The sequence below is a fragment of the Bacillus sp. Medicinal_06 genome (assembly GCF_056711665.1).
In genome coordinates this window covers 173,014-288,356 of sequence record NZ_JBWYHD010000003.1, presented here as the reverse complement: position 1 = coordinate 288,356, position 115,343 = coordinate 173,014, and the positions used below count along the sequence as shown (strand labels likewise).

Annotated in this window: 113 protein-coding genes and 11 pseudogenes (2 of these 124 only partly in view); 97 read left to right on the top strand and 27 right to left on the bottom strand. The window is 34.8% G+C overall.

The features are described from left to right. Positions 1–338 carry the 3' portion of an SCO family protein gene (locus tag AC1M36_RS08535; protein WP_336452599.1) on the top strand. The gene continues 247 nt to the left of window position 1, outside the view, so the window shows 338 of its 585 coding nt (coding positions 248–585); its start codon lies beyond the left edge, outside the window; it ends in the stop codon at positions 336–338. A 52-nt stretch (positions 339–390) separates the two neighbouring features. Here the strand turns inward: AC1M36_RS08535 and AC1M36_RS08530 are convergent, their stop codons facing one another. Further along, entirely contained in the window at positions 391–858 is a 468-nt protein-coding gene (locus tag AC1M36_RS08530; RefSeq protein ID WP_336452598.1) for an Hsp20/alpha crystallin family protein, read from the bottom strand. 217 nt (positions 859–1,075) lie between these two features. Between AC1M36_RS08530 and asnB the strand changes: the two genes are divergently transcribed. The 12 genes and pseudogenes from asnB (at position 1,076) to AC1M36_RS08470 (ending at position 12,271) form a co-directional block, all read left to right on the top strand. Then, complete coding sequence (gene asnB / locus AC1M36_RS08525) at positions 1,076–2,977, top strand: asparagine synthase (glutamine-hydrolyzing) (RefSeq protein WP_336452597.1); 1,902 nt, start codon at positions 1,076–1,078, stop codon at positions 2,975–2,977. A 93-nt stretch (positions 2,978–3,070) separates the two neighbouring features. Further along, on the top strand, positions 3,071–3,430 hold the full coding sequence (locus AC1M36_RS08520; protein WP_336452596.1) for a GNAT family N-acetyltransferase: 360 nt from the start codon (positions 3,071–3,073) through the stop codon (positions 3,428–3,430). A gap of 40 nt (positions 3,431–3,470) precedes the next feature. Continuing rightward, the gene (locus AC1M36_RS08515) at positions 3,471–3,800 is read left to right on the top strand and encodes a hypothetical protein (protein WP_336452652.1); all 330 of its coding nucleotides are present in this window, start codon (positions 3,471–3,473) and stop codon (positions 3,798–3,800) included. A gap of 99 nt (positions 3,801–3,899) precedes the next feature. Next, positions 3,900–4,895, top strand: a complete 996-nt coding sequence (locus AC1M36_RS08510) for an N-acetylmuramoyl-L-alanine amidase (protein ID WP_336452595.1) — start codon at positions 3,900–3,902, stop codon at positions 4,893–4,895. A gap of 462 nt (positions 4,896–5,357) precedes the next feature. Then, entirely contained in the window at positions 5,358–6,320 is a 963-nt protein-coding gene (locus tag AC1M36_RS08505) for an ABC transporter substrate-binding protein (RefSeq protein WP_336452594.1), read from the top strand. Positions 6,321–6,503: 183 nt separating this feature from the next. Beyond that, a pseudogene (locus AC1M36_RS08500) lies at positions 6,504–6,731 on the top strand (MerR family transcriptional regulator); the annotation flags it as partial. Between the two features lie 15 nt (positions 6,732–6,746). Then, positions 6,747–7,904 carry an RNA-guided endonuclease InsQ/TnpB family protein gene (locus tag AC1M36_RS08495; RefSeq protein ID WP_336452592.1) on the top strand — a complete coding sequence of 386 codons (1,158 nt, stop codon included), beginning with the start codon at positions 6,747–6,749 and terminating at the stop codon, positions 7,902–7,904. A gap of 159 nt (positions 7,905–8,063) precedes the next feature. Next, positions 8,064–8,939 (top strand): D-amino-acid transaminase, encoded by an 876-nt coding sequence (dat, locus tag AC1M36_RS08490; RefSeq protein WP_336452651.1) that lies wholly within the window; start codon positions 8,064–8,066, stop codon positions 8,937–8,939. A 96-nt stretch (positions 8,940–9,035) separates the two neighbouring features. Next, positions 9,036–9,683, top strand: a complete 648-nt coding sequence (locus AC1M36_RS08485) for a nitroreductase family protein (RefSeq protein WP_336452591.1) — start codon at positions 9,036–9,038, stop codon at positions 9,681–9,683. A 277-nt stretch (positions 9,684–9,960) separates the two neighbouring features. Further along, positions 9,961–10,449: a hypothetical protein gene (locus tag AC1M36_RS08480; protein WP_336452590.1), complete on the top strand. Its 489-nt coding sequence runs from the start codon at positions 9,961–9,963 to the stop codon at positions 10,447–10,449. A gap of 298 nt (positions 10,450–10,747) precedes the next feature. Beyond that, positions 10,748–11,617, top strand: coding sequence for an AraC family transcriptional regulator (locus tag AC1M36_RS08475; protein WP_336452589.1), 870 nt, complete (start codon positions 10,748–10,750; stop codon positions 11,615–11,617). A 105-nt stretch (positions 11,618–11,722) separates the two neighbouring features. Then, positions 11,723–12,271 (top strand): cysteine hydrolase family protein, encoded by a 549-nt coding sequence (locus tag AC1M36_RS08470; RefSeq protein ID WP_479845751.1) that lies wholly within the window; start codon positions 11,723–11,725, stop codon positions 12,269–12,271. A 265-nt stretch (positions 12,272–12,536) separates the two neighbouring features. On the opposite strand, the gene AC1M36_RS08465 is transcribed toward AC1M36_RS08470, so the two are convergent. Continuing rightward, entirely contained in the window at positions 12,537–12,986 is a 450-nt protein-coding gene (locus AC1M36_RS08465; RefSeq protein WP_336452587.1) for an NUDIX hydrolase, read from the bottom strand. 264 nt (positions 12,987–13,250) lie between these two features. On the opposite strand from AC1M36_RS08465, the gene AC1M36_RS08460 reads away from it, so the two are divergent. The 5 genes from AC1M36_RS08460 (at position 13,251) to AC1M36_RS08440 (ending at position 17,296) form a co-directional block, all read left to right on the top strand. Continuing rightward, a complete protein-coding gene (locus tag AC1M36_RS08460) occupies positions 13,251–13,688 on the top strand; it encodes an Hsp20/alpha crystallin family protein (protein WP_479845750.1) in 438 nt (145 codons plus the stop codon). A gap of 81 nt (positions 13,689–13,769) precedes the next feature. After that, positions 13,770–14,888: a GAF domain-containing sensor histidine kinase gene (locus AC1M36_RS08455; RefSeq protein ID WP_336452585.1), complete on the top strand. Its 1,119-nt coding sequence runs from the start codon at positions 13,770–13,772 to the stop codon at positions 14,886–14,888. A gap of 14 nt (positions 14,889–14,902) precedes the next feature. Then, positions 14,903–15,538: a response regulator transcription factor gene (locus AC1M36_RS08450; RefSeq protein ID WP_336452584.1), complete on the top strand. Its 636-nt coding sequence runs from the start codon at positions 14,903–14,905 to the stop codon at positions 15,536–15,538. 88 nt (positions 15,539–15,626) lie between these two features. After that, positions 15,627–16,481, top strand: coding sequence for a MurR/RpiR family transcriptional regulator (locus tag AC1M36_RS08445; RefSeq protein WP_336452583.1), 855 nt, complete (start codon positions 15,627–15,629; stop codon positions 16,479–16,481). Positions 16,482–16,507: 26 nt separating this feature from the next. Next, a complete protein-coding gene (locus AC1M36_RS08440) occupies positions 16,508–17,296 on the top strand; it encodes a metallophosphoesterase family protein (protein WP_336452650.1) in 789 nt (262 codons plus the stop codon). Between the two features lie 56 nt (positions 17,297–17,352). Here the strand turns inward: AC1M36_RS08440 and AC1M36_RS08435 are convergent, their stop codons facing one another. Genes AC1M36_RS08435 through AC1M36_RS08425 form a run of 3 tightly spaced genes read right to left on the bottom strand, consistent with a single transcriptional unit; the run spans position 17,353 to position 19,231 of the window. Then, positions 17,353–17,994 (bottom strand): ABC-2 transporter permease, encoded by a 642-nt coding sequence (locus tag AC1M36_RS08435; RefSeq protein ID WP_336452582.1) that lies wholly within the window; start codon positions 17,992–17,994, stop codon positions 17,353–17,355. Next, entirely contained in the window at positions 17,988–18,851 is an 864-nt protein-coding gene (locus tag AC1M36_RS08430; RefSeq protein WP_336452581.1) for an ABC transporter ATP-binding protein, read from the bottom strand. Before AC1M36_RS08430 ends, AC1M36_RS08435 begins: the two co-directional genes overlap by 7 nt. Further along, a complete protein-coding gene (locus tag AC1M36_RS08425; RefSeq protein WP_336452580.1) occupies positions 18,848–19,231 on the bottom strand; it encodes a GntR family transcriptional regulator in 384 nt (127 codons plus the stop codon). The genes AC1M36_RS08430 and AC1M36_RS08425 overlap by 4 nt, the downstream gene beginning before the upstream one ends. Before the next feature lie 353 nt (positions 19,232–19,584). Here AC1M36_RS08425 and gntK point away from each other — a divergent pair, with 353 nt between their 5' ends. The 5 genes from gntK (at position 19,585) to AC1M36_RS08400 (ending at position 25,064) form a co-directional block, all read left to right on the top strand. Further along, the gene (gene gntK / locus AC1M36_RS08420) at positions 19,585–21,123 is read left to right on the top strand and encodes a gluconokinase (protein WP_336452579.1); all 1,539 of its coding nucleotides are present in this window, start codon (positions 19,585–19,587) and stop codon (positions 21,121–21,123) included. A 14-nt stretch (positions 21,124–21,137) separates the two neighbouring features. Further along, positions 21,138–22,487: a GntP family permease gene (locus AC1M36_RS08415; protein WP_479845749.1), complete on the top strand. Its 1,350-nt coding sequence runs from the start codon at positions 21,138–21,140 to the stop codon at positions 22,485–22,487. Between the two features lie 18 nt (positions 22,488–22,505). Then, entirely contained in the window at positions 22,506–23,405 is a 900-nt protein-coding gene (gene gnd, locus AC1M36_RS08410; protein WP_479845748.1) for a phosphogluconate dehydrogenase (NAD(+)-dependent, decarboxylating), read from the top strand. Positions 23,406–23,553: 148 nt separating this feature from the next. After that, entirely contained in the window at positions 23,554–24,090 is a 537-nt protein-coding gene (locus AC1M36_RS08405; RefSeq protein ID WP_479845747.1) for an NADPH-dependent FMN reductase, read from the top strand. A 179-nt stretch (positions 24,091–24,269) separates the two neighbouring features. Next, positions 24,270–25,064 (top strand): VOC family protein, encoded by a 795-nt coding sequence (locus AC1M36_RS08400; protein WP_336452576.1) that lies wholly within the window; start codon positions 24,270–24,272, stop codon positions 25,062–25,064. Positions 25,065–25,216: 152 nt separating this feature from the next. On the opposite strand, the gene AC1M36_RS08395 is transcribed toward AC1M36_RS08400, so the two are convergent. Then, positions 25,217–25,639 (bottom strand): DUF1801 domain-containing protein, encoded by a 423-nt coding sequence (locus AC1M36_RS08395; RefSeq protein WP_336452575.1) that lies wholly within the window; start codon positions 25,637–25,639, stop codon positions 25,217–25,219. Between the two features lie 593 nt (positions 25,640–26,232). Here AC1M36_RS08395 and AC1M36_RS08390 point away from each other — a divergent pair. The 9 genes from AC1M36_RS08390 to hcp all read left to right on the top strand — a co-directional run bounded on the left by AC1M36_RS08390 (position 26,233) and on the right by hcp (position 37,458). Next, a complete protein-coding gene (locus AC1M36_RS08390) occupies positions 26,233–26,790 on the top strand; it encodes a YdcF family protein (protein WP_336452574.1) in 558 nt (185 codons plus the stop codon). A 102-nt stretch (positions 26,791–26,892) separates the two neighbouring features. Then, positions 26,893–27,846, top strand: a complete 954-nt coding sequence (locus AC1M36_RS08385) for an ABC transporter ATP-binding protein (protein ID WP_479845746.1) — start codon at positions 26,893–26,895, stop codon at positions 27,844–27,846. 3 nt (positions 27,847–27,849) lie between these two features. Further along, a complete protein-coding gene (locus AC1M36_RS08380; RefSeq protein WP_336452572.1) occupies positions 27,850–29,361 on the top strand; it encodes an ABC transporter permease/substrate-binding protein in 1,512 nt (503 codons plus the stop codon). Between the two features lie 217 nt (positions 29,362–29,578). After that, the gene (gene arcD, locus AC1M36_RS08375; RefSeq protein ID WP_336452649.1) at positions 29,579–31,006 is read left to right on the top strand and encodes an arginine-ornithine antiporter; all 1,428 of its coding nucleotides are present in this window, start codon (positions 29,579–29,581) and stop codon (positions 31,004–31,006) included. 94 nt (positions 31,007–31,100) lie between these two features. Then, entirely contained in the window at positions 31,101–31,361 is a 261-nt protein-coding gene (locus AC1M36_RS08370) for a LemA domain protein (RefSeq protein WP_336452571.1), read from the top strand. A gap of 109 nt (positions 31,362–31,470) precedes the next feature. Continuing rightward, positions 31,471–33,282 (top strand): AAA family ATPase, encoded by a 1,812-nt coding sequence (locus tag AC1M36_RS08365; protein ID WP_479845745.1) that lies wholly within the window; start codon positions 31,471–31,473, stop codon positions 33,280–33,282. Beyond that, the gene (locus AC1M36_RS08360) at positions 33,272–35,122 is read left to right on the top strand and encodes a hypothetical protein (RefSeq protein ID WP_336452569.1); all 1,851 of its coding nucleotides are present in this window, start codon (positions 33,272–33,274) and stop codon (positions 35,120–35,122) included. Before AC1M36_RS08365 ends, AC1M36_RS08360 begins: the two co-directional genes overlap by 11 nt. A gap of 348 nt (positions 35,123–35,470) precedes the next feature. Further along, positions 35,471–36,067 carry a hypothetical protein gene (locus tag AC1M36_RS08355; protein ID WP_336452568.1) on the top strand — a complete coding sequence of 199 codons (597 nt, stop codon included), beginning with the start codon at positions 35,471–35,473 and terminating at the stop codon, positions 36,065–36,067. Positions 36,068–36,171: 104 nt separating this feature from the next. Next, positions 36,172–37,458 carry a hydroxylamine reductase gene (gene hcp, locus AC1M36_RS08350; RefSeq protein WP_479845744.1) on the top strand — a complete coding sequence of 429 codons (1,287 nt, stop codon included), beginning with the start codon at positions 36,172–36,174 and terminating at the stop codon, positions 37,456–37,458. Positions 37,459–37,620: 162 nt separating this feature from the next. Here hcp and AC1M36_RS08345 read toward each other — a convergent pair whose 3' ends face one another. Further along, entirely contained in the window at positions 37,621–38,109 is a 489-nt protein-coding gene (locus tag AC1M36_RS08345; protein ID WP_336452566.1) for a chromosome segregation protein, read from the bottom strand. 385 nt (positions 38,110–38,494) lie between these two features. On the opposite strand from AC1M36_RS08345, the gene AC1M36_RS08340 reads away from it, so the two are divergent. Both AC1M36_RS08340 and AC1M36_RS08335 read left to right on the top strand, forming a co-directional pair. Beyond that, complete coding sequence (locus tag AC1M36_RS08340; RefSeq protein ID WP_336452648.1) at positions 38,495–39,829, top strand: hemolysin family protein; 1,335 nt, start codon at positions 38,495–38,497, stop codon at positions 39,827–39,829. 100 nt (positions 39,830–39,929) lie between these two features. Beyond that, positions 39,930–40,184, top strand: a pseudogene (locus tag AC1M36_RS08335) (aldehyde dehydrogenase family protein); the annotation flags it as partial. Positions 40,185–40,241: 57 nt separating this feature from the next. Here the strand turns inward: AC1M36_RS08335 and AC1M36_RS08330 are convergent. Then, the gene (locus tag AC1M36_RS08330; protein ID WP_336452565.1) at positions 40,242–40,634 is read right to left on the bottom strand and encodes a YueI family protein; all 393 of its coding nucleotides are present in this window, start codon (positions 40,632–40,634) and stop codon (positions 40,242–40,244) included. Positions 40,635–40,807: 173 nt separating this feature from the next. Between AC1M36_RS08330 and AC1M36_RS08325 the strand changes: the two genes are divergently transcribed. After that, on the top strand, positions 40,808–41,941 hold the full coding sequence (locus tag AC1M36_RS08325; RefSeq protein ID WP_336452564.1) for a BA2291 family sporulation histidine kinase: 1,134 nt from the start codon (positions 40,808–40,810) through the stop codon (positions 41,939–41,941). A gap of 40 nt (positions 41,942–41,981) precedes the next feature. On the opposite strand, the gene AC1M36_RS08320 is transcribed toward AC1M36_RS08325, so the two are convergent. Further along, entirely contained in the window at positions 41,982–42,731 is a 750-nt protein-coding gene (locus tag AC1M36_RS08320; RefSeq protein WP_479845743.1) for a DUF4397 domain-containing protein, read from the bottom strand. Positions 42,732–42,984: 253 nt separating this feature from the next. Here AC1M36_RS08320 and AC1M36_RS08315 point away from each other — a divergent pair, with 253 nt between their 5' ends. Then, positions 42,985–43,128 carry a YjcZ family sporulation protein gene (locus tag AC1M36_RS08315; protein WP_336452647.1) on the top strand — a complete coding sequence of 48 codons (144 nt, stop codon included), beginning with the start codon at positions 42,985–42,987 and terminating at the stop codon, positions 43,126–43,128. A gap of 519 nt (positions 43,129–43,647) precedes the next feature. Here AC1M36_RS08315 and AC1M36_RS08310 read toward each other — a convergent pair. Both AC1M36_RS08310 and AC1M36_RS08305 read right to left on the bottom strand, forming a co-directional pair. After that, positions 43,648–44,751, bottom strand: coding sequence for an ABC transporter ATP-binding protein (locus AC1M36_RS08310; protein WP_336452562.1), 1,104 nt, complete (start codon positions 44,749–44,751; stop codon positions 43,648–43,650). A 102-nt stretch (positions 44,752–44,853) separates the two neighbouring features. Next, positions 44,854–45,717: a PucR family transcriptional regulator gene (locus tag AC1M36_RS08305; RefSeq protein ID WP_479845742.1), complete on the bottom strand. Its 864-nt coding sequence runs from the start codon at positions 45,715–45,717 to the stop codon at positions 44,854–44,856. 584 nt (positions 45,718–46,301) lie between these two features. Here AC1M36_RS08305 and AC1M36_RS08300 point away from each other — a divergent pair. The 20 genes from AC1M36_RS08300 to AC1M36_RS08205 all read left to right on the top strand — a co-directional run bounded on the left by AC1M36_RS08300 (position 46,302) and on the right by AC1M36_RS08205 (position 66,633). After that, entirely contained in the window at positions 46,302–47,552 is a 1,251-nt protein-coding gene (locus AC1M36_RS08300) for an ABC transporter substrate-binding protein (RefSeq protein WP_479845741.1), read from the top strand. A 60-nt stretch (positions 47,553–47,612) separates the two neighbouring features. Continuing rightward, positions 47,613–48,557, top strand: coding sequence for a carbohydrate ABC transporter permease (locus AC1M36_RS08295; protein WP_336452559.1), 945 nt, complete (start codon positions 47,613–47,615; stop codon positions 48,555–48,557). Next, entirely contained in the window at positions 48,550–49,383 is an 834-nt protein-coding gene (locus tag AC1M36_RS08290; RefSeq protein WP_207994151.1) for a carbohydrate ABC transporter permease, read from the top strand. The genes AC1M36_RS08295 and AC1M36_RS08290 overlap by 8 nt, the downstream gene beginning before the upstream one ends. A gap of 26 nt (positions 49,384–49,409) precedes the next feature. Further along, positions 49,410–50,675: a Gfo/Idh/MocA family protein gene (locus AC1M36_RS08285; RefSeq protein WP_336452558.1), complete on the top strand. Its 1,266-nt coding sequence runs from the start codon at positions 49,410–49,412 to the stop codon at positions 50,673–50,675. Between the two features lie 132 nt (positions 50,676–50,807). Next, the gene (locus AC1M36_RS08280; RefSeq protein ID WP_479845740.1) at positions 50,808–51,527 is read left to right on the top strand and encodes a GntR family transcriptional regulator; all 720 of its coding nucleotides are present in this window, start codon (positions 50,808–50,810) and stop codon (positions 51,525–51,527) included. Between the two features lie 77 nt (positions 51,528–51,604). Then, on the top strand, positions 51,605–52,792 hold the full coding sequence (locus AC1M36_RS08275) for an SIS domain-containing protein (RefSeq protein ID WP_336452556.1): 1,188 nt from the start codon (positions 51,605–51,607) through the stop codon (positions 52,790–52,792). Between the two features lie 6 nt (positions 52,793–52,798). Continuing rightward, positions 52,799–53,962: an N-acetylglucosamine-6-phosphate deacetylase gene (gene nagA / locus AC1M36_RS08270; protein WP_479845739.1), complete on the top strand. Its 1,164-nt coding sequence runs from the start codon at positions 52,799–52,801 to the stop codon at positions 53,960–53,962. Between the two features lie 4 nt (positions 53,963–53,966). Then, complete coding sequence (locus AC1M36_RS08265; RefSeq protein WP_479845738.1) at positions 53,967–54,812, top strand: tagatose-bisphosphate aldolase subunit GatY; 846 nt, start codon at positions 53,967–53,969, stop codon at positions 54,810–54,812. A gap of 12 nt (positions 54,813–54,824) precedes the next feature. Further along, entirely contained in the window at positions 54,825–55,748 is a 924-nt protein-coding gene (pfkB, locus tag AC1M36_RS08260; protein WP_479845737.1) for a 1-phosphofructokinase, read from the top strand. Between the two features lie 19 nt (positions 55,749–55,767). Then, a complete protein-coding gene (locus AC1M36_RS08255) occupies positions 55,768–56,712 on the top strand; it encodes an ROK family protein (protein ID WP_336452552.1) in 945 nt (314 codons plus the stop codon). 525 nt (positions 56,713–57,237) lie between these two features. After that, the gene (locus AC1M36_RS08250) at positions 57,238–58,548 is read left to right on the top strand and encodes an aspartate aminotransferase family protein (protein ID WP_479845736.1); all 1,311 of its coding nucleotides are present in this window, start codon (positions 57,238–57,240) and stop codon (positions 58,546–58,548) included. Then, positions 58,545–59,243, top strand: coding sequence for an acetate CoA-transferase subunit alpha (atoD, locus tag AC1M36_RS08245; protein WP_336452550.1), 699 nt, complete (start codon positions 58,545–58,547; stop codon positions 59,241–59,243). Before AC1M36_RS08250 ends, atoD begins: the two co-directional genes overlap by 4 nt. After that, positions 59,228–59,890, top strand: coding sequence for a CoA transferase subunit B (locus AC1M36_RS08240; protein ID WP_479845735.1), 663 nt, complete (start codon positions 59,228–59,230; stop codon positions 59,888–59,890). Before atoD ends, AC1M36_RS08240 begins: the two co-directional genes overlap by 16 nt. A 15-nt stretch (positions 59,891–59,905) precedes the next feature. Then, entirely contained in the window at positions 59,906–61,174 is a 1,269-nt protein-coding gene (locus AC1M36_RS08235) for a peptidase (protein WP_336452548.1), read from the top strand. Next, positions 61,171–62,022 (top strand): putative beta-lysine N-acetyltransferase, encoded by an 852-nt coding sequence (gene ablB, locus AC1M36_RS08230; RefSeq protein WP_336452547.1) that lies wholly within the window; start codon positions 61,171–61,173, stop codon positions 62,020–62,022. The genes AC1M36_RS08235 and ablB overlap by 4 nt, the downstream gene beginning before the upstream one ends. Positions 62,023–62,227: 205 nt before the next feature. Continuing rightward, on the top strand, positions 62,228–63,619 hold the full coding sequence (locus AC1M36_RS08225) for a sigma-54 interaction domain-containing protein (RefSeq protein ID WP_336452546.1): 1,392 nt from the start codon (positions 62,228–62,230) through the stop codon (positions 63,617–63,619). 211 nt (positions 63,620–63,830) lie between these two features. After that, the gene (gene kamA, locus AC1M36_RS08220; RefSeq protein ID WP_336452545.1) at positions 63,831–65,249 is read left to right on the top strand and encodes a lysine 2,3-aminomutase; all 1,419 of its coding nucleotides are present in this window, start codon (positions 63,831–63,833) and stop codon (positions 65,247–65,249) included. Next, complete coding sequence (locus tag AC1M36_RS08215) at positions 65,246–65,518, top strand: YokU family protein (protein ID WP_336452544.1); 273 nt, start codon at positions 65,246–65,248, stop codon at positions 65,516–65,518. The genes kamA and AC1M36_RS08215 overlap by 4 nt, the downstream gene beginning before the upstream one ends. Positions 65,519–65,590: 72 nt before the next feature. Next, complete coding sequence (locus tag AC1M36_RS08210) at positions 65,591–65,806, top strand: YozE family protein (RefSeq protein WP_336452543.1); 216 nt, start codon at positions 65,591–65,593, stop codon at positions 65,804–65,806. 164 nt (positions 65,807–65,970) lie between these two features. Then, complete coding sequence (locus tag AC1M36_RS08205) at positions 65,971–66,633, top strand: hypothetical protein (protein ID WP_336452542.1); 663 nt, start codon at positions 65,971–65,973, stop codon at positions 66,631–66,633. On the opposite strand, the gene AC1M36_RS08200 is transcribed toward AC1M36_RS08205, so the two are convergent. Next, positions 66,634–66,789 (bottom strand): DUF3930 family protein, encoded by a 156-nt coding sequence (locus tag AC1M36_RS08200; RefSeq protein WP_479845734.1) that lies wholly within the window; start codon positions 66,787–66,789, stop codon positions 66,634–66,636. It abuts the gene before it with no gap. 158 nt (positions 66,790–66,947) lie between these two features. Here AC1M36_RS08200 and AC1M36_RS08195 point away from each other — a divergent pair, with 158 nt between their 5' ends. The 5 genes from AC1M36_RS08195 to AC1M36_RS08175 all read left to right on the top strand — a co-directional run bounded on the left by AC1M36_RS08195 (position 66,948) and on the right by AC1M36_RS08175 (position 69,720). Further along, on the top strand, positions 66,948–67,127 hold the full coding sequence (locus AC1M36_RS08195; RefSeq protein ID WP_003197525.1) for a YozD family protein: 180 nt from the start codon (positions 66,948–66,950) through the stop codon (positions 67,125–67,127). A 124-nt stretch (positions 67,128–67,251) separates the two neighbouring features. Further along, positions 67,252–67,443: a hypothetical protein gene (locus tag AC1M36_RS08190; RefSeq protein ID WP_241818440.1), complete on the top strand. Its 192-nt coding sequence runs from the start codon at positions 67,252–67,254 to the stop codon at positions 67,441–67,443. Then, positions 67,443–68,264 carry a serine/threonine protein kinase gene (locus AC1M36_RS08185; protein ID WP_479845733.1) on the top strand — a complete coding sequence of 274 codons (822 nt, stop codon included), beginning with the start codon at positions 67,443–67,445 and terminating at the stop codon, positions 68,262–68,264. The genes AC1M36_RS08190 and AC1M36_RS08185 overlap by 1 nt, the downstream gene beginning before the upstream one ends. Further along, positions 68,246–69,004, top strand: a complete 759-nt coding sequence (locus tag AC1M36_RS08180) for a sporulation protein (protein ID WP_479845732.1) — start codon at positions 68,246–68,248, stop codon at positions 69,002–69,004. Before AC1M36_RS08185 ends, AC1M36_RS08180 begins: the two co-directional genes overlap by 19 nt. 80 nt (positions 69,005–69,084) lie before the next feature. Continuing rightward, positions 69,085–69,720, top strand: a complete 636-nt coding sequence (locus AC1M36_RS08175) for a phosphatase PAP2 family protein (protein ID WP_336452538.1) — start codon at positions 69,085–69,087, stop codon at positions 69,718–69,720. Here AC1M36_RS08175 and AC1M36_RS08170 read toward each other — a convergent pair. Next, complete coding sequence (locus tag AC1M36_RS08170; protein WP_336452537.1) at positions 69,707–70,588, bottom strand: cation diffusion facilitator family transporter; 882 nt, start codon at positions 70,586–70,588, stop codon at positions 69,707–69,709. The genes AC1M36_RS08175 and AC1M36_RS08170 overlap by 14 nt on opposite strands. A gap of 217 nt (positions 70,589–70,805) precedes the next feature. Between AC1M36_RS08170 and AC1M36_RS08165 the strand changes: the two genes are divergently transcribed. Further along, positions 70,806–71,222, top strand: a complete 417-nt coding sequence (locus AC1M36_RS08165) for a YhfM domain-containing protein (protein WP_479845731.1) — start codon at positions 70,806–70,808, stop codon at positions 71,220–71,222. Between the two features lie 45 nt (positions 71,223–71,267). On the opposite strand, the gene AC1M36_RS08160 is transcribed toward AC1M36_RS08165, so the two are convergent. Together AC1M36_RS08160 and AC1M36_RS08155 are read right to left on the bottom strand one after the other, a co-directional pair. Then, positions 71,268–71,582: a thioredoxin family protein gene (locus AC1M36_RS08160; RefSeq protein WP_174100783.1), complete on the bottom strand. Its 315-nt coding sequence runs from the start codon at positions 71,580–71,582 to the stop codon at positions 71,268–71,270. Between the two features lie 82 nt (positions 71,583–71,664). After that, positions 71,665–72,072 (bottom strand): annotated as a pseudogene (locus AC1M36_RS08155) (tyrosine-type recombinase/integrase). On the opposite strand from AC1M36_RS08155, the gene AC1M36_RS08150 reads away from it, so the two are divergent. Then, positions 71,973–72,275, top strand: a complete 303-nt coding sequence (locus AC1M36_RS08150; protein ID WP_336452646.1) for a DMT family transporter — start codon at positions 71,973–71,975, stop codon at positions 72,273–72,275. The pseudogene AC1M36_RS08155 and the gene AC1M36_RS08150 overlap by 100 nt on opposite strands. A 147-nt stretch (positions 72,276–72,422) precedes the next feature. On the opposite strand, the pseudogene AC1M36_RS08145 reads toward AC1M36_RS08150, so the two are convergent. The 3 genes and pseudogenes from AC1M36_RS08145 to AC1M36_RS08135 form a co-directional block, all read right to left on the bottom strand. Further along, positions 72,423–72,803: pseudogene (locus AC1M36_RS08145) on the bottom strand (MBL fold metallo-hydrolase); the annotation flags it as partial. Between the two features lie 81 nt (positions 72,804–72,884). Beyond that, positions 72,885–73,739, bottom strand: a complete 855-nt coding sequence (locus AC1M36_RS08140) for a manganese catalase family protein (protein WP_336452535.1) — start codon at positions 73,737–73,739, stop codon at positions 72,885–72,887. Between the two features lie 193 nt (positions 73,740–73,932). Then, positions 73,933–74,082, bottom strand: a pseudogene (locus AC1M36_RS08135) (spore coat protein); the annotation flags it as partial. A 235-nt stretch (positions 74,083–74,317) separates the two neighbouring features. Between AC1M36_RS08135 and AC1M36_RS08130 the strand changes: the two are divergent. Together AC1M36_RS08130 and AC1M36_RS08125 are read left to right on the top strand one after the other, a co-directional pair. After that, on the top strand, positions 74,318–74,530 hold the full coding sequence (locus AC1M36_RS08130) for an alpha/beta-type small acid-soluble spore protein (protein ID WP_016131582.1): 213 nt from the start codon (positions 74,318–74,320) through the stop codon (positions 74,528–74,530). Positions 74,531–74,874: 344 nt separating this feature from the next. Further along, positions 74,875–75,390 carry a DUF3231 family protein gene (locus AC1M36_RS08125; protein ID WP_336452534.1) on the top strand — a complete coding sequence of 172 codons (516 nt, stop codon included), beginning with the start codon at positions 74,875–74,877 and terminating at the stop codon, positions 75,388–75,390. Between the two features lie 25 nt (positions 75,391–75,415). Here the strand turns inward: AC1M36_RS08125 and AC1M36_RS08120 are convergent, their stop codons facing one another. Continuing rightward, entirely contained in the window at positions 75,416–75,910 is a 495-nt protein-coding gene (locus AC1M36_RS08120) for a YndM family protein (RefSeq protein WP_336452533.1), read from the bottom strand. A 280-nt stretch (positions 75,911–76,190) separates the two neighbouring features. On the opposite strand from AC1M36_RS08120, the gene AC1M36_RS08115 reads away from it, so the two are divergent. The 3 genes from AC1M36_RS08115 to AC1M36_RS08105 all read left to right on the top strand — a co-directional run bounded on the left by AC1M36_RS08115 (position 76,191) and on the right by AC1M36_RS08105 (position 78,218). Then, positions 76,191–76,403, top strand: coding sequence for an alpha/beta-type small acid-soluble spore protein (locus AC1M36_RS08115; protein WP_000069657.1), 213 nt, complete (start codon positions 76,191–76,193; stop codon positions 76,401–76,403). Between the two features lie 304 nt (positions 76,404–76,707). After that, positions 76,708–76,860, top strand: a complete 153-nt coding sequence (locus AC1M36_RS08110) for a hypothetical protein (RefSeq protein ID WP_336452532.1) — start codon at positions 76,708–76,710, stop codon at positions 76,858–76,860. A gap of 14 nt (positions 76,861–76,874) precedes the next feature. Then, complete coding sequence (locus tag AC1M36_RS08105; RefSeq protein WP_336452531.1) at positions 76,875–78,218, top strand: amino acid permease; 1,344 nt, start codon at positions 76,875–76,877, stop codon at positions 78,216–78,218. A 114-nt stretch (positions 78,219–78,332) separates the two neighbouring features. Here the strand turns inward: AC1M36_RS08105 and AC1M36_RS08100 are convergent, their stop codons facing one another. Beyond that, positions 78,333–78,959, bottom strand: a complete 627-nt coding sequence (locus AC1M36_RS08100; protein WP_336452530.1) for a LysE family transporter — start codon at positions 78,957–78,959, stop codon at positions 78,333–78,335. 241 nt (positions 78,960–79,200) lie between these two features. Continuing rightward, positions 79,201–79,959 carry a YqcI/YcgG family protein gene (locus AC1M36_RS08095; protein WP_336452529.1) on the bottom strand — a complete coding sequence of 253 codons (759 nt, stop codon included), beginning with the start codon at positions 79,957–79,959 and terminating at the stop codon, positions 79,201–79,203. 558 nt (positions 79,960–80,517) lie between these two features. On the opposite strand from AC1M36_RS08095, the pseudogene AC1M36_RS08090 reads away from it, so the two are divergent. The 5 genes and pseudogenes from AC1M36_RS08090 to AC1M36_RS08070 form a co-directional block, all read left to right on the top strand. Then, positions 80,518–80,652, top strand: a pseudogene (locus tag AC1M36_RS08090) (spore coat protein); the annotation flags it as partial. 58 nt (positions 80,653–80,710) lie between these two features. Next, positions 80,711–81,211 carry a DUF2243 domain-containing protein gene (locus AC1M36_RS08085; RefSeq protein ID WP_336452528.1) on the top strand — a complete coding sequence of 167 codons (501 nt, stop codon included), beginning with the start codon at positions 80,711–80,713 and terminating at the stop codon, positions 81,209–81,211. Next, on the top strand, positions 81,208–82,002 hold the full coding sequence (locus AC1M36_RS08080; protein ID WP_336452527.1) for a cytochrome c oxidase assembly protein: 795 nt from the start codon (positions 81,208–81,210) through the stop codon (positions 82,000–82,002). Before AC1M36_RS08085 ends, AC1M36_RS08080 begins: the two co-directional genes overlap by 4 nt. Positions 82,003–82,102: 100 nt before the next feature. Next, positions 82,103–82,441: pseudogene (locus tag AC1M36_RS08075) on the top strand (hypothetical protein); the annotation flags it as partial. A 75-nt stretch (positions 82,442–82,516) separates the two neighbouring features. Continuing rightward, positions 82,517–82,987 (top strand): replication-relaxation family protein, encoded by a 471-nt coding sequence (locus tag AC1M36_RS08070; RefSeq protein WP_479845730.1) that lies wholly within the window; start codon positions 82,517–82,519, stop codon positions 82,985–82,987. Between the two features lie 51 nt (positions 82,988–83,038). Here the strand turns inward: AC1M36_RS08070 and AC1M36_RS08065 are convergent, their stop codons facing one another. From AC1M36_RS08065 to AC1M36_RS08055, 3 genes and pseudogenes are all read right to left on the bottom strand, one after another. Further along, a complete protein-coding gene (locus tag AC1M36_RS08065) occupies positions 83,039–83,653 on the bottom strand; it encodes a pesticidal protein (protein WP_336452526.1) in 615 nt (204 codons plus the stop codon). 689 nt (positions 83,654–84,342) lie between these two features. After that, positions 84,343–84,447 (bottom strand): annotated as a pseudogene (locus AC1M36_RS08060) (thioredoxin domain-containing protein); the annotation flags it as partial. 42 nt (positions 84,448–84,489) lie between these two features. Then, positions 84,490–84,653: pseudogene (locus tag AC1M36_RS08055) on the bottom strand (tyrosine-type recombinase/integrase); the annotation flags it as partial. Between AC1M36_RS08055 and AC1M36_RS08050 the strand changes: the two are divergent. The 5 genes and pseudogenes from AC1M36_RS08050 to AC1M36_RS08030 form a co-directional block, all read left to right on the top strand. Beyond that, a pseudogene (locus tag AC1M36_RS08050) lies at positions 84,653–84,764 on the top strand (IS3 family transposase); the annotation flags it as partial. The pseudogenes AC1M36_RS08055 and AC1M36_RS08050 overlap by 1 nt on opposite strands. A 322-nt stretch (positions 84,765–85,086) precedes the next feature. After that, complete coding sequence (locus AC1M36_RS08045; RefSeq protein ID WP_336452525.1) at positions 85,087–85,356, top strand: Gp49 family protein; 270 nt, start codon at positions 85,087–85,089, stop codon at positions 85,354–85,356. Positions 85,357–86,044: 688 nt separating this feature from the next. Next, entirely contained in the window at positions 86,045–86,362 is a 318-nt protein-coding gene (locus tag AC1M36_RS08040; RefSeq protein WP_336452524.1) for a hypothetical protein, read from the top strand. 80 nt (positions 86,363–86,442) lie between these two features. Next, positions 86,443–86,655: pseudogene (locus AC1M36_RS08035) on the top strand (YqaE/Pmp3 family membrane protein). Positions 86,656–87,140: 485 nt separating this feature from the next. Beyond that, entirely contained in the window at positions 87,141–88,145 is a 1,005-nt protein-coding gene (locus AC1M36_RS08030) for a GH25 family lysozyme (protein WP_479845729.1), read from the top strand. Positions 88,146–88,259: 114 nt separating this feature from the next. Here the strand turns inward: AC1M36_RS08030 and AC1M36_RS08025 are convergent, their stop codons facing one another. Then, the gene (locus AC1M36_RS08025) at positions 88,260–88,466 is read right to left on the bottom strand and encodes a KTSC domain-containing protein (RefSeq protein ID WP_336452522.1); all 207 of its coding nucleotides are present in this window, start codon (positions 88,464–88,466) and stop codon (positions 88,260–88,262) included. 95 nt (positions 88,467–88,561) lie between these two features. Between AC1M36_RS08025 and AC1M36_RS08020 the strand changes: the two genes are divergently transcribed. From AC1M36_RS08020 to AC1M36_RS07970, 11 genes are all read left to right on the top strand, one after another. Continuing rightward, positions 88,562–88,747, top strand: a complete 186-nt coding sequence (locus AC1M36_RS08020; RefSeq protein WP_336452521.1) for a hypothetical protein — start codon at positions 88,562–88,564, stop codon at positions 88,745–88,747. Between the two features lie 997 nt (positions 88,748–89,744). Next, positions 89,745–92,279, top strand: a complete 2,535-nt coding sequence (locus AC1M36_RS08015; protein ID WP_479845728.1) for a transglycosylase domain-containing protein — start codon at positions 89,745–89,747, stop codon at positions 92,277–92,279. Positions 92,280–92,524: 245 nt separating this feature from the next. Beyond that, positions 92,525–93,670: an MFS transporter gene (locus AC1M36_RS08010; RefSeq protein ID WP_479845727.1), complete on the top strand. Its 1,146-nt coding sequence runs from the start codon at positions 92,525–92,527 to the stop codon at positions 93,668–93,670. Between the two features lie 12 nt (positions 93,671–93,682). Further along, positions 93,683–93,973 carry a HesB/YadR/YfhF family protein gene (locus AC1M36_RS08005; RefSeq protein ID WP_336452518.1) on the top strand — a complete coding sequence of 97 codons (291 nt, stop codon included), beginning with the start codon at positions 93,683–93,685 and terminating at the stop codon, positions 93,971–93,973. A 421-nt stretch (positions 93,974–94,394) separates the two neighbouring features. Beyond that, entirely contained in the window at positions 94,395–95,513 is a 1,119-nt protein-coding gene (gene mmgD / locus AC1M36_RS08000; protein ID WP_336452517.1) for a citrate synthase, read from the top strand. Positions 95,514–95,611: 98 nt separating this feature from the next. Further along, complete coding sequence (gene prpD / locus AC1M36_RS07995) at positions 95,612–97,048, top strand: 2-methylcitrate dehydratase (protein ID WP_479845726.1); 1,437 nt, start codon at positions 95,612–95,614, stop codon at positions 97,046–97,048. An 18-nt stretch (positions 97,049–97,066) separates the two neighbouring features. After that, complete coding sequence (gene prpB, locus AC1M36_RS07990; protein ID WP_336452515.1) at positions 97,067–97,975, top strand: methylisocitrate lyase; 909 nt, start codon at positions 97,067–97,069, stop codon at positions 97,973–97,975. A gap of 110 nt (positions 97,976–98,085) precedes the next feature. Next, positions 98,086–99,846, top strand: coding sequence for a sigma 54-interacting transcriptional regulator (locus AC1M36_RS07985; RefSeq protein ID WP_336452514.1), 1,761 nt, complete (start codon positions 98,086–98,088; stop codon positions 99,844–99,846). Positions 99,847–99,986: 140 nt separating this feature from the next. Further along, positions 99,987–101,696 (top strand): acyl-CoA dehydrogenase family protein, encoded by a 1,710-nt coding sequence (locus AC1M36_RS07980; RefSeq protein ID WP_336452513.1) that lies wholly within the window; start codon positions 99,987–99,989, stop codon positions 101,694–101,696. Positions 101,697–101,712: 16 nt separating this feature from the next. Then, the gene (locus AC1M36_RS07975) at positions 101,713–102,603 is read left to right on the top strand and encodes an NAD(P)-dependent oxidoreductase (protein ID WP_336452512.1); all 891 of its coding nucleotides are present in this window, start codon (positions 101,713–101,715) and stop codon (positions 102,601–102,603) included. Positions 102,604–102,646: 43 nt separating this feature from the next. After that, entirely contained in the window at positions 102,647–104,107 is a 1,461-nt protein-coding gene (locus tag AC1M36_RS07970; RefSeq protein WP_336452511.1) for a CoA-acylating methylmalonate-semialdehyde dehydrogenase, read from the top strand. A gap of 75 nt (positions 104,108–104,182) precedes the next feature. Here AC1M36_RS07970 and AC1M36_RS07965 read toward each other — a convergent pair whose 3' ends face one another. Beyond that, positions 104,183–104,785, bottom strand: coding sequence for a LysE family translocator (locus AC1M36_RS07965; protein WP_479845816.1), 603 nt, complete (start codon positions 104,783–104,785; stop codon positions 104,183–104,185). 348 nt (positions 104,786–105,133) lie between these two features. Here AC1M36_RS07965 and AC1M36_RS07960 point away from each other — a divergent pair, with 348 nt between their 5' ends. Continuing rightward, on the top strand, positions 105,134–105,319 hold the full coding sequence (locus AC1M36_RS07960; protein ID WP_336452510.1) for a hypothetical protein: 186 nt from the start codon (positions 105,134–105,136) through the stop codon (positions 105,317–105,319). Between the two features lie 55 nt (positions 105,320–105,374). On the opposite strand, the gene AC1M36_RS07955 is transcribed toward AC1M36_RS07960, so the two are convergent. Then, complete coding sequence (locus AC1M36_RS07955; protein ID WP_336452509.1) at positions 105,375–106,427, bottom strand: enoyl-CoA hydratase/isomerase family protein; 1,053 nt, start codon at positions 106,425–106,427, stop codon at positions 105,375–105,377. A 430-nt stretch (positions 106,428–106,857) separates the two neighbouring features. Here AC1M36_RS07955 and AC1M36_RS07950 point away from each other — a divergent pair, with 430 nt between their 5' ends. The 7 genes from AC1M36_RS07950 to AC1M36_RS07920 all read left to right on the top strand — a co-directional run. Next, entirely contained in the window at positions 106,858–107,115 is a 258-nt protein-coding gene (locus AC1M36_RS07950) for a hypothetical protein (RefSeq protein WP_336452508.1), read from the top strand. A 312-nt stretch (positions 107,116–107,427) separates the two neighbouring features. Further along, positions 107,428–107,667: a DUF2584 family protein gene (locus tag AC1M36_RS07945; RefSeq protein WP_336452507.1), complete on the top strand. Its 240-nt coding sequence runs from the start codon at positions 107,428–107,430 to the stop codon at positions 107,665–107,667. Positions 107,668–107,688: 21 nt separating this feature from the next. After that, the gene (locus AC1M36_RS07940; protein ID WP_336452506.1) at positions 107,689–108,846 is read left to right on the top strand and encodes an exonuclease SbcCD subunit D; all 1,158 of its coding nucleotides are present in this window, start codon (positions 107,689–107,691) and stop codon (positions 108,844–108,846) included. Beyond that, positions 108,843–111,932: an SMC family ATPase gene (locus AC1M36_RS07935; RefSeq protein ID WP_336452505.1), complete on the top strand. Its 3,090-nt coding sequence runs from the start codon at positions 108,843–108,845 to the stop codon at positions 111,930–111,932. Before AC1M36_RS07940 ends, AC1M36_RS07935 begins: the two co-directional genes overlap by 4 nt. Positions 111,933–112,807: 875 nt before the next feature. Then, positions 112,808–113,593: a 2,3-dihydro-2,3-dihydroxybenzoate dehydrogenase gene (locus AC1M36_RS07930; RefSeq protein WP_479845725.1), complete on the top strand. Its 786-nt coding sequence runs from the start codon at positions 112,808–112,810 to the stop codon at positions 113,591–113,593. Between the two features lie 23 nt (positions 113,594–113,616). Next, complete coding sequence (dhbC, locus tag AC1M36_RS07925; protein ID WP_479845724.1) at positions 113,617–114,834, top strand: isochorismate synthase DhbC; 1,218 nt, start codon at positions 113,617–113,619, stop codon at positions 114,832–114,834. 18 nt (positions 114,835–114,852) lie between these two features. After that, positions 114,853–115,343, top strand: partial view of a (2,3-dihydroxybenzoyl)adenylate synthase gene (locus tag AC1M36_RS07920; RefSeq protein WP_336452502.1) — the 5' end (the start) only. Its footprint extends 1,126 nt past the window's final position; only the first 491 of its 1,617 coding nucleotides appear in the window; its start codon is at positions 114,853–114,855; its stop codon lies off the right edge, out of view.

The window sequence follows — 115,343 nt, the reverse complement described above, 5'->3', positions numbered from 1 at the left end:
AAAAAATGGCGAAAGAAAAAAAATTAGATGTTCAGTTTGTTTCGTTTAGTGTAGATCCTGAACTTGATAAACCAGAGAATTTGAAAGCATTTATACAAAAGTTCACAGAGGATACAAGTAATTGGAACTTGTTAACAGGTTATTCATTAGAAGATATTAAGAAATTTTCAAAGGATAATTTTCAAGCGCTTGTAGATAAACCAGAGAATGGGCAAGTTATCCACGGAACATCGTTTTACTTAGTCGATCAAGAAGGCAAGGTAATGAAAAAGTATAATGGAATTAGCAAAACACCGTATGAGGACATTTTACGTGATATGGAGCGACTCTTGAAATAAAAGAAGGATGCTGAGCATCCTTCTTTTTATATATGGGGAATAAATATAATGATTAATCTATGGATAAAATATCGTGCTGTTGCGGAAGTTTTGGAGCGCGGATTTCTAAAATGCCATTTTGATAAGAAGCTTTTGCACTTTTTTTCTTAATTAAATATGGAAGTTTAATCGTGCGAGAAGCTCCTGACATGGATCGTTCACGACGATAGTAATTATGTGAAACTTCATCTTTTATTTCTTCTGTGATATCTTCTGTAACAGAGATTTTTAAGTATTCACTTTGAATTTCTATTTGAATTTGCTCCTTTTGAACTCCTGGAAGTTCTGCTTTTATGACCAGTTCGTCGCCAGCTTCATATAAATCGACAGGAAATGTTAATAAACGGTTTCCTTTTTGGAAAAAGTGATTCATATCTGCAATTACATCACGTAGTGGCGTTTGTTCAAAAAAATCATCAATTTGTTTTAAGTAACTACGAATTGGTGGACGAGACGAAGAATCTTTTTTTTCATCACTCATGTTTTTGCCTCCTAGAAATCAATTTGCAATATCATATGACAAATGTGTGCAAATGTGAGTGCCTATTTTTCATGTTTGCTCAAAAAAATTGGGTAAAATGTGAAATGGAGTGATTTTTTTATAGTTTTTGTCGCCATATTGAGTTGATTATGCTAGTATAAATAGGGTTGATATAGTAGTATAGAAACAGAATGAAAACTGAAAGAGGGTAAGAAGTATGTGTGGTTTTGTAGGATGTTTATGTGAAAACCCTAGAGAGTTTTCAGAAACAGAAAAACATCAATTTGAAAATATGAACACGATTATTTTCCACCGCGGTCCAGATGACGAAGGATATTTTCGTGATGAACATGTACAATTTGGCTTCCGCCGTTTAAGTATCATTGACTTAGAGGCAGGACATCAGCCACTAACTTATGAAAATGATCGATATGTAATTATTTTTAATGGTGAAATTTATAACTATGTAGAATTACGTGAAATGTTACTTGAAAAAGGTGCAACATTTGCAACGCAATCTGATACAGAAGTTATCATTGCACTCTATGCACATATGAAAGAGAAATGTGTAGATTACCTTCGCGGTATGTTTGCATTTATGATTTGGGATCGTGAAGAAAAGAAACTTTTCGGTGCACGTGACCACTTCGGTATTAAGCCTTTATACATTGCTCAGCAAGGTGATACTACTTTCTTCGCATCTGAGAAGAAAAGTATTATGCATGTAATGCAAGATAAAGGAGTAAATCCAACTTCACTGCAACATTACTTTACGTATCAATATGGGCCAGAACCAGAAACATTAACAACTGATATTAATAAAATTGAGCCTGGTCATTACTTCGTAAAAGAACTTGGAAAAGAAATGGGAATTCATCGCTATTGGAAACCTTATTTCAACGCTTCAAGTGCAACGAAAGAGGAGCACATTCAAGCGATTCGCGATGTATTATATGATTCTGTAAAAGTGCATATGCGTAGTGACGTACCAGTAGGTTCATTCTTATCTGGTGGTATCGATTCATCTATCATTGCTTCTATTGCAAGAGAAATGAATCCAAATCTTTTAACATTCTCTGTTGGTTTCGAACGCCGTGGCTTCAGTGAAGTTGATGTTGCAAAGGAAACTGCAGAAAAACTAGGTGTAACAAACCATAGTGTCTTCATTACAGCAAAAGAATTCATGAATGAATTCCCAAAAATCATTTGGCATATGGATGATCCTTTAGCCGATCCAGCTGCTGTACCATTGTACTTCGTAGCAAAAGAAGCTCGTAAGCATGTAACAGTAGTTCTTTCTGGTGAAGGTGCAGACGAGCTGTTTGGTGGATATAACATTTATCGTGAGCCAAATTCTTTAAAAATGTTCTCTTATATCCCTACTCCAGGGAAAAGTGTCTTAAAAGCATTAAGTGGTGCCCTTAAAGAAGGATTTAAAGGGAAAAGCTTCTTAGAGCGTGGATGTACACCAATTGAAGAACGTTACTATGGTAATGCGAAAATCTTCCGTGAAGAAGAAAAAGCTGAATTAATGAAGTATTACAATGAAAGTGTTAACTACATGGATATCACGAAACCATTGTATAATGAAATTAAAGATTATGACGATGTTAGCAAAATGCAATACATCGACATGTTCACATGGCTACGTGGTGACATTTTATTAAAAGCTGATAAAATGACGATGGCAAATTCATTAGAACTTCGTGTACCATTCTTAGATAAAGAAGTATTCGACGTTGCATCTAAAATTCCAACAGAATTAAAAATTGCAAACGGAACGACAAAAGCAATTTTACGTGAAGCAGTACGTGGAATCGTGCCAGATCACGTATTAGATCGTAAAAAGCTTGGCTTCCCAGTGCCAATTCGTCACTGGTTAAAAGATGAAATGCATGACTGGGCTGTTAATATTATTAAAGAAAGCAAAACAGAGCATTTAATCGATAAACAGTATGTATTAAACTTACTGGAAGCACACTGTGCGGATAAAGGCGATTATAGCCGTAAAATTTGGACAGTACTTGCGTTTATGGTATGGCATCAAATTTATGTGGAGCATAAATACGATACAAATGAGTTTCATGAAGAAACAAAGCGCGCGTATAGCTTAGTATAAGTAGGAAAACCTTAAGATTGTATACGATCTTAAGGTTTTTTTCATAAATATGTATCGTGCTCGATACAATAAGAATAAGAGGGTGGACAAAATATGATTACGTTTGAAAAGGTGAATACAGAAACCAAAAAAGTCGTAGAAGAAATGTTTGCTTCTCACTGTTTAAATAAGAAGGAAGTTCAATATTGTATAAAAGTTGATGATACATATATTGGCGTAATAGATTATATTGTGCAAGGTGAACATGCTATATTGTCTAATTTAATTATTCATTTTGATTACCAAGGTTACGGATATGGAACAAACACTTATTTTACATTGGAAGAAATGATGAAGCATAGAAATATAAAGCATATTCAGGTGTTACAAAGAGATAAAACGGAACAAGCTAAATCATTTATAGAGGGACTCGGCTTTATATTGAACGGTGAAATATACATAAAACGCTTATAGAAGGAAAGAAATGAAATATAAGGCAGGTGGATGTATGACGATGACGTCTGGTTTTTTACTAATAGGGGGTTGTTTTGTAGTAGCTGAACTATGCCAAATCTTCATTCGGAAAATGATGCGTAAAAAGCGTAAACCGTATGAATGGCAATACATTCCGGTATTTTGTATTCTGTTTTTTACTCTGTCTCTATTACAAAATGTGATTCACTTTTCGCCGATGTTAAACATCTTTTTGAAGTTTGGCTTAATATATAGTGGTAGTGGAATGACTATTCTATTTGGTTTATTTTGCATACGGCATGTTCATTATCAGTCATACATATTTATTTTAAATTGGCTCAATCGGGACGATGGAAACCGCCTTACATAAGGGGGTTTTTTGTTTGGAACCAATTTTTGATGTTATACATAAAATAAAATAGGACGAGCATAAATATCAGCTCTAGTAAATATAGAAAGGAAAGGATATATGAAGTTAGTTATAGATGCAGGTCACGGTGGATACGATTCTGGTGCTGTTGGAAACGGTTTAATTGAAAAAAATCTAACACTTCAAATTGCTAAACGTGTTCGAGATATATTACTTACAAATTATACAATTAATATTAAAATGACACGTGATAGTGATGTGTTTATCTCATTATCAGAACGTGCGAATGTTGCGAATGCCTTCGGGGCAGATTTTTTTATCTCATTTCATATTAATAGTGGTGGTGGAACAGGTTTTGAAAGTTATATTTATAATGGACTATCAAATACCAGTTCGGCAGCAGCCAAACAACAAAAGATGCATGCAGCCGTTAATCCTGTTTTAACGAAATACGGTTTGCGTGATCGTGGTGCGAAAAAGGCCAATTACGCAGTACTAAGAGAAACAGCTATGGATGCTTTATTAACAGAAGCAGCTTTTATTGATACCACCTTTGATGCAAACTTATTAAAAAATCCTCAGTTTATAGAAGATTTATGTCAAGCATATGCAAGGGGAATTGCTGCGATTTTAGGATTAACGGCAAACCCAAACCCACCAAATCCACAGCCACCAAATCCAACACCTCAAACGAAAGGGGTAGCCTATATTCGTGGGAAGAATGTGAACTTAAGAAGTGGTCCATCAACATCATCCTCCGTGATTCGGCAATTAAATGCTCCAGAATCGTATGTAGTTTATCAGGAAAGTAACGGTTGGTTAGATTTAGGAGCAAATCAATGGATATATAACGATCCATCGTATATTGATTATGTGAAATATGGAAATAGCGATGGTAGTCCGATTGGAGTGGCAAATATTCGCGGAAAGAATGTGAATTTAAGAAGCGGTCCATCAACATCATCCTCAGTAATCCGTCAGTTAAATTCTCCAGAATCCTATTTAGTATACGTATATCAAAATGGTTGGTTAAACCTTGGAGGAAATCAATGGATTTACTATGATCCATCTTATATCGAGTATAATCAATATTAAAATATAAAAGATTAGCAATAGAATCGAATGAAACCCTGCCTGGAATGTCTTGTAAACAGAAGAACTTAAAGGGAGGGTCTTTTTGTGAAAAATAATTTTATCCCGCACTAACGGGCAGTAATACTCCCACCTCAAAATTCGGCGGGAGCAAAGAAGTTAGGTGGGAGATAAACTGCCCGTAAAGGCCCGATTGGTTCAACTAATAATCAATAATCAGTGGGGGATGAGGAAAACCCCCACTGATTAAAGTTTCACTTTATATTCTAATATAAATCTTAGACTTTTTATATACCCACTTATTTTTCATATTTGTAGTGTTCATGGGTAAGGTGAAATTATATTTATGTTGAAGAAATTAAGAAAAACTATTCTAGAAAAATTTTTGAAAATATATTGACAACTTTAAGTCTATACATTAACCTTTAAAATGTTAATGATAATCAATTTCACCTAGGAGGAAATATGATCCGAACTAAAAATATGTTTATTCTCTGCATTGTAATGTTAATGGTTATGATTGTAGGGTGCAGTAAAGAAGAGAAAAAAGAAACAAATGCAGCAGCAAAAGGAAAAGATTCGTATGTAATTAAGCATGCAATGGGAGAAACAACCATTAAGGGTACACCAAAAAGAGTCGTTGTTCTAACAAATGAAGGTGCTGAGGCACTTTTAGCGGTAGGAGTTACACCAGTTGGTTCTACAAAACCAAGAGCTGGCGATGAATGGTATCCACACTTAGCAAAAGAATTGAAAGATACACAAGTTGTAGGAACAGAGCGTGACGTTAACTTAGAGGCGATTATGAAACTAAAGCCTGATTTAATTATTGGGAATAAAATGCGTCATGAAAAGGTATATGAACAATTAAAAGAGATCGCACCTACTGTTTATGCTGAAACACTACGCGGGGATTGGAAAGAAAATTTCACGTTATACACAAAAGCAGTAAATAAAGAAAAAGAAGGCAACAAAGCCTTGGATGATTATAAAAAGCGCATTGAAGGGTTAAAAGAGAAACTAGGAGATAAAGTAGATTCTAAAGTTTCTATTATTCGTTTCGTTCCAGGTGACGTTCGCATTTATCAAAAAAATTCATTCTCGGGTGTTGTTTTAAATGATATCGGATTTAAGCGACCACCGCTTCAGGATAAGGATGATTTTGCGATAAAGGGTGTTACAAAAGAGCAAATTCCGAATATGGATGGGGACTACTTATTCTATTTCACATCTGATAAAGATGCTGACAAAAATAATGAAGGAAATACAATAGCGAAAGAATGGACAGAAGACCCACTCTTTAAACAATTGCAAGCTTCAAAAAATAATAAAGTATTTGAAGTAGATGAAGTCATTTGGAATACAGCAGGCGGTATTAAAGCTGCAAATCTTATGTTGGATGACATTGAAAAATACTTTCTGAAATAAGTATAGTAGAGTAAAAAACACATCGCTATTTAAAGGTGATGTGTTTTTTATATTTGGAAATAACAGAAAATTCTTTCTGTTAAACAAAGAGAAGTTGTACAATGAAATTAATAAAAAGTAAAGGAGGTGTAAACAGTAGTCAGAAATATAAACAAATGCAGGTATAAGTCGTAAAATGTATTTATGAGACAATATAAACCCCAAGAATTTTCAGAATTGATTAATGTGTCTGTACGAACGTTGCAAAGATGGGATAACGAAGGTGTATTGACGGCTTACCGAAATCCAAAAGGAAGAAGGTATTATAGTGATAAACAGTATAAAGAATATATGGGTATTCAAGAAGAAAATAAAGTAGGTAATACCGTCATTTACACAAGAGTATCTAATCGAGGACAAAAAGAAAATGTCGGAGGATAAAGAATTATGAAGAAAGCATACTTTATTGAGATCAAACCGACAACTGAACAAATTGCCAAAATACATCAAACTATTGGAGTGTGTAGGTATGTCTATAATTTATACATTTCGAAAAACAAAGAGATGTATGAAAAAGAAGGTAGATTTTTAAGTGGCTATGACTTCTCTAAATGGTTGAACAACATTTATACAAAAGAGAAAGATTTCTGGATTAAAGAAGTATCTAGCAAAGCGGTCAAACAAGCAATTATGAATGGAGATAAGGCTTTCCAGAGATTCTTTAAGGGTCTATCTAGATTCCCACGCTACAAGAAAAAGAAAAATCAAGATGTGAAATGTTATTTTCCTAAAAACAACAAAACAGATTGGACAGTAGAAAGACATCGAGTAAAAATCCCTACGATTGGGCGGGTGCGATTAAAAGAATATGGTTATATCCCAAAAGATGCAGTTATAAAAAGCGGGACAGTCTCTCAAAAAGCTGGAAGATATTATATGTCTGTGATTTGTGAATTGGAAGAAACAAAATCAAAATCACCACTCAATAAATCGGGCTTAGGAGTCGATTTAGGAGTCAAAGATTTTGCTACTCGTAGCGATGGTGAAGTCCACACAAATGTCAATAAAATAATAAAAGTAAGAAAATTAGAAAAGAAATTAAAACGTGAACAACGCTCTTTATCACGAAAATATGAAAATCTAAAAAAGAGAGGTGAAAAATCTGTTACTAATAAAAGAGCGAATATAAACAAAAACATTTTTAGAGTGCAAAAGCTACATGCTCGATTAGCGAATATCCGATTGGAGTATGTAAAATCGGTTGTGAATGAATTGGTGATAACCAAGCCGATGTATATCACAATCGAGGATTTGAATGTAAAAGGTATGATGAAGAATAGACATCTATCTAAAGCAGTCGCACAACAATGTTTTTACACCTTTACATCATGGTTATTAGCTAAATGTAAGGAACGTGGCATTGAATTGCGCCAAGTAGACCGATTCTATCCTTCTTCTAAGCTATGTTCATGTTGTGGTCATAAAAAAGTGGATTTAAAATTATCTGACAGATTGTATACATGCGATTGCGGACATGAAATGGATAGAGATTTGAACGCATCAATTAACCTTTTATACGCAAAAGAATATACGACTCTAACATAAATAGAACGTATATATGTACGGTGGGCTACATCGGAATTTACGCCTGTGGAGTGTTATATCAAACTGTGGTAGCGAGCATTGGGCAAAACAGGGCACAAAGAAGCAGGAAAACTCTAAAAATGTACTTTTGTCTATGTTTTTAGTAGCAGTGGAGAAATGGTGAAAGGTGTTCATAAAGATTGGATTTTGTTTAATGGAAGAATTGTAAATACGAAGGAAGAACAGCCAATGGTTGCATTAGAAGAGAGAGGACTACAATTTGGGGATGGAATCTATGAAGTATTTCGTTTATACAACGGGAAACCTCATTTACTAGATTTACATATAGAGCGATTTTTTAAATCTATGAAGGAAATTCATCTTGTTCCACCTTTTACTAAAGAAGAATTAATTGAGCAACTTCAGCAATTAATTGAAAAAAATCAATTTCAAGAAGATGGGAATGTGTATATTCAAATTTCAAGAGGTATGCAGCCTCGAAATCATGTATATGAATCAAATTTAGTGCCAGCTTATTTCGCAAATATCGTTTCATTCCCCAGACCAATATCTGTAATGGAAAAGGGAATAAAGGTAACAGTGGAAGAAGATACTCGCTGGAAATTTTGTCATATCAAATCTTTAAATCTTCTCCCTAATATTATGATTAAGAATAAAATTAATGAAGAAGGGTATCAAGAAGCGATATTAGTTCGAGATGGGATTGTAACGGAAGGTTGCCATTCAAATTTCTTTATTATAAAAAATAATAAAGTGATTACGCACCCGGCAGATCATTTTATTTTACATGGAATTACTCGTCATCATGTCATTTCATTAGCAAAAGCTCTACATATTGAAGTAGAAGAGCGAGAGTTTTCATTACAAGAAGTATATGAGGCAGATGAATGTTTCTTTACAGCAACACCTCTTGAAATATTTCCTGTTATTCAAATAGGAAATGAGCAATTTGGTAATGGAGAAAGAGGAGTAATTACAAAGAAGCTACAAGCTGCTTATGAGGAGAGTATTGCGTCTTTAAAAGTAATGAACTGAATGTACAAGGAAAATGAAGCTGGTATTCCACCAGCTTTTTTCATGATATAATCGAGTGTAGGATGATTTTGAAAACGCTATAAAAGGGGATTGTATATGAAATATGAAGCATTTAAAGAAGTGATTCATGGAAGACGTAGTGTTCGGAAGTTTACTGAACAAGAAGTATCAGTTCATGACATAGAAGAAATTATCGATTGCGCTCGATATGCTCCAAGTGATACGAATTCGCAAACATGGGAATTCATTATAATTATGAATCGAGGTAAAATTAAAGAAATTGAACAAATGACATGGGATGCTTTACATAAATTGGCTGCACAAGCAGCGGAAAAAGGCGAAGAAAAAGCAGGTAAATTACTTACGCGTTCATTTGGACCATACGCAACAGCTTTTTCTGATGCACCGGTTTTAATCGTATGCTTAGCTACACCATACGAATCAAAGTTTCGCGAAAAAATATTTGATCCAATTGACTTTGTTCCAGATTCAGTATGGGAAGAAGAGGGGATTAAGAGTAGCTGTTTAGCTGCACAAAATTTAATGCTAGCAGCACATGCAAGAGGACTTGGGACTTGCCCAATGACAGGGCCTGTGTTATTAGCTCAAAATGACTTGCGACAATACTTACAAATTGAGCCTGAAAAACAAATCAATATGGTAATTTCACTCGGTTACCCGAAAGACCAGCCGAAAAAACTTGCTCGAAAAGAAGTTGAAGCGATTACAAAATTCATTTTTTAGGATGTTGTGTAAGAAATTAGAAAAAGACATTGGGCGCACCAATGTCTTTTTCTAATTTCTCTAGAAGGGAATATTTTTTGCTAATAATGGGCTAAAATGGAGAATAAGAAGGAATTTCTAATTATTTCTTGAAAAAATTAATGATGTTAAAAAAGAAAATATGGTACAGTAATGGTGAACAGAATGTTTGTTCACGAAAGTTTAAAAAACTGAATTTAAGATAGATAATTATCTTTGTATAATAAATGAAAGAATAAATTTACAGGGGGGATGAATTTTGAAGAAATTCATAATCGCTGGATTGTCTGCTTTGTTATTGATTGGGTGTGGTGTTTCAAATGAAAAAGAAGAAACCCAGCCTGTAAAAGAAGAACAGGTTGTACATGCAAGTGATGAGAGTATAACTCCTTTTCCAGAGGGGGCAACTCCAATTGGTGAAGGAAAGGTCAAGGTGATTACACCGGATGGTACTTCTGAAGATGGAAATATACCGACTGTATTTGTAAAGAAGGATGCTCTAATTCAGCAAGTTGAATTAGAACTTACTAATTTTCAAAACGATAAAGAGACATTTGTATTCGTAGATAATATATTTGAAGATAAACATCATGTTACGAGCATGACGCAGACAACAGTAGAATTAAAACAAAAAACGTTAGAGGCAGGGTATCACACAATAACTGCAGTTCAATTTGAAAATAATGATCCATTAGGAAAAGTTATTAACTTGGTACAGACTAAATTTGAAAATAAACCTGCACTTTAAAATAGACTGACAGGTTATACGTAACAAAAAAGCACATTACTGGAAAAGTGAATAGTTCCGATTTCGTGGAGAAATATTGTAAATAGCATAGCAATTAGCAGACCAAATCACATATTGATTTGGTCTTTTTTCATCTCACGTTATATCAACAACTATTGTCATTTTGCTGTTTAGGTTACCAAATGGATTGTGAAGCGAAAGAGCTTTACTGAATGATAATAGAAAGAAAAATTAGCACAAATCATCAAAAAAATTATTGATGAAGATATAAAATATGTTTATAAGGGAGGAAGTGGAAATGGATTACTTTGAAAGAATACAAAATTCTATTGAATTTATTGAAGAGAACTTAAAAGAAAAATTGAATATTATTAAAATTTCTTCGCAATCTTGTTTTTCTCCATTTCATTTTCAAAGACTTTTTCAAGCGATTACCGGTTTTTCTGTACAAGAATATATAAGAAACAGGAGGCTATCTGAAGCTGCTATTTTATTAAAGGGAACAAAAAAGAATATATTAGAAGTTGCAATTGATTTTCAATATAATTCCCAAGAGGCATTTACACGTGCGTTTGTAAATTATTTTGGAATGACTCCTGCTAAATATCGAAAGTCAGAAATTGTTTTGCATTTACAAGCTAAACTGAATTTTTTTGACTACAAAAAGGAGATGAAAGGAGACTTTATGATGAATAAACCTTCTATTGTACAATTAAACAAAAGGAATATTATCGGTGTTGAATATAAAACGAATCTAAATAATGAAAAGTACTTTGAGGAAATTCCTGAATTTTATTTTGATTTTGGACGTAATGAATATTATTTGCAAATTCCTAAGAAGACCGCACCTAATATGTCATATGGTATTGCATGTAATTTTCATGATGATGGTAATTTTTCGTTCATAGTTGGAGAAGAAGTGCAGGAGTTTGCTTGCAAATTAGAAAAAGGATTTGTTAATTTTGAAATTCCAGAAGGAAAATATGCTGAATTCAAAGTAAATGGCACAGCTGATTCAGTTCAAAATACGAGAAGGTATATTTATGGTACATGGCTACCAAACTCGAATTATGAAAGAAGAGAAGGGCCAGATTTTGAGATTACTGATGTATTACAATCAATATATCCAAATCAAATGAAAATGACAATATATATACCTTTAGTATAAATACTTTGTAGGAATTTTGTATGAAAATGTCGAACATAATATACTGCGTCGTAAAAACACGTTTTCTATTGTTTAACGTGAAACGAGTAGGGAGGAAAAGGTGTAATGAAACGAGTTCTTATAAATATTGATTATACATATGATTTCGTGGCCGAAGATGGTGCTTTAACATGTGGGAAGCCAGGGAAAACTATTGAAAAGCCTCTTGTAGAGATTACGAAGCAGTTTATTGAAAATGAAGATTATGTTGTATTTGCCATTGATAGGCATGAGGGAAATGATTCCTATCATCCAGAGTCACAACTATTTCCACCGCATAATATAGCGGGTACTAAAGGAAGAGATTTATACGGAGAGTTGCAAAATCTGTATGAAAAATATCAAAACAATGAGAATGTATACTATATGGACAAAACACGTTATAGTGCTTTTGCTGGAACGGACTTAGAAATGAAACTAAGAGAAAGAGGAATACAAGAAGTCCACCTTGTTGGCGTATGTACGGATATTTGTGTTCTTCATACAGCCGTGGATGCTTATAATAAAGGGTTTCACATCGTTGTACACGAAAAAACAGTAGCCTCTTTTAATGAACAAGGACATGAGTTTGCCTTAGGACACTTCAAGTCTTGTTTGAACGCGGAAATACAGTGAAGGTAGAGGAAACAATGAGAATTGCGTTTGTTATTAATTGCCTAGGGATACCTAAAAAGAGCCCATTTACTTTATAAAGTGAAACTTTAATCAGTGGGGCTTTTCTTCATCCCCCACTGATTATTAGTTGAACGAATCGAGCTCTTACGGACAGTTCATCTCTCACCTAACTTCTTTTCTTTCGCTGAATTTTGAGGTGGAAGTGTTACTGTCCGTTAATGCAGGATAAAAATGTAAGGTCTTTCCCTATGTAAATAATGGTGCTTTATATGGATACAGTTTGCTGTTGCATGAGTTTTTTTATAAACGGACTAATATTTTTTGGTAATTGATTCAAGCTGAAAAATTTCACTTCCAAAGACTCTGTGCCATCAGCTTGTAAATTTCCACCCTTTATTTCTTTACTCATATAAGCGATGGTGATGGGATAAAATTCATCACCATTCGGTAATTTCACAAAAAATTCTTTTCCAGAAAAAACACCTACTAAGTCAAGTTTCCCAATTTCAATACCTGTTTCTTCGAGAACTTCTCGTCGTCCTGCTTCTTCTGTTGATTCACCTAATTCAATAAATCCTCCGGGAACACCCCAAACACCACTTTGTCTTTTCTGGAGTAAAATTTGTCCTTGCTCATTTAAAACAGCAACAGCAACACCTGCTAGATTAAGTGGTCGTGTACCCACAATTTTGCGCAAGTCTTCAATATATCCCATAGTATTATCCTCCAATAATAGATTGTAAATTTCAAATTATGTATTCGAGATGGTGTTATTATATTCCTGTATATTTGGATTTTTAAGAATTTAAAGAGGTAATGTTTTGCTAAACTTAAAAATTTCACGTACCATATTATATTGAAAATGAAAAAACATACGATAAAAACATCAAACAAAAAGTTTGACCTTTTTTGACCATTTGGTATAATAAAGACAGAAAGAGATAATCTTTCATTCATATCTAATAAGGAGGAAGGAAACATGCGTAAGTTATTTCCAGAAATAACAAATCGTCAAAATGAGGTTGCTGGATTTGGATCTTCTTTATTCGAAGTGATGACAGATGCTTTCTTTAAACCAATGAACATGAACAGCTTTAAGGTGGATGTTCAAGAGGGTTCTGATAAATACATTGTGCAAGCAGATTTACCAGGATTTCAAAAAGAAAACATTCAAGTCGATTTTGAAAAGGATATCCTAACAATTCATGCGACTCAAAATAATGAAGTAGAAGAACAAAATGAAAATGGCACATATATCCGAAAAGAACGTTCTACAGGATCATTCATTCGCCGTTTTACATTAGATAACGTAGATCAAGAAAATGTTAAGGGAGCATTTAAAGATGGTGTTCTTACTGTCACATTGCCTAAATTAGAAGAGGAAAAGCTAAATCGAAAAGTGATTGATATAGAGTAAAGAAGCTGATACATTCAGCTTCTTTTTTAATTTGTAGTTTTTAGAAATTTCTTAATGTTATAATGGTAATTGGTGATGAACATGGACTATGATGAAAAGCAAATGCGCCGGTTAGAGGCGTTAAAAGAAATTGCAGAGTTGTTAAATGAGGCAACCGATTTACAGGAAATGTTGGAAAAAGTATTACATACATTATTACAACTTATGAATTTACAAACAGGTTGGATTTTTTTTATTGATGACAAAGGAACGCATCGTATGCTTGCTGATACAAATTTGCCGCCAGCGCTCACATGGAAAGAAAAAAAACCGATGTGTGAAGGGGACTGCTGGTGTGTGAATCGATTTGTGAATGGGCGTTTAGAAAAGGCGACAAATATTATTGAATGTAAACGAATTGAAGATGCCATTGAATATAATTGGGGGAAGACCGAAGAGATTACACATCATGCGACAATTCCTCTTCGGGCTGGAACAGAGAAGTTCGGGTTATTAAATGTTGCTGCACCTCATAAAACACATTTTTCAGAGGAAGAACTAGCATTGTTAGAAGCGATTGCATTCCAAATTGGAACAACAATACAACGAATTAGGCTAGTTGAGAAAGAGCGCAAATATGTGGTTGTGGCGGAAAGAAACCGACTCGCCCGTGATTTACATGATTCGGTGAAACAATTGCTATTTTCCATTATGTTAACTGCTAGAGGAACTCTTGATATGACAAAGGACAAAGAATTACAAGAGATGCTAAGTTACATAGGGGAACTATCGCAAGAAGCGCTAGAAGAGATGACATTATTAATATGGCAATTACGGCCAGAAGGATTAGAAAAAGGGCTTGCAGAAGCAGTGCAAAATTATGGGAAACTATTAGGTATTCAAGTAACAATTCGAATTGATGGGGTTATTTCAATTGGTGATGAAATAGAAGAAGTACTATGGCGTGTGAGTCAGGAAGCCTTACATAATTGTAAAAAGCACGCTTCATGTGAGAGGGTATTTGTTAGCTTGAAAACAGAAAATAATAAGTTGAACTTTCAAATTGAAGATAACGGTATTGGGTTTGTTAGAGAAACAGTAAGAGATTCAGCACTGGGTTTAAAAAGTATGAAAGAGCGAATTGAACTGATGAAAGGAACATTTCGAATCAAAACGAAGCCGGGGCAGGGAACAAAGATTGAGATTCAATTACCGGTTTGAAAGGGAGAATTGCATTGAAAATTAAACTATTACTTGTAGAAGATCATCATATTGTTCGGAGGGGACTCGTATTCTTTCTAAAAACGAAAGAAGAATTTGAAATTATAGGGGAAGCGGAGAATGGGGAAGAGGCGTTAGCGTTTGTGCAAAAAGAAAGGCCAGATGTAGTATTGATGGATGTATCGATGCCGAAAATGGATGGAATTGAAGCGACAAAAAGATTGAAGCAACATGACGCTACAATTAAAATTCTCATATTAAGTAGCTTTTCAGAACAAGATTATGTTTTGCCAGCTATGGAGGCGGGGGCAGATGGCTATCAATTAAAAGAGGTACAGCCAGATCAACTTGTTGCTTCTATTATTGCGGTATACCAAGGGAATGCAAATTTTCATCCGAAAGTAACCCCTGCTTTACTAAGACGACCAGTAGCACAAGAGAAAAAACAAGATAGCTTATCTATGCTGACAAAAAGAGAAAAAGAAGTACTTGGTGAAATTGCGAAAGGGAGAAGTAATAAAGAAATAGCAGCAGAGCTCCATATTACAGAACAGACGGTTAAAACTCATGTTTCAAATGTACTTGCTAAATTAGAAGTAGATGATCGAACACAAGCGGCTTTGTATGCTGTGAAAAATGGTGTTGTATAGAAAAAGTATATAACAATACCAAATAAAGGTTTTTCTTCTTTCAATAATTAGGTACAATAAAGCTAATATGGAAGGAGAAGGATACATCATGCCTGGTACAAAAAGTGGAATAGGAAAAATTCAGGCTTCATTAAATGGATTATCACCGAAGCTTCGAAGTATTGCTGAACATATTATTAAACATCCACAAGATGTTGTACATAAATCAATTACGGAATTAGCTGAAGTTACTAGTAGTTCAGAAGCAACGATCTTTCGCTTATGTAAGCACCTCGGCTTTCAAGGTTTTCAAGATTTGAAAATTACATTAGCTCGTGAAATTGTACATACGCCAATGCAAAATATTCACGAAGAAGTATCTGCAGAAGATGATATGGTGACCGTTGCTAAAAAAGTTTTTCATGCGCATATTATTGGACTACAAGACACATTACATTTATTAAATGGCGCAGGTTTAGAAGAGGCAATAAACGTATTGAAAATGGCTGAACGCATTGAGTTTTATGGAAATGGTGGCTCGGGCATTATTGCAATGGATGCGTATCATAAATTTATGAGAACGGGCATTTCATGTATTGCTCATGTTGATTCACATTTTCAAATTATGGGAGCTGGTTTACTTACAAAAGAATCCGTTGTAATTGCGATTTCTCATTCTGGAAGTAATAAGGGATTACTGGAAGCACTGGAAGTAGCGAAATCAAGAGGAGCACGTATTATTGCAATTACAAGTTATCAAAAATCAGCATTAAGTCAGCTTGCTGACATTACATTGTACACTTCAACGCGTGAGACAGAATTTCGTACAGAAGCAAGTTCATCGAGGCTTGCGCAGCTTAGTTTATTAGATACGTTATATGTGGGTCTATCATTACAACGACAAGAAGAAACGTTGCGAAATTTACAAAGTATACGTGAAACAATTTCAATGAAGCGAATGTAAAAGCAGTGTAGCTATGCACTGTTTTTATTTTTGTCAATGCTAGTTGGAGAGATGGAAAATACGAAAGTTGCAATCATTACAGATATTCACGGCAGTGCACCGGCTTATATGCAGTTCTAGAAGAAATTGATAGAGAAAAAGAGATTGAATATATTTTTTGTTTAGGGGATATGATTGGGATTGGACCAGATACAAATGAAGTGCTGGAACTGTTATTTGCAAGGAAAGATATTTCAATGATTACTGGGAATCATGATGAGGTCGTTTTAGCTTTAATAAAAGAGGAAGAATACCCGGAAAGTCATTCGCATGTGAAAGAACATCATAGATGGATTGCAGAAAGGATGGACCAATCCTTTATACATAAGTTGGAACAATTACCTCGAATAATTGACAGAAATATAGAAGGGCATCCAGTTTTATTTACGCACTATTACATTGAAAATAGTAAAATAAAGAAGCATATCAGTAAAGATCCTTTTCATTCTATTGTCGATCCGAGTTTGAACAATTTAGAAAAATTATTTCATGATCGAAAAGAGAAGCTAATTTGCTTTGGGCATCATCACCCCATACAATATTTCGAAGGTAATCATGGAAAAAAGTATTTGAATCCTGGTTCACTAGGATGTAACGACAAACCCGCTGCGCCATATGCAATTGTAGATATTACGTATCATTCGATAGAAATTAGTTTGAAAGAGGCTACCTATGATAACTCGCAATTTTTAGCCTCTTATGAGCGATTGCAAGTTCCGGATAGAGAATTGATTTTGAAAGTCTTTCATAGAAATCAAATAAAAACAAGAATTTAAAAGGATAACGCTAGGAGGTGTTATTATGTTATGGAAATTTCCTAGCGTTCTCTTAATTATAAATCTTTTTTTGCATATATCTTTAGTGAAAAAATCATTGAAGTGAAACCAATGATAATAGAAATAACATAAGGCATCCAGTCTTGAATCATTTGTGGAAATGAAATTGTAAACTGAACTGGATTTGATTGAATACTTTTTATAATAGTTGGCGTAACAAAAGGGATTAAAAAAGTAATAAAAAACGAAATAAGTTTTGTTTTTTCATAACCAAACTTGAATTGTGCAGGAATTAGGACTCCAAATAGTATACAAATTATTAAAAAAGTTATTCCAAGTGTATGGAGGCTTAAGTTTTCTATATTTATTGGAATAATAATAGATACTAGAATACGAATAATGGTGACACAAATAAAAATAACGAAAATAAAGAGGTATTTTGCTTTTACAAATGCATTTCGTGTATAAGGAGTCGCACAAAGATAAGTGGCCCCTTTATGTGCATCTTCGTATCTAGATACTGTACCAAATAAAATGTACTCAACTAAAATTGCTGTTAAAAGAAAGCTGACAAGGCCACCATCGTTAAAATTTATTTGCGAAGAAATATAAAGCGGTGCGATTGCAGCAAAAATAAGTAAAATAAATAAGGATTTTTTGACTAATATTAAATCTTTTTTTACGAGGTTAATTAGCAATGTATGTCACCTCCGATGTAAGCGAGCATAATATCCTCTATTGTTGGTCTTTCCATTATTGCGTCAGGTATGAGTTGGCGTATATTTTCTTTTTGATGTGTAATCCCTTCAAAACCATATCTCGACTGATGCAAACTTAAAAAGAGTTTTTGTGTTTGCTTATTAATAAATTGATTGTCTCCTTTTACAAGTGCATGTGTATCCAGTAAATAATCTTTTTCTTCATTTAATAAGATTTTACCATTATCAATTAAGATGATCGTATCAGCAATTTTATCTAAATCTGAGGTGATATGGGTAGAAAAAAAGACGCTTTTTCCAGGTTCTTTCATAAAATCGAGGAGAATATTCATCAATTCATTTCGTACCAATGGATCTAGACCGCTTGTTGGCTCATCCATAATCAATAAATCTGCATGGTGGGAAAGTGCCAATGCAACTGCATATTTCATACGCATACCCTTTGATAAGGTAGCAATTTTTTGATCCAATTTTAAATTGAACTGTTCTATGTACGATAAAAAAATGGATTCATCCCATTCAGTATAGCTTGGAGCAATCACGTTCTTCATTTCTTTCAACGTTAATTCTTCATAGAAGTATCCCTCATCTAACACGATGCCAATTTTGTTTTTTGACTTTCTTTCATTTTTATCTATATCTTTTCCTAAAAAGTGAATTGTTCCAGAATCTTTCAAAGCAAGACCGAGAATAGCTTTGATAGTAGTAGTTTTCCCAGAACCATTCGTACCAACAAAACCGGTAATACAATCTTTGTTTAGTGAGAATGTCACATTTTTTAATGAAAAACTGTCGTAAGATTTACTTAAATTATTGACTTCTAACACAGCGCTCATTTCTCTGTTTCCTCCTCAAAAATTAAATCCAGCATGGAATGAAGATCATCTGTCGAAATTCCTAAACTTCGAGCCATTTGACAAACTTCAGCTAGTTTGACTTCCACCATATAGCGTTTGGATTCCAGCAGCATTTCTAAGTTTGCAGGTGCTACATAAGAGCCTTTGCCAACTCTGGTTACGATAAAACCTTCTGCTTCTAGCTCTGCATAGACTCTTTTTGTAGTTAAGACACTTACATGTAAATCATTGGCTAATGAGCGGATTGAAGGAAGTTGTTCACCTTCTTTTAACTCATTGCTGAAAATGGAAGTTTTAATTTGATCTTTTATTTGCTGGTATAAAGGCTGATCTACTGTATTGCTTAAAATAATTTTCATTCAACAACCTCATTATCATAAATTGTTATAGTAGTAAATATACACCATACACACTATGCACAGTTATATTATAATTTACTATTATTGGAATGACAAGGGTTAGTAGTAGAATGCCAAAATGATTTTCATTTAAGAAATATGTTCTAAATGAAATAATGATTCAATATGTTCACATTATTTGGCTATAAGAGGGCGGGAAGATTCCTACAAAAAAACATTGGGGGTAGGAAAAGTGAAAATGATGAAAAAAATTTTCTTTTTAAAACTTGATTTAAGAAAAAATATTTTATATACTAATTCATGTAAACGGTTTACTATATTATATTTTGCTAGAAATGAAGGGAAGATTCAGTATGGAAACAAGGGGGAGAGTAATCGGGATTGATATCGGTACCACAAGTACAAAAGCGGTTGTGTTTACTGAAAAAGGGAAAGTCGTTGCCAAGCATGCGATTAATTACCCAATTATCCAACCAAGTGTAGGGTGGGCTGAACAAGATCCTGATGTAATATGTTCTGCCGTGTATAAATCTGTAAGCGCTGCCATCGAAAAAGGTAACGTACATCCGGAAGATATTACTTCAATCGGTATTAGCACTGCGATGCATGCATTAATTGCAGTTGATGAAAAGGGTGCTCCGCTCACTCGCTCTATTATTTGGGCAGATAATAGGAGTACGGAGCAGGCTGAAAAATTATTAAAACATATGAATGGACACGAAATTTATAGACGAACAGGCACACCGATCCATCCAATGTCACCACTACCTAAATTATTGTGGATGAAAGAAGAGGAACCGGAGTTATACGCAAGTGCATATAAATTTATTTCCATTAAAGAGTATTTGATCTATCAATTATTCTCACGTTATGTTGTTGATTATTCGATTGCTTCAGCTACAGGGCTATTTAATTTAGAAACATTAGGCTGGGATTTAGATGTGTTAAAGATGTTACAACTATCACATGAACAGTTATCAGAACCTGTACCGACAACTCATATTTTATCGGGAATGAAGCCAGAGTTAGCTCAGAAAATGGGTATACATGAAAAGACTCCAATTGTTATTGGGGCAAGTGATGGTGTTCTTGCGAATGTCGGTGTTGGTGCGATATCACCTGGTGAAGCAGCGATAACGATTGGGACAAGCGGTGCGGTTCGAACGATTTCATCGAATATTAATACTGATGAAAAAGGTAGAACGTTTTGTTATGCGTTGACAGACGAGCATTGGGTAATTGGTGGTCCTACTAATAATGGCGGGATTTTACTAAGATGGTTACGTGATGAATTTGGTAGTCCCGAACAAGAGGTAGCGAAAAAACTCGGAATTGATCCGTATGATTTATTAATTCAGTATGCGGAACGGGTACCAGCTGGAGCTGCAGGCTTACTATTTTTACCATTCTTATCTGGCGAACGCGCTCCATATTGGAATGCCAATGCACGCGGCACATTCTTTGGTATTAATCTTCAGCATAAACGAGAGCATTTTATTCGCGCTGTGATGGAAGGAGTTTGCATGAGTGTATATTCAGTCGCACTTGCAATTCGAGATTTAACGGGACCTCTTTCTGAAATTCGTGTTTCAGGCGGATTTGCGAAATCAGCGTTTTGGAGACAAATGTTGTCCGATATGATGGGGAAAGAATTGCTTGTTCCAGAAAGTCATGAAGCATCTGCACTTGGGGCTGCAGCACTTGCTTTATATGCGATTGGGAAAATTGATTCACTTGAAGAAGTAAAAGAGTGGATTGAAATTGTCCATCATCATGTGCCGAATAAAGAAAATACGGCTTTATATTTAGAAATGTTTTACATGTATGAACGACTTTACGATCGTTTGAAAGAAGAATTCGATTGTATAGCTGCTTTCCAACGTAAACAATAGGGGGATTGGGAGAAATGGAAGTTGGGATCGTACTAGCGGCTGTTGTCATACTACTTTTACTTATCACAGTAGTAAAATGGCATCCATTTGTCGCTTTAATTTTAACAGCAATCGGAGTTGGGCTAGCAATGGGGATGCCCTTGATTGCTACTTCACCAAAAGATCCAGGGATTATCGATTCTATTAAACTAGGTCTTGGTAATACGTTAGGATTTTTAGCAATTGTTTTAGCGCTAGGAACAATGCTTGGGAAAATGATGGCAGAGTCTGGCGGTGCTGAAAGGATCGCGAATACATTAATAGAGCGTTTTGGGACGAAACGTGTACACTGGGCAATGATGTTTGTAGCATTTTTAGTAGGAATTCCGGTGTTTTTCCAAGTAGGATTTGTATTGTTAATTCCACTTGTGTTTACAATTGCGTTAGAAACAGGGGTTTCTCTTATCACAATTGGTATTCCACTTGTAGCAGGACTTTCTATTGTACACGGATTAGTTCCTCCGCACCCAGCAGCAATGGCAGCGGTTGGTATTTTCAAAGCTGATGTAGGAAAAACAATTTTATATGCGTTAATTGTCGGACTTCCAACAGCAATTATTTCAGGCCCGATTTATGGAAAATGGATTGGTGCTCGTATACATAAAAAGGTACCATTAGATGTAGCTGAACAGCTTAACGAGCGAGATACGAAGAAAGAACTTCCCGGCTTTGGCAACACCTTATTTACGATTTTACTTCCTGTATTGCTTATGCTTGGAGCATCAGTAGCGGAAATTGCATTAGAAAAAACGAGTCAACTAGCACAGGTATTACATTTTATTGGAGATCCTATAGTTGCATTATTAATTGCGACGATTTATTCGTTCTTTAGTCTCGGTTATGCAAAAGGATTTTCAAAAGATAAGGTACTACAATTTACAAATGATTGTTTAGGACCGATCGCAAACATACTGTTAGTTATTGGGGCGGGCGGAGCATTCAATAAAGTGTTATTAGACTCAGGAATTGGTAACACAATTGCGGATATGGCCAAAGAATCACACATTTCTCCGATACTATTAGGCTGGGGAATTGCGGCACTTATTCGAATTGCAACTGGTTCTGCAACGGTTTCGATGATGACAGCTGCGGGTATTGTAGCACCGATTGCAGCAAGCATTCCAGGAGTAAATGTGGAATTGTTAGCACTTGCAACAGGAGCCGGATCACTCATTTTATCACATGTGAATGATTCTGGATTTTGGATGATTAAAGAATATTTTGGAATGACTGTAAAAGAAACGCTATTAACATGGACAGCAATGGAAACAATTTTATCTGTTGTTGCTCTAGGACTTATAACTTTATTAAATCTCATTGTATAGAATAGGAGTTTGATTACTATGAAACTAGGATTAATTGGATTAGGAAAGATGGGCTTTCCATTAGCAGAACATTTGCATGAAGATGGTCATGAAGTGGTTGTAAATGATGTAAATAATGAGCTTGTTGAAAAAGCAGGACAGCTTGGTATTACTGCTCGTCATACATTAAAAGAGATGGTAGCAGAACTTGAAGCTCCACGTACGATTTGGGTTATGGTACCAGCTGGGGAAATTGTTGATTCAGTATTACGTGATGTATATCCATTATTAGAAGAAGGAGATATTGTAATTGAAGGTGGAAATTCTTTCTATAAGGATACATTACGCCGAGCTGAGGAAGCAAAAAGCTTTGGACTTCATTATGTAGATATCGGTACATCAGGTGGGGTAGAAGGTGCTCGTTATGGAGCTTGTTTAATGATTGGTGGCGAAAAAGAAATTTTTGATCGATTAGAACCTTTATTTAAAGATTTAGCAGTGGAAAATGGCTATTCCTACGCTGGTCAAGTTGGAAGTGGGCATTTCCTAAAAATGGTTCATAACGGCATTGAATATGGAATGATGCAAGCAATTGCGGAAGGCTTTGAAGTACTAGAAAAGAGCGATTTCAACTTCAATTATGAAGATGTCGCAAAAGTATGGGCGAACGGATCGGTTATTCGCGGTTGGTTAATGGATTTAACTGAAAAGGCATTTGCTGATGATCCGAAATTAGCTGGAATTAAAGGAGTAATGAACTCTTCAGGTGAAGGGAAATGGACAGTAGAGACAGCATTAGAATTACAAGCATCTGCACCAGTTATTGCAATGTCATTATTTATGCGTTATCGCTCTCAAGAAGATGATACGTTCCATGGGAAAGTTGTTTCAGCACTGCGAAATCAATTTGGCGGACACGCTGTTGTAAAAAATGATTAATTGATAGAAAAGGAACTCATCCAAAAGTATGAGTTCCTTTTCTACGTTTCATACTATTTTCTCAAAGTTTTTCCCTCTTTTTACTGTGTTTTGTGTAGAATTTTCTGATAGTATAGAAGTAGAACTTAAAATAAAGGGGGAGAAAAAAATGAAATTAGTCGTAATTAACGGAACACCACGAAAATTTGGTAGAACACGTGTCATTGCAAAATATATTGCAGAGCAATTTGAAGGGGAGTTATATGATTTAGCAACAGAGCAATTGCCTTTATATAACGGTGAAGAATCACAACGTGAATTAGAAGCGGTAACGAAATTAAAAACATTAGTGAAAGAAGCTGACGGTGTTGTGCTTTGCACACCTGAGTATCATAATGCGATGAGTGGTGCGCTTAAAAACGCATTAGATTTCTTAAGCAGCAGTGAATTTGTCCATAAACCAGTTGCTCTTTTGGCAGTTGCAGGCGGCGGAAAAGGCGGTATAAACGCGCTTAATAGTATGCGTATTGTCGCACGAGGTGTATATGCGAATGCAATTCCAAAACAAGTTGTATTAGACGGTTTATATGTACAAGATGGCGAGCTTAGTGAGGATGCAAAACCATTAATTCATGATCTTTTCAAAGAATTAAAAGCATATATGGACGTGTATAAAGAAGTGAAGAAACAATTAGGTGTTGAGTGATAAGCATCTAGTGTGCTGTGAATCCGAATAATGAACTTTTAAGGGCTAGTGGTCTATAATCCATTGGCTCTTGGATAAATATGAAAACGATTCCATTAATTTCGGTTCACACAAGCGTAATGTAAACAAATGATTGGTTAGAAATATTATATTGTTTGAAAACAAGGTGGTGAATAAGGATGATTACACATTTTTCAGAGCTGAAATTACAAACAGTATCGATCCAAGGGGTAGAACAAGTGTATGCAAAATGTCTTGGTATCCCAGTTTTATTAAAAACGGATAAACAAATAAGCTTTCAATTAACTCCACATGTTACATTATTTTTTGAAGAAGTATATGAACCGATTTCACCTGCTCATGTTGCTTTTCAAGTACCATTTTCAAAGTTTTACGAAACTGCAAAGTGGGTTCAAGAATCAGGTTTGCTTATTATAAAGTGGGAAGATGGTCATGAAATTGATGAAGAGGACGGGCGGTTAAATCTATATTTCCGTGATGGAGATGGAAATCTTCTTGAAATTATTGCACATAATTATATTATTGAGGAGGTTTTAATTCCATGCACACCGTTGAACATTTTGTATGTAAGAGAAGTAGGGTGCCCAGTCGAAAGTGTACCTATATTTAGAGAGTGGCTAAAATCTAATTTAAGCATGAAAACATTTGAAGATGGTGAAATTTTTAACTTTGTAGTTGGTGGAACAGCTCATGTTGTTGCAAGCTGGAAGGGAAGACCTTGGATTCCAATTGCAATGAAAGCTTTGCCGCCGAAAATGCATATTTCATTTGGGACGTCGAGTTTTAACTTCATTCAAATGGTTCAGAAACATCTAAGACAAAACGATGTGATATTCCATTTTCATAATAATGAAATATCGTTTGTTCAAGAAGGATATTCTTTTTCTATACAACATACTCCGCGCTTTAAAGCTGATATTCCTAAAAAGTTGAACTTACCACTTTCTATTTAAGTGGTATTTTTTGAGTTGTTATTACTGGATGTGATTTTAATAAATAGTTAGAGAATCATGACATATATTTAAAAGGGAATATTCTAAAAACAGGTATTTTGACATGTGTTCAAAACACCTGTTGCTTACTTCATTTGATTGCTATGCACATATTAGTGGTTTGGATACGTTTTTTTCAAAAAACTGATAGATTGTTTAATTAGCGCTTTTAGAACATCGATATCAATGTCTGCTACTTTATTAATGTATATACAGGCTTTTCCAGATGTGTGTTTTCCAAAGTCTTTTAATAGTTCTTCTCGCTCAGGGTCGCCAGTTGCAAAATATAAACTAATTTTAGCTTTTCGGGGTGAAAAGCCTACTAATGGTGCATCTCCTTCATGACCAGATGCATATTTATAATGGTATGTACCAAATCCAATAATGCTTGGGCCCCACATCTTTGCTGGATAGCCTGTTGTTTCAGTAAATATATCTAATAATTGGTATGCGTTTTCTCGTTTTTTTAGGCTGTCAACACTTTCAATAAACTCGATTACACTATTGTTGGTTTCAGTCGTTTTGAGTTTGTACATAATAGAATCGCCCCTTTTTAGGTATAAGTTTCATTATATACATAATTATAATACAGAGTTTGAACGAAAGTCACAAAACCTCAAGTATGTCTTAAAAATAGTATATTAGTTTGGCTTTCATTCCCGAGAACCAATTAGATTGAGGCAACTTACTAAACGGCTTTTTTCCCTTAGTTATACTTTAAGGAAAAAGATCAAAATTATACTCATATGTGCAATAGAAGGTGTAGACTCTTTATTACTTACTGTATTTATGTAACGAAGAGTTTGCGATGATACAATTATAAGTATAAGGATAACATAGTGTTTTTTATAAGATGCAAAAAAGAGGGGAAACTTCCAGTAAATCCATCGTATGGCGGGGGCAAAAATGCAAAAGTTAAAAGGGAATCATATAAAAGAGGATATGAAACAAAATGGGAAAAACGAAAGCATTAGGATCAGCGAAACATAAAGGAAATCAAACGCAGTGCCATACATCTTCTAAAAAGGGGCGTAATGCTCAAAACGCAGGACAACGCAGTCACTAAAAAATACTTCTGTCTCCCTTTCTTTTTTTATATAATATAAAGAAAGGGAGTGTAAGCTTATATATGAACAAATGGATATTACTTGTTATCTTGTTATTTCCACCACTATGTATGATGTATATGACATATCGAATGAAAAAAGTTGCTTATGAAAAAGTAAGTGATAACGCTCCATATGTAATCATTTTAGGTGCAAAACTATTTGGGGATAAACCTTCCTTATCTCTTCAAAATCGTTTAGATGTAGCCTTAATGTATTTAAATTCTCATCCAGAAGTAAAAGTAATTGTTTCTGGAGGGCAAGGGGAAGATGAAGATATTCCTGAAGCACACAGTATGCGAAATTATTTAATACAACATGGGATTGAAGAGGAGCGTATTTTCATTGAGGATCGTTCGACAAGTACCTATGAAAATTTAAAGTTTAGCATGGATTTATACGATGTAACGCACGCGGTAATTGTAAGTAATACATATCATCTATACCGAACAAAAATTATTGCTAAGCGTTTAGGAATGAAAATGGAATCACTCGCAGCACCAACGCCAAGGCGCTCAAAGAAGAAAGCATATATACGTGAATATGCAGCAATTATTAAAACAACATTATTCGATCATTAGAGCTCAAGTAAGGGCTCTTTTTTGTGAAGAAAAAGCGTATTATTTGAAAAGAAAGCAAGATTCTATCAGAATGAAAGAAACAACAATAAGGGAGTTGTATTTGTGATTCAATTTAATCATGTGTCAAAAGCATATGAAGATGGTACGAAAGCAGTAGATTCATTACATTTAGAGATTAAAAAAGGAGAACTTTTTGTTCTTATCGGTCCGAGTGGTTGTGGAAAAACAACGACGATGAAAATGATTAATCGTTTAATTGAAACGACAGAAGGTTCAATCTCTATCGATGACAAAGACATTCAAGATTACAATATCCATGAACTACGTTGGGATATTGGGTACGTTCTACAACAAATCGCATTGTTTCCGCATATGACAATTGCTGAAAATATTGCGATTGTACCTGAAATGAGGAAATGGAGTAAAGAAAAAGTTCGGGAGCGTGTGGATGAGTTACTTGATATGGTTGGTTTAGACCCAGATGTATATCGAGATCGTATGCCTGATGAATTATCTGGTGGACAAAAGCAGCGTGTGGGAGTTGTACGAGCACTGGCTGCCAACCCTAAAATCGTTCTGATGGATGAACCATTTAGCGCGCTAGACCCATTAAGCAGAGAACAGTTGCAAAAGGATATTGTAAAATTACAGAAAAAAATTCAAAAAACGATTGTGTTTGTGACACATGATATGCAAGAAGCGTTAACACTTGGTGATCGTATTTGTGTGATGAGAAAAGGAAAAATCGTTCAATTAGATACACCGGAAGGAATCATACATAACCCAGTAAATGATTTTGTGGAAGAATTTATTGGAAATCGTGTTCGCCCTTGGTACGAAGGGAAGAGTATTGAAGATGTATTGCCTCTGGCGAGTGATGGACAAGTAGACAATAATATTTTACCTCTATCCCTACATGATTCACTACAAGAAGCGTTGATTCGTTTGGAAGCAGAAGAGGCTATCCCGATTGAAAGAGACGGACAATACGTGGGGACATTAACAAGCCGTCATATTGTGACGTATTTGGCTGGACAAATGAAGGAGAGGGGGTAAATCGTGTCCATATTATTACAAACGTTTCAAGAACGAAAATTAGAATTACTTCGTGCGCTAATTGAGCACTTACAAATTTCACTTATTTCTTTATTCTTTGCGGTGATGATTGCCGTCCCGCTTGGTATTTGGTTAACGAGAAGAGAGAGAATTGCTGAGTTTATTATAGGCACCTCTGCTATTATGCAAACAATTCCTTCATTGGCTTTACTAGGGCTTTTAATCCCGCTCGTTGGCATTGGAAAGGTTCCAGCAATTATTGCGCTAGTTGTATATGCGCTATTACCCATTTTACGAAATACATATACGGGCATTCGTAAGTTAGATGCATCTCTTATTGAAGCAGCAAGAGCGATGGGAATGAATAGCTTTAGAAGATTATGGAGAGTAGAACTGCCGCTGGCGTTGCCAATCATAATGGCTGGAATTCGTACAGCAATGGTTTTAATTGTCGGAACAGCTACATTAGCTGCTTTAATAGGAGCTGGAGGACTTGGAAAGCTTATTTTACTCGGTATAGATCGAAATGACCATGCTCTTATCGTGTTAGGAGCTGTACCAGCCGCATTGTTAGCTTTATTCTTTGATGGAGTACTTCGGATGTTTGAAAGCACTAGACATTCACCTAAGCGAATTATATTGGCAATATGTATCATCGCTGTAGTTATAGCGGCACCATTTCTTTGGAATACACAAAAGAAAGATATTGTGATTGCTGGAAAGCTTGGATCTGAACCAGAAATTTTAATTCAAATGTATAAGCAGCTAATCGAGCAAGATACTGATTTAGATGTAGAATTGAAACCAGGACTTGGAAAAACAGCGTTTGTTTTTGAAGCTTTAAAATCAGGAGAAATTGATATATATCCTGAATTTTCAGGGACTGCTTTATCTACTTTTGTAAAAGAAAATCCAAAAAGTACAAATCGTCAAGAAGTATATGAACAAGCACGCCAGGGGATGGAAAAGAAATATCATATGGTGATGCTAAAGCCGATGGAATATAATAATACATATGCACTTGCAATGCCAAAGAACGTTGCAGAGCAGTATAATGTGAAAACAATCTCAGATTTACGAAATATTGCAGCAAATGTAAAAGCTGGATTTACGTTAGAATTTGCAGATCGGGAAGATGGATATAAAGGGATGCAAAAATTGTATAATTTCCAGATTGCAAACGTAACGACAATGGAGCCGAAGTTACGATATGGTGCAATCGAATCAGGGGAGGTTACTGTTATTGATGCTTATTCTACTGACAGTGAACTTGAACAATATGGACTACAAGTACTAGAAGATGATAAAGGGTTATTCCCGCCTTACCAAGGAGCTCCTTTATTAAGAGAAGGAACACTTGATAAATATCCTGAACTTGAAAAAACATTAAATAAACTTGCTGGGAAAATATCAGATGAAGACATGAGAAAAATGAATTATGAAGTTAATGTAAATGGTAAAAGTGCAGAAAAAGTAGCGAGGGAATTTTTGGAAAAAGAGAGATTGATTCATTAATATTTACAAAAAATATACAAATTAATGACTGATAATTGACCGTTCATAATAAAATGAACGGTTTTTTTGTGCATACTTATACATTTTTTCAAAAAAGTATTCCCTTTTTGTTCATTTTCTTTTAGAATAAGTAATGTTTTCCTGAAAAAATATAATAGAAACGTCTATTAGAGAAAAGGTGACTTTAATAGTTGAACGGATAAACATAACACCTAGAATGACAGATGGGGTGGTACCGATAGAAAAGAAATTAGGATTTTTTCCATTAATCGCACTAGTAGTAGGAACAATGGTTGGCGGTGGTGTTTTTAGTTTACCGCATGATTTAGCAGTAGGCGCAAATAGTGGCGCAACGATAATTGGATGGTGTATTACAGCAATGGGAATGATTCCCCTTGCGCTTGTATACCAAACATTAGCAAGACAAAAGCCAGAGCTTGAAGGCGGAATTTATAGTTATGCACGCGCAGGATTTGGTGAATATGTCGGTTTTAACAGTGCATGGGGATACTGGCTTGCAGGAATTTTAGGAAACGTAGCTACGATCATGTTATTGTTTAGTACACTGGGATATTTTTTCCCTATTTTTAAGGGAGGAAACAACGTTGCATCCATCGTTGGTGCATCTCTTTTATTATGGACTCTTCACTTCCTTATTTTAATCGGAATTCGTGAAGCATCTATTATGAACTTTGTTGCAACAATTGGAAAATTAGTTCCGATTTTATTATTTATTGTAGTTATGGTTACAGCGTTTCGCTGGGATACATTTACACATGATTTTTGGGGAGAGGGAACCGTTTCTATTTCTTCTGTCCTTGGTCAAGTGAAGAATACGATGCTTGTTACACTTTGGGTATTTATTGGTGTGGAAGGAGCAGTCGTATTATCGGGTAGAGCAAAAAATAGTCGTGATGTTGGGAAAGCAACGGTTGTTGGATTAATTTTAGTTATGTCGATCTATATTTTAATCTCAGTCCTTTCAATGGGGGCTATGACAAGGCAAGAACTCTCTATGTTAGAAACGCCATCAATGGGACATGTATTAGAACATGTTGTGGGACCTTGGGGTGCATTTGCAATTAATATTGGATTGGTTGCTTCCCTTGTCGGGACATTAATTGGATGGTTCTTACTCGTTTCTGAAATTTCTCACGTGGCCGGGAAAGATGGTGTATTCCCGAAAGTTTTTACGAAGACAAATAAAAAACAGACGCCACATGTTGCATTATGGATTTCCAATGGTGTCGCACAAACGTTGTTTATAATCGTTTTATTCTCGGAATCAACGTATCAAATGATGTATTTTATCGCGTCTACATCTATTTTACTTCCGTATTTATTATCAGCACTTTATCAGTTGAAATTAGTCGTAACGAAGGAACTAAAACGTGCGAGACTAAAAAATGGAATACTCGCTTTAATTGCTTCATTATATTCTGTATGGTTGATTTATGCAGCAGGCTTAAAAAACTTATTACTTGTCTCAATCGTATATGGGATTGGACTTGTTGTTTATATGTTTGCTCGAAAGGAAAAAGGAAATCGCTGTTTTTCTGGCATGGAGAGATATGTTATGGGTGTAATTGTGATTGCAGCAGCAGTATCACTTTATATGCTTGTAACAGGTACTATAAAAATGTAAAAAGTCCTTCTGAAGGACTTTTTTTCTTTACATACAAGGAATTTTATTTTATTCACAGAATATCTAATATATAAGATGTTTAGGAGGGATGAGAATGAAAGAAAAAGAACAATTATTAAGAATTATGGAATTGGCAAGTGATTTGCGAAAAGTATTAGTGCAAGAATCGTTTTTTAATCATCATCCCGAATTACGTGGAGCAATTGAAAATTTGGCTGGTTCTGTGGAGACTTTAGCAAGTCTGCAGCATAATAAAGATGAAAATGCTGAGGATAAACTACGATATGTACTTGCTAAAATGAAAATTGCTAACAATGCGATTATGCAGGAGAAAAAGGCTTTTCCTTCTCATTAATATAAGTTTTACTTTTTGAACCTGACGTAGTACGTCAGGTTTTTTGTTTCTAGTTTTCTTTTATAGTTCATACAATAAGAACAGCATGAAAAAAAGAAGGTGATTCGTATTGAAGTTACATAAAGCTCTCCACTCCAGTTTTATAAAGCGGATGTATCACATGAGGTTTCTTGGGAAGTTTGTTGAAGGTGAGGAAGACAAAAAAGGTACTTTTTCTGTACAATGTCTTTCACAAATCCCTTCAATCTTGAAATCGCAATTTGAAGGCGAAACATATTTATTTGAAGGGCTATATGCAAACAAAAAAAATGAGAGAATCTTTGCGGACTTGAAGAAAAAAAAGTTAGAAAGACAATTGGTACTATTTCGCCTTTATTATGAAAGAGGGAACTTGTACGTTGAATTAATATGTACAGAACAACGAGAAATCGCGGATGGATATAAGATCATTCCGTCGCCCAGATTAGTAGGATATAAAAAAAGAGAATCTTTAGAACGAAAACTAGGTAATGGATATTTATCTTTCCTTATTCCTAAATTTCCACAAGATTTCGAAGTGCCTGAACTATTATGGTATGAGGGGAGATTATATGGAAATTTATCATTAAAAGCATCCATTAGTTCAATTGCATATTGCGAACAAAAAAAGGAATGTAAATATATCGAGATTGATAATTGGAACAAGTATATAGAAGTGAAAGCGGATGATCATTTGTATTTTGTACGAGAAAATATGTATGATCAGCTTTTAAAGAAAATCACAGAAGAAGGAAAAAGAGTGGAAGTAGTAGACATAAAAATGCAAAAAGAAGAACCAGAATGGAATGAACGTGAATCTACATTTATACAATATGTACAGGATGTAATCAATAATAAAGGATTGTATTTAGATGCAACGGATATTTTTAATTTTCATATTAGCGTAAAAACAAATCTGTTAACAATTCTTGCTGGTATCCCAGGAATCGGAAAATCAAGCTTTGTGCAGGCGTATGCCGAAGCATTAGGATTAACGTATGGAGAAGAATTATTATGGATTCCAATTTCTCCATCTTATCAAGAACCACACGATATACTAGGCTATCTGCATCCAAATGGAACATATATCGAGAGTGAAACGAAGTTAGTTCGAACATTATTAAAAGCATATGAAAATCCAAATCAACTTTATATGATTGTATTTGATGAAATGAATATGTCACATATTGAACATTGGTTTACACCATTCTTATCTATTCTTCAATTAGAAAAGAAAAATCGTATCCTTTCTTTATATGAGGAAGGAAATGAGATCGAAAATATAGTTCCATCAAAAATCGAAATTGGTGAAAATATTATTTTTATCGGAACTGTGAATTTTGATGAAACAACGAAAGAATTATCGGATCGCTTATTAGATCGAGCAAACCTCATTACACTTCAAAAAATTCCATTCTGTGAAATCAATATGCAGCAAAATCAAGGGATACAAATCCCGCCACTGCAAGTTACAACAGGAGAATTTCGTATGAATTGGTTACGAAATAAAGAGATAATTGATGTGTTTTCTGAAGAGGAATTAGAACTACTAGACAAATTACATGGCTTAATATCATCACATGACGCATCGAAAGGTGTTTCTTTTCGATGTGCTGCTGCGATTGCAACTTATTTGCAAAATATCCCCCAAAAAGATAATCAATCTTATATGATTAGCCGAGAAGAAGGCTTTGATTTGCAAGTAAAACAACGTGTTTTAACAAAATTACGTGGTACGGAAATGACAATTGGTCCACTTCTTCGTGAAGATGAAAAGAAAGGTCTATCGCTGGTAGCATTATTACAATCGCCACTTGCGAATTGTGTCTCGGCATTTGAACATTCTCTAGCTTATATAAGACAAAAACGGCGTGAATTGGAGTTGTATGGGTATGCCAAATGAGGAGGAACATGCGACGGAAATTGTAGACACAAAAGATAAGCTCCCGTTTGTATTAAAATTAATTATTGGAACGGAAGGGAAGGGAGACTTTGTATTTTTGAATCGTCTTTGTAAACGCACAACAACAATAGCGCATTGTGTTTATAAAGTGCAAGAATTAAAAGCATTACGCTTGATGTTACATTGCCAAAAGCCGGTTCGTGTCACTTTTATATGGAATAAAGTGTATGAAGGGCAAAAAGACAAGAAAGAATGGCAATATGAATTGCATGAAAAAAAACAAAAAGTATTATTATATGAACATGGAAAAACAGATTTTTTTTATCCCTGGCGCTGCGGTTTGTATCATTTTGAGGTGCAAGTGGAAGAAGACGTATATTATGGAGCGTTTCAAATTGTCCCTAAAAATTTTGTTGATGATCAATTCGAAACGATTCAAAATTATGTGAAGTCCATTTTGAATGAAATTATGCTAGACCGCGGTTATTATAAAAAGACATTCTCAACACTAATTGATATTGAAGACTCTTCTTATTTAATACTACTTCGAATGCTGCCACAAAAAATGAAAAAAATAAAACAGCTTTATAAAAAAGTTGAAGAGAGCACTAGGTATATAGATAGGTATGAGTGGGAAATAAGGGAACGAAAAGCGACGATGAAAAGTGTGATAATGAGCGAGAAAAAGCCTTATGCTAAGCATTATAACCGTAGATTTATAGAACAAATAAATAGTTTGGAGAATGCTTTTCTGAAATTTACAACGAAACAGTTTTATCAATATTTGCTTGAAGCGCAGACATTCTTACAAAAGACAATTGAAATATTAGAACGAGCAACGCATACAAAAAAAGAGGAATATCAATCTGTGAAAACAATTATGAAAACCATTGAAAGAAACGGATCTGTAACAGACAGGGAGAAGCAAAAATATCGGAATATTCATTTGCTGAAAGAGGCAGACTTACGGAAAGCGTCCGTGAAAATACAAGAGTATAAAATTTTAAATCATATTGTACATCAAGCTGTACTGTACTTTCAAAATTTGTTGAATTCTCCATTCTGGAGAGGCGTTTCTGAAAAAACAAATATAACTATGCATGCTTTACCTGTTACACACAGGCAACTATTATATCATTTAGAGTTTCTACCACGTTATAATCAACAATCTCCAGCTTTATTATTTGTTTATAAACCCACGTTTTTAGTGTATGAGTATTATGCATTTTTCATCATTATTTCTCTATTGCAACAGTTAGCATTTAAAGATGAAATTCCACTGCGTGAACAAATTCAAACCTATTTTTATTTGGATGGTTTGCAAGACGGCACAACAATTGTTTTAAATCGTGAAAACATCCAAATCCATGTAGCGTTTAATGATCTTATTGAAACGCATCCGCTTATTGCACTTAGTAAAGGTAGTCATTTTTATAATGGAGAAGATACGAAAAAGCCAGACATTCGTCTAGATTGTTATGTGAAGCAAGGAGAACGTTATGAGTACCAATCGTCTATTATTATTGAAGTGAAATATAGTCCGATGTTTAATATTTTTCAGCCTGTAGGTAATACAAAAGCAACAGAGCAAATGTACAAATATTGGTCCATTAAATATGTGGAAGAACAAGATGGAAAACGTATTTTTCATCGAAGGGCAATCCACGAAGTGATTTGCGTATACCCAGGCAGTCATATGCATGGGAAGAAAATAGAAGCTGGTTGCGGAGTCTTTTTGCAATTATATCCATATAAAACGAAGCAAGGAGAAGAGAAATTAGCTGGAAAACACGGCCTTGTGCAAATTTTTGAGAAGTGGTTAAAAAATATTGGAACATAAAAAGAAATCCTCCTCTGTGGAAAGGGTTTCTTTTTGTGTAGGTAAATTAAATTTTGCAGTAAGGAAAATGATAGTATTTTTGAATTGGTGTACTTTATATGAATAGTTAGACATACACTTTATGAGTAAAGACAGTCTAGTGTTTCATACAATTTTGATGAATGTAAAGTATTTTTAAGTATTGTAAAAATTTCACATGAATCTAAAACTTGAATAGGAGATTGCTTTGTTTTATAGAATATATTAATTTAGTAAATATTTTTAGTTGCATGCGGAGATTTGTTCTTATATGATATATGATGAAAGCGTTATCAAAATGTAGAACGGTGATGGGAAAGGCGGGAAAATATGTTCCAGCGTGTTCAAACAAAGGAAGAACATTTTTGGTTCGAGCAACTGTGGGGAGATTTTTGTGAAGAGAGAGAGTTAATGTTTGTAGAACGTAATTTAAATCCATCACGATTTTTATTAATAGAAGGTGGGCATGCTATCGGTACAGTAGAGTGTATTCGATATACGACACCTGAACATTCTAATTCTGAGTTTTTCTATCCGTTTTCTGAAAATGAATTGGTGAAAGGGTTAAAAAATGTTTATGAAATAGGAAAGTTAAGTATTGTGAAAACGTCGCGCGGGAGAGGACATTTCAAAAGGTTAACAGCTATTTTATTTATACACGCTTTAGAAACGAAAGCTGAGTGGTATATTGCTGTTGTTACAAAAAGAATGTATATGTATTTACTTACACTTGGTTTTCCAATTGAGCCAATCGATGATCCGTTTCCTTTTCATGATACATTGCAAGGGGTACCTGTTCGGATTCATGCTCGGAAAGGATTAACGCATTTGTATTCTTTAAAAGAATTTCGAGATGTTATTCAAGGGAATGCTCATGCCCAAGCATTAATAAAAGAAAACAGTAAAAATATTATGTTAACAAGGTGAAGTGTCACAAATTCTTATAAATTATTGTGATTGATATCACATCCTTTTCTCTTCATGTATATTACGCTTTAGTTGTAATGATTGATTAGGAAAGGGTGGGGGATATGTTTTGCTATCAATGTGAACAAACGCCAACAGGTGGATGTAAAATAATCGGTGTTTGCGGGAAAAATGAAACAATTGCAAGTTTACAAGATACGATTGTATTTGGATTAAAAGGAATTGCTGCTTATCGTACTCACGCTGCGCAGCTAGGGTATACAGATCCATTTGTAGATGCTACAACTCATGAAGCGTTATATATGACATTAACGAATTCTAACTTTAATGAACAAGAACATATTGATATGGCTATGAAAGTTGGAAAATCAGCTTTAAGAGTGATGGAGTTGTTAGATGAGGCACATACGAATCATTTTGGTGTTCCAGAACCTGTTCAAATTACACAAAATCGAGTAGAAGGTAAGGCAATTGTTGTTACGGGTCATAATTTATTTGCATTAGAGGAATTATTAAAGCAAACAGAAGGAAAAGGAATTAATATTTATACGCATTCAGAAATGCTACCAGCACATGGATATCCACAGTTGAAAAAATATAAACATTTAAAAGGAAACATTGGTAAAGCATGGTATGACCAGCGACGTCTCTTTGAAAAATTTACCGGCGCAATATTAGCTACAACGAACTGTGTTATGCCAATTAAAGGATCGTACTCTGATCGCTTCTTTTCATATGATATTGCCGGACTTGAAGGTGTACAGAAAATTGAAAATGATAATTTTGCACCATTGATTAAAAAAGCATTAGAGCTTCCTGCAGTACATATGGAGTCGGATGAACAGCTCGTAACAGGTTTTCATCACAATACAGTATTATCATTAGCACCAGAAATCATCCAGGCGGTAAGAGAAGGGAAAATTAAGCGCTTTTTTGTCATCGCAGGTTGTGATGCTCCAGGTAAAGGCGGCGAGTATTATCGTGAATTAGCAACGTCACTTCCACAAGAAACGGTTATATTAACAACTTCGTGCGGGAAATTCCGTTTTAATGATGTGGATTATGGTGTGGTACCAGGTACGGAAATCCCACGTTACATTGATCTAGGGCAATGTAATAATTCTATCTCTACAATAAAAATAGCAGCGGCTTTAGCTGATACTTTTCAATGTGAAGTGAATGAATTACCAGTTAGTATTGTTTTATCTTGGTTTGAACAAAAAGCGGTGGCAATTTTACTTGGACTATTTAGTCTTGGAATTCAAGATATTCGTATCGGTCCAAAGGCACCTGAATTTATTTCACCTGGTGTGCTTAATGTATTACAAGAAACATTTGGTTTAAAACTTATTACAACTGCAGCAGAAGATATGGACATGATGTTATCGTAACAAAAAGGATGTCTTAATGAGACATCCTTTTTGTTATACAGTAAAACTTCCATTAGCGGAAGTTTTTTCGTTTGTCACCTCAATCGGATTACATAAAAAAGCGCATGATATGTGACTAGGGGGGAGTCAATTATCATGCGCGAATCAACGTTTAAAAAAGAACTAAAATCCAAATATACTGAAAATCATTTTGCGACGTTTCGGTTTTTCTTTTCGTTCATAAGTTGGTGCGATATCAGTTTTGATATCAGGTGTGATGTAAAGTGGTTCTTTTTTTTCAAGAGCAGCCTCTAATTTTTGAATTCTATTCATCATTTCTTCCATTTCTCTGCGATGTTGTAGCAATTGATAATTGACGACGTCATCCGCTTTATCTTGCATTTTTTCTTCTATATGATTTAAACGGTGTGTAATGGTATTTAATTGTGTAACAAATTTTTCGAAATCAATTGATGATTCTGTAGCTAGTGGTGAAGTTTGTTCGATTTGAGAACGATGATATTCTAACATTTTATCTAAGTCGTCTTGAGTGAAAATGAAATGACCGTATTTGTTTTTTTCTATATTGAGATTCAACTGTTGTGCAATCCGAACCACTGCCTTTGGGCTAACACCTAACTTCTTCGCAATAACGGGTGTTTTATATTCCAAGGTAAATCCCTCCTATATATATCCTGTTGAATGATTTCGATGTAGGAAGTCTCTTCCCTGCATGGATGACAAAAGAAGTGAGGAATCGGCAAAGAAAGTGTTTTTTCACGAGAATTAGTTTTGTAGCATATAAATATTTCAAAAAAGAGAGAAAAATGTCTATTTTTTGTAATGATTCCTGTTTGACGGAAAGAAGATAATTAGATTATCATAAATATAATTATCTTTTTTATGTGTGCATATAGTATATAAAAAGGTGATAGCGAATGTAGAAACTTGTAAGATGATAAGAAGAGTTTTTTCGTTTGAATAAATTTAGTAGGAGGTGGCTTCCTTGCTTACAGGGTAAGTAAGGAAAACGTATTTGGACATATATAGTATAAGTATGGTGATTGTTTTGATTGCCTTAACTGCATTTTTCGTTGCAGCTGAATTTGCAATTGTGAAAGTAAGAAGTTCGCGCATCGATTCTTTGATTGCAGAAGGAAATAAACGTGCAGCTTCCGTGAAAACAGTCATTACAAACTTAGACGAGTATTTATCTGCTTGTCAATTGGGGATTACAGCTACAGCTCTTGGACTTGGGTGGTTAGGAAAACCAGCGATAAAGCATATGTTTGACTCGCTTTTTGCAAGATGGGAAGTGCCTCCCCAGGTTGCTGATATTTTAGCTGTGACTCTCGTGTTTATGTTCATTACTTTTTTCCATGTTGTTGTGGGAGAATTGGCACCTAAAACATTGGCAATTCAAAAAGCAGAACAAGTGAGTTTACTGGTTGCGAAACCGCTTATTCTCTTTTATCGAATTACTTTTCCGTTTATATGGCTTTTAAATGGCTCAGCCCGATATGTAGCCAGAATATTTGGTTTAGAAACTGAAAAAGAACACGAAGAAGTCCATTCGGAAGAAGAATTACGCTTGTTAATGTCAGAAAGTTATAAAAACGGTGAGATTAATCAATCTGAATTTAAATATGTAAATAAAATCTTTGAATTTGACGATCGTATTGCAAAAGAAATTATGGTACCACGGACAGAAATGCATATTTTAGATAAAGGTACGTCTGTTAAAGAAGCGTTGCAAAAAATGTCCGATGAGAAATATACAAGGTATCCAGTTGTAGATGGAGATAAAGACCATGTGATTGGTTTTGTAAACTTTAAAGATATTTTCACAGATTTTGTGAAACATGGTGTTTTTAGTAAAGAAAAGGTAGAGCAGTATACGCGCCCTATTATACTTGTCATTGAATCGATTGCAATTCATGATTTATTTTTAAAAATGCAACGAGAGCGCACACATATTGCTATATTAATTGATGAATATGGTGGAACATCGGGTCTTGTAACGGTCGAAGATATATTAGAAGAAATTGTTGGTGATATTCAAGACGAATTTGATATAGATGAAAAACCAGAAATTCAACATATTAGTGAAACGAAAACAATTTTAGAAGGAAAAGTGCTTGTTAGTGAAGTGAACGCATTATTAGGTTTATCGATTGATGATGATGACATTGATACAATTGGTGGATGGATTTTAACGAAGCATCTAGAAATTGTAGAAGGTGACATTGTTGAAATTGAAGATTATAATTTTTGTGTGAAAGAGTTGGATGGTCACTATATCAAACAGATAGAAGTGACAAAACGAGCAGTTCCCATTTTAATTTCAGAAACCGAAAACCGAGTAGCATTACAAGAACAAATAAGCTCGTAAACTCTGCATATAGCAGAGTTTTTTTAATAGGTGTAAAATGTTTTTGTATGAAAGGAGGCATACTACAATAAAAACAAGTCAGCCCTTTAACTAGGTGAAGTTTGAAGAAGCATTAGAAATGGTAAATAACTCACGGTATAGCTTGCGGGCTGGAGTATTTACAAATGATTTAACGAAAGCAATACGTGCAATTGATGAGCTAGAAGTAGGAGGCGTCATGATTAATGACATTTCAACATTCCAAGCGGATCATATGCCGTATGGTGGAGTAAAAAAGAGCGGGACAGGTCGTGAAGGAATTAAATATGCGATTGAAGAAACGCCAGGGATGAAACGAATCTGTATTAAAAAATAAATATAAATAAAAGGTACATTTGCTATTTAGGCAAGTGTACCTTTTATTCATAGGGGATTATTTCATCTCTTGTTTAAAAATAGCATCTTCAACATAGATTTGTTCTTTATCTACCGCTGTACTATGCGCAAGAACTAAACCGATTGGTGTATGTGTACCTTTATTTTGAACGATTGTAAAAGGTACATTTTTTTCATTTGCCAATTTAATGTATTTTGATAAATGTGGGTAAGCGATGCTGCCGTTTACATATAGTTGTAATAATTGAGAAGAGCGCATACTATTAGCTACTTCTGTGTAAACATTGCTTTGCATCACTTGACCGATTGTTAAAGCGACTTCTACACGCTCACGCAATGTGCTTAAGTACATATTGCGTTCTTCTGGTTTGTTTTGCTTTTGGCCATGAATGCCTTCTTGGAGATAATCTTCCACATTTTTATTTACCATATTTTTCACACCTTTCATATCTTATTGTACGCAAGAAATGAAAAGGATGCAAAAAAGTCTTAATATCATATTTAAATTAACTTTATCAACAGAAATTAACAAAATGTGACAACAATCTCTTAACGAAACTTATTTTTTGTGTTAATATTCAAAATATATAGGGTATACGTCGCATGGAAATGGAGGGAATGGGGGTTTTTCCAATCGATAAGGATATTAAAGAAGTATTTTGTTCGCACTTGAAAAACAATAGGCACCAATTCGTAGAGAACTGGAAAAACAAAATGATAATTTCCGAGAAAGATCCATTTAAGCAAGAAGTAGTCCGAAATGGAGAGGATTTATTAGAGTTAATTATTGAACTTATTATGGAAGATAAGGATATAGCTCAGCTACAGCCGTTATGTGAAAAAATTGCAATTGAGCGTGCAGGGGCAGATGCTAATATTGGAGATTTCGTCTATAACGCGAATGTAGGAAGAAATGAACTATTTGAAGCAATGTGCGAATTAGATGTCAGGGCTCGGGAATTAAAACCAATTATGACAAAAATACATACTTGTTTTGACAAACTAATTTATTATACGGTTTTAAAATACTCGGAAATTATATCGAGAAATTTAGAGGAAAAACAGCAATATATAAATGAAACGCATAAAGAAAGATTGACGATTTTAGGACAAATGTCAGCTAGTTTTGTTCACGAGTTTCGAAATCCATTAACCTCAATTATGGGGTTTGTGAAATTATTGAAATTAGATCATCCCAATTTATCATATTTAGATATCATTTCACATGAATTGGATCAATTAAACTTTCGTATTTCGCAATTTTTACTTGTTTCAAAGAAAGAAATGTGGAATGAATCTGAACAATTTTGGCTAAATGATTTGTTTCATGATATTATTCATTTCTTATATCCTAGTCTAGTTAATTCAAATGTTTCAATTGAAAAAAACTTACCGTACCCTATTCCATTTGTAGGATACCGTAGTGAAGTAAGGCAAGTTTTCTTAAATATTTTAATGAACTCAATCGATGCTCTCGAAGTGATAAAAGAAGATCGTAAAATTATCATCGATGCATGTGAAGATGAAGAGAGGATTCATATTGTTATTAAAAATAATGGGCCAATGATTCCAGTAGAAAGTATTGAAACGATTTTTGAACCATTTGTCACGACAAAGAAATTAGGAACGGGTATCGGTTTGTTTGTATGTAAACAAATTGTTGAAAAGCATAATGGATCGATTATGTGTCGCTCTAATTCAGAATGGACAGAATTTCATATTTCATTTCAAAAATAAAGAGAAAAAGTCTATACCAAGAGAGAATGGTATAGACTTTTTAATTTGTCAGAATCACAGCTTCTACTTTGGGAGATTGATTAGAATAACCTACTAATGCAAATGTGTAAATTGTATTTGGCTCTACTTTTACGTTAGGAATGGTTACAAGCACTTTTTTTGTATCAGCAAGAGAAATTTCAATATCAGCGGTTCCAGGGCTCACCTGCAAATAATCTGTTATTTGTTTAAATAAAACATTTTCAAATAAATAATCACCGCCTTTTATTGATACGTAAACGGCAGGGGTATCAGGTGAAAAGTGTGCAAATCTTATTTTTGCTTGACCCGATTGTAAAGGAGTAGTATCAAGCATTGGTTGTAATTGTATGTGTGCATTTGTACCGACTGCTGCAAGTGTATAAGAGCGGTTGCCCATCATCGGAACAAGTGCTGAGAAAATAGGTGTTTCATTGCCAACAGGAACGACATCAACTCGGTACTGTCCTTGAGATAAGGACAAATAAGGGCTATATTGTTTAAATGAAATATTTTTAATTACCTTCTGCCCATTCACTAAAAAATCAACAGCTGGTGTTTGAGGGGATGCGTGAAATATTCTCATATAGGATGGTAGTGTTGCTTCTTGAGAAGCGCGTTTTTCATATGCATGTACAAGTTTCGTAATCGCACTATGATATTTGATATATGATTCCATATATTTTTTGGGATTTGTATATTGATAGTAACGAGCAAGCTGTTCATACAGGGCTGTTTCTTGTCCATATTTTTCAATTTCAGATTGTGCCATGTAAATTCCTCCTTTTTCATCACTATAACTATATGCATCTTAGAAAAGAGCTTATGCAACAAAAATGCTTTGAAATATGAAAATGCGAACAGATGATGTATGTGATGTTAGAATTTTTACGCAAATAAAAATCTCTAACTGAGAACTAGGGATTTTTTGATTTATAGGCAAACACACATACAAAGTCGTAGTTGTCCTACATAATTTATTAAGGAAAATTAATTTTTAAGTAATGGAGGGAGTGGAACAAATCATGTGGGGATATGGATATCCTGGTAGTTGTGGATATGGTTATGGTGGCTATGGCGGCGGAGGATGCGGCACAGGTTCTGGATTTGCATTGTTAGTTGTATTGTTTATTCTACTCATTATTATCGGGGCAAGTTGCGTCCGTTAATAACGAATAAAGAGCGTCATGCTGAACTGGTTAATTATTTTTAATCGGTTCTTTCTTTTTTAGGTAAATTCGTATTCCAAATATCTGCTTGAACACAAGGATGTGCGGTGCGATATTTTAACATAACTACACAAATGAAGAAGGTACAATAGATAAACTAATAATGGTAAAGGTAATCTACAATTTGTACAATTAATTGTTAATTATGCATTTAAAAATTCATAATTCTATTGAATAGAAGCATGTGCAAGATTACATAAGATGGTATCTACCGAGCATTTAAAAAATCAAGTATTTATAAAATGAAACTTGAATCAGTTTTTGGGGGACTCTGAAAGTAGCAAGATAAAGAAGGAATAGCTAGAAAATGTTAAGGGAAATGGGAAAATAAGAGGAGCGTCAGCAATGTATACTACTAGTAAAAAAATAAAATATTAAAAAGAATCTTCCTGACCTTTCTTAGGTGAATAGTGAAGAAGGGGCAGGAAGAAAAATAGTTTACACTTTAATCAAGTATGTCTATTCATTACGTATACGTTGTTCTGTGTCGATATCGAAAAAATGTGCTTTCATTAAACTGAAAGCTAATGGAAGTTTATCGGTAGCTTTAATTTCTGAACGAGCGTTGATTCGTGCAACAAAACTTTGATGTGCAAGTCTTCCATGAATCATCGTTTCAGCACCTAATAATTCAGCAACTTCTACTGTAATTTCGACAGTTGATTCAGGAGAAGATTGAAGAACAATTGGTTCATCATGAATGTCTTCAGGGCGAATACCGAGTATAATATCTTTTCCGTTATAACCTTGTTTCTGCAATACTTTTAATTGTCCATCAGGCACTTTAAAACGAATATTTTCGATATGAATATAGTTATCTTTTAATGTTCCAGTAAAGAAATTCATCGCTGGAGAACCGATAAATCCGCCAACAAAAATGTTTTCAGGAGCATCATATACTTCTTTTGGAGTGCCAACTTGCTGGATAAGCCCATCTTTCATAACAACGAGGCGTGATGCCATGGTCATTGCTTCTGTTTGGTCATGTGTTACATATATAGTGGTCGTATTTAAACGATGATGAAGTTTAGAAATTTCAGAACGCATGCTTACACGTAGTTTCGCATCTAAATTAGAGAGTGGCTCGTCCATTAAAAACACTTTTGCATCACGAACGATAGCGCGTCCAAGTGCGACACGTTGACGTTGCCCTCCTGACAATGCCTTTGGTTTCCGTTTTAAATAATCTTCTAATCCTAAAATCTTTGCCGCCTCGGTTACACGACGATTAATTTCATCTTTTGGAAGTTTCCGTAGTTTTAAGCCGAACGCCATATTATCATAAACAGACATATGCGGGTATAGTGCGTAATTTTGGAATACCATCGCAATGTCGCGATCTTTTGGAGCGACATCGTTCATAAGTTCTCCATCAATATAAAATGAGCCATCAGAAATATCTTCTAGACCTGCAATCATACGTAGAGTCGTTGATTTTCCGCAACCAGAAGGACCAACAAATACGATGAATTCTTTATCTTGAATATGTAAATTAAAATCAGAAACAGCAGTCGTTTTATTGTCATACACTTTGAAAATATGATCTAACACAAGCTCTGCCAAAGTTACTCACTCCTTTTTTTAAATTAATTGAATTATAAGTTTTTTAATAAGGTAGGTAAATTGGCAGGTTGCACAAAAAAAGTGAGAAGTTTTTATGCAAGTTTACGAGATATCCAAAGAAAGAAACGCCATATAAACTGCTACAGCACCTTCAAATGTCTTTATATTAATTCCCGTTTTTTCAATGAATTTATCAATGCGATACTGCAAGGTATTGCGGTGTAAATATAATTGTTTCGCTGCAAGTGATACATTTAAATTGCATTGGAAGAATACTTTCACACTATCTATTAATTCTTTGTCATTTGAAATGTGTGCTAATAATTGATTCGTGTACTTTTCTCTTTCTTCTTTCGGCAATGAGATCATGAATTGATAAGGGAGTAGTTGCTCAATATATGTAATTTTTTTTGATAAATAGGGGGAAAGAAAAGAGAACAAATTTCGCTCCCACTGATACAGATGCGCAAGTTCATTTGTTTGCGTATAGTGTCTTCCAATAAAAAAGGATAGAGATATAAAAAAATCTGTTTCTAATGTATCAAGAGCTGCTTGCAATATATATTCTGATATATTTTCTTCTAAAATGAGGACGCCGGTTTGTGAAGTTTCCCATATTGTTGTAGTGGTGAAAGGAAACATAGACTGTAAAGCGTCTTGAAATTCTTCTCGCTCAACTATCGGTTGTGTTGTGAAGAAGTGTAAAAAACGAATCGATACGATAGAAATATTTTTATTTTTATATAATGCTTCATACCATAATTTTTCTTTTTCCGTTTCATAAAATGTATCGGTATGAATGGGTGTTAAGATGGATGAAAGTAATTGACGTTCCCTTTGATGTAAGCGAGATTTTCGAATCCCTACTTTATTTCCTTCAACTAAAAACCAGCTATAATCTTCAGACAACACGACTTCATTAATCTTTATATCTTTCCCATAATATATTTTTAATTGTTGAATCATAGGAACACTCCTTGTCTTTTTATCAGTTAGGCTTCATCCTCCGCTATTTATTCATGAGTGTAAACTAAAACTTGATGGAAGGCGTTCTGTATTCTTATTCATAGTCAATATCTATCAAATCTGTATAGAAAGAATCTATGTTATAAAAGTAAACTGTCTCTTGTAGATGATTTCGTTCATAGTTTTCATTTTGCCATAAATAGAAGCATATTGTTAAGATATAAATAAAAATTTATCAAAAATTCAGAAAAGTGTTGCAGAAGAAAAAGTTGTAATGGTATACTTCATAACAACTGGTAATGACAACATCATATCATGATTGAATTCGATGTTTCTATAACAAATATATCAATGATAGTTTGTTGAGTAAACTGGTAATGACATCATTATACCTAAGTGATAGAAAGAAAAAAATGTTTCTTCTAAATCAAAACATTTAATTGGAAACGCTTTATTTGTGCGGAGGAAACGTTACTTGGTTTTACATAAACATCTTTTTGGAAAATCCAGTTTGTTAGTTTTACTAACCATTAGTGTGTAAGAAAAACATTAATGGAATTTTTTACTATAGAGGGGGAAATGGGATGAAAAAGTGGCTGATCTTCTTGTTGTCAGCGTTGCTATTTGCAGTAGTAGGATGTTCTAATGGTGGCGAAAAGGCAAGTACATCATCTAAGGGAGAAAAAGTAGAGTTACGGTATGCACTTTGGGATAAGAAACAACTACCAGCAGTAGAAAAAGTAGTTCAACAATTTAATGAAAAACATCCAAATATTAAAGTGAAAATTGAATTAACATCGTATGGACAATATTTTCAGAAGCTTGAAACTGCAGCAACGGGAAATGCATTGCCAGATGTATTTTGGATGAATGGACCAAATATTGTGAAATATGCTTCTGGGAAAGTGCTGTTGCCTTTAGATGATAGAGCGAAAAAGGATAAGTATAAACTAGATAATTATCCGAAATCTTTAATTGATTTATATACAGTAGATAAGAAAACGTATGGTATTCCGAAAGATTTTGATACAACTGCACTTTGGTACAACAAAAAGTTATTTGATGAAGCTGGAGTAGCGTATCCGGACGATTCATGGGATTGGGAAAAGATGAAAGAAGCAGCAAAAAAACTAAATCATAAGGAAAAAGGTGTTTGGGGATTTGCCGCAGCAATGGGAAATCAAGGTGGATATTACGATCTTATTTATCAAAATAAAGGATATGTTCTTTCGAAAGATAAAAAAACAGTTGGATTTAATAAGCTAGAAGCAATTGAGGCATTTAATTATAATATTAGCTTTATTAAAGAAGGGTTATCACCAACGTTTGCTCAAATGACAGAGACAGCTGCTTCTGATTTATTCTTATCTGGTAAAGTGGCGATGATTTATGATGGTCCTTGGATGGTGCCAGAGTATAAGAAAAATCCGGATTTAAATGTTGCGGTTATGCCAAAAGGGAAAGAGCGAGCGGTAACAATTCATGGTTTAGCAAATGTAATTTCAGCAAAAACAAAATATCCAGATGCAGCTTGGGAGTTTGTAAAGTACTTAGGTTCTAAAGAAGCAGCAGATGTGTTTGCAGAAACGGGGACAGTTATTCCTGCTTTTAACGGAACACAAGAAGCGTGGGTGAAATCTGCTCCGAACTTGAATTTGCAGGCATATATCACTGGAGTTGACTATTCGTATCCACTACCAAGTGTGAAGAATACTGGGGCACTGTGGGAACAAGAAACAAAAACTTTAAAACGAGTATGGGGAGGAGAAGTGAGCGTTGAAGACGCGACAAAAGAATTAACAGAGAAAGCAAATGAAATCCTTTCTAAAAAATAAAAGATAAGGAGAGGTATTCTCTCCTTATCTCAAATCAAACATTAAGGGAGGAGTGAAGAGATGGAGGATTTATCAATCAAGGTAGAAGAACAAAAAGTTACACAAATACAAAAGAATTATAAAAAGAAAAAGAGACTCGATTATATATGGGCATATGCCATGATTGCTCCAACTATGTTAGGCCTGTTCATCTTTTATATGTGGCCCATTTTACAAAACATTTATTTTAGTTTTACGGCATGGGATGCGTTTGGTAGTTATGAATGGATTGGATTAGAAAACTATAAAAAGATGTTTACTGATCAAGATCTAGGAAAGGCGTTCCAAAATACATTTATTTATATCATACTTACTGTTCCAATCGGTATATTCTTATCTATTATATTAGCGGTACTGTTAAATCAAAATATTAAAGGGAAGTCTTTTTATAGAACATTATATTTTTTACCTGTTATTACGATGCCTGCTGCAATCGCAATGGTATGGAAATGGCTCTATAATTCTGATTACGGATTGCTAAATTACATATTATCATGGTTTGGAATTGATGGTCCGAATTGGCTTACTGATCCTAACATTGCTTTATATTCTATTATTATCGTTGCGATTTGGGGTGGAATTGGATATAACATGGTGATCTTTTTATCAGGACTTCAAAATATCCCTAAAACATACTATGAAGCAGCGATTATGGACGGAGCAAAACCGATTACGATTTTCTTTAAGATTACATTGCCACTTTTGTCACCAGTTATCTTCTTTGTAACGATTATGTCTTTAATTGGTGCATTTCAAGTATTCGATCTCATCTTTATGATGATTGGTAGAACAAGTAATGTAATTGAGAACACACAATCTGTAGTGTATTTATTTTATCAAAATGCTTTTATCTTAAATGAAAAAGGATATTCTGCAGCCATAGCAGTTGTATTATTAATCATTATATTAATCATTACAGCCATTCAAATGATATTACAGAAAAAGTGGGTGCATTATGATGAATAAAAGAATAGGTGCAGTTAATAAGAATACGATTATCATTCATGCGCTTCTTATTATAGGTGCTTTATTAACAATTGGCCCGTTTATTTGGATGATATTAACTTCTTTAAAAACATACGCAGAATCTGTTCAAGTTCCACCGGCTATTATCCCGTCTCAATTTATGTGGAGTAACTATACAGAAATATTTACTTTACTACCATTCTTTAAATTTATGATGAATACATTAATCGTTACAGTCGTTAGAACAGTTGGTCAATTGTTCTTGTGTTCATTAGCGGCCTATGCGTTTGCTAGAATACAATTTCCGGGGAGAAACATCCTATTTTTGTTAACTCTTTCTGTTTTAATGGTTCCAGCTCAAGTGTTTTTACTCCCACAATATTTAATTATGGTAAAACTAGAGTGGTTGAATACATTACAAGCGGTAATTGTGCCGGGGTTGTTTAGTGCATTTGGGACCTTTTTATTACGTCAGTTTTTTATGGGGATTCCAAAGGAACTAGAAGAAGCGGCAAGGCTAGATGGTTGCAACCATTTTCAAATTTATTGGCATGTTATGCTGCCGCTTGCCAAACCAGGTTTAATTGCGCTTGGAATCTTTACAACACTTTGGTCTTGGAATGAGCTTATGTGGCCAATGATTGTAAATAATTCACCAGATATGATGACATTATCAGTTGGGTTATCTTCCCTACAAGGACAATATGCAACAAACTATCCAGTATTAATGGCAGGATCATTTTTAGCAATTTTACCGATGTTGTTACTATTTATGTTTTTACAAAAACAATTTATTGAAGGAATTACAATTACAGGTGGAAAATAAGAATAAGAGAATAGGAGAGGATACTTATGATTACCGCAGCTTTAATTGGGGCAGGAAGCCGTGGGATGTACGCTTATGCATCTTACGCGTTAGAACATCCAGAAGAGATAAACTTTGTTGCTGTTGCAGAAATAGATGAGGGGAAAAGAAGAAAGTTTTCTCAAATGCACAGTATTGCAGAACATATGCAGTTTGGAACATGGGAAGAGTTATTGGATAAAGAGAAATTTTGCGAAGCGCTGCTTATTTGTTCACCTGATCGCTTTCATTATAAGCCTGTTATGCGAGCAATTGAGAAGGGGTATAAAATTTTATTAGAAAAACCAATGTCTCCAAGTCCGATAGAAACATTGGAAATTGCAGAGGCTGCAACAAAGCATAATGCATTATTAACGGTATGTCATGTATTACGATATGCACCATTTTACCGGGCTTTAAAAGAGATTGTTGATCAAAAGAAAATAGGGGATATTGTTTCAATTCAATGGAATGAAAATGTCGGTCATTGGCATCAAGCACATAGCTTCGTGCGAGGGAACTGGCGGAATAAGTCTGAATCGAGCTCAATGATTTTACAGAAATGTTGTCACGATATGGATATATTACAATGGCTTGTTGGTGAGGAGTGTACAAAGATTTCATCTTTTGGAAGCTTAACTCATTTTAAATCCGAACATGCACCAAAAGGTTCGACATTACGTTGTACAGATGGTTGTGAAGTTGAGGGAAGCTGTGAATACTCTGCTTTAAAGTGGTATTTACATGAAAGAGATGAATGGCCAGCCAATGTAGTGTCGATTGATACTAGCATTGAGAAGAGATTAGAGGCTTTAAAAACCGGACCTTATGGCCGATGCGTGTACCATTGTGACAATGATGTTGTAGATCATCAAGTTGTCAATTTGTTGTTTGATAATGATGTAACAGTTGCTTTTACGATGTCTGCATTTACGAAAGAATGCTGCCGTACGTTTAAAATCATGGGAACAAACGGTGAGATTCATGGGCATGATGTTTTAAATGAACTAAAGATTAAATATTTTTCAGGTGAAGTTGAAACGATTTATCCAGAAACAATAGATGGTGGACATATGGGAGCAGACAATGCGATTATGACGGACTTCATTGAGAAAGTAAAAAGTAATACGACAGAAAGTTTAACATCTGCAATGATTTCGGCGAATAGTCATTTAATTGCTTTTGCTGCTGAACAATCGAGAATTTCAGGTGAAACAATCTCTTTACAACAATATGTAGCAGAATTGCAAGAGACGATGAGACAAGTGAGATAAAGGTGTGGGAATTTTCGGATACGGGGATATCGCTTTGCTTTTCGATAGGAGAAAGTGGTAGTAATTCCTATTTCCATTCGTTATAATAGCCGTAAACTGGTTATAACAACTTTATGGATGAGGGAGTAAAACATGATTGTAAAAGATAATCGAACACCATTATATTATCAACTGATGGATATTATTGTAGACCTAATTGAGACTGGAAAACTACAAGAACATGATAAGCTTCCGTCAGAGCGTGAGTTATGTGAAATTCATGATGTAAGTAGAACAACGGTAAGACAGACGATGCAAGAATTGGAAAAAGAAGGATATATTTATAAAAAACATGGTAAAGGGAGTTTTGTTTCACCGCGTGTCTTTAATCAAAGCCTCGTTCGCTTTTATAGTTTCACAGAAGAAATGAAAAAGTTTGGGAAAGTGCCATCATCAAAAGTCGTATCCTTTACTATTATGAATTGTGATAAGAAAATAGCGAAAATTATGAACCTTGATTTTGAAGAAGAGGTGTATCAAATTACAAGGTTAAGGTTGGCTGATCAAGAGCCGATGTTATTTGAAACATCGTATATTCCGGTGAAATTCTTCCCATATTTAACGAAAGAAGAGTTAGAAGAGACGCCGATGTACGAAATTTTTCGTACAAAATATCAAGTGCATATTACGCGAGCAGTTGAAAATTTTAAAGCAATTGCAGCAAATGAAGATCATGCAAAATGGTTGCAAATTCAAGCGAATGAACCATCTTTATTGCTAGAGCGAATCGCATATGCAAAAGCAAATATAATGGAATACACAGAGACCATTGCTAGAGGGGATAAATTTACTTACACAGTTGAATTACAATAAGTATCATTATACTTATTGTAATTCAACTGGTAATGATGACGTGATAAGATATAAAATTATGTTAAGGGGGTTTGCACATGTTATTACATGCAAATGAAGAAATAAGAGAAACATATGGAGCGTGTTTTACCGCGAAAGAAATTGCACAGCAGCCAGATCTTTGGGAACAAGTATATTCGATTGTTCAAAGTAATCATCATGAAATTACAGCTTTCTTTTCCCATATTTCAAGAAGGCATGAGCAAGTACGAGTTATTTTTACTGGGGCTGGGACATCAGCTTTTGTTGGAGATACAATCGTTCCATATATAAAAAGAATAGTAGATGTAAAGAAAATGCATATTGAAAGTATTCCAACAACAAATATTGTTTCAAGTCCTTATTATTATTTACAACCAAATATCCCGACAATTTTAGTATCGTTTGCTCGCTCTGGTAATAGTCCAGAAAGTGTAGCGGCAGTGGAGCTAGCAGAACAAATGATTCATTCCGTTTACCATATTATTTTAACTTGTAATGAAGACGGAAATTTAGCGAAACAATTTCAACATAAAGAGAATGCATTCGTAATGTATATGCCAAAGGAGGCAAATGATCGAGGGTTTGCGATGACTGGAAGTTTTACCTCTATGATGTTAACGGCACTCTTATTATGTAACTATAACGAAATCCCACTCTTACAATCTAGCATTACAGATATTGTTCAGCTAGGAAAGAAGGTAATCGAAAAGCAAGAACAGGAAATTAAGCAAATTGCAGAAAAAGAATTTCGTAAAATTGTATTTTTAGGATCAGGCGTATTCGAAGGTCTTTCTAGGGAGGCTGCACTAAAATTTTTAGAGTTAACTGCTGGGCGTATTCCCGTTATGTTTGACACACCGCTTGGGTTTAGACACGGACCAAAATCAATTTTAGATGAAGACACAGCTGTTGTATTGTTTTTATCTAATGATGAGTATACAAAAAAGTATGATCTTGATTTATTAAGAGAAATTTATCATGAGAAAGATAGAAACGATATTATTGTCATTGGGCATCAAGATAGCCAGGAAGTAAGGCAGTATTGCAATATATTTTTATGCAATGACGGAAACGATTTGAGGGATGATATATATATTACGTTTATTTATATATTATATGGTCAAATTTTAGCGTTATATAAATCTATTGCATTGGGAATTACTCCAGATAATCCTTGTCCGAGCGGAAGTGTAAATCGTGTCGTTCAAGGTGTTACCGTACATCCTTATAAAGGAAAGGAATAGAAATGTATGAATTATTATGTCAAAGCATCAATGTATCTACTCGAAGATGGGGTACGTGAAAGTGGATATTTACATATTGTAAATGGCTATTTTCTAAAACATGTTGAAGAAATAGTAGATGGAGTAGTGGTAAGGGACTTTGAAGGAAGTATTATTGCTCCGGGATTTGTTGATACACATATTCATGGTTTAGCGGGACACGATGTAATGGATTGTACATATGAATCGTTAAACAATATTTCTATGAAGTTATTGGAAAATGGTGTTACGAGTTTTTTGCCTACAACATTAACTGATTCTTTAGAAAATACTACAAAGGCTTTACAAAATATAGCTCATGCAAAAAGAAAGGGAGTTGCAGGAGCTACTATTATTGGAGCTTTTCTTGAAGGACCTTGTTTTACTGAAGTCTATAAAGGTGCGCAAAATCCAAAATATTTTATTAACCCAACTATTGAGTTGTTAGAAGAGTGGATTGCTGAATCAGAAGGAACAGTTAAAAAAATTGCAATGGCACCAGAAAGAGAAGGTGCTATCGCCTTTATACAGCAAGCTGTAAAAAATAATATTCGCGTGGCAATTGGTCATACAGATGCGAACTATGAAGTGTGTCAGGAAGCGATTCAAGCAGGAGCGACAATCTTTGTGCATACGTTTAATGGAATGAAGGGGCTACATCATCGTGAACCTGGCGTTGTTGGAGCCGCACTTTCTACTGACCATGTGTACAGTGAAATCATCGCAGACGGACATCATGTACATCCAAGTGCAGTAAATATTTTGTATAAATGTAAAGGATACGATAAAACCTGTCTAGTTAGTGATTGCATGCGAGCAGGATTATTAGGAGATGGCATATATCATTTAGGAGAATTTGCTGTTCATGTAAAAGATGGAGTTGCTCGAACAGAAACAGGATCTTTAGCAGGGAGTACACTTCGATTTATTGATAGTGTGAAGAATATCAAGAAATGGACAAATGCATCGTTATGGGAAAGTGTTCATATGGGATCACTTATTCCTGCCAAAAGTATTGGAGTTGACAGAGAAATTGGGAGCATCGCGCCAGGAAAAAGAGCAGATTTTCTTATATTAACAGACGATTTAGAGCTTATCGGAACAGTTGTTAGAGGGGAAATGAAATATAAAAAGAAAATGGAAAGGGTTTGAGAATATGCTTGTTTCAACTCAATTTATATTACGAAATGCACAAGAACATGGCTACGCGGTTCCTGCTTTTAATATTCATAACTTAGAAACTTTAAAAGCGGTAGTTGAAACCGCGGTAGAACTTCGATCACCTGTTATTATCGCGGCAACACCAGGTACGATAAAGTATATGGGAAAAGAAATTCTTGTGAATATGATTGAAGCAGCAAGAACTCGATATGATGTACCAATTAGCCTACATTTGGATCATCATGAAGATATAGAAGATATTAAAAGTTGTATCGATTTAGGGGTTCGCTCTGTTATGATTGATGCATCACATCATTCGTTTGAAGATAATATTCAGATTGTTCAGGAAGTTGTGTTGTATGCAAAACAATATGGAGCAACAGTAGAAGCTGAATTAGGTCAATTATCAGGAATAGAAGAAAATATAGTAGTAGAAAACTCAATCTATACAGATCCGTATCAAGCAAAAGAATTTGTAGAGCGCACGAATATTGATTCATTAGCAGTTGCAATCGGAACAGCGCATGGTTTATATAAAGGAGAACCAAAGTTAGATTTACAAAGATTAGCAGATATTCAAAAGCAAGTTGATATTCCACTTGTACTTCATGGAGCATCTGGATTATCCGATAGTTTAGTGCAAGAAACAATCCGGTTAGGAATTTGTAAAGTGAATATCGCAACGGAATTGAAGATCGCATTTGTAACAGCACTACGTAATTATCTACAAACTCATCCAGAAGAAAATGATCCACGAAAATACTTTGCGGATGCTATTGTGGAGATGAAAAAAGTCGTTGCGGATAAAATAAAGATGTGCAAAAGCTTGAATCGTGTATAAGGAGCTATTTTTATGATTGCAACGATTACATTGAATCCATCTGTTGATATGCGATATGAGTTAGATGAATTAAAGCTACATGAAGTGCATCGCACGAAAGACTATGAAAAAATAGCTGGTGGCAAAGGTATTAATGTATCGAGAGTACTTCGTTTATTAGGGGAAGAGATTACAGGCAGTGGCCTACTCGGTGGCAGAAATGGAGATTTTATAAGAGAAAAGTTGAAAGAATTATTAATCACAGACGAGTTTGTTTCCATTAAAGAAGAAACTCGTAATTGTGTCGCACTAGTAACAAAGAATTCCGCTTCAGCTACAGAGGTATTAGAAGCAGGTCCAGCTATTTCGGAAGATGAAATAGCTCTTTTTATAAAAAAATATGAAAAAATTGTAGACAACTTTGAGTTTATTGTTGCATCGGGAAGCTTACCAAATGGTATCCCAAAATCATTTTATAAACAGTTGGCGCAAAAAGCTGCTGAAAATGGTAGGAAATTTATATTAGATACAAGTGGAGAAACATTATCTCATGGTATACAAGGAAAGCCATTTTTAATTAAACCAAACAAGCAAGAGATTTGTCAGTTCCTTCAAAAACAGCACGTATCACAGGAAGAAATGGTCGCAGCGGCAACTAAAATATGCCGAGGCGGCGTACAGTATGTTCTTCTTTCACTTGGAAAAGAAGGAGCGATACTTATAACGAAAGATGAGAGGTTTAGGGCGATTTTACCAGAAATAGACTCTATCAATTCGGTTGGTTCAGGGGATGCAATGGTTGCCGGAATAACGTATGCACTAGAGAAAGGGTATGAGGTAAAGGATGCACTTCGATTTTCTGCTGCTTGTGGCATGGCGAATGCAGCAGAGCAAGCAACAGGTTATATACAACCTCAAATTGTAGAGAAGTTCTATAACGAAATTACAATTGTATAAGAGTAGGAAGGGGAGAAAGATGGGAAAAAACTTCGCTTGTTTTGATATTGGGGGAACATTTATTAAATATGCGATGATTGATGAACAAGGAACAATATATGAAAAAGAAAAAATACAAACACCAGCACACAATCAGAAAAACGAAATTCTGCAACGTATTTGTGACACAATACGTGAATTAGAAAAGAATTATAAGATTCATTCTGTTGGGGTGTCGTCATGTGGACTGATTGACAATGAACGAGGGGAAGTTATATTTTCTGCTAATATTCCGGGATATAGTGGTACAAAAATAGCAAATTATATTTATAGAGAAACAGGATATACGGCAATTGTCGAAAATGATGTTCGTTCGGCTTGCATTGGTGAAATGTGGAAAGGGGCAGGTAGCGGAAAAGAACATATTGTTTTAATTACGCTTGGAACAGGAATCGGTAGCGGTATTATGATAAATGGTCAAATGCTCCAAGGTGCAAACGGATTAGCTGGAGAGCTTGGTCATATGACAATTGTTCATAATGGAGAAAAATGTAGTTGCGGCGGAAAAGGATGTTACGAGCGATATGCATCGACTTCTGCGCTGATTCGCCAATATAAAGAAGCATACAGGTTACAAGGAATAGATATAGACACAATAACAGGGGAAGAAATTATAGAACGTATAAATAGCGGAGAGCAATTAGCTAAAGATGTATATGAACAATTTTTGCAGTATGTCATTACTGGATTAGTGAATATTACACATATGTTTAATCCCGAATTAATTATTATTGGGGGCGGGATCGCTGAACAAGGTGAATTATTTTTAAAGCAAATTCAAAAAAGATTCCAACATGCGGTAATGAATATCTATCAAAAAAAGACGAATATTGTGTTAGCAGCATTACATAATGATGCAGGGGTGTATGGGGCTTGTTACTTAGCGCTTAATCGGTTGGAGAAAGAGCATTTGAATGTAAATTGAAGAAGGCAAGAGAAGAGAACTCGTACAGAACATTAGTACAATGTAATAAAAGTATTTTTTCCGTAGCAACAAGCAGATGGCGAGACTCTAAAAAATAAACATTTGAAAGAAACCCTCCTATGATCACTCAATCCTAGGAGGGTTTCTTTCTAAGGAATTTGTCTAATTTTGTTGAAAAGTATGACGGGTAAACTAAATAAATAGGAAGGAAATTGACGGGAGTTTCGTCGAAGTTTACACAATGTCAGCAATTGAGGGAAGCTGATAGTATCGTGAGAAAATAATAAGTTCGTATGTTTTTGGGCTTATTTTTTAGAGGGAGGAGGACTTGTTAAAGAGGGTAAAGGGTTTTGTCTTTTGTTGTGTTTCTGAATTTTCACTTTTTATTTTGATTTTTAGCACTCATTTGTATATTTTATAATAGTTTTTTGATAAATTCACTGCGCTTGCAGAGGATTCTTTTTTATGAAAGAAACGTCAATTTTCTTCATATATATATACAAATTGGAGAAATGGGGGAGCGCTATGCGCGATTACTTAATTAAGCCACTTGTTGGTCAGCCGTATCCAATGATTTCGCATGGAAAAGGTGTGTATTTGTATGATCAAAATGGCAACAAATATTTTGATGGTTCGTCAGGAGCGATTACGGCAGGTATCGGACATGGCGTAACAGAGATTGCGGAAGTGATTAAAAAGCAGGCAGAGGAGATTGCTTTTGTGTATCGCTCACAGTTTACGAGTGAGCCAGCTGAGAAGTTAGCAAAGAAGTTAAGTGATTTAAGTGTAGGAGATTTGAACTGGAGCTTTTTCGTGAATAGTGGTACGGAAGCGAATGAAACGGCTATGAAAATTGCAATTCAGCATTTTCAAGAGCGCGGTATTCAAGGGAAGCATAAAATTTTGTCACGCTGGATGAGTTATCACGGTATTACGATGGGTGCTTTATCAATGTCGGGGCATCCACTACGTAGGCAACGGTTTGTGTCTATTTTAGAAGATTATCCAACTGTTCCGGCACCGTATTGTTTCCGTTGTCCAGTGCAGAAGGTATATCCAACGTGTCAGCTCTCTTGTGCGACGGAACTAGAACGGGCAATTGAGCGAATTGGTGCAGAACATATTGCGGCTTTTATAGCTGAACCAATTATTGGGGCGGCAGGTGGTGCGGTTGTACCACCGAAAGAATATTATAGAGTGATTAAAGATATTTGCAGTCATTATGATATTTTATTTATTGCCGATGAAGTTATGACAGGTCTTGGGCGTACTGGTGCATGGTTTGCGATGGAGCACTGGGGCGTAGAGCCAGACATTATGACGCTTGGAAAAGGATTAGGCGCTGGTTATACACCGATGGCCGCGACTGTTGTGAGTGACCGTGTGATGGAACCGATTTTACGAGGATCGCGTTCCGTTATGAGTGGGCATACGCTTAGCGCCAATCCATTGTCAGCCGCGACAGCTTTAGCGGTTATTGAATATATGGAGAAACATAATTTGCCTGAGAAAACAGCGGAAAAAGGAGAGTATTTAATAAAAGGATTGCAGAAAGTTCAGCAGCAATCGACAATTATTTCCGATGTGCGCGGAAAAGGATTGCTGATTGGAGTAGAATTGCAACCGTTTACAAAGGCATCTGAACTTATTTCAGTCGCAGCGAAAAATGGACTCCTGTTATATCAAGCTGTATCAGGGCAGGCAGGAAAAGAGGATAGTGCGTTGCTTGTTGCTCCGCCGATGACAACTACATATTCCGAGTTAGATGAATTACTTGAGATTTTTGCGAAAAGTGTGGAAGAGATGATGCAAAAAGGAGGTCATAGTATCGCATGACAACTATTACAAATACATTTGGAAAATTAAAAGAAATTGAAGACATTATCTCGTTGTTTCATGATGATATGACGTTAATGTTTGGAGGATTTGGGGGGATTGGGTCTCCGCCGTCATTAATACAGGCGATTGTAGAAAAAGGAATTTCAAATTTACATTTAATCGGAAATGATACAGGATTTCCGGATGTAGGGATCGGCCGTCTTGTAACGAAAGAACGAGTGAAATCATTAATTACTTCGCATATTGGTTCAAATCCAAATGCAGGTAGACAGTTAAATGAAGGGCGATTACAGATTGAGTTTTCACCTCAGGGAACTTTGGCAGAAAGGATTCGTGCCGGTGGTGTAGGACTTGGTGGAGTTCTTGTCGATGTCGGCGTCGATACAATTGTGGAAGATGGAAAGCGAACAGTTGAAATGAACGGAAAAACATATTTAGTGGAAACAGCTTTAACTGCAGAGGTATCGATTGTATACGCGAAAAAGGCGGATCCGTTTGGGAATCTTGTGTTTGATAAAAGTGCTCGTAATATGAATCCGCATGTGGCGATGGCTGGAGATATTACAATTGTTGAGGCAGAAGAAATCGTACCACTTGGAAGTTTAGATCCTGAGGAAATTGTTGTTCCAGGTGTTTTTGTAGATTATATTGTGCCGTCGGAAGGAGTGAACTGGCAATGGGTATGGGAGTAGAAGTGAGAGATAAGATTGCAAGGCGGGCTGCGAAAGAGATTCAAAATGGAATGATTGTTAATTTAGGGATTGGTATCCCTTCTCTTGTACCTAACCATTTGCCAGAGGATATACATGTTATGTTCCAAGCCGAAAACGGCATTGTTGGAATGGGACCAACGCCAAGTAAAGGAAGCGAAGATGAAAATTTGTGTAATGCGGCTGGATTACCGACATCACTCATTACAGGAGCAAGTTATTTTGATAGCTGTACAGCATTTGGAATGATTCGAAAAGGGTTACTTGATGTAACAATACTTGGTTCACTGCAAGTAAGTGAAAATGGTGATTTAGCAAATTGGATTGTGCCTGGAAAACGTGTTCCTGGTATTGGCGGAGCAATGGATTTAGCACAAAAAGCAAAGCGGGTCGTTGTTGTGATGAATCACGTTGATAAGTATGGAAATGCAAAAGTTGTTTCAGAATGTACGCTTCCATTAACATCGAAAAGGTGTGTGGATTTAATTATTACGGATATGGCTGTAATGGAAGTCACTTCTGAAGGTTTAGTACTTCAAGAGTTAATGAGTCCTTATACAGTAGAAGATGTAAAACGAAATACGGAGGCATCTTTTCATGTGAGTTCTAATTTACTTGTGATTGAATGAGAGGAGCTAACAAATATGGAGCAATTAAAAAAACAAGTGTGTGATTACATTGAAAGTCATGAAGGAGAAAGTGTAAAGCTCTTAAAACGATTAATTCAAGAAAAAAGTGTATCTGGAGATGAGAGTGGCGCGCAAGCAATTGTTATTGAAAAATTACGTGAATTAGGTTTAGATCTCGATATTTGGGAGCCTTCTTTTACAAAAATGAAAGATCATCCTTATTTTGTATCTCCAAGAACGAACTTTTCAGATAGCCCCAATATTGTTGCGACGTTAAAAGGGAGCGGCGATGGAAAATCAATGATTTTAAATGGACACATTGATGTTGTACCGGAAGGTGACGTGAATCAATGGGAACACCATCCGTATAGTGGTGAAAAAGTAGGAAATCGCATATATGGTCGTGGAACAACGGATATGAAAGGTGGAAATGTGTCTCTTATGCTGGCAATGGAAGCCATTGTAGAACTAGGTATTGAATTAAAAGGAGATATTTATTTTCAAAGTGTCATAGAAGAAGAGAGCGGTGGAGCTGGTACTTTAGCGGCAATTTTAAGAGGATATAAGGCGGATGGTGTTATTATTCCAGAGCCGACAAATATGAAATTTTTCCCGAAACAACAAGGGTCAATGTGGTTTCGCCTACATGTGAAAGGAAAGGCAGCACATGGTGGTACACGTTATGAAGGTGTAAGTGCAATTGAAAAGAGCATGTTTGTTGTTGAACATTTGAGAAAACTAGAAGAGAAGAGAAATGAACGAATTACAGATCCATTATACGAAGGAATTCCAATCCCTATCCCAATCAATGTTGGGAAAATTGAAGGCGGTAGCTGGCCAAGTTCCGTTCCCGATTCATTAATTTTAGAAGGAAGATGTGGAGTTGCGCCGAATGAGACTATAGAGGCGGCAAAAGAAGAATTTGAAAATTGGATAGGGCAATTAAAGAATGTAGATCCATGGTTCGAAGAATACCCAGTAGAAGTAGAATGGTTTGGAGCAAGGTGGGTCCCAGGTGAATTAGATGAGGACCATGAGCTCATTACAACGCTTCAAGATAATTTTGCTCAAATTGAAGGAAGAAGTCCAATTATAGAAGCATCTCCGTGGGGAACGGATGGCGGTTTATTTACACAAATTGCAGATGTACCAACTATTGTATTTGGACCAGGAGAGACAAAGGTAGCCCACTATCCAAATGAATACATTGAAGTTGATAAAATGATTGCCGCAGCAAAAATTATTGCATGTACATTACTAGACTGGTGTGAGGTGAAAAAATGAAATATTATGAATCATTTAGAGAACAGACGAACCACTATACTGTAGAAGGAGCGCTAGATTATTTTAATAAACGTATTCGGGTAGACCATTATACAGGAAATGTAGAAAGTCTTGTGCAAAAAATAGAAGAGTTAGCAGAGAAGCATTCTTTCACCAAATGTATTATAAAAGGAAAGGGAGAGCATGTTTCGGCGTGGCTCTCTTTTGGCTTTTTATTAGAAGCGACGATTCCACATTATTTTCAAGGACATGATGCGTATTTTCTTGTGAAATATCGTGATGATGAAAGACGAAATAGTATTCAGTGGGTTGATGAGGATCGCATTATAGATGGTGTGAGGGAAAAAGAGGTAAAGGAGAAACAAGTTCCTGAGAAATTTGTCTTGCGAAAAGCGACAGAGGCAGACGCAGAAGAATTGGCAAGTGTGTTTGGAAAAGTATTTGAAATTTATCCAACGCCGTTAAATGAAGCAAACTATATTGTTCAGACGATGAAAGAAGATACAATTTATTATGTGTACGAATCAGAAGGGCGTATTATTAGTACTGCTTCAGCAGAAATGAATGTAAAAGAAGGTAATGCAGAATTAACGAATTGTGCAACGTTACCTGAATATCGCAAACATGGATTTATGAAAAGTTTACTCATTAAGTTAGAAGAAGAATTACAAGAGAGAGCAATCTTTTGTTCTTACACAATTGCCCGTTCGCTTTCATTTGGAATGAACGCAGCTTTTCATCAGCTAGGATATACATATACAGGAAGGCTAGCGAATAATTGTTACATTTTTGATAAATTAGAAGATATGAATATATGGGTGAAAGATTTATCTCGCATTAACGAGTAGTAAGGACCGCGCTTGCTGTGAGCGAATTATCAGTGAAGGATAGAGAAATCCTTCACTGATTTGAGTTTTATTGTAGCACTTGTAAGTGAGAAATAAATAATATGAAATAAATAAAAAAGTAGAACGGAATCGTAATGCTTATAATCGCACATAGGGGTGCCGGAAAACTAGCATATAAATCGCTGGATTTTTGGCAAGAGGGGGGATGACATTGCTGGCAGTTTCGACACAAGAAGTCATTGAGGCGATTTTGGGCAGTATTGATGAGGCAATTCACGCGGTGGATGAAAATGGTATTACAATTTTTTATAATACTGTTGCTGCAAAACATGATGGATCAAAGATTGAGAATGTACTAGGAAAGCACTTATTAGAAGCGTTCCCATCTTTATCGAGGGAAACGAGTACACTTATGAAAGTTTTAGATACGAAAAAGCCAATTTTGCATCAAGTACAGCGGTATCAAAATTTAAATGGAGAAGATGTCTGTACTGTAAATACTACATTACCTATTTTTATAGAAGATAAAATTGCAGGTGCTGTTGAGATCGCAAAAGATTACTCGACAGTTCAAAAGTTAACCGATACCATTGTCGATTTACAATCGAAAATGAAACGATCCTCTCGGAAAAAGGTAACAAAAAAGCACGTTGCTTTTAATACAATTGTGACAGAAGATTCTCGCTTTAAACAAACGAAAGACTTGGCACAAAAGGTGGCCCCAACAGATGCAAATGTTTTAATTTACGGGGAGACAGGGACTGGAAAAGAATTATTTGTTCAAGCGATTCATGAGGCTTCGAAACGGAAAAATAAACCGTTTATTGCCCAAAACTGTGCAGCTCTTCCTGAATCTCTTTTAGAAAGTTTATTATTTGGGACGACAAAAGGTAGCTATACAGGGGCAATTGAACGTGCGGGGTTATTTGAACTTGCAGATGGAGGGACATTATTTTTAGATGAATTAAATTCGATGCCCCTTGATCTGCAGGCAAAAATGCTTCGAGCATTAGAAGATGGAGTGATTCGTCGCATAGGGGATAGTAAGACGAGAAAAGTCGATGTTCGCGTCATTACGGCGATGAATCAACCTCCAGAAGTATGTTTACGTGAAAATAAAATTCGGACTGATTTATATTATCGTTTAAATGTATTTTCGTTATATATTCCACCGCTTCGGGAGCGAAAAGAAGATGTATTATTGTTAGCGTCTTACTTTTTAAGAGACTATAACAAAGAATATAAAAAACAGGTGCTCCATATGGATCATGAGACGAAAGAAAGATTACTAGCGTATCATTGGCCTGGGAATGTAAGAGAGTTAAAACATACTATGGAACACGCTGTAATTATTGCCGAAGGAAGTTCCTTAACGGTTAGTTGTTTACCACGAACATTTCGAAAAGAAATAGATTCGAAGAAAAAGAAGAAATGTATCCTCCCTTTACGTGAGGCGCTTCATCAAACAGAAAAAGAATTAATTGATCAAGCATTAACGGAAACGGATGGGAATATTTTGCAAGCTGCTAAATTACTAGGTATTCCAAGACAAACATTGCAATATAAATTAAATAAGTATGACAAAACCGCCGAATAATCGGCGGTTTTTGTGTGTTTGCACCAATAAAAGAGCGTTTACATATACAGAAAGTAATGAATATTATGTTGAATAAAGCACCATTTAAAATAAGAAAAAATATTTTTCCTCATATATAATAGGATATCTTTCTTCACTGCTTATTGAAAATGTAAAGTTGGCATAATTATTGCTTATATAAATGGTGAGCGTAAAAAAAGGGGGAATAGCAATGTTACATGATGTATACAAACCAAATCGACACTGGAAAGATATCGAATTATGGAAAGATGTTACAGAAGAGCAATGGAATGATTGGGTTTGGCAATTAACGAATACGATCAAAACGTTAGATGATTTAAAGAAAGTCATTAATTTGACACCAGAAGAAGAAGAAGGTGTAAAAATTTCAACGAAGACGATTCCGTTAAATATTACACCGTACTATGCTTCTCTTATGAATCCTGATGATCCGCGCTGTCCGATTCGGATGCAATCAGTACCGATTTCGGAAGAATTATATAAAACAAAATATGATTTAGAAGATCCACTTCATGAAGATGAAGATTCGCCAGTTCCAGGCTTAACACATCGTTACCCAGATCGCGTTTTATTTCTAGTAACAAATCAATGTTCTATGTATTGTCGTTATTGTACACGTCGTCGTTTTAGTGGACAAATTGGAATGGGTGTTCCGAAAAAACAACTAGATGATGCAATTGCTTATATCCGTGAAACGCCACAAGTACGTGATGTTTTAATCTCTGGTGGTGATGGTCTTCTTATTAATGATAAAATTTTAGAATACGTATTAAAGAACTTACGAGCAATCCCTCATGTGGAAATTATTCGTATCGGAACGAGAGCACCAGTTGTGTTTCCACAACGTATTACAGAAAATCTATGTAATATTATTAAAAAATATCACCCAGTATGGCTAAATACACATTTTAATACTTCTATTGAAATTACAGAAGAGTCAAAACTAGCGTGTGAAATGCTTGCAAATGCAGGTGTTCCAGTAGGGAACCAAGCAGTTATTTTAGCTGGAATTAATGACAGTGTACCAATCATGAAAAAGCTGATGCACGATTTAGTGAAAATTCGTGTTCGTCCATATTATATCTATCAGTGTGATTTATCAGAAGGTATTGGACACTTCCGTGCTCCAGTTTCTAAAGGGTTAGAAATTATTGAGGGACTACGTGGACATACTTCTGGTTACGCGGTTCCAACGTTCGTTGTCGATGCGCCAGGTGGAGGCGGGAAAATTGCCCTTCAGCCAAACTATTTAATCTCACAAAGTGCGGATAAAGTGGTACTTCGTAACTTTGAAGGGGTTATTACAACGTATCCAGAACCAGAAAATTATGTACCAGGGAGAGCGGAAGGCTACTTTAAAGAAATCTACCCAACTTATGAAGAGAAGCGTTCAGATATTGGCGTGGCTGGATTGATGAGTGATAAGAAATTCAATCTTGTTCCGGATGACCTGCAGCGCATGAATCGCCGCAAAGATTATGAAACAAATGAAGAACATGCCTCCTTAAAAGATAAACGTGATAAGCGTGATCAGTTAAAAGATAAAAAATATCAAGCGCAAATGGCGAAATTAGAAGAAAATAAAAAAGCTGAGGGTGACGCAGTATGAATTGTATGTGGTGTGACAGTACAGAAGCGCAAGAAAGTCTGAATACTGTATATTGGGAATTGCCAGATGGTACAAAAGCCATTGAAATTCAAAAGACACCATGTATTTCTTGTTCATCATGCGGAATGGACTATCAACCTGATCATATTGTAAAAGAAATAGAAGATCAATTGTTTTTAATTTATACAAAAGATCTACCTAAACAACTAACATATGAAGAACTAATGGAACGCCCACGTTTACTAAAGAGAAATTATTTTGACTTTTAACCAGCGATTATGCTGGTTTTTTTCTTTTCTCCCTTGTATAATGTACCCAAGTTAGAAAGGTAGGGAATATGTTTGAAAAAGTCATTTTATCACTATATGATGAAGCACCGTGCGTCTTTAATTAATAATGAAGTATCGAATTTAGCTGAAGCTATGTATGATGATTTAAGTTTTCCAAAGCACTCAGAAGATTACGATGAAATTAGTTCATACTTAGAATTAAGTGGACTACTAGGTAGTATGTCTATTTTTGATGAGGCGTGGGAGTTATACATACAGGAAAGATAAAAATAGTAATCAAATAAAATATATCAATATTGGTACATCACTTTATAAAAAGTGATGTATTTTTTATTGAAAATTTTTTTGAATATAAGCTTATGTGGTAAGCGTTTTTTCATCGTTTGCATATACTGGTATCAAAATCACGACTTTAAAAAGGAGAGAGATAAATGGCACGAAAAAAACAACCTAAATACAATGTGGGAGACATAGTCGTGATTACGCTATATGGAACCGTTGGTAAAATCACAAATATGAAAATATTAGATGGTGTTTATGTATATGAAGTAAATAATCATGATGGATATTATGTGGAACAAACACTTCAACATGTCACGGAACAAGAAATGAAAAAAGGTGAAACAGAATGGATTGAATTGCGCTATCGTTTTACGTTCGGTGACCTAGTGCAAGTTACGGGATATGATAAAGATGTTTTTCGTATCGTTGGGTTTCGGACAGAAGTGTGGCGTTATAAAAATGATGCTTGGGAAGATACAATATATGAATTATCAAGAATTACGGATGGTGAGTGGTTAGAGGCTGATGAATCAGATTTAACCTTGCTTGCGAATGCGCAAACTGCTAACGCGATTTTGAAAAAACTAAAACAAGATAAAGCAGGTATGAATAAATTAGATTTAGGAAAATTGAAATCAATAAACAACTCCAAAAAGGTGAGTATTAAAACAAGCAGACAAGAAATTATTGATGGATTATTAGACATTTATAATGACTATCAATTATTATATGAAACATTTCAAGATGAAGAATATAAAATTGTTATGGATGTTGTCCATAATTATTTAGTTAAATTAACAGAGAAAAAATAGCTAGAAAGTTAGCAGGAACTGAACAAAAATATATGCTGTGTAAGGTATACCTACAATTGTTAAAAAAATAATAAGTCCTTTGATAACAGAGTCTGCCCATTTATCTTCATGCATGAACTCTTCTTTTCTTTGTTCTTCTTTATATTGGTATTCCATTTTTATTTCCCCCTTCAAATAGCTTGTACTACATCGTATGCTTTGAGCTGAATTGATATGACAGACAAGCATGATATAGAAAAGAAAATCTATTTTTCTAATCTTGTATACATAATTTTGAAATTTCTTCATAAAACAGAAATAAAGGAGTGATGCTCATGAAGGAAATTGAAGTCGTAATTGATACGGAAGAAATTGCGGAGTTTTTTTATGAGCAACTAATTGAGAGAGGGTATGTGCCAAAGCGAGAAGAGATTGAAGATCTCGCTGATATTACATTTGAGTATTTACTAGAAAAATGTATGATTGATGAAGTGTTTGATGAGGATGAAGGATGAGAGTAACGACGGGACCTACTCGTCGTTTTTTACACTTCAAAATTCTTTCTTTACAAACTTGTCACAAACATAAAGGATTATTATTGGTATAATAAAAAGAAAATTTGAAACAAGAGGTGAAGGGATGTTCAAAAAAATTATTGATTCTTTACTAGGAAAGAAGAGTAGATATCGTTCCTATTCAAGTAGTGATTATCGTCATAGAGGTCGCTCGTATTCAAGTAGCGATTATAACAGGAGAAGAAATTCTCATGGTTATGGACATCAGCACTATAAAAGAAAACGTAAAAGCCGTAGTTTCTTTTCCAGTAGTTGATGAAGTGGCGTGACATACTTGCTTGGTTTGATAGACCGCTGCGCACTGATACAATTGTTACGCAGCGCTATAAAATTGAATCAGTAATTGGAATGGGCAGCTATGGCTTTACATATATCGTTTATGATTTGCAAACGAAAGAAAAAAAGGTTTTGAAACAATTAAGACAAAGTAAGCAAAGGTATATGTCGGGTAGAATGTCATTTGCACAGGAACAAGCAATTTTAAAACAGTTAGATCATCCGGCAATACCGAGCTTATATGATAGTTTCATATGGAAAAAACAGCCGTTTTTTATAATGGAGTACATGCCAGGTGATAATTTCGAAGACTTCATTTTCAGAGATGGACATGTATATGAAGAACATGAGGTTTTTCATATTTTATATAAGGTACTCGAGCTTGTTTCTTATTTTCATAGTAAAGGTATTATTCATCGAGACTTACGAACTCCCAACATTTTAATGGAAGAGGGGCAGATTAGTATTATCGATTTTGGATTAGCTAGATCTATAGAAGAAATCGATGAGCGGGCATCGACCTATGAAGGAGAACAAGCCTATATGCGGGAAGTTCACTATCGGAGTGATTTTTATGCACTAGGTCACTTTACATTATTTTTATTATATTCTGGTTATGAGTCTACTACAAAAGAAGAAAGACCATGGTATGAAGAGTTACAGCTAGCGAAAGAAAACCGTGAAATTATTATGCGAATGCTACGGATGCAGACTCCATATTATGAGAATGTACAAGATGTTAGAAAAGATGTACGCCATGCATTAGAAAGGATGGGGGATACATGTTTCAAAAGTTTTTAGCAAGTGTTGGAATAGGAAGTGCGAAAGTCGATACAGTTCTTGAGAAAGAAGAATATTTAGTAGGAGAAGAAATTGTAGGTGTGGTTCATATTACAGGTGGATCAGTTGGTCAACAAATTGAAAGCATTTACTTAACATTAACAACGTCATATGTACGAGAAGTAGATGATAAAAAAGTAAGCGCTACATTTGATTTAGAGCGAGTACGTTTAACTGATCCTATTACGATATCTCCAAATGAAAAAGTAGAAATTCCGTTTTCATTCCCGATGCCAATTGAAGCGCCGCTTACTTTTGGAATGAAAACGGTTTGGGTTCATACAGGTCTTGATATTAAGCGGAGTATTGATCCGAGTGATCGCGATTACATTCAGGTGTTGCCGAATGCATTATTAAATAGTGTGTTAGGTAATGTAAAGCAACTAGGATTTAGGCTTCGTCAAGCAGAGTGTGAAGAGCTGCCACGTTATTTGCGTACGAATATTCCATTCGCACAAGAATTTGAATTTGTGCCAGTTTCAGAGGAATATTATGGAAAATTAGATGAATTGGAATTATTAATTTTACCACGTGCGCATGATCGATTGGATATCGTTATGGAAGTAGACAGAAAAGCTCGCGGATTAGCAGGGTTATTTTCAGAAGCGTTAGACTTAGATGAGAGAGTCGTTCGTTTTACTGTAACGCGTGAAGATATTCCGGCTATGCAGCAAAAAATTAACAGTTATATTTCTTCATAAATAATGCATAAAAAAAGAAATGGAGAGGGAAACTAAAACAACCGCTCCATTTTTTATTTTTGTATTGTGAGGTTATGTATGTGAAACGATATCGACATGTATACTTGTTAAGCTTATTACTTATTTGTTTTGTCGGATTATCACTTTCGTATCATACCGCTTGTGTTGAGAAATTTGATGATGTTGTTACCGAATTTATCCAAAGTTTTCGGAACGATTATTTGACAGCTTATTTCACTTGGATGTCTTATATTGGTTCGAAAAAAATATATTTCCCGTTATTAATCATAGTTGTAATGTACTTTCTCATTCGGAAAAGGTTGTTAGGTGCGTTATTTTTAATCATCAATTATTATGGATCTCGTCACCTTAACAGCCTTCTAAAATTATGGTACGAACGACCAAGACCAGATGTCACGCAGCTTGTTACAGCTACAGGATATAGTTTTCCGAGCGGACACACGATGAATGCTACAGCATTTCTAGGGTTTATCGCTTATGTAACAATCACGGAACATCGTATTACATTGCATAGAAAGTTATTGATTATTTTTATTACATGTTTCGTGATATTCTCTATTTCTGTTAGCCGCGTATATCTCGGGGTCCATTATCCATCCGATATATTAGCAGGCTGGGCAGCGGGTGGAAGTTGGCTTGTTTTATGTATTATGTTCCATCAAGTATTCATCAAAAAAGAACCTATGTCATCATAGGTTCTTTTTGCGTAGGCTCAACATGAATATGAGTGTGCAAAATTCCAAATTTTTGTTCTAACGTTTCTTCAATTTTATCAGTAATATGATGACTTTTACTCACGTCCATATGAGCATCTACTTCAATTGTAATATCCACATACGTTTGATTCCCATACATACGTGCACGAATATCAACAATATGTTCCACACCAGAAACAAGCTTAACAGCTTGTGAGTATTCCTCCATTTTATCTGGATCAATGCCATCGGTTAACATATGAGAAGCTTCCACAAAGATGTCCCACGCAGTTTTGCAAATGATAAAACCAACAAGTAGGGCCGCGATTGGATCGAGAATCGGCATGTGGAACTGAGAAGCAACAATACCGACAACTGTACCGATGCTAACGAGGGCATCTGATAAATTATCTTTTGCTGCGGCTTCTAGTGCTTTACTTTTTGTACGCTTTGCAATTTTATTATTATATTTGTAAACGATGTACATGACGACAGCACAAAATAAGGCAACCCAGGCTGCAAGCATATTTGGCGCGGTTTTTTGCGGATTAAAAAAGGATTGAATTGCACTTACAATAACTTCTAAACCAACCGTTGCCATAATAAAGGAAGCAACAAGTGAAGCGATTTGTTCTGCACGTGAATGACCATACGGATGATCTGGATCACGAGGCTTTCGAGAAATTTTTAAACCGATTAATACAGCTAAAGAAGCGCCAATATCTGTTAAATTATTTAAACCGTCCGCACGTAATGCACTGGAAAGAGCAATATAGCTAATTACGATTTTCAGTGATGACAAAAATATGTAGGCGATAATGCTGACAATAGCTCCTTTATCAGCTTCTTTATTAGAAAGTGAATTCATAACGATCACTCACCTTTCTGTTAGGAATTTCTTTCTAGTAATAGAGTATCAAACGAAACTCGTGTGGGTCTATACAAACATTGTTGACGTTTTATAGCTTTTTAAGTAGGGGGTAACAAAGTTTCGTGAAGGAAAAATATGTTACGAAGTACAAAGTGAGGAAAGGTGAAATTTTCATGAGGTTTCCTTTACAATATAAGGAAGGGGGAGGAGTGAGATGCACAAACTATTATCTTGTTTCATATTGGTGCTAATTATTTTGGGTAGTACTGGATGTGAGTTGCCTCGTGAAGAAAATGTAAAAAATCAAGACATTTCTAAGCTATCGATATCTGTTTCGAAAGGATTTTGCGGTTTAAACGAAGATTATTTTATGAATATTGAAGACACAGAAAAATTAGAGAGGATTCGTAATCTGCTAAATGACGTAAAAAAACAAAAAAGAAGTGATGAAAAGCCACAATACGATTTGTTGATTACATATCAAAATGGAGATACACATGGAATCCATCTATACCTTGGAGGCGCAGGAGAGAAAAGTGTCATCATGTATATCGGTCATGAGGAAACCGCATATTACACTTCTGAAGAAATGACTAAGCAATTGCGAAAGATAATCATTAAAAAAGACTAAAAAAATACCTCTGAAAAAATATATCTCAGAGGCACTTTTTCTATTTTAGTATGCTTCTAAAAACTCAGTAACTTGTTCTTCTGTTTTTGCATTTGCACTATGTAAATGACCAAGTTTTTCACCATTTTGATACACAAGTAGGCTAGGAATTCCCATTACTTGATATTCTTCCGCAATATTTGGGAACTCATCTTTATTAATAGAATACCATTCAAATTTATTGAACTCTTCCATTACATCTCCGATAAAGTTATCCATACGTACGCAATCTGGGCACCATGTTGTGAAGAACTTAACTACTACTGGCTCCTCGCTTGCGATAATGTCCTTAAATTCCTTGTCACTCTTGATTTCTTTCATGCTTTTCGCTCCCTTTACAATTGTTTTATTTTGTATTTTTTAGGTGGTAATTTCATTAAAAATCAAAACTTCTAACGAATTTTCAACGAACGGTTTTATTTCCGAACAATTCGTTTGCAAATTGATCCACCGCAGTTTCTTGAAGTCCTGGTACGACATGGGAGTAGGTGTCTAATGTGATGCCTACTCTTTTATGTCCTAATCGCTCACTTACAATCTTCGGATGTATACCTTGTTTCAACATGATAGTTGCATGGATATGTCGCAGATCATGGAATTGGATGTCAGGAACCTCACTTTTCTTTATAAGCTTTTTCTAGGGATGTGTCAAACTTCTGAGATTGCAAGGGTTTCCGTTAAAGGTAGGGCAGACTAAATCGTAGTTGTTATATTCACTTCCGTACTGTTCTTTTTCTATATTTATTCGTTCATGATGTTCTTCCAGGGTGTGTAATTTTTTATATTCAATTAACGATGATACGAAAAACATCTCCTACACGTGTAGGATTACTCTTGGGAACAGAATCCATTTTTGCTGCGTTGTTTGCCGTCATAATAGAAGATGAGCACGTAAGCTTGCTTCAATGGATTGGTGGTACTTTAATTGTTATCGCTACTTATTACGGTCGCTATTTAGAAAATTCTAGAGAAAATTGTACAACTCATAAAGCGGAATCAGCCTATCAATCCTAACTATAATCTCACTTGATGAAGAAGATAATATAAACAATCTTGGAAGGGAATTAGAGGAATTAATTAATATATTAGGAGATTTCCTACTATAACATTGATTAAAATTTTACAAGTAAACCAGAAATCCGTATCACACAATGTTTAAAATAACTGTGTTAGATTTTGAAGTTTATGTTCTTTTAATTTGATTTCGATTAATCTTAGGGTTAATTTCGTTGCATAAATTGGTACATTCAATTGTTTTAATAGATACGGAATACCTCCAATGTGGTCTTCGTGTCCATGTGTAACGACTAAACCTCGAATTTTATCCTTATTTTCTTGCAAATATGTAATATCAGGTATTATCAAATCTATTCCTAATAAACTTTCATCTGGAAACTTAGAACCGCAATCAATAATCACAATATCATCTGAATATTGTATTGCATACATATTTTTTCCTATTTCCTTAACCCCACCTAAAGCAAAAATGGATAGTGTATTTTGTATTGTACTCAAAATGAATATCCTCCTTTTTGAAAACATCCAAGCTTATTTGAATCCATATAGAGATTTTCTAATCTAGATTCATGACCAACCATTTATAAGTGGTTGGTCATAATAATCTCAAAGCTCCATATCTTTTAGTCCCGGACTATGCTCATTTGGCATTTCAGGAAGTTCTGGTACAGGAAAACCTTTTGGTGGCTCTGTTACACTTAACGTTCCTTTGTTTCTACTTGGTGATTCACCTTGGAAGATCTCTCCGATTCTTGTTTCATCCAACCTGAAATTAAATTGAGCATTATGAAATCCCATTTCTACGTACTTTCTACACTCAGGATACTTATTGATATCATAGTTTGGTACTGGGAAAAGTTTTCCCCATTCAACGCCTAAAGTTTCTAATGCTTTCGCAAATGCATTTTGATGTGCATTATCACGCACAATTAAAAAGGCAAGTGTTTCACGAAAAGTTTGATTTGAACTCATTTCATAAATTCTTGTCTTTTGAAGTACACCAGTTGATTCAAGAACTAGGTTATCCATTAAATCACTAATTAGATTTCCATGACTGTATACCCACGATCCGTTCCATGGGTTACCAGCTGCATCTACTGGCAATGAGCTTTGAGCACCTACAATAAAATGGTGAGGATTTGCATGTTTTACCGCCTCATCAAGCGGTGCTTTATCCATACCAGCATTACCTGACGTAGACTCACCAGCTCCATTTAATAATTGATTAATTGTATTCTGAACGAGCTCTACATGACTAATTTCCTCAAGAAAAACCCCTCGAAGTAAATCACGATATTGTTTCGCTTTTCCTCTAAAATTTGAACTTTGAAAGAAATATTGCATCATTGTACGCATTTCACCAAAATGTCCGCCAAGTATTTCTTGTAAGACCTTCGCAGCAGCGGGATCTGGTTTGTCTGGTTTAATAATATTAATCAATTCTTCTTTGTAATAATACATAGAAAGTACCTCTCTTTTTTGAGATAAACAACAACTTTTATATTTCCCAAAGGCAGGGGATTTATTACTATATTGCTTTTATATTCTAATTATTTAATTACAAAAGATAATTAATAAAGAACATATCCTGCTTTCTGTAGAAAGCAGGATATGTTCTTATGTATCAGATAGAATTCCATATATTTTTTAGTTCTTAAAGAGGGTATTGTTGATTTTGTGCTACGTATAGAGCTGTTTGTGTAGTCATTAAATCTACTTGTAACTGTTCTTGTACATTAGTCGGATGATAATACCCTTTATCAATCATATATTGACTTACTTGCTTATGTGTATCAATTGCATCCTGATGAATTCAAGCAAGAGAAAAGAAGAGGAGAAGGAGGGATAACACAATCATTTCAAACAAACCTTGTGATGAAAAGATGCTAGAACAGTTTCTCTTCTTGGCTCTCTCAGCCATATTTTAAGTAGAAAAATAAAACTTATACTTCAAATTCAGGTGGAATGAAATACCATAAAAAGGAATTTATATTTTTCTATGTTTCGTAAAATATTAAAAACATAGGAGGTGATACAATATGGCAAACAATAAGAGTGGAAATCGTAATGAATTATTAGTTCAAGGTGCTGAAAGTGCACTTGATCAAATGAAATATGAAATCGCGCAAGAGTTTGGTGTACAACTTGGTGCAGATACAACAGCTCGTGCAAACGGTTCTGTTGGTGGTGAAATCACTAAACGCTTAGTAGCATTGGCTGAACAACAACTTGGTGGAGGATTTACTCGTTAACTTCATCCCAAAATAGAAAAGATTAGGGCAAGCGATATGGTTGATTATTGGAAACATAGCAGATTACAGTAGTTAGCATATACATCTTTTGTCTGTATAAAATCATGAAATAAACTCTCATAATGAATGCGGTTGTACTCAAAGATTGTTGATAATTTCAAATAATAATCTTTGAGTATTTTATTTGAAAAATTCTTTTCTAGATTACAAACATATACTTTGTGGGGAAGGTGTTTCCCATGAATCATAAAAGATCCTTTTTAGGAACAAATATACTTAAAAATTTATTTTTAATATTAAAAAGCATACTGACTATGATATTTATAAAAGGGAGGCATCTTAAAATGGGTGTATTAAGTGGAAATCCTCAAAATGAACCTTTACATTATGGAGAAGTATTTGATATTTGGAGTTATCTTCTTGCAGCACAAGGAGCAGTTGCTGGCCACCAGGTTTACATTAATCACACGGGTGATGAAGACTTAAAGAAGTTCTTAGAAAATCTAATTGAGAATGATATGACTTCTGAAATAGATGAACTAAAATCACTTCTAAAGGTAAACGGTGTAGCTTTACCACCAGCGCCTCCAGAAAGACCGGTTGCATCTATTGAAGATATTCCTCCTGGAGCACGTATCAATGATGCTGAAATTGCAGCAGCTGTTTCGGCAGGTCTTGCGGCAGGATTAGTAAATTGTAGTCAGGTAATGGGAAAATGTCTTCGAGAAGATGTAGGAATGCTTTTTGGACAATTCCATATGAAAAAAGCACAAGCTGGGGCAACTTTACTACGTCTAAGTAAGAAAAAAGGCTGGGTAGTTCCTCCGCCATTACATGTTAAAAATACTGAACAAGCTTAAAAAAAGTGGCTGAAAGCCACTTTTTTTACTTCATTTTATTCTTTATATCGTTTTCCTTTTGAATGGATCGTACTTTTTCTATCTCAGAACGGTTTAAATATTCATGTGAGATCTCCATAGCATATCTATCGTGATGCATATTAGTTGATTCTCGTGAATCATTGTTTTCATGTAAAACTGCTTTTTTCATATAAATGTGAAAAAATACTTCTATCACACCGATAAGAAGCGCCGCCCAAAATGAAGATGCGACAATATTACGAACGAAATTGTTGTCTGTAAGAAGATACGTTAACACCCAGATTCCTAAAAAACTTAACCCAAAATCTGCAATTGTAGCAACCATGTTCCCATACTTAGGTAGAACAAATAAATCTCCTATTAAATAGGCTGTCCCTGTAATTAGTAATGAAATCAGTAATATTCTAGGAATCGAAACGTCCTGGAATATACCTAAAATCATCAATAATACGGCACTAATAGCGGTATATTTAATTAATAAGGCAACAATATGTTTCATGAATGTTCCTCCTGTTTTTTAACTTTCATGTAGGAATAGTACTTTTCAATAAAAATGGGTTGCACTTTCATAAAGTACAACCCATTTTATCGTGTTCAGGAGGTTTACTCATTACATGATACTCATATGGCACGAAATTTTTTCGCTCTCCTACACAATACTATTTTGTGAAATATAAATATGAATTATGTGTTAAAACAATAAAAATTAATACCAAAAAAAGGACTATATATTTTCGAATGCTTTTTTACATATTAAAATGTGAAGGAGGTGACATAGCATGTCAAACAATAACAGTGGAAACAGCAATCAATTGTTAGTACGTGGGGCTGAACAAGCTCTTGATCAAATGAAATATGAAATCGCACAAGAATTTGGTGTGCAACTTGGTGCAGACGCAACAGCTCGTGCAAATGGATCTGTTGGTGGAGAAATTACAAAACGTCTAGTATCATTAGCTGAACAACAACTTGGCGGTGGAGTTACTCGTTAATTTTATATGTTAAATGGATATAGAGGGGAGACATACTGTCTCTCCTTTCTCATACATTTCTTTTTAAATATATAGTTAATCTTTTTGAACGTATTAAATAAGTTCAGTAGTCTGAGCCTTATATATTTAAGATTTACAACTATAAAATGTTAGGATTTGAAAATCTGGAATTTTATTTATATATTTTATCCTTTTAACTTTCAATGCTTTAAATATTGACTTAAACAGAATTAAACTAAGTTAAATTCGAGGCTAAAAGGTAGGGAATATGTTCATATAAATCAATTCAGAAGGAGCAGAGTAAATGAAATATGAAGAGGTATTTACGGTTGAGATTTCTGTAGGCAGTGCAAGAGTAGCAAGACATGAATTAAAGGCTCATGATGTCATTGAGGTCGTTGAAAAGCTTGCTCAAAAGTATTTAAGTAATCCTGAGGGGCATTCTCATGATAAATAAAGGAGCATAATGATATGACCTGTCATGATATTAAAAAGCAAACGAAAGAAAAAAAAGATTTAAAATGGTGGCAACTCTCACTCATAGGGATAGGATGTACGATAGGTACCGGTTTTTTTTTAGGATCCAGCATAGGAATTAAAATAGGTGGATCTTCAATTATCCTTATTCTTATTTTAACCGGATTTACTACATATATTGTATTTGAGGCATTGGCAAAAATGACTGTAGATGATCCACAAAAAGGTTCTTTCCGCATTTATTCAAGAAAAGCATTTGGAAATTGGGCTGGTTTTAGTCATGGATGGACATATTGGTGCTCAGAGCTACTTATTATGGGTAGTCAGTTAAGTGCGTTAGGTATTTTTTCTCGCTACTGGTTTCCTAAAATACCACTTTGGATATTTGCTGCTATTTATGGAATAGCAGCTATATTGATTATTTTTATAGGGATTAAGGTATTTGAACATTTAGAAAAATGGATGGCTATTATAAAAATTGTAGCTATTATAGGATTTATAGTGATTGCGATTTTGGTTATTTTCGGATTTATAAGGGGTGGTTTATATAAAGCTCAATTTCCGCAAAATTTTAAAGACTGGTTTCCTAATGGACTAAAAGGCACTTGGTCGTCTCTTATATATGCATTTTATGCATTTGGGGGAATCGAAATCATGGGGCTAATGACAATAAGACTTAAAAACCCTAAAGAGGCACAAAAATCAGGAAGAGTAATGTTAATGATCTTAACGATTATCTATGTAGTTTCTCTAGGGTTGGCAATTATAATGGTTCCATTAAACCATTTTAATACGAAAGAAAGTCCTTTTGTAATAGCATTACAAGATTATGATTTACCGTATGTTCCATTTGTTTTAAATGTAGTATTAATATTAGCGGGTTTTTCGACATTAGTTGGTTCTTTATTTGCAGTGACAAGTGTATTGATTAATTTGGCTGAGGAAGGCGATGCACCTGCGATATTCGCTAAAAAACACAAGAAAAATATCTCTTTTCCGGCTTTAATTCTTATCATAATTGGGCTTGGTGCATCTATCCTTAGTGCTTTGTTACTCCCAAAAAACATATATGAATATGTAACAACTGCAGCTGGGTTGATGCTGTTATATACGTGGAGTCTAATCCTTCTTTCATTTAGGAGATTAATGAGTCCTAAAGGTTGGATGCGTATAAAAAGTATTATAGGTCTTATTATGATTACACTAGCTATAAGTGGAACATTACTTCAAAAAACAACTAGATCCGGTTTTCTAGTGAGTTTGTTGTTCTTAGGAGTGATTATTATTGTTACTATAATTGTTCATTTTGTTTCAAGAAAACAGAATAGAGTTATGTGAAATTGATTGTTAATGGTGAAGTAATCTTCAATTACAAAACAGAGATAACGGACTTTTTAACCCCTATTCAAAAGAATCTGCCTTCCCAAAATGTGAGTAGGCCCTATGTAAAATTTATTGGAAAATGATTTGGTATGTTTGAAATCCAAAATATAATCCATACATAATAAGTGATATTCCAGATATCACTGTAATAAGCGATAACATACGTACATTTAAAATTCTACGGAATATACTAGAAGTACTTGCCATAGTAATATCCCAAATAAAAATACCTAAAATGATACCAAAGCTATATAACAAAAGCTGCTCTTTATTATAGGAAGAAGCGGCTTTTGCTAATATAGAACCAAAAATTCCGAGCCAGAATAGAATTGTTAATGGATTAGATAAAGACATAAAGAAACCAGAAAAGAAACTTTTAGTAATTGAATCATCATTTTCGGTACTCCTGATACTAATTTGATTAGCACTTTTTAAACTTTCTATACCTGTATAGATTAAAACAAAAGCTCCGAAAGACCATAGGAAAAGTTTTATGATGTCTTTTTCGAGGAAATGAATTACACCTAAATAAATAAGTGCCATATACATAATATCTGCAATTAAGGCCCCTATGCCCAGAATCCAAGCATGTAAAAACCCACTTCTAATACCTTTTTCCAACTGTGCAGCATTAATAGGCCCAATTGGAGCAGATAATGATAAACCCAAGAAAACATAGCTTAAAAATATGCCCACTTATGACATGCTCCTCCCACTAAATTTCATTTATATTAAATCTATTCAGTGGTTAATATTTGTACAACTAAATAATATATGTCTTAGCATATTTTTGTTGCTGTACAAAAAAGGGGCAAGTAAATCATACATTTTTTTAAGTGAACTCAGCAAATTATTTCTGAATAGGTGTAGGAGGATTTCATATCATTAATAAACTGAATTTCATAAATTAACCTAATTAGGGTATTTATAGAATTTATTACTTATTCTTATGCAGAAATTTTATTATTCGAGAAAATGGACACTTTGATGGGATTGTCTCGTCATCACGTAAAAAATACTGCTGCCATTCATAATTATCTTTTTGGCCATAATCGTTAAGAGAAGGGTGAATAGGAGCTTTGTCATAAGCGGCCAAACGATGACGTATTAAGTTTTTTAGTTTTTGACTGCGTTTGTCAGAGTTCATAATTTCTTGTAAGACCCATCGAGGAGTTAAAGCAAGCATCATACATGGGAAGTGCCTACTTTGTCTTCTGATATGGGCGGGTGTAGCGCAATAAACAAAATATGATTCGTTATGAAAACAAAACTCCCATGTGTTTTCCATGGGGTTATTTGGAATGTGCTTAGGCCATTCCTTCTCATCCAATTTGCTAGTTTTATTAAGTATGGACCAATAAATATGTTCAAAATTTTCTACTGTAGCTTCTTCCATCAAATCTTTTGGGGTTTCAATAAAAACAATAAGAGAGGCGTATTTACCTGTGTCCTTAGAGTATTCGGTGTATTCTTTAAGTAATTTAGCTAAATTTTCGCTAGTATTGGGTCTTCTAGGATCATCAATGAATCCATATCTAAGGTGATTGGATGTAAAACCATGTTGTGCAGGGATACAAGGAAACGGTCTATTTTTATCAGTCATTTTAAGTATAAAAGAACAGAAAGCATTTTGTTGCCAATGTGGAAGATTAGTAACATCTCTTTGTAAAGAATCTTTATCGTAAAGCATATTCATTTTTTACTCCCTTCCTAAGCAATAATATATAACCTATTAATTATGAAGAAATAGGTGACTAATAAAGAAATGAAAATTATTTTATAATATATATTAATAATATAGATAGAATCTCTCAGAAATTTATTTACTCTTATTGTTGTTTCCTTGCAGTAAAAAAGTTAAGAACCAATAAAATTTGGAAATTATATAAAAAATATGAAAGTACAATGTTCACATTTATATTTTTTAACTAGTATGTTTATAACGTAATAAGAAAGGATGTATCGTTATGAAAATTTATAAGGAAGAAAAAATCAAATTTACAGATTGTAAAGGTGAGGAAATAATTTTAAAAATAAAAACTAAGGATGCAAAGGTACAGTGAAGAGCAATTAAGTATATATTGATCTAATTTAAATTCGAATATTAAGTAGTTTAATTACTTATTTAAATTAAACTCACTTTTATTTTCCATTGTAAAATAAAAGTGAGTTAGGCTAAGTTTATTTAATGCAGTATAAGCACTTTTGTTTTTTTGCATAATGTAACTTGAATCAAGAGTAAGGGGGAACAGCTATGTCTTATCCTAATCAGTTAGCTTGGCATGAAACATTGGATTTACATGAATTAGTAGCATTTCAAGCAATCAGTCTAATCAAATTTAAAAAATCAGTTAAAAACATAATTCCTAGCCAACAGCAGAGTATGTTTAGCGCGCGTTTCTTTTGGGAAAACTAAGAATATACATTGGTGGAAAGGATACGGTTTAATGGCTAACGAAATCGATAATACAAATCATTTAACCTCTTCTGTCTACTTGACCCGTAATCTATGGTCAGGCATCTTGTTTGGACTAGGATTAGCGGCCTTTATAGATGAAACTATTTTTCATCAACTATTGCATTGGCATCATTTCTATGACAAATCTACAACAGATATTGGATTGATTTCAGATGGCTTTTTTCATGCTTTTAGTTGGTTTGCAACGATTGGTTCCTTGTTCATGGTTGCTGACCTTCGCCGTAGAAATGCATTTTGGTTGAAAAGATGGTGGAGTGGCATAATGCTTGGAAGCGGTGGATTTCAATTATATGATGGTACAATTCAACACAAGCTAATGAAAATACATCAGATTCGATACGTAGATAATGTTCTCATCTACGACGTGATATGGAATATAGTTGCGACTGTAATGGTCTTAATTGGGATTCTACTAGTTTTTCAGACAAGAAAAGAATTAAAACTATTGAGAGGTAAAAACCTTAAATGAACAATAATCATCTTCATCACGAAATCTGGAATTTGATGGATTTCTTGCTATTAGTATTGATTGTAATTATATTAATGATTTATATCATAGCTACAGTCTTATCAAATCGTCATCACAAACGATGGCCGTTATATCGAAATGTCTTCTGGATTTTAGGAGTTATTTGTCTGGGTATAGCAGTTGTTGGTCCCTTAGCCCATCGTGCTCATATTGATTTCACAGTGCACATGCTAAGTCATTTACTCCTTGGGATGCTTGCTCCAATTTTTATGGCACTAGCCGCTCCGATGACTCTTTTTTTGCGAACGCTCAATGTGAAAACAGCTCGACGTCTTTCATTTGTACTAAAGAGTAGGCCTCTGCAAACTCTTAGTAATCCAATTGTAACAACCTTACTTAATTTAGGAGGGCTATGGATTCTCTATACGACAAACTTATACTCGATGATGCATCAAAATATACTTCTTCATTTGTTCATACACCTCCATGTTTTTATTGCAGGCTATCTGTTTACCATATCAATAATTTATATTGACCCAGTACCACATAGGTATAGTTATATGTACCGAGCAATTGTTTTAATAGTTGCATTGGCTAGTCATGGGATATTATCAAAATACATTTATGCTCATCCGCCTACTGGTGTAGTCACTGCACAGGCTGAAATAGGAGGTATGCTAATGTATTATGGTGGGGACTTAATTGATATTATTCTCATATTTATTCTTTGTTTGCAATGGTTCAGGGCTAACAAACCGAGAACCAAAGTACATGAGCCAGTAAGTTCTTAAACATTACCAGCTTCTTTTTAATTAAAAACTTCTAAATGAGTTTTGATCAAACTTTTTTATAAAACGGAAAGCTCGTTTCAAAAGAAAAGAATCTATTTTAATTGGTGGGCCGCTAGGTTTTCGAATTGTATTTTGTACACAGTATCCAACAAGTGATTCATTACCAAGGGTTGTAAAGCAAATGTCTAATGCAAAGTTAGGGTTCAGACTACCTACACGAACTGCATCAGAAGTTGTAATAGATGAGCCAGGTTTAGAATCATTACCATCCATCCCAGGAAGGGCCATCTATATGAAAGATAACTTCACTGAGTTACAAGTGCCATTCATTGATGATGAGCTTATGTAGAAACATCTAAAAGAATATGAGGTGGAAAAAGATGCGCACATTGAAACAATTGAAGAAGGAACGTCAGATGGAGGTACTTGCGACGATTAGAATGCTGTAGTTTGCGACGAGAACACATTTGATGTGTGTGCATAATATGGGGGGATACGGAATGCAAACAGGATTATGAAAGACTTAACTCCATTTGTAAGTCGTGTAACCTATTATAAAGAATATGCATACTACCTGAATAAAGAAGGTCATGCCCTATTGGGACAAAGGAAAGTGGTTTCCAGAAATAGAATGGAGCATGCATTATTACGAAATGAAGCATGGTTACATTTATTTTGCCCAGATGATTGGCAAATTGAACCAGAAATACGTTATAGAAAGAATAGAGAAAAAGAAAGAATTATACCAGATGTGAAATTTCGGGATGAAGAAGGGATACTTCATGCAGTTGAAGTAGATCGTTTACAAAAAATAAAGATTAATGAAGAGAAGTTAAAAAAATATGAAGAATTTACGCACATTTATAAGCAAAAATACAATGGAAAGGTGCCAATTATTCATTTCTTTACAGTTACAAAATATAGGGAACAGAAATTGGAACAGTTAGCAGCAAAATATGATATGTATGTGATTCAAAGTATATAAGAGTGTAACAAAAAATAACAGCCCCTCAACTTATAAGTAGAGGGGCGAGGGTTACGAGGGATAAACATCTTCAAATTTAATCCCAACAAGCATATGTTTCATCATTATAAGGCATTGTGCACTATCATTAACTGTGAACGAACAAACTTCCTGTTTAGTTTTTTTTACAACCAAAACATCAAAACTAATTGCTAAAAGGTCTGTAAGATAGTCTTTGTCCTGAGTATCTATAGCGATTAAAATATTATAAGTATATCTTGGAAAACTATTCCCAGTGTTATACCAGAAAATCCATGGTTCAACATCTTGCTTATTTAAATGAATAAACATGTTAGTAATAGCATCGGTCACCTGACTCACAATATCTTGATTTATACTTTCTCCCCAACGATAAGTAGGAAGCGCTAATATATCTTTAATAATCAGATTGCTAATTTTCTCAATTAATTCTGAAATTTGAAGTGCTTCTCCTCCGATGATTGCTTCCTGTGACGACTTCAAAAAGTTTATATCACGATTTGATTCTAGCACGTTGACTAGAGCGCGAGGATCAGTGAAATCATTAAAATCTATATCCAAATCTTCAAAGAATTTCTTTAATTTAAGAACTTGTCCTAAATGTTCTTGTTTCACAGCAAACACATTATGAAAGTGATTATACCCCACTTTTCAACATTCCCTTCTATATAGATCGTAAGACAAATATATGATGGGAACTCCAATATATAACTATTTTTTGTTTTAAAATGTAGTACTGTACCTTTTCGAAAATAAGTTACCCTAAAATCTTGAAGAATAAGATTGTTTAGGTTCATTTTTTTGTTCATTGTAGTTGGAATAAACAGTGAACAATTTTTTAGCGTACGAAATTTGCGAAATGTTGGTGCTACTCCCTCCATCAATTTAAGAGATCAATTGTCTCCAAAAACGAAAAGAATGAGCCGAATTCTCATTAAAACCTGTAAAAAGGTAAAATTTTCGATATGGGGGCTCTCAAAATCTTAGCTTGCTAGGCATGAGGTAGTACCAACAAAACATGAATTTTACAGGTTAAGAAAAATTTGAAAGAGAAAAGTTGATTTAATATACGTTAATGAAACGATTGTTTTAAGTAGGTTCTTTAATTGATAATTTTCGTCATAATGTCAGTGAGAGTGATGTGTAATTGAAGAAATACAATGGAGGTTTTTAATTGAAGAAGTATAAAAAGTGCTAACAAGTTTGCAAACAAAAATGCAAACTAAACGAATACTTCTTAGTAATGGTAAGAGCTAAATGGTCGCTGATATGTCCTCTAAATCCTTATATTATAACGTTTGTTAACAATGTATACTCATGCATAAAACTGACTACTTCACCCGAACACAATCTGGGCACCATGTAGTGAAGAACTTCACTACTACTGGCTCCTCGCTTGCGGTAATGTTCTTAAATTCCTTTTCAGACTTGATTTCTTTCATGTTTTTTGCTCCTTTCTATGTCGTACAAATTTGCTAGTATTTTTATGCAAAATCTTCAACTGCTTTTTCTTGTAGTTCTGGTACAACATGCGAGTAGGTGTCTATGTGATGCCTGCTCTTTTATGTTCTAAACGTTCGCTTATAATCTTTGGATGAATACTTTGTTTCAACATCAGTGTTGCATGAGTATGTCTTAGATCGTGGAAAAGCAATATTCGCAAAGTATATAGAATACTATAATCATAAAAGGATTCAGGCAAAACTAAAAGGCATGAGCCTTCGTACAATATCTGGCTCATGCTCAAGAAGCTGCTTAATGAAATAAAACCTCAGTTACCTAAGGGAATAGTAAAAAGTATTTATGAGAAATCCAAATGCAACCACCACAATTACTATTAGAAAGGCTAAAAATTCAAGACTTCTATGACCATGAAGTGCATATATATTATTCATAATGGATTTCGAAACTATAGCTTATAAGATCAGTTACCGTCAAAAGTACAATAACAGATGGAACAAGTGTAACAAATACAAGAAGAGAAAAGACAAAAGCAGGAACAAGGCTTAGAGTTACAACATCATAAGTTAGACATCGAAGAGAAGAAGGGTGAAAAACAAAGGCAGAAGGGTGAGAAGTAAATGAAGAATACTGTAACACAAGAAGATATTAATGGTATTTTAGAAAAAACTCGATGGACAGTTGAGGAGTTTCATGGCAAATGTACAGTAGTGGTTGCTAAGTTGCCGAATGGATTCATTTTAACTGAATCCAGCGCATGTGTAGCTCCTGCTAACTATGATGTGAATATTGGAATTCAATGTTGCAAAGACCGCATTATTGATAAAATTTGGGAGTTAGAAGAATATAGGCTGCAATGTGAATTAGCTAAACAAGTCGCTATAGAATAGCGGCTTGTTTTATATAGTCTCTTTCGCACCTTATAGCAAAACTAGAAAATAGTGCAAATAATGAAATGATAGCTAAAAATTTTTTCATGATCTTTTCTCCTTTTATGTGTTTCTGTAGAGAGTATATTGCTATTTTGATAATGAAAAAGTCGAGTTAGATTACATTACCCTTACAATCTTGTAAGGAAAATTAGATTATTTAGAGAGGTGGGATTTCAAAGATTATATGAATGATATGAAGATTGCTCAACATTATGCTGAACTATATAGGTGATCAAATTTTTGTATTTGAAAAGTATATTAATGTTAAATAATAAAAAGTTTCATTATTGGAGTAGCATTTTTATTTTATAAATCGTACACCTTTTGAACAGGATGAGCATATATTAAAGTATGGGACAAGCGTAAATTGCTTTTTTCATACTCATTGAAAACTCCTTATCACGAAAAGAGCACTTTTAAGTGCTCTTTTTAATTTGGATTTAAGCAATGCGAACAGCGGTTTTGGCAATTGGAATTACACAAATGGTAGAAGAGTGAGATTGAAGCTGTGGTTATTAGGATAAGAACTCTAGGAATGGTTATTTTTTTAGTTTTGATTTTTAGTAATTTAAAATAAAGATAGATGTGTTATGGTGTAGGTTTTTCTTTTCTTCTGTCGAAGATGTAATAAAAGGGAGTGAGTTAAATGGCACAGTTTGAGGTAGAACGGATCACTTATTTAGGAGAGAGAAAAGAAGAAATCGATTTTCGAATAGCTTATGTAAGGATTGATGACTATTTAGACTGGGAAGTCATTATACGTGGAACTACTGATAAAGAAACATTCTTCATTGAAACAATGAAGAAAAATGAACAACCAGTATTTGAATTTATTACTACTGAAGGGGAAGTTTTTCAAGGTAGGACAAAAATAATGAAATTCATCCCGAAATTAACTGATACAGAAATCGCTTTATTTGGTATTGGAAAGTTAAATGGTTATGAAATAAAAAGCATCCAATAGGATGCTTTTTATCATCTTTAGTGCTACATTTATTTTGATGGTGTAAATTTACAAATGGATAATGAGGAGAGCTGGTAAGGATGATGTATTTGTTAGCGATTCTTTTTCCGCCACTTGCTGTTTTACTTTGAGGAAAACCATTTCAAGCAATGATAAACTTCTTTTTGACATTAATTGTATGGGTACCAGGAGTTATACATGCAATTCTTGTAGTCAGTGATAAAAAAGCAGATAAGCGTCTTGAGAAACAAATTAGAGCATATGACAAAATCAATAATAGAAATAAAAATTAAGTGGTGTGACTAAACCTTATATATTCTTTGAAGAAAGCCGGCTTTTATTAAAAAATTTAGTCTATATATTCCTGTCATATACCGTTAAATTATAGTTGACTTAGTAAGTATTCATGAGAAAAAAAGAATCTGTCACAGATTCTTTTTTTCATTATATATATTGGATTAGGAGAGTATGTTAAACCCTTGAAGGGAGCAAGGATTTAACGGTAATAGTAACCGTAGTATTAATATAACATAGTTAACTTCTATAGGTAATTGATAATGTTTGTATTGAATATTACTAATGTTTAGTATAGATACTTAATACCATAAATATAGTATTAACTTATTTAATTTACTATTTGATCAATTGTTAGGTAGAATCAGCAAAACAAACACCTATTTTAATCGATTCCTACTATATACATATTGCAGGAATGTATCCAATCTGCAAGTAACGTTTTAGATATTTAAAATGGTATGACAAAAGGAGAAGAGGAATAATGGACAAACATATTATTGATATTTCTAAGTGGAATGGTAATATCGATTGGGATGTGGCTGCACCGCAAATTGAGCTTGCTATATGTCGGGTACAGTATGGTTCTAGAACAGTTGATGAACAGTATAGAAGTTATGTAACAAATTTGGAACAACATGGTATACCACATGCTGCATATGCTTATGGATGCTATGTTTCTGTGACGGATGCAATTGTAGAAGCGAAGGATTTTATGGAGAGAGTAAGTTCTAACGCTAAATTTCTTGTTCTTGATGTTGAAGATGATACGTTAAAAAGTTGCGGTTCTGATAAGTTAGCTGAAGCATCCCAGGCATTTATCAATACTTGTAAAGCCGCAGGGTGGAAAGTTGGATTATACGTAGGTCATCACATGTATAATAAATATGGTTTAAGAGGAGTGGAAGCGGATTTCCTATGGATTCCACGTTACAGTGGTAATAAACCAGCTTATCCATGTGATATATGGCAATATACTGAAACAGGGAATATTAAAGGGATTGGGAAAGTTGATTTGAATTATTTAGTTGGCGATAAATCACTTTCTTGGTTTGTAGATGATGTAAGTCAGACAAAAGAAGATTTTGGACAAACAGTAGGTATTGGGAGTGCCCTTTCAAAATACCCTGAAGGTTATGGAGTTAATTTATATGAGAATCCTGAAGAACCTATATTTACTGGACGTATCACTAATAAAATTCCTTATCTTATATTTGAAGGATATTGGGGCGGTGGGGATAAGGATATGATTAGATTAGGGAATGAGAAACAGTGGGCGAAACTAGAGCACTTTGATGTAGAGTGGTTCTGTGCCTATTCAAAATACCCTGCTGGATATGGAGTTAATTATTACGCAGAACCTGAATGTATAAACTTTAAAGGTGTGATTGATGGCTCAATTTCTTATCGTGTTTGGGATAGAAAAGATGGAGCAATTGATATTGGACAAAGTAGCTGGATTAAAGAAGAACATGTAGTGGTTCGGTAATATGCTAAAGATAGATTATGTATGAATAATGTGAAAAAAAGATGGTATTATGTTCTCGAACATAATACCATCTTTTTTTATTTTTATAAGTAGACTTTTTATGCATATAGAATTTTAAATTTTTGTGTGACGATAAGAATTTCTAATATAAGTGTCATGATAGTAGCTTTTGGATTGTGCGTTTCGTAATCCTTTGTATATACTTTCTGGCACATCGTAAAAATCATATGTACCATTTCTAAATTCAATTCGTAAAATCATAGATGATGGATTATAACCTACAGCGACTAAATTTCTAGAAATTACTGGATATAAAGTCATGTTAGTTCATCTCCCTTCTTTAATATATTTAGATATTAATAAAGGAAAATCCTGCTATTTTGTCGAAATATAGTCGTTGAGAAGGAGTGGAGAATATGAATGAACAAGAATTTATAGATATTATATTGGAAGAGGAAGATTCTCTAGCACATATTTTAAATGAAATTGTTGAACAAAAAAGAGAGGAAACAGGTTCGTATAACATCACTGTTCAACATGTAATTCCTGTTAGGGAAAAGCATTTTACAGTTATTTTATGTAAAATTGTTTCAGATTTTTAAGAGGATGTATTTCGATGTGCAATGTTGACTTATGGTAGGAGAAGGACAAGTTGATAACTGTTTTGTACTGTTTATCCTGCTATTAACAGTCGGTAAAACCCTAAAAAGGAATTATATTGGTGGCAACTATCAGTAAAAGCCTGATTAGTGAGGACTAATAATTTGTGTGTGATGAAGAAATATTCCACTGATTTTTGTGCATAGGCGATTTTTGAAGAAGCGACTGGAGATAGAGTAAAGGGTTATTTCCATTCACTTTTCTATTTTATGACATAGGAATATTTGTTAGAACGATTCTACAAAGTATGTTGTAGAATTTAGGGTTTATTCTGTTACGTATTGACTGAATCGTGCATTGTAAATAGTATATATGTTGTTGGATAAAATATCATAATTACCTCCTTCACTAGCTATGTTGATTCATTTTATTAGAAGTTCACACGAAATTCATATTGTTATGCTATTTTATTCTCACTATTGATTTGTCGCTAACGATTGTGTAGAAGGAAGTTATATTTTAGATGACAGTTTTTGTACAACTAGTCCGGAATATAATTAGAGCTAAGTTAAGAAATGATTTGGTTTTAATGCAATTACCAGCTTACTATTTGTGGCTGGAACAGGGTGTCAATATAGAACATGGGAGAAACTATTGTTTAAATGTATTAGTTGTGTCTGTATCTTTTTGATACAATCTTTGACAATGAAGACATTTTGGACGGATGTTTAAGAAATGATTTATGTGGAATAAAAGGAGGAATACGAGCTCAAGTTTCAGTGTGAAAAGAATATACTTCTTACTATTACAAGCGTATAGATTAATAGAGTTATATTTTTCATCAAGAGAAACAGGTGGACAATACAAACAACAAAATATGAATTTTTTAAGTGATTCAAAAATGTGTTCGGGGGCCTTTTTGATTAAACAACATTGTAAGAGTAGACTTATTTATTGATGATAAATCAACAAGAGAATTGAAAGGCAGGAGAAAGCAACATGTCAGAAAATTATCGTTCTCGAGAGGAGCGAAGACAGGTACAAAAGAAAAAGCAACCAAGTGCTAATAACGAAAAAACGAAAGGGAAAACATCGTTTTTTCGTAAGTTTTTAATTGGGTGTTTAATACTTGGAATCGTAGCTCTCATAGGTGGAGTAACTACTTTTTTCATTATGATAAAAGATGCTCCTAAACTTGAAAAATCAAAGCTTGTTAATTCACAATCAGCAAAAATTTATGATAAAGATAAAAATCTGATATATGAATATGGGAAAGAAAAACGAACGAATATTACGTACGATCAAGTGCCAAAATTAGTAGAAAATGCATTTTTAGCTACAGAAGATGCACGTTTTTATGACCATAGTGGTGTTGATTTTAAGGGTACTTCACGCGCAATTTTAGTCAGTCTGACTGGGAACTATGGTTCGCAAGGTGGGAGTACAATTACTCAACAAGTTATTAAAAACTATTTCTTATCTATGGATAAAACACCTAAACGTAAGGCACAAGAAATATATTTAGCCTATAAGTTAGAACAACAATATTCGAAGCATGAAATATTAGAAATGTATTTAAATAAAATCAACTTAGGAAACCGTTCATATGGTATTGCGACAGCAGCTGAAAACTATTATGGAAAAGAATTAAAAGAGTTGACTTTACCAGAAGTTGCGATGCTTGCAGGGTTACCAAAGGGACCAAGTATTTATGATCCAACCAAACAACAAAATATAGAGAGAGCAACAGAGCGTAGAAATGTTGTATTACATTTAATGAATCGTCATGGATATATTTCGAAAAAACAAATGGAAGAAGCTTCAAAAGTTCCTGTAACGGAGGGACTTCTTCCACCTAAAGAAATTACAGAAATGCCATATCCAGCATTTATAGACGCTGTTGTGAAGGAAGTGGAGAAAGAGTTACCGGATGCAAACATTGGGTCTGATGGGCTATCTATTTACACAACTTTAGATCCGGAAGCACAGAAGTATGCTGATGATCTTTTAAACGGAAATAGTATTAGTTATCCGAATGATAAATTCCAAGGCGCTTTTACATTTATGGATACAAAAACTGGAGAAATTCGTGCTATTGGTAGTGGACGTGGTGAAAATAAAGCGACATTCAAAGGGCACAATATGGCAATTGAACTAGACCGTTCAGCAGGTTCAACAATGAAGCCAATTTTTGACTATGGCCCAGCAATTGAATATTTAAAATGGCCAACTTATCATCAACTTGATGATTCACCATATAAATATTCAACAGGACAACAGGTTCAAAATGCTGATAGAACGTTTAAAGGTATGATGACGATGCGTGATGCTCTTAAAATGTCTCGTAACATACCAGCCATTAAAACAGCAAAAGAGGTAGGATTAAGTAAAGCACAAAGCTTTGCAGAAAGCTTAGGTATTCCATTTAATAAAGATGCTGTTGAATCAACCGCAATTGGTACGAATGAAGTATCACCAACTGAAATTGCAGGTGCGTATGCTGCATTTGGTAATGATGGTAAATATATAAAGCCACACTTTGTTAAAAAAGTAGTTTATCCTGATGGGAAATCACAAAGTTTTGAACCAAAATCTAAGCGTGTGATGGAAGACTATACTGCGTATATGATTACAGATATGCTACGTTCTGTTGTTAAATCTGGTACAGGTACAGCAGCAAATGTAAGTTCATTAGATGTTGCGGGTAAAACAGGAACAACAAATTATTCATCTAAAGAATTAGCGAGATATGGTATACCAGCTAGTGCATCGCGTGATAGTTGGTTTGCTGGTTATACACCGCAATATACAATGGCAGTTTGGACTGGATATATGAAAGATGGTTCTGAAGATTATATAAGCAGTAAAAATACGAAAATTGCTCAACAAATTTTTAAAGAGATGATGAGTAAATTTGGCACAAGTGGAGCAAAATTCAAAATGCCAAGTACAGTTGTACAAGAGGGAGATGAATTACGTGTGAAAGGTGCAAAACGAGATTCCTCTCCAAATCCGAGCACGTCAAATTCAAACTCAAGTTCAAATTCAAACTCAGATGAACAGAAGAAAAATGATGAGCAAAAGAAACAACAAATAGAAGAAGAGAAAAAGAAACAACAAATAGAGGAAGAACAAAAGAAACAACAAATGGAAGAAGAGAAAAAGAAACAACAAATGGAAGAAGAGAAAAAGAAACAAGAGCAAGAACAAAGTGAAGAAAATAAGGAAAATGATCAAAATGGCCAAGAGCAAGGTAATATAAATTCGCCAAGTAATGGAAACGAAAATGGCCAAGGTGGTACGAATCCGCCAGGTAATGGAAATGGAAATAACCAAGGTGGTACGAATCCGCCAGGTAATGGAAATGGAAATAACCAAGGTGGTACGAACCCGCCAGGTAATGGAAATGGAAATAACCAAGGTGGTACGAATCCACCAAGCAGCGGGAACGGTGAAGGGCAAGTTAGTCCGAATCCACCGAGCACTGGAAATGGCCAAGGTGAGACAAACGCAAATCAAAATGGCGGTCAATAATAATATGTTAATTAGAAAAACAAAGTCGGCTCTAGAAAAAGAGTCGACTTTGTTTTTTTATTTTTATATGAATAAGTAAGTCTTATCTAGTAGAACTAAGCACAAAGTCGTAAGACCAATTCAATCTATCGATGGTAGACCATTTAAATGTAAAAATACGTCTATATACGGAGGAAAATATACCATTAAAAATGTACAATACGAGTGTAAATAGTATTGATACAGGTTATATGGAGGTGTTTTTTATGGAGCGATTATGGACTAAGTCATTTATTCAAATGACTTTAGCGATGTTATTTTTATTTACAGGATTTTATTTACTTGTTCCAACACTCCCATTATTTATAAAGGAACTAGGAGGAAGTGAATCTCAGGTTGGAATTATGATGGGAATGTTTACGATATCAGCTGTTATCGCACGGCCAATTATTGGAGGGATGTTAGATAGGTATGGAAGAAGGTCATTTATCATTTGGGGGCTAGTCTTCTTTGGTATTACGATGTATTCATACAATTGGGTAGTAAGTATTGCATCTTTAGTTATTTTACGAATTATTCACGGTTTGACATGGGCTGTTTCTACGACTGCAGTTGGAACTGCTATTACTGATATTATTCCAAACTCTCGACGAGGGGAAGGAATGGGTTGGTACGGAATGGCAATGACGATTGCAATGGCAATTGGACCAATGATTGGTTTGTGGATGATACAAAGTTATTCCTTCCAGGGCCTATTCTTATTAGCTACATTATTGTCGTTCATTGCACTATTTCTCACATTTGTGACAAAAATACCGTTTACACCACAATTAGAAAAAGGGAAAATACAGTTGTTTGAAAAATCTATTTTACCTATTGCGATTGTTATTTTCTTTTTGGCATTTGCCTATGGAGGAATTACAACATTTTTACCACTGTTTGCAACATCTATTGATGTGAACCCAGGTACATTCTTTCTTGTTTATGCAGTTGCACTAACAATCGTCAGACCGATTTCAGGGAAATTATCAGATAAATATGGAGAAGTATTAATAATTGTTCCATCTTTATTTATAACAGTGTTAGCTATATTTGTATTAACAGCTTCAAATGGACTAATGGGAGTAGTAGCAGCAGCTATTTTATATGGAGTAGGATTTGGTTCAGCACAACCAACTTTGCAAGCTGCGATGCTGAAAATTATTGATCCAAGTAAAAGAGGAATTGCAAATGCTTCTTTCTTTACAGCATTTGATTTAGGAATTGGACTTGGTGCTATTTTACTAGGGTTTGTTTCACAACTTTTCGGTTATCGTATTTTATTTACAGGTAGTGCGATATCAGGAGTGGTAGCTCTCTTGATTTTTATGTTTTTTGTAAAACAGCGATTAACTAAAAAGGTGCTCGTATAAGGAGAGAATAAAATGAACATTCAAATTGAATCTAGAGCCATGCAATGGTTTAAGGAAGAAATGAATTTACAGAGCGGTGATTTTGTACGTTTTGTTGTGCGATATGGTGGTAATAGTACCATCCAATCTAGTTATTCTTTAGGATTAGTTTTTGAAGAACCAGAAGATATAGCTACATCTACTGAACAGGATGGAATCCAATTTTTCATAGATGAAGATGACATTTGGTATTTTCAAGACTATGATTTAGTAGTAAGCTATCATATGGAAATGGATGAAATTGAATTTAATTATATAAAATAATAACTTTATTAAAAATAAAAATATCCTATATAAAAATTATATTGTATTAATAGCAGTATATAAAATATATGTAAGCGAGTTGAGTATAGATACAACTCGCTTTTTTCTTTGTTTAAAAAAGATAATAAATATATGGAAGTGAATAGTTTGTTTTACTAGCTTTATATAGCATTGTATTAAAAATTAATATATTTAGGTTTAAAAGAAAATGAAGGATTATGGAATTAATTGGTAAAAACTTATACGTTATTCTTCAAAAATAGTTTTATTACAGTAGGAAAAGTATAGGAAACTTATCATTATAAAATAAATTGAAATCTTCTAAAAACTCTGATACATTGAAATAGAAATGTAGTTTCACAATATTGTAAAGGCTTACAGTTATGTGCACGAAGATCTATTAGGATTGGAGGAAATGATAATGAAAGCTGAAGAAAAATTTTCCCCGGGATTAGATGGTGTAGTCGCAGCGGAGACGAAAATCTCGTTTCTTGACACAGTAAAAGGTGAAATTGTTATTCAAGGATATGACTTAATTGAACTATCAAAGACAAAAGAGTATTTAGATATTGTGCACCTTTTACTAGAAGAACATCTACCAAATGAGAATGAAAAAAAGGCGCTTGAAAAGAAATTGAAGGAAGAATATGAAGTACCTGAAGGTGTGTTTAATGTTTTAAAAGCATTACCAAAAGAAACACATCCGATGGACGGATTACGTACAGGCGTATCGGCATTAGCTGGTTACGATAACGATATTGAAAATCGTTCGCTAGAAGTGAATAAAGATCGCGGTTATAAGTTATTAAGCAAAGTGCCGAATATTGTGGCGAACAGTTACCATATTTTAAATAATGAAGAGCCTGTTCAGCCTCTAAAAGAATTATCGTATAGTGCGAATTTCTTTTATATGTTAACTGGCAAAAAACCAACTGAGCTGGAAGAGAAAATCTTCGATCGTTCCTTAGTTTTATATAGCGAACATGAAATGCCGAACTCTACATTTACAGCACGCGTGATTGCATCTACGCAATCAGATTTATATGGTGCTTTAACTGGTGCGGTTGCATCTTTAAAAGGAAGCTTACATGGCGGTGCAAATGAAGCGGTTATGTACATGTTGTTAGAAGCAGGTAATGTTGAGAAATTTGAAGAGTTACTGCAAAAGAAATTATATAACAAAGAAAAAATCATGGGATTTGGACATCGCGTCTACATGAAGAAGATGGATCCAAGGGCACTTATGATGAAAGAAGCTTTAAAACAGTTATGTGATGTAAAAGGTGATTATACATTATATGAAATGTGTGAAGCTGGAGAAAAGATTATGGAGAAGGAAAAAGGCATTTATCCGAACTTAGATTATTATGCAGCACCAGTGTATTGGATGTTAGGTATTCCAATTCAACTATATACACCAATCTTTTTCAGTTCAAGAACGGTGGGCTTATGTGCGCATGTGATTGAGCAACATACAAATAATCGATTGTTCCGTCCACGTGTAAATTATATCGGCGAGCGACATGTGCTTAGCAAATAAAAACAACTGGGGAGTTGTTAGAGCCGCCCGCCAGGTGGGTGTTTGACCGACACCCATCCTTAATAATAACGAATTTTCGACAGAAAGGGAAGAATAGCATGATTAAAACAAATGAAATTAAACAAAAAGATGCAATTTTAGAAGAAATTACGGATTATGTATTAAACAAAGAGGTGACAAGTGCAGAAGCATTCAGTACAGCTCGCTATGTGTTACTTGATACGCTTGGATGTGGAATTTTAGCACTTCAATACCCAGAGTGTACAAAATTATTAGGACCAGTTGTACCAGGAACTATCGTGCCAAACGGTACACGTGTACCGGGAACGTCATTTGTACTTGATCCAGTAAAAGGTGCTTTTAATATTGGGTGTATGATTCGTTGGCTAGATTATAACGATACATGGCTAGCTGCAGAATGGGGACATCCATCAGATAACTTAGGTGGAATTTTAGCAGTTGCAGATTATATTAGTCGCGTCCGTATTTCAGAAGGAAAAGAACCATTAAAAGTACGTGAAGTACTAGAAATGATGATTAAAGCACATGAAATTCAAGGCGTACTTGCTTTAGAAAATAGCTTAAACCGCGTTGGTCTTGACCATGTATTATACGTAAAAGTAGCGACGACGGCTGTAGTTGCGAAAATGCTTGGTGGAACACGTGAAGAAATCTTTAATGCATTATCACATGCGTGGATTGATAATTCTAGTCTTCGTACATACCGTCACGCTCCAAATACTGGTTCACGTAAATCATGGGCAGCAGGTGATGCGACGAGCCGCGGTGTTCATCTTGCAATGACTGCTCTAAAAGGTGAAATGGGTTACCCAACAGCATTATCTGCACCAGGATGGGGATTCCAAGATGTATTATTTAATAAGCAAGAATTAAAGTTAGCAAGACCGCTAGAATCTTATGTAATGGAAAATGTATTATTCAAAGTGTCATACCCAGCAGAATTCCATGCACAAACAGCTGCAGAATGTGCTGTGAAATTACATCCGGAAATTAAAGAAAGATTAGATGAAATTGATCGCATTACAATTACAACTCATGAATCAGCAATTCGTATTATCGATAAAGAAGGACCATTAAATAACCCAGCTGATCGTGATCATTGCTTACAATACATTACTGCAATCGGTTTATTAAAAGGTGATATCGTTGCGGATGATTATGAGGATGAAGTAGCTTCTGACCCTCGTGTAGATGAATTAAGAAATAGGATGGTTGTTGTTGAAAATAAACAATACAGTTTAGATTACCTTGATCCGAACAAGCGCTCAATCGCCAACGCTGTTCAAGTTCATTTTAAAGATGGCACAGTAACAGAAAACGTAGAGTGTGAATATCCATTAGGCCACCGTTTCCGTAGAGACGAAGCGATTCCAAAAGTTGTTCAAAAATTCACTGCAAATATGGCAGGTCATTATTCTAGTAAACAACAAGAAAAAATTCATGAAGCTTGTCTAAATGAAGAAAAACTAGAAAATATGAATGTTAACGAATTTGTAGATCTATTCTTAATTTAATAATAGGGGGAATTTAGAATGGCTTGGGTTGTGAATAAACAGTCAACACAGGAGGAGCTTGCCAATCGATTCCGAGCTTTAGTAGAAGCACCTGAAATTTTACAAATTCCTGGTGCACATGATGCAATGGCTGCTCTTGTTGCAAAAAAAACTGGATTTTCAGCTCTTTATTTATCAGGAGCTGCTTATACAGCAAGCAAAGGGTTGCCGGATTTAGGAATTGTAACGTCTACTGAAGTAGCTGAGAGAGCAAGAGACCTTGTTAGAGCGACGGACTTACCTCTTCTTGTTGATATTGATACAGGATTTGGCGGGGTATTAAACGTAGCAAGAACTGCTGTGGAAATGGTGGAAGCAAATGTAGCTGCTGTTCAAATTGAAGATCAACAATTACCGAAAAAATGTGGACATTTAAATGGAAAAAAACTTGTTTCCACTGAAGAACTCGTACAAAAGATTAAAGCAATTAAAGAAGTAGCACCAACACTTATTATTGTAGCACGTACAGATGCTCGTGGTGTAGAAGGGCTGGATGCAGCAATCGAAAGAGCGGTTGCTTATGTAGAAGCAGGTGCAGATGCTATTTTCCCGGAAGCGCTTCAATCTGAAGAGGAATTCCGTTTATTTAACAGTAAAGTAAATGTTCCACTACTTGCGAACATGACTGAGTTTGGAAAGACACCATATTATAGTGCAGAAGAATTTGCAAATATGGGCTTCCAAATGGTAATTTATCCGGTTACATCACTTCGCGTTGCAGCAAAAGCATATGAGCGTGTATTCACACTTATTAAAGAAACAGGCTCACAAAAAGAAGGACTATCTAATATGCAAACGAGAAGTGAATTATATGAAACAATTTCATATCATGATTTTGAAGAATTAGATAACGGAATTGCAAAAACAGTTTTATCTGAAGATCAATAAAACAAAGGGAAAAGGCGATGATGATACATCTTTGGCAAAAACAACTGCTTGATGTGAAGAGTCATCGCCTTTTCATATTTCCTAATTGCTTGCAAAAGAGGTGGAAACATATGAACTCTATAGAAGATTACTCTGTAGGAAGATGGCTGAATAAAGAGTTTCAGTTTGTGAAAACGAGTAATACGATTGCAGAGGCAATCAATCTACTAATCGCATCAAAAACTGAAGAACTGCCTGTACTAGAGGAAGAAAGAATGATAGGTATTGTGAAATTACTAGATTGTGTGCAGTGGCTGAAAGAAAATAGTGATGAAAGTACCTTCGTTCATATGATTATAGATAAATCTTTTCACAATGGAACAAGAGTGGATGCAATGGAAGTGGTTCAGCGTTTACCGTTTTATGTACTAAATGAAAAAAGTGGAATGTTAGAAGGAGTAATAGGTCAAAATGAGCTTCTTGCCTTTCAAAAATTTATAAAACAACAATTAGAAGAAGCAAAGCGTGTAATAGAATGGTTACGGCTTTCCTTTGATACTGCGTATGAAGGGATTGCGATTGTAGATGAAAATGGCGTTATTCAAATGTTTAATGACACGTATAGTCGTTTTGTTGGTGTAACGAAAGAAGAAGCAATCGGACAGCGCGCTGAGAATGTAATTGAGAATACACGGCTTCCAGTTGTATTAAAAACAGGAGTACCAGAAAGAAATCAAGTGCACCGCCTACAAGGACAGAATCTAGTTGTGCACCGGATGCCAATTTGGAAGCAGGGTAGAGTGATAGGTGCTGTAGGGATGTTGATTCATGAAGGAATTTCAGATATTTATAAAATACTAGAGAGATTTGATCAAAAAGAAGGTGTTGTCAAACCATCATTCTCAAAACCGAAGAAGAAGCAAATTCACTTTGAAGATATTCTCGGAGAAAGTCAGCCGATTTCGGAAACGAAAAAAATGGCTCGAAAAGCTGCTAGATCGAAAGCGTCTGTATTAATTACTGGAGAAAGTGGTGTTGGTAAAGAGCAATTTGCGCGGGCTATACACGGTGCTGGTGTAACAAACAACGGTCCATTTATTAGTGTAAACTGTGCTGCCATTCCTGATAATTTACTAGAATCTGAATTGTTTGGTTATGCAGAAGGGGCTTTTACAGGTGCGAAAAAGAACGGGAAGGCAGGAAAGTTTGAGCTTGCAAATCATGGAACGTTATTTTTAGACGAGATAGGCGATATGTCTCTATTAACGCAAGTGAAAATTTTACGCGTTTTACAAGAAAGGGAAATAGAAAGAATAGGTGGTACACATCCAATACCTGTTGATTTCAGGCTAATCGCAGCGACAAATAAAGATTTAAAACAAATGGTGAGAGAAGGAACTTTTAGAGAGGATTTATATCATCGTCTTCATGTTATTCCGATCCATATTCCGCCGCTTCGCTTTCGAAAACAAGATATACCACTCATTGTCGAAGAACATTTACAAAAGTTATGTCAAATGTATGGTGCCGAAGAAAAGACACTTGATAAAGAAGTATTACGTCTTATGTTCCATTATAACTGGCCAGGTAATGTCAGGGAATTAATCAATGTGTTAGAAAGACTATTCGCACTATCAGATGATGCACATATACGAGCGAAGGATTTACCAGAAGAATTTTATTATCGGGATATGGAGCAAAAGAAACTAGTACCTATGATTCAGTCCTTACCTGCAAAACAAGAAGCGATGAAAGTGGTGCGTGAAGAGGAAGAAAGAGGATTAATTGAACACGTTTTAAAAGAAGCAAAAGGAAATAAGTCAAAAGCAGCGGCATTGTTAGGGATTTCTAGGGCGACCCTGTATAACAAATTGTCCCGATTCAAAATCTAGACAATTTGTTATATCGAGTGTAAAACTGTCTAGACAGTTTTACGTTTTCTTGTCATTTCGCCCTTGTTCTATCAAGTTTTTAGTTTGGCATAGATTTTGCATATAAATAAAATGAAGACCGAAATGATAGGGGGATACAGATGGAGAAAACAAAGTTGCAATGGGACGAATTTTTTTCGCTGAATCAGGAGCTTCATACAACCTTTTTTACACCTGAGGATTTTTCAGGTGATGAAGATTTAATCGCAAAAACAACAGAACAATTTGTGAAACAAGAAATTGTTCCGCAAATTGAACATATTGAGCAGCACAATTATCAAGTTTCGCGCCAGCTATTTGAAAAGGCTGGAGAACTTGGATTGCTAAGTATAGAGGTTCCGGAAGAATATGGTGGGTTTGAATTAGGGAAAGCAGTTTCGGGACTTGTAGCAGAAAAGATGGGATATGCAGGAGCGTTTAGTGTTTCTTTTAATATTCACGCTGGAGTAGGAACGCTGCCATATATATATTACGGAACAAAAGAGCAGAAGGAAAAATACTTACCAAAAATTGCGTCAGGCGAATGGATTGGAGCTTATGCATTAACAGAGCCAAACGCTGGATCTGATGCATTAAGTGCAAAAACAAGTGCTGTTTTAAATGAAGAAGGAACAGCATGGACATTAAATGGTGAAAAGCAGTGGATTACAAATGCTCATATGGCTGATGTATATGTTGTTTTTGCGAAGACAAATAAAGGAATGACAGCATTTATTGTCGAAAGAACATGTGAAGGCGTTTCGATTGGCTTAGAAGAAAAGAAGATGGGTATTAAAGGTTCATCAACTGCGACACTGATTTTAGAGGATGTCGTCATTCCTGCTGAAAATGTACTAGGTGAAGTTGGAAAGGGACATCACGTAGCTCTTAATATTCTCAATTTTGCTAGACTGAAACTTGCTTTCGGAAATATTGGGACAGCAAAGCAAGCAATTGGTCTATCTGTTCAATATGGAAAAGAACGAAAACAGTTTCAAACAGAATTAGTTGATTTCACGATGATCCAAGAGAAAATTGCAAATATGATTATTGCTACATACGGTGCAGAGAGCGCAGCTTATCGAACAGCAGGTGTAATTGATGAAGCAATTCATGAGAGTGATGAAAGCATTATGCAGAAAATGTCTCAATTTGCAATGGAATGCGCAATCAACAAAGTGAACGCTTCAGAAACACTTGGAAATATTGTAGATGAAGCGGTACAAATTCACGGTGGTTATGGTTATATGCAAGAATATGAAGTAGAACGATTATACCGTGATGCTAGAATTAGCCGTATATTTGAAGGAACGAATGAAATTAACCGCTTAACAGTTGCGAAAATGTTAATGAAACAAACGAAGCAGCTAGGAGATCAAGTAGATGAAGGTACGTTTGATAATGTAGAACGTAATCATCGCTATATTTTATTATCAAAACAATTATTGAAGCAATCTTTGAAAACGCTATCTCAAACTCCTGAACTAAAAATTGAACAAGAACAAGAATATTCACGCGTATTAGCGGACATGTTGAAAGATGTGTATGTAATGGAATCGGCATTTTTACGTACAAAGAAAGCGGTAAGTAAAAATGGTGAAGAAAAAGAACGTACAAAACAATCTATAACAGATGTTCTTTGTGAAGAAGGGTATCGAAAAGTAGAATCAGCGGCAATTGTTCTTCTTTCTGCAGCAGTACAAGAGGAGCAAAATAGAAACGCTATTCTAGATGAAATTCGTCAACTGTCAGTACCTCTATATACGAACGTATTTACGAAGAAAAGAGAAATCGCAAAAGCGATTATAAATCGTGGGAAATATATTGTTTAAATAGGAGGAGAACAGTATGAAAAAGATTGGTTTTATTGGTTTAGGTAATATGGGTCTTCCGATGTCTAAAAATTTAGTTAAATCAAATTACACAGTATATGGATTAGATTTAAATAAAGATGCGGAAGCTTCTTTTGAGAAAGAAGGAGGAATCATTGGCTTATCCATTGCAAATTTGGCAGAAACATGTGATTTGATTTTTACAAGTTTACCATCGCCTCGAGCTGTTGAAGCTGTTTACTTTGGTGAAGAAGGTCTAATTGAGAATAGCCATTCGAATGTTGTTCTAATTGATACAAGCACAGTAGCACCAGAGCTAAATAAAAGATTGGCAGATGCTGCGAATGATAAAAAAATAGACTTCTTAGCAGCGCCAGTTAGTGGTGGAGTGATAGGAGCGGAAAACCGCACATTAACTTTTATGGTTGGTGGATCAAAAGAAGTGTACGAAAAGGGCTTACCAGTGATGGAAGTATTAGGGGCAAATATTTTTCATGTGAGTGAGCAAATTGAGAGTGGTACAACTGTAAAGCTTATTAATAACTTATTAATTGGTTTTTATACAGCAGGTGTTAGTGAAGCTTTGACTTTAGCAAAGAAAAACAATATGGATTTAGATAAAATGTTTGATATTTTAAATGTGAGCTATGGCCAAAGTAGAATTTATGAGCGTAATTATAAAAGCTTTATTGCACCAGAAAACTATGAGCCAGGGTTTACTGTAAATCTACTAAAGAAAGACTTAGGATTTGCAGTTGATCTAGCAAAAGAAAGCGAGCTTCACTTACCAGTAAGTGAAATGCTTTTGAGTTTATATGATGAAGCTGGTAAAGCAGGATATGGTGAAAAAGACATGGCTGCCTTATATCAAAAGGTAAGTGAGCAATTAATCTCTAGTCATAAATAATAATGAATACTAGCAAATATAAAAATAAAAAGGAGCGAATACAATGATTACAACAGAAATTAAACGCGTGAAAAATCATATTAATGGTGAATGGGTAGAATCTACTGGTACAGAAGTGGAAGCTGTTCCAAATCCTGCGACTGGGAAAATCATTGCTTATGTTCCACTTTCTCCAAAAGAAGATGTGGATCGTGCTGTTGAAGCAGCAAAAGCAGCTTATGAAACATGGTCGAAAGTACCGGTTCCAAATCGCTCAAGACAGCTATATAAATATTTACAACTTTTACAAGAAAATAAAGATGAGCTTGCAAAAATCATTACATTGGAAAATGGTAAAACATTAAAAGATGCAACTGGCGAAGTGCAGCGCGGGATTGAGGCCGTAGAACTTGCAACATCAACACCAAATTTAATGATGGGACAAGCACTTCCAAACATTGCGGGCGGAATTGATGGTTCCATTTGGCGCTACCCAATTGGAGTTGTTGCGGGGATTACACCGTTTAACTTCCCAATGATGATTCCGCTATGGATGTTCCCGTTAGCAATTGCTTGTGGTAATACATTTGTATTGAAAACATCTGAAAGAACACCACTTTTAGCAGAAAGATTAGTAGAATTATTCTATGAAGCAGGGTTTCCAAAAGGAGTTTTAAACTTAGTACAAGGTGGAAAAGACGTTGTAAATAGTATTCTAGAAAATAAAGATATTCAAGCTGTTTCATTTGTTGGATCTGAACCAGTTGCACGCTATGTATACGAAACAGGAACAAAATATGGAAAACGAGTACAAGCACTTGCAGGAGCAAAAAACCATGCGATTGTTATGCCGGATTGCAACCTTGAAAAGACAGTACAAGGTGTAATTGGGTCAGCGTTTGCGAGTAGTGGAGAGCGCTGCATGGCATGCTCTGTTGTAGCGGTTGTAGATGAAATTGCCGATGAATTTATTGATGTTCTAGTAGCAGAAACACGTAAATTAAAAGTAGGCGATGGTTTCCAAGAAGATAATTATGTAGGACCATTAATTCGTGAATCTCATAAAGAGCGTGTACTAGGCTATATTCATAGTGGTGTAGCAGATGGAGCTACTTTATTAGTAGATGGTCGTAAGATTAATGAAGAAATTGGCGATGGGTATTTCGTTGGAGCAACAATCTTTGATGGTGTAAATCAAGATATGAAAATTTGGCAAGACGAAATTTTTGCTCCAGTACTGAGCATTGTGAGAGTAAAAGATTTAGAAGAAGGAATTAAGCTAACAAACCAATCAAAATTTGCAAATGGTGCTGTTATTTATACATCAAGTGGCAAACATGCACAAACATTCCGTGATAACATAGATGCAGGAATGATTGGTGTAAACGTTAACGTTCCAGCTCCAATGGCATTCTTCGCATTTGCAGGAAATAAAGCGTCCTTCTACGGTGATCTTGGAACAAATGGAACAGATGGTGTTCAATTCTACACACGTAAAAAAGTTGTAACAGAGCGCTGGTTTTAATAGATAGAACACGTATGTAACTTGTTACATGTACGAAAAATCCACCACTCATTCATGAGCGGTGGATTTTTATTGCTAACTGTTTTTTTCGAAGGCTAATTTTATACCAAACCCAATTAATATAATACCAGTAAGTCCTTGAATATACCTTTGTGTAGCAGGATTTTTCATAAAGACACTTATTTTATCAATTAAAAATATATAAAAAGCAAACCATATTACAGTTAAAACAAGGTAGGTAAGCCCCATAATTAAAAATTGAACAAGTGTATTATGATTAGGATTTAAAAATTGCGGTAAAAAGGTCAAAAAGAAAACAGCAACTTTAGGATTTAAAAGATTAGTAAGAAAACCTTGGCGAAAACAAGAAGTGTTTTCATCGGTATGTTTCATTGACAGATCATTCATATCCATGTTGTTTTTGTTTTTTAAGGATAAAAGTGCTTTTATGCCTAAATAGACGAGATAAATTGCACCAACATATTTAAAAAGAGAAAATAAGAAAGCTGATTTAACAATAATAGCAGAAAGACCAATTACAGCAGCTAAAGTATGAATTAAGAGGGCAATACATGTACCGCAAACCGTTTTCACGCCTCCGATTTTCCCGGCAGTAAGGGTGTTTTTCGTAGCCATTGCAGTGTCAGGTCCAGGTAAAATGATAAGACAAATCGACATGATAATAAAAAGAAGATAGTTCTCCACAACCACTCCGCCTTTCTTTGTTTATTATTTTGAAAATTTAATCAAAATAAGTTTAACACAATTTAAGTTGAATGTTAAATCAAATTTAAATATGTTAAGGTATATTTAATAAAATTGTTAAAGGGGGTATAAATGCAGAGGAGCTTCGAAACAGAGAAGGTTAAGTATGAGAGGGCTAGCAAAGTTAGCAGAAATAACACCTTTTATGTTAAGTCAAATTGAATGAGGGTTAGAGAAAGTATTAGAAGTTCCAACCTTTAGTTTTCTAATGGAAGATAAGAATACAACTGATTTAGTTGTCAGGGCAAACGAATGTAAAAAATGATTGTAGGAAATTTATCATATGAATTATTATCGCCGGATTTAACTGGTGCTTTAGTTGCATCTTTAATGACTTCACCACTTAACGCTATTTCCTTAGATATATTTTTAAAACATAAGGGAGAGGAAGTCACTCATATTTTAGAAGGCAACATTGTTTTTCGATTACAACAAATAGTACAGTAATAAAACAAGCTAGATAGAGCAGAAAATGAACTGCTTTCATCTAGCCTGTTTGCTATTATGCATTAAGAAGGTTAAAGAAGCGATTTACTTCTTCATCTGAAACATCACTTAATTGCTTATATTTGTATTGTGGGTTTTGATCCTTATCGACTACGACAGAACGGACTCCTTCAAAGAAATCTTCGTGTCTCATGAAATTTTTAGCGAGTATGAGATCCGTTGCAAAGCATTCTTCTATCGATTTTTCTTTCCCATCAATCAGTTGCTTTAATGTTACTTTTAATGAGAATGGAGATTTTGAGAGTAATGTTTCTTTTGTCTTTAAAGCGAAAGAACTTTCAGCATTCTCTAATGAATGGATGATATCTTCGACTGTTTGGAATGAAAAGTGCTTATCAATTTCTTCTTGCACAGAAGCAAGTTCACTTTCTATACTAGGTGTTGTTTCATATTTATTAATGAGTTCTTTTAAAGTAATATGTACATTTTGATTGTGCCAATTTACTTTTTCAATTGCATTAAGAAAAGTAGGTAACGTTTCAGATGGCATATAATGATCAGCGGCGTTTATATATAACACATCAGCAGCTTTTAAGACAGATGCTGTTAATGCAACATAATGACCAGTTTGTCCTGGTGCTTTATTTAAGAAGTAAGCAGCGCCGACATCTGGGAAAAAACCAATGTTCATTTCAGGCATTGCCCATTTTGTACGCTCTGTGACAATTCTATGTGTAGCACCATTTGTAAGGCCGACACCACCACCCATTACAATTCCATCTAAACAAGCGATAATTGGTTTTGGATAATGATATAAATAAGTATCTATTTCATACTCTTCTTCAAAAAACTGTTCAGCATGCTGTAATGCAGCTTCATTTGAACGTGCTTCATATAATGTTTTAATATCACCGCCAGCACAAAAGCCTTTTGTACCAGCACCTTTTAAGATGATAATGGAAATCTGATCATCCTTTTCCCATTCTTTTAGTTTTTGCCCGATTGGTTTTAACATATCATAAGATAAAGAGTTAAGCGCTTTTGGACGGTTTAAAGTAATTGATGCAACACCATTTTCATTAATAGAAAATAAAACATTTTCAGTCATTTTGAATCCTCCTCTTATATCTCTTCTCGTTCTTATTTCTCGATACAATCTGAAATGTCCTTTATAATTTATTTAATAAGCAAGTATCGTGCCAGTTTTGATGCCTTTCATAAAGAAGAAATACTAGTAAAAAAGTGTCTAACTGTCTAAACAAATGAACAATTAGACATAATATTAGACTTTTTGTAGAAACATGCATATTTTGGCGAGTTCTATTTGCAGGATTTCTACGGATGAAAAGGAATATTACAACAATCATGATGGATTATAGGTTGAAAATGGAGGATATACTATATATATGACTCTTATGCTTGGAAGAAAAGAATTGAATATAGATAAGAATCATATTTTGTTATATTCGCTGAATTGTCTAACTTTTAACGAAGCTTGAGTTTGTATATAATAAGGAATAGAGAAAGGGGAGATCGGAATGCCAGGGCCTTTGCTATTATCGGTTATTATTTTGTCTTCTCTCATGGTAGGAATTACACATTATTTTCATCATACAGATACGACAGAAGAAGTGAAAGATAAAGTACGTCTCGTATTTCCGGTTTTTATCATATCTATTTCACTTTGTTTTATATTAAATAAAGATGGGTATATCGTGGCCTTATTTTCATTTTTTATAGCGATTATTTTAATCACTGTATTGTACTATGTAATGAAAGATTATTTGCAGAAATAAAATTTGATTAAAGATACCCTCACAAACTAGATTATTTTACGTTATAAAAAAGAAACTGTTTTGAAAAAAGATTAATCAAAATGGTTTCTTTTCTTTTGGAAAGAACAATCTCTACATGCAAAATAAGTATGCAATGGAGCGATAGACATCATCATAGTATTTTTCTAAATTTTAAAATTTCACATACTGTATTATAAAATAAAAAAATAAACAAATACGTAAGTAAATTCTTCATCATCTATTCACTTGTCAATCATGAGAAGCCACTATACTATTGAAGTATAGAGAATAATTAAGAGGAGTTGTGTTTATATGAAATTTGAGATGCATATGAAAATTATTTCAAATGAACAAGAAACGAGATTATATATAGAAGAAAATGTTTTTCAATTAACGTTAGATGGTTATCATTTATTTGCTGTGGATGAAATGTTACCTTTATATAAATCTAATCAAGAAAGAATCGGTAGTGCAATTGTTCAAAAGATAGAGTGGGGAAATGGAAAGACAATACTTAATTATCAACTTGTTTCATTACAATCAGTAAATTAAAAGGGAGAAAGGAAGGGAAAGATGAAACTTTTTCATACAGCGGATTGGCATTTAGGAAAACTTGTTCACGGTGTATATATGACCGAAGATCAACGGATTGTTTTAGATCAGTTCGTTCAAGCTGTACAAGAAGAAAAACCAGATGCCGTAATCATTGCAGGTGATTTATATGACCGAGCAATTCCACCGACAGAAGCAGTAGACTTATTAAATGATGTATTACAAAAAATAGTGATTGATTTGAAAACACCAGTAATCGCGGTAGCAGGGAATCATGATAGTCCAGACCGTATTCATTTTGGCAGTAGTTTAATGAAGAAACAAGGGTTACATATTGTGGGACAATTTCAATTTCCTTATGAACCTGTTGTTTTACATGATGCGTATGGAGAAGTACATTTTCATTTAGTACCATATGCTGACCCAAATATTGTTAGACATGTGATGAAAAATGAAGATATTCGCTCACATGATGATGCGATGCGTATTTTCATGAATGAACTTTCGGAAACAATGAATCAAGAAGCAAGACATGTATTTGTGGGACATGCATTTGTTACCTCTTCAGGTGAAGCAGAAGAAAACACAAGTGATGCAGAGCGGCCACTTTCAATTGGTGGTGCTGAATATGTTAATAGCCACTATTTTGACAAGTTTCATTACACTGCGCTTGGTCATTTACATCAAGCGCATTTTGTACGTAATGAAACAATTCGCTATTCAGGGTCACCACTTGCGTATTCTATTTCTGAAGAGCGACATAAAAAAGGGTATTATATTGTTGAATTAGATGAAATGGGACAAACGACAATAGAGAAACGCTTATTTACACCTCGACGCCAAATGCGAACAGTAGAAGCGAAAATAGATGATTTATTAAAGCATCCGACAAGTGAGGACTACGTTTTCGTCAAATTATTAGATGAAAATCCTGTACTACAGCCAATGGAGAAAATTCGTTCTGTCTATCCAAATGCAATGCATGTTGAACGCTCTATGCAAAGAAGAGAATTTACAGAAGCAGATGAAATTGTTGTTTCTAGGCATAAAACGGATGATGTATCCCTTTTAAAAGCTTTTTACAAAGAAATGAAGGGATCAGATTTATCAGAAGAGAAAGAGCGTCTTTTCTTAGAAGTATTACAAACAGTGCAGGAACGGGAAGGTGAACGAGGATGAGGCCACTGCAACTTATTATGACGGCGTTTGGTCCTTATAAACAGCGAGAGATTATTGATTTCAGTGATTTAGGGGATCATCGTATTTTTGCGATTTCAGGAAATACAGGAGCGGGAAAAACGACGATATTTGATGCGATTTGTTATGTGTTATATGGAGAAGCGAGTGGAGAGGAACGTAGTGATACAAGCATGCTTCGTAGCCAATTTGCTGATGACAATGTATATACGAGTGTAGAATTAATCTTTCAATTGAAAGGTAAACAATATGAAATTAAAAGACAACTTGGTCATAAAAAGCAAGGGAATAAAACCGTTACTGGGCATGCTGTTGAATTATATGAGGTAATAGGTGATGAGAAGGTTCCATGTGTTGACCGTTTTCATGTGACAGATGTGAACAAAAAGGTTGAAGATTTAATCGGACTTAGTAAGCATCAATTTAGCCAAATTGTTATGCTTCCGCAAGGAGAATTTCGAAAACTACTAACATCTGAAACGGAAAACAAAGAAGAAATTTTACGACGTATTTTTAAAACAGATCGTTATAAATTAATGCGTGAATTATTGGATCAAAAACGGAAGCAGTGGAAAGACGTCTTGCAAGAAAAGCAAAAAGAAAGAGAACTGTATTTTCGTAATGTCTTTAAGTTGCCGGTTCGAGATGCTTCGTTGTTAGAAACATTAGTGCAGCAGGAACACGTCAATACACATCAGGTAGTTGAAGCACTTGAACAAGAAACGAGTTGTTATGAAGCGGAAGTTGAACAATTACAAATGCAGCAAACAGTACAAACACAGCAATTGAAAGAAGTAGACGGTCGTTTTCATATAGCGAAGTCTGTTAATGAAAAATTCAAGGATTTAGAGCAGAAACAAGAGCAACAAACAACTTTACAAGAGAATCGCACGCAAATGGAAATGCAGGAACAACGTTTTAAACATGCAGAACAAGCAAAACGATTATTGCCATTCGAACAGTGGTATGAAGAAGCAGTGCAAAGTGAACAAAATGCCGAACAATTACTAAAGCAAATAGTTGTTAAGAAGGAAAGGACGACTGCAACCTTTTTACTTGCACAGGAGAAATATGAAGAATTAAAGAGCAGAGAGCCTGTACGTGAAGAAGCTAAGAAAAATGTACAGAGATTAGAAGAATTACAGCCAATTATTGCTTCATTGGCAGAGAAAAAATCAACATTGCAAAAGGTAGAGCGTCAGAGTGAGCAGTTAAAAACAGGTATTCATAAGCTTGAACAACAGCTAGAAGGACAGATATCCCAAAAACAACAAATAGCTGGAGAACTGCAGCAGTTAGAAGTAGCACTTGAACAATATGTAGTAAAAGTAGAAGAACTAACAAATATGCGAGAAGATGCAAAAGTCTTAAAGCAAGCATATGACGTTTGGAAAGAAAAACAAACATATGAACAAGAAAAACAAACTGCTTATCAAAAAATGGAAATAGTTGTTAAATCGTATGAAGATATGGAACGCCGCTGGTTAAACGAACAAGCTGGTGTGTTGGCTCTTCATCTTCATGACGGGGAATCTTGTCCAGTATGTGGTAGCAAGAATCACCCGAAGAAAGCTACAGAATTGGGAGATTCCATCGATGAGAAGCAGCTTGATGAACTGCGGGAAAATAAGAATGTTGCTGAAAAATTGCACGTTCAATTAGAAGAAAAATGGAATTTCTATCGCTTGCAGTATGAACAAGTAATAGAAGAAGTCGTGAAGCGTGGGTATCGCCCAGAAGAATTAGTTGAAACATATCGCGAATTGGTGCAAAAAGGAAAACAACTAGTAGCCGAAGTAAATGCATTAAAAGCAAGCGAAGAAAAGCGTAAACAATTGGCTTCAAGTCTAAAAGGATTAGAAGAACAATTAGAAGAGTTACAGAAGCAAAAACGTGAAGCCGAAGCTACGCAGCACCGCACCGAAATAGAATGTATAGAGCTTCGTACGTCTTATGAACATGATCAACAAAAAATCCCTGAAAGCTTACAAACGTTAGAAGCATGGAAACAGCAGTATGACAACGTTGTTCAAGAGCTTCGTTTTATGGAAGATGAGTGGAAGAAAGTACAAGAAGCTTATCAACATTGGCAAAATGAAAATATACGTGTACAAGCTGAGTACGATGGGGCTGTGAAGCAAGTAACTCATACAAAAGAAAAGAAAGAAGAAACTTTACTTCGTTTTACGACAGAGCTAAAGCAAGGTGGATTTATTGATCAACAAGCTTATAAAGAAGCAAAATTAACAGATGTAGAAATGAAACATCTGCAAGAGCACATCCAAAAATACTATTCATCCCTTGAAGTATTAGCGAAACAAATTGAAGAATTAGCAAATGAATTAGAGGGGAAAGAATGGATAGATATTACGATTCTAGAAGAACAAGTGAAAGAACTAGAAATTCAGCTTGATATTACAAAAGAAAAACGCCAGCGTGCTCAAAGTGCAGTTGCATACATTTCTGATTTACATGAAAATATTAGACGAATTGATGAACAAATTCATGAAGAAGAAAAAGCTTTCCAAGAACTTGTTGATTTATACGAAGTCATGAAAGGGGATAACGAGAGCCGTATTTCCTTTGAACGATACATTTTAATTGAGTATCTAGAACAAATTGTTCAAATTGCTAACGAAAGACTTCGTAAACTATCAAATGGACAATTCTATTTAAAAAGAAGTGAACGAGTTGAAAAACGAAATCGTCAAAGTGGATTAGGATTAGATGTATATGATGCATACACAGGCCAAACGCGTGACGTAAAAACATTGTCCGGCGGAGAGAAATTTAATGCATCGCTTTGTCTAGCGCTTGGTATGGCAGATGTAATTCAAGCGTATGAAGGCGGTATTTCTATCGAAACGATGTTTATCGATGAAGGATTTGGCTCACTTGACGAAGAGTCACTAACAAAAGCAGTTGATGCATTAATAGACTTACAAAAATCAGGACGATTTATCGGTGTGATTTCCCACGTACAAGAGTTGAAAAATGCAATGCCGGCAGTGCTTGAAGTAACAAAGCAGAAGGATGGTTGTAGTCAGACGAAATTTGTGATGAAGTAACAATCTCAATAGAGCAACCAAAATATGATAAATTAAAAGGAGTATTTACGAAACGGATTGAAAACTCCTTTGATATGATGGAACTTTTAGAACCAATAATTACATTTGAAGAAACGATTGTAAGAGTATAAGGAAAAGAGTCAGCGTAGGTTGACTCTTTTTCTTATACTTAGAAATGTAATGTTTTCTCGTATAAGGGAAAGTATGTGACTGAAACTGATTATAAAGGTATCTAATTTTCGGAAAAATATTATATCAGAATAGTGTATATGGTGTATAAATAGGTGAATGAAATGATATGATTTAGAAAAGAAAGTAAGATTGTCACAAGTTAATAAAAAATAAAAGTATAATTTTAGGTATTTTTCAGAAATTTATTGAGAAAAATGCCGCCTTATAAAATGGTAATTTTTGTATTAATAGTTTATTTGTAGAATAAATTATAAAGTTTGGATGTTTTGTATAAATTTTCAACATTTTATTCTAAAATTTTTTGAATTGTAATTTTTAAAGAGAAAACATTGAAGATGCGATTTTTATGGATATTAGTATAGAAAAATAGTGAAAAATTTATCAGAAAAATAAAAAAAGGATTGACAATATCATTGAGAAACATTATCATTTCGATGTAGCGAAAGAAAATGAAAATCATTATCAATTAATCGGTTGTGATTATAATCTAAGCTAGTGTGGAAAGAAATGAAGATTAAAATACACTTGACTGATAAGTTTACTATGTGTATTATTTTTTGTGAAAACATCAATTGATAATGATTATCAGTATCATGTTGTGTCTTTCTATATGGGGTTCGTCTTTTGCAAGACAGAAGTATATAAGAATCTAATAGATTCTTGCAAAGAAAGGAATTGAGAATATGGACCTTAGGGAGTTTGATGGGAAAGTTGCTTTAGTTACTGGTGCAGCACAAGGAATTGGGGAGACTGTAGCGAATATGCTTGCGGAAAGAGGAGCAAAGGTTGCAGCAGTTGATAAGAATATTTTAGGTCTCAATAAGCTTATAGATTATCATGCGGCAAGAGGTAGTTCGTTGAAAGCATTCGCTTTAGACGTGAGTGATAGTTCAGCGGTGGAAGACACAGTAAACCAGATCGAGGATACGGTGGGGCCAATTGATATTCTAGTAAACGTTGCAGGTGTTTTGAAGATGAATGCAATTCACTCTTTAAGTGATGAAGATTGGGACAAGACTTTTTCTGTAAATGCTACAGGAGTGTTTTATGTATCCAGATCGGTAAGTAAACGTATGATGTCACGTAAATCTGGTGCGATTGTAACTGTAGGATCAAACGCAGCAAGTGTTCCTAGGATGGAGATGGCTGCGTATGTAGCGTCGAAAGCTGCTGCAACGATGTTTACGAAATGTCTTGGTCTTGAACTTGCGGAATATAATATCCGTTGTAATTTAATTTCTCCTGGTTCAACTGAGACAGAAATGCAGCGCCTACTTTGGAAAGATGGAAATGGAGCTGAAAAAATTATTGCAGGCTCACAAGATACATATAGATTAGGAATTCCATTAAAAAAAATAGCAACGCCTTCTGAGATTGCTGAAGCAGTTCTATTTTTAGCCTCAGATAAAGCAAGTCATATTACAATGCATAATTTATGCATTGATGGCGGCGCTACTTTAGGAATCTAAATGAAATATAGGAGGTTAAAATAATGAATCATACAACTGCTTTAAAGGAGTTAGCAACAAAATTACTAGATGATTACAAAGCTGGATCTTCATTCTTTTTTGCTTCATTGTACCGCACCATACTTGCCGAGGGAACATTTGCTACGGTGAAACATAGTCAGGCAGAAAATTTTCCTGAGCTGGTTCATGCTGTACTAAATAACGCGAAGCAAGCTGGGCACCATAATCCCATTGTTGTAGGAGCGCTACCTTTTGATCGCACCAAAGCGGTACAGCTCGTTGTACCTCAAGAGAGCAGGATAGCAGAGCGTCTACAATTTGAATTTACAGATCGAATGCAGCAATTACCTGCACTTACATATGAAATAAATCCTATCCCGACACCTGCAGAATATATGCGCGGTGTAGAGAAAGGAGTAGCGAAAATAAAGAGCGGTGACCTAAAGAAAATCGTTCTATCTAGATCGCTGGATTTAAAATCTTCAGAAAAGGTTGATGTTCAAAAACTGCTTCGTGATTTAGCACAGCACAATAAACACGGGTATACGTTTGCAGTAGATTTACCGAAGAGTGAAGAAGGAGAGGGTTGTGATGTTTCATCAAATCGTAGTCGTACACTTATAGGAGCGAGTCCAGAGTTACTTGTTTCACGAAGTGGAATGCAAGTCATTTCTAATCCACTTGCAGGATCTAGACCTCGTAGTGAAGATCCTGTAGAAGATAAGAGACGAGCAGATGAGTTGCTTTCTTCGGCTAAAGATTTACATGAACATGCTGTTGTTGTTGAAGCAGTAGCTGCGGCGCTTCGTCCGTACTGCCGCACATTACATGTTCCAGAAAAGCCATCATTAATAAATAGTGAAGCAATGTGGCATTTATCTACTGAAGTAAAAGGAGAATTACTTGATGCATCAGTGTCTGCGTTAGAATTAGCACTTGCACTTCATCCTACACCAGCTGTTTGTGGAACTCCGACAGAAGAAGCTCGTGAAGCTATTAACGAAATTGAACCGTTTGATCGCGAGTTTTTCACGGGAATGCTTGGTTGGAGCGATCTGAATGGTGACGGTGAATGGATTGTGACGATTCGTTGTGCGGAAGTTGAAGAGAATTCTCTTCGCTTATTCGCAGGAGCTGGTATTGTTGCGGAGTCAAAACCTGAAGATGAGCTAGCTGAAACAGCAGCTAAGTTTCGTACGATGCTTCGGGCTATGGGATTAAATGATGAATCTTTGAAATAGAAGCTAGGGGGATAAATGATGTTAACAGGATGCCGAGAATGGCCTAAGGAATTTGCAGATCAGTATAAAGAAGAGGGATGCTGGCGCGGAGAGACCTTTGGAGAGATGCTGCGAGAACGTGCGATGAAACATGGTGACCAGATTGCAGTGACAAGTGGCGAAAATCATTTGAGCTATAGTGAACTAGATAAAAGAGTGGATCGCTTAGCGGCAGGATTTTTAAATTTAGGAATTAAACAAACGGATCGAGTAGTTCTTCAGTTACCGAATATTACAGAGTTTTTCGAAGTCTGCTTTGCGCTTTTTCGAATTGGGGCACTTCCAGTCTTTGCTTTGCCGTCACACCGAAGTAGTGAAATAAGCTATTTCTGTGAATTTGCAGAAGCAACTGCTTATATTATTTCTGATAAACAGCTTGGATTCGACTATCGAAAACTTGCAAGAGAAGTAAAAGAAAAAGTTTCAACGCTGCAACATGTCATAGTTGTAGGAGAGGAAGAAGAATTTGT

Bases quoted from the DNA above. Each gene is read 5' to 3' on its own strand.
- AC1M36_RS08530 (WP_336452598.1), bottom strand. From the start codon at position 858: ATGAGTGATGAAAAAAAAGATTCTTCGTCTCGTCCACCAATTCGTAGT.
- asnB (WP_336452597.1), top strand. From the start codon at position 1,076: ATGTGTGGTTTTGTAGGATGTTTATGTGAAAACCCTAGAGAGTTTTCA.
- AC1M36_RS08520 (WP_336452596.1), top strand. From the start codon at position 3,071: ATGATTACGTTTGAAAAGGTGAATACAGAAACCAAAAAAGTCGTAGAA.
- AC1M36_RS08515 (WP_336452652.1), top strand. From the start codon at position 3,471: ATGACGTCTGGTTTTTTACTAATAGGGGGTTGTTTTGTAGTAGCTGAA.
- AC1M36_RS08510 (WP_336452595.1), top strand. From the start codon at position 3,900: ATGAAGTTAGTTATAGATGCAGGTCACGGTGGATACGATTCTGGTGCT.
- AC1M36_RS08505 (WP_336452594.1), top strand. From the start codon at position 5,358: ATGATCCGAACTAAAAATATGTTTATTCTCTGCATTGTAATGTTAATG.
- AC1M36_RS08495 (WP_336452592.1), top strand. From the start codon at position 6,747: ATGAAGAAAGCATACTTTATTGAGATCAAACCGACAACTGAACAAATT.
- AC1M36_RS08485 (WP_336452591.1), top strand. From the start codon at position 9,036: ATGAAATATGAAGCATTTAAAGAAGTGATTCATGGAAGACGTAGTGTT.
- AC1M36_RS08475 (WP_336452589.1), top strand. From the start codon at position 10,748: ATGGATTACTTTGAAAGAATACAAAATTCTATTGAATTTATTGAAGAG.
- AC1M36_RS08470 (WP_479845751.1), top strand. From the start codon at position 11,723: ATGAAACGAGTTCTTATAAATATTGATTATACATATGATTTCGTGGCC.
- AC1M36_RS08465 (WP_336452587.1), bottom strand. From the start codon at position 12,986: ATGGGATATATTGAAGACTTGCGCAAAATTGTGGGTACACGACCACTT.
- AC1M36_RS08460 (WP_479845750.1), top strand. From the start codon at position 13,251: ATGCGTAAGTTATTTCCAGAAATAACAAATCGTCAAAATGAGGTTGCT.
- AC1M36_RS08455 (WP_336452585.1), top strand. From the start codon at position 13,770: ATGGACTATGATGAAAAGCAAATGCGCCGGTTAGAGGCGTTAAAAGAA.
- AC1M36_RS08445 (WP_336452583.1), top strand. From the start codon at position 15,627: ATGCCTGGTACAAAAAGTGGAATAGGAAAAATTCAGGCTTCATTAAAT.
- AC1M36_RS08430 (WP_336452581.1), bottom strand. From the start codon at position 18,851: ATGAGCGCTGTGTTAGAAGTCAATAATTTAAGTAAATCTTACGACAGT.
- AC1M36_RS08425 (WP_336452580.1), bottom strand. From the start codon at position 19,231: ATGAAAATTATTTTAAGCAATACAGTAGATCAGCCTTTATACCAGCAA.
- gntK (WP_336452579.1), top strand. From the start codon at position 19,585: ATGGAAACAAGGGGGAGAGTAATCGGGATTGATATCGGTACCACAAGT.
- AC1M36_RS08415 (WP_479845749.1), top strand. From the start codon at position 21,138: ATGGAAGTTGGGATCGTACTAGCGGCTGTTGTCATACTACTTTTACTT.
- gnd (WP_479845748.1), top strand. From the start codon at position 22,506: ATGAAACTAGGATTAATTGGATTAGGAAAGATGGGCTTTCCATTAGCA.
- AC1M36_RS08405 (WP_479845747.1), top strand. From the start codon at position 23,554: ATGAAATTAGTCGTAATTAACGGAACACCACGAAAATTTGGTAGAACA.
- AC1M36_RS08400 (WP_336452576.1), top strand. From the start codon at position 24,270: ATGATTACACATTTTTCAGAGCTGAAATTACAAACAGTATCGATCCAA.
- AC1M36_RS08395 (WP_336452575.1), bottom strand. From the start codon at position 25,639: ATGTACAAACTCAAAACGACTGAAACCAACAATAGTGTAATCGAGTTT.
- AC1M36_RS08390 (WP_336452574.1), top strand. From the start codon at position 26,233: ATGAACAAATGGATATTACTTGTTATCTTGTTATTTCCACCACTATGT.
- arcD (WP_336452649.1), top strand. From the start codon at position 29,579: ATGACAGATGGGGTGGTACCGATAGAAAAGAAATTAGGATTTTTTCCA.
- AC1M36_RS08370 (WP_336452571.1), top strand. From the start codon at position 31,101: ATGAAAGAAAAAGAACAATTATTAAGAATTATGGAATTGGCAAGTGAT.
- AC1M36_RS08360 (WP_336452569.1), top strand. From the start codon at position 33,272: ATGCCAAATGAGGAGGAACATGCGACGGAAATTGTAGACACAAAAGAT.
- AC1M36_RS08355 (WP_336452568.1), top strand. From the start codon at position 35,471: ATGTTCCAGCGTGTTCAAACAAAGGAAGAACATTTTTGGTTCGAGCAA.
- hcp (WP_479845744.1), top strand. From the start codon at position 36,172: ATGTTTTGCTATCAATGTGAACAAACGCCAACAGGTGGATGTAAAATA.
- AC1M36_RS08340 (WP_336452648.1), top strand. From the start codon at position 38,495: ATGGTGATTGTTTTGATTGCCTTAACTGCATTTTTCGTTGCAGCTGAA.
- AC1M36_RS08330 (WP_336452565.1), bottom strand. From the start codon at position 40,634: ATGGTAAATAAAAATGTGGAAGATTATCTCCAAGAAGGCATTCATGGC.
- AC1M36_RS08325 (WP_336452564.1), top strand. From the start codon at position 40,808: ATGGAAATGGAGGGAATGGGGGTTTTTCCAATCGATAAGGATATTAAA.
- AC1M36_RS08320 (WP_479845743.1), bottom strand. From the start codon at position 42,731: ATGGCACAATCTGAAATTGAAAAATATGGACAAGAAACAGCCCTGTAT.
- AC1M36_RS08315 (WP_336452647.1), top strand. From the start codon at position 42,985: ATGTGGGGATATGGATATCCTGGTAGTTGTGGATATGGTTATGGTGGC.
- AC1M36_RS08305 (WP_479845742.1), bottom strand. From the start codon at position 45,717: ATGATTCAACAATTAAAAATATATTATGGGAAAGATATAAAGATTAAT.
- AC1M36_RS08300 (WP_479845741.1), top strand. From the start codon at position 46,302: ATGAAAAAGTGGCTGATCTTCTTGTTGTCAGCGTTGCTATTTGCAGTA.
- AC1M36_RS08295 (WP_336452559.1), top strand. From the start codon at position 47,613: ATGGAGGATTTATCAATCAAGGTAGAAGAACAAAAAGTTACACAAATA.
- AC1M36_RS08290 (WP_207994151.1), top strand. From the start codon at position 48,550: ATGAATAAAAGAATAGGTGCAGTTAATAAGAATACGATTATCATTCAT.
- AC1M36_RS08285 (WP_336452558.1), top strand. From the start codon at position 49,410: ATGATTACCGCAGCTTTAATTGGGGCAGGAAGCCGTGGGATGTACGCT.
- AC1M36_RS08280 (WP_479845740.1), top strand. From the start codon at position 50,808: ATGATTGTAAAAGATAATCGAACACCATTATATTATCAACTGATGGAT.
- AC1M36_RS08275 (WP_336452556.1), top strand. From the start codon at position 51,605: ATGTTATTACATGCAAATGAAGAAATAAGAGAAACATATGGAGCGTGT.
- nagA (WP_479845739.1), top strand. From the start codon at position 52,799: ATGAATTATTATGTCAAAGCATCAATGTATCTACTCGAAGATGGGGTA.
- AC1M36_RS08265 (WP_479845738.1), top strand. From the start codon at position 53,967: ATGCTTGTTTCAACTCAATTTATATTACGAAATGCACAAGAACATGGC.
- pfkB (WP_479845737.1), top strand. From the start codon at position 54,825: ATGATTGCAACGATTACATTGAATCCATCTGTTGATATGCGATATGAG.
- AC1M36_RS08255 (WP_336452552.1), top strand. From the start codon at position 55,768: ATGGGAAAAAACTTCGCTTGTTTTGATATTGGGGGAACATTTATTAAA.
- AC1M36_RS08250 (WP_479845736.1), top strand. From the start codon at position 57,238: ATGCGCGATTACTTAATTAAGCCACTTGTTGGTCAGCCGTATCCAATG.
- atoD (WP_336452550.1), top strand. From the start codon at position 58,545: ATGACAACTATTACAAATACATTTGGAAAATTAAAAGAAATTGAAGAC.
- AC1M36_RS08240 (WP_479845735.1), top strand. From the start codon at position 59,228: ATGGGTATGGGAGTAGAAGTGAGAGATAAGATTGCAAGGCGGGCTGCG.
- AC1M36_RS08235 (WP_336452548.1), top strand. From the start codon at position 59,906: ATGGAGCAATTAAAAAAACAAGTGTGTGATTACATTGAAAGTCATGAA.
- ablB (WP_336452547.1), top strand. From the start codon at position 61,171: ATGAAATATTATGAATCATTTAGAGAACAGACGAACCACTATACTGTA.
- AC1M36_RS08225 (WP_336452546.1), top strand. From the start codon at position 62,228: ATGACATTGCTGGCAGTTTCGACACAAGAAGTCATTGAGGCGATTTTG.
- kamA (WP_336452545.1), top strand. From the start codon at position 63,831: ATGTTACATGATGTATACAAACCAAATCGACACTGGAAAGATATCGAA.
- AC1M36_RS08215 (WP_336452544.1), top strand. From the start codon at position 65,246: ATGAATTGTATGTGGTGTGACAGTACAGAAGCGCAAGAAAGTCTGAAT.
- AC1M36_RS08205 (WP_336452542.1), top strand. From the start codon at position 65,971: ATGGCACGAAAAAAACAACCTAAATACAATGTGGGAGACATAGTCGTG.
- AC1M36_RS08200 (WP_479845734.1), bottom strand. From the start codon at position 66,789: ATGGAATACCAATATAAAGAAGAACAAAGAAAAGAAGAGTTCATGCAT.
- AC1M36_RS08195 (WP_003197525.1), top strand. From the start codon at position 66,948: ATGAAGGAAATTGAAGTCGTAATTGATACGGAAGAAATTGCGGAGTTT.
- AC1M36_RS08190 (WP_241818440.1), top strand. From the start codon at position 67,252: ATGTTCAAAAAAATTATTGATTCTTTACTAGGAAAGAAGAGTAGATAT.
- AC1M36_RS08185 (WP_479845733.1), top strand. From the start codon at position 67,443: ATGAAGTGGCGTGACATACTTGCTTGGTTTGATAGACCGCTGCGCACT.
- AC1M36_RS08180 (WP_479845732.1), top strand. From the start codon at position 68,246: ATGTTTCAAAAGTTTTTAGCAAGTGTTGGAATAGGAAGTGCGAAAGTC.
- AC1M36_RS08170 (WP_336452537.1), bottom strand. From the start codon at position 70,588: ATGAATTCACTTTCTAATAAAGAAGCTGATAAAGGAGCTATTGTCAGC.
- AC1M36_RS08165 (WP_479845731.1), top strand. From the start codon at position 70,806: ATGCACAAACTATTATCTTGTTTCATATTGGTGCTAATTATTTTGGGT.
- AC1M36_RS08160 (WP_174100783.1), bottom strand. From the start codon at position 71,582: ATGAAAGAAATCAAGAGTGACAAGGAATTTAAGGACATTATCGCAAGC.
- AC1M36_RS08140 (WP_336452535.1), bottom strand. From the start codon at position 73,739: ATGTATTATTACAAAGAAGAATTGATTAATATTATTAAACCAGACAAA.
- AC1M36_RS08130 (WP_016131582.1), top strand. From the start codon at position 74,318: ATGGCAAACAATAAGAGTGGAAATCGTAATGAATTATTAGTTCAAGGT.
- AC1M36_RS08125 (WP_336452534.1), top strand. From the start codon at position 74,875: ATGGGTGTATTAAGTGGAAATCCTCAAAATGAACCTTTACATTATGGA.
- AC1M36_RS08120 (WP_336452533.1), bottom strand. From the start codon at position 75,910: ATGAAACATATTGTTGCCTTATTAATTAAATATACCGCTATTAGTGCC.
- AC1M36_RS08115 (WP_000069657.1), top strand. From the start codon at position 76,191: ATGTCAAACAATAACAGTGGAAACAGCAATCAATTGTTAGTACGTGGG.
- AC1M36_RS08110 (WP_336452532.1), top strand. From the start codon at position 76,708: ATGAAATATGAAGAGGTATTTACGGTTGAGATTTCTGTAGGCAGTGCA.
- AC1M36_RS08105 (WP_336452531.1), top strand. From the start codon at position 76,875: ATGACCTGTCATGATATTAAAAAGCAAACGAAAGAAAAAAAAGATTTA.
- AC1M36_RS08095 (WP_336452529.1), bottom strand. From the start codon at position 79,959: ATGAATATGCTTTACGATAAAGATTCTTTACAAAGAGATGTTACTAAT.
- AC1M36_RS08085 (WP_336452528.1), top strand. From the start codon at position 80,711: ATGGCTAACGAAATCGATAATACAAATCATTTAACCTCTTCTGTCTAC.
- AC1M36_RS08080 (WP_336452527.1), top strand. From the start codon at position 81,208: ATGAACAATAATCATCTTCATCACGAAATCTGGAATTTGATGGATTTC.
- AC1M36_RS08070 (WP_479845730.1), top strand. From the start codon at position 82,517: ATGAAAGACTTAACTCCATTTGTAAGTCGTGTAACCTATTATAAAGAA.
- AC1M36_RS08045 (WP_336452525.1), top strand. From the start codon at position 85,087: ATGAAGAATACTGTAACACAAGAAGATATTAATGGTATTTTAGAAAAA.
- AC1M36_RS08040 (WP_336452524.1), top strand. From the start codon at position 86,045: ATGGCACAGTTTGAGGTAGAACGGATCACTTATTTAGGAGAGAGAAAA.
- AC1M36_RS08030 (WP_479845729.1), top strand. From the start codon at position 87,141: ATGGACAAACATATTATTGATATTTCTAAGTGGAATGGTAATATCGAT.
- AC1M36_RS08025 (WP_336452522.1), bottom strand. From the start codon at position 88,466: ATGACTTTATATCCAGTAATTTCTAGAAATTTAGTCGCTGTAGGTTAT.
- AC1M36_RS08020 (WP_336452521.1), top strand. From the start codon at position 88,562: ATGAATGAACAAGAATTTATAGATATTATATTGGAAGAGGAAGATTCT.
- AC1M36_RS08015 (WP_479845728.1), top strand. From the start codon at position 89,745: ATGTCAGAAAATTATCGTTCTCGAGAGGAGCGAAGACAGGTACAAAAG.
- AC1M36_RS08010 (WP_479845727.1), top strand. From the start codon at position 92,525: ATGGAGCGATTATGGACTAAGTCATTTATTCAAATGACTTTAGCGATG.
- AC1M36_RS08005 (WP_336452518.1), top strand. From the start codon at position 93,683: ATGAACATTCAAATTGAATCTAGAGCCATGCAATGGTTTAAGGAAGAA.
- mmgD (WP_336452517.1), top strand. From the start codon at position 94,395: ATGAAAGCTGAAGAAAAATTTTCCCCGGGATTAGATGGTGTAGTCGCA.
- prpD (WP_479845726.1), top strand. From the start codon at position 95,612: ATGATTAAAACAAATGAAATTAAACAAAAAGATGCAATTTTAGAAGAA.
- prpB (WP_336452515.1), top strand. From the start codon at position 97,067: ATGGCTTGGGTTGTGAATAAACAGTCAACACAGGAGGAGCTTGCCAAT.
- AC1M36_RS07985 (WP_336452514.1), top strand. From the start codon at position 98,086: ATGAACTCTATAGAAGATTACTCTGTAGGAAGATGGCTGAATAAAGAG.
- AC1M36_RS07980 (WP_336452513.1), top strand. From the start codon at position 99,987: ATGGAGAAAACAAAGTTGCAATGGGACGAATTTTTTTCGCTGAATCAG.
- AC1M36_RS07975 (WP_336452512.1), top strand. From the start codon at position 101,713: ATGAAAAAGATTGGTTTTATTGGTTTAGGTAATATGGGTCTTCCGATG.
- AC1M36_RS07970 (WP_336452511.1), top strand. From the start codon at position 102,647: ATGATTACAACAGAAATTAAACGCGTGAAAAATCATATTAATGGTGAA.
- AC1M36_RS07965 (WP_479845816.1), bottom strand. From the start codon at position 104,785: ATGTCGATTTGTCTTATCATTTTACCTGGACCTGACACTGCAATGGCT.
- AC1M36_RS07960 (WP_336452510.1), top strand. From the start codon at position 105,134: ATGATTGTAGGAAATTTATCATATGAATTATTATCGCCGGATTTAACT.
- AC1M36_RS07955 (WP_336452509.1), bottom strand. From the start codon at position 106,427: ATGACTGAAAATGTTTTATTTTCTATTAATGAAAATGGTGTTGCATCA.
- AC1M36_RS07950 (WP_336452508.1), top strand. From the start codon at position 106,858: ATGCCAGGGCCTTTGCTATTATCGGTTATTATTTTGTCTTCTCTCATG.
- AC1M36_RS07945 (WP_336452507.1), top strand. From the start codon at position 107,428: ATGAAATTTGAGATGCATATGAAAATTATTTCAAATGAACAAGAAACG.
- AC1M36_RS07940 (WP_336452506.1), top strand. From the start codon at position 107,689: ATGAAACTTTTTCATACAGCGGATTGGCATTTAGGAAAACTTGTTCAC.
- AC1M36_RS07935 (WP_336452505.1), top strand. From the start codon at position 108,843: ATGAGGCCACTGCAACTTATTATGACGGCGTTTGGTCCTTATAAACAG.
- AC1M36_RS07930 (WP_479845725.1), top strand. From the start codon at position 112,808: ATGGACCTTAGGGAGTTTGATGGGAAAGTTGCTTTAGTTACTGGTGCA.
- dhbC (WP_479845724.1), top strand. From the start codon at position 113,617: ATGAATCATACAACTGCTTTAAAGGAGTTAGCAACAAAATTACTAGAT.